We start from the raw sequence: 114,439 nt of genomic DNA on the forward strand, positions 1-114,439 counted from the left end.
AAGCGAACGCCGTGTCGGACAATCCGCTGATCTTCCCGGACACGGGCGAAGTGCTCTCGGGCGGCAACTTCCACGCCGAGCCGGTGGCGTTTGCCGCCGACAATCTCGCGCTCGCGGCCGCCGAGATCGGCGCGCTGGCCGAGCGGCGCATCGCGCTGCTGATCGACGCGACGCTCTCGGGGTTGCCGCCGTTCCTCGTGAAGGACGGCGGAGTGAACTCGGGCTTCATGATCGCGCATGTGACGGCCGCGGCGCTCGCCTCGGAGAACAAGACGCTCGCGCATCCGGCTTCGGTCGATTCGCTGCCGACGTCGGCGAACCAGGAGGACCACGTATCGATGGCGACGTTCGCCGCGCGCAAGCTCGCCGACATCGCGGAGAACACGGCCAACATCCTGGCGATCGAACTGCTCGCCGCGGCGCAGGGCGTGGACCTGCGCGCGCCGCATCCGACGAGCCCGGCGCTCGCCCGCGTGATGCAGGCCGTGCGCAGTGAGGTGCCGCACTACGATCTCGACCGCTATTTCGCGCCGGATATTGCGGCGATCGCGCGGATGGTGCAGGGCGGGGCGATTGCGGCGCACAGTCCGTTCGGGTTCGCTTCAGAGCAATCAGCGCTTCACGGCTGATAAAGCAGCATTCCTGATTAAAGTCCGGATCGCGCCGCACCGCTGCAGCGGTCGAGAATCGGATCGATGCGGCGGAGGCCGACGGGTTAAACGCGGAGGGCGTTGATCCAGCCGCTCCCGTGCCCGGCGCGCCGCGTCGCTTGACCTGCTCGTTTCCTTTTGGAAATTGCGACGGGGCGCGTTTGTATCCAGACCAGCGATGGCCGGAAGCTGGTATAGAAGATCCATTGCCGATTCCAGCCCGCGCTGCGCGGCTGGAACGACGAGACGGAGATACCCGATGCGAAACGCGATAACGCTGTCCCGTTCGGCCGCAGTATTCGTGGCGGTTGCAGGTGCCGCCGCTTGCTGCGTCAATCTTCCGGCGGCCGCCGCTGGGGTGGAGCCGTTTGCCTGGCCCGCAACCCTCGCGCCATTCGGAAACGGATACCCGAAGCCGGGAGACAGATGTCGCCGGCTCGGCGAATCGCCCGCGACTTCGGCGTTTCTGGACCACACCGCGACGCTGGTGGGTTGTCCCGGGCCCAGCGATAGCGAGAGTGCGCAAGCGATCGTTCACGGCGAACACGGGCGCGTGGTCGGAGAAGCCGAGGGCGTCACGCTGATTTCAATTCCGAATGAAGGCAACCATGCGGACGGCACGTCGCCGGCTGCCGTTCCGGAGCACGGCTATCAGTCAGGTGTGACCGGGACGCTGCGCTGCGCACTGCGGGCGGAACAACGGATGCGTCTATGTCGATTCGACCTTGCGCGTCACGACGATCGCACGGTGGCCGTCGTGGTCCACCTGCCGGGTGGCGGGACGCGGGCGATTTTCTTCGGTCCGGATGGAACGGTCGTTGGCGTCGGGCGGACAGCCGTGGATCGGCCTGTGCGTGGAAACACAAGCGCCAGAAAGACGGGGAACGTCAATCTGATCTTTATTGGCCGGGAGCGGTATGAGGTGCGCGACGAGGTGATTTACGGAGAGTGATGCTTGGGCTGATCCTTTATTTAACATAATACAAATTATCGAACTTTTACTTGTTACGGCTTTTTTGAAATGTCCGGTTCGGGGGTGCGGCGGAATTCCTGGACTATCAGGAGCTAGTCCATGTATTCGTACGAAGAGCGCATCCGAGCGGTCAAGCTCTACTTGAAGCTTGGAAAGCACCTTACCGCGACCGTTCGTCAATTAGGCTATCCCACAACGAAATCGCTCGAACGTTGGTATCACACGTACGAGCGATGCCTGGATTTGCCGAGGGAACGTATTTGCGTGAGGCCGCGCTATTCCGCAGAACAAAAAAAGGCGGCCACGGACCACTATATGAGCCACGACCAGTGTCTGGCAGCAACGACAAAGGCCTTGGGATATCCGGGACGCGGGACGCTCGTCGCCTGGCTCGACGAGATGCATCCTGAACGAAAGAAACGCGCTCTCGGGAAGACTTCGGGTGTCCGGTACGCACCAGAGTTCAGGCAGACAGCAGTCATCGATCTGTGCACTCGACGAGAAAGCGCTGAGGAAGTTGCTAAAAAAATTGGCGTGAGCCGCCCAACGTTGTACAACTGGAGACATCGGTTACTCGGTCAGGAGGCTGTTCCAGTCATGACACGCCGCAACGACCCGCCGCAGACCTCCGAGAAAGCGACGCTGGAGCAGCAGGTCGAATCACTCCGACGAGACATTCGGAAGCTCCAGATCGAACACGACATCCTGAAGAAGGCCAATGAAATATTAAAAAAAGGCCTGGGCGTCGACCCGCAACTCCTGACGAATCGGGAGAAGACGGAGCTGGTTGATGCCCTGAAACAGACTTACACGCTGCCGGAGAGCTTTTCTGAATTGGGGCTCGCCCGTAGCTCCTACTTCTATCACCGGGCGCGGATACAGACTGCCGACAAGTATGCTGATGTGCGCGTTGCCATTGCAGATATCTTTGAACTGAATCACCGCTGCTACGGATATCGCCGGGTGCGTGCGGCACTTGGCAAGCAGAAAGTCTTCATCTCGGAGAAGGTCGTTCGGCGCTTGATGAAGCAGGAACATCTAAGCGCGGCCACGACGAGGCGACGTCGATACGGCTCCTACGCTGGAGAAATCGGTCCTGCCCCAGATAACCTTATCAACCGGAATTTCCAGGCCGCAGCACCGAATGAAAAGTGGCTCACGGACATCACGGAGTTCCAGATTCCTGCCGGCAAAGTCTATCTGTCGCCGATCATTGACTGCTTCGATGGGCTTGTGATCAGTTGGTCAATCGGTACGCGACCAGATGCCGAGCTTGTGAACACGATGCTCGATGCTGCCATCGAAGCAATAGGCAGTAGCAACAACCGACCTGTCGTCCATTCAGATCGCGGTGCGCATTATCGCTGGCCGGGCTGGCTTACCCGAATACGTGAGGCCAATCTGATTCGTTCAATGTCGCGCAAGGGCTGCTCGCCCGATAACGCGGCGTGCGAAGGCTTCTTTGGACGGCTGAAAACAGAACTGTTTTACTCTCGGGACTGGCAGGCCATCAGCACCGACCAATTCATCGAGGCCGTTGACTCGTACATTCGCTGGTACAACGAGAAACGGATCAAGATCTCGCTTGGCGCACTCAGTCCGATCGAATACCGAGAGAGCCTCGGGCTGACGACATAACCCAGTCCAGGAATTCCGCCGCACCCCCAGATCGGACATCTGTATCTGGCCATGACATTGTCGGTGGGTTGCTGAGGCGTGATGGACCGCTGGCTCAGGCCAACAACGCGTGCGTAGAGCCATCAGCACCAGCAACGCTGATTGAACCCATGTCTTAACGCGACACGGCGAAGCCAATTCGCGCGGCCCAGCGGTGCTTGTTGTAATCGAGAAGATCTTCGCCATAGCCATTGAAGTAATTGAGAAACAGATATCCGCCCCATGCACTGCTGAACAGCTTGCCTAGCGGGTATGTCAATTGTGCATCGACGCTTCCATAAGTCGATTTCGTGCCTTTTCTCAAGGTGGTCGCGAGCTGCCAGCCATCCGGACTGCCGTACTTGATCAGCAGATCGACATAGCCGCGGTAGTCGGCGATATTCGAATTCGTGTCCTGGATGTGTTCGTACCAGTAGACTTTTGGGGCAATGCTCAGGTGGTAGGCATTGATGTCACCGAAATCCCAGATCGGCTTCACGTACAGGATGTCGATGCCGCGCGATCCGGCACCGGCGGTCCCGTTCGACTCGTGCTCGTAGCCCGTCTCGATGCCCATCCGGGTGAACCAGTTGGTCCTCCACCGGGTGTCCTCGATGTAGTAGAAAAGCGCGGGCTTATAGCTCGTATCGTGAAACGGTGCGGAATATTCGCGGATATCCCAGAGCGAAGTCTGCGTGTAGGCAAAATAGAGGTTGTCGAGAAAACCGCGTGAGCGCGGATCATCGGGCAACACGAGACGGAACTTGAAGCTGAGCTGGAATTTGGCAAGACCTTCGCCATCCGAGTCCCAGCCATCGGCGAAGTACATGGGTTCGTAAAACGAAAGCCGCCCGGAGATGAATGTGCCGAGGTCCGGTCCTAATGTATTCCGCGGCGGCGGCGCGGCCGTGGCTGGCATCATCGCAGCGAGCGCTTCGTTGCCGGACGTCGTTGCTTGGGGCGTCCCCGTGCCTTGCGCTACCGGAGCCTGCGCAGCCGGTGCCGCGCTCGCCGTGGCAGTGTGTCCCGGTACGCGCGTGAGCAGCACGAGCGATGGCGATACATCGATACCGGGCACATCGACACGCAGCGTCCCGCGCGCCCATTCGGGCCAGGCCGCGCTGTAACGCACTGCCTTGATTTCACCCTCGCCCAGTTGCAGATGCTCGGGTGCCCCGGCGTCTCGCGTGAGCACCACGGTCCGCGGCAAAGCTTCGCCGTTCGTCAACGTAATGCTTACCGTGGGCGGGACATCGATCGAACTGCCCGAAGGTGCATCACCCGAGTACACGATCGTCACCGAAAGCAGCTCATCCGAGCGCGCTTCGCGTGGCGGACGCAGAACGGAGACGGCGGCGTCCACTGCGGTGGCGTACCCTGCGGCCATCGCCAATGCGAGTGCGGCGCACCCTGCCCAATGCCAGCGAATCCGGGCCCACGAAACAGATCTGAAACGGCCTTCCCTGTGGATTACCGATCGAATCAACACGTGGCCTCCTTTTGTTCCGATGTAATGCTTACCTCGATGTGAACCCATCGGAATGCCTGCACGCATGGTGCATCGTGCGTTCAATACCCGTGCTCGTTACTTTGCTACGCGCCGGACTCGCAAATTGAATTGTCCGCGCGGACTGCTATGATCAATTCAATGCTCCGTGGACCCGTGGAGCCGTTGCTGGTGACCGTTTTTCGCGAGAACTGTCATGAAATGTATCCTGGTTGCTGCGATGCTGCTCTGTACGTCGACATGCTGGGCACAAGCAAGTCCCGCCGCTTCCTCGCAACGACACGTTGAGACCGTCGAAGAGCACATAAAGGCTCTCCATTCGGAGCTCAAGATTACGCCGGCGGAAGAAGATAAATGGGCCAAAGTGGCGGACGCCATGCGTGCCAACGCCAAAGCAATCGACACACTCCTTGAGCAACGGCACGAAAACGCGGAGAAGGAAACAGCGATCGAGAACCTGCGTTCGTGGGCCGAGCTAGCCCAAGCCCACGCAGACGGCAGCAAGGCGCTACTCGCCGCATTCGAGTCGCTTTATACGGACATGCCCGACGCACAGAAGAAAGTTGCGGACGACGCATTCCGGCCAGCGGAACCCCACGCGAAATAAACTTCCGCCAGATCACCGCAGATTCTGCACCCTCGCGGACACGGCGAAGCCAACGTAGGGGAAGCGCAATGTTGAAGCAACGCCTGATACGGTCGGGATTCGTCTCTGCTCTCGTGATGCTTGGTGCTCTGCATTGCGCGCAAGCCCGGGTCAACGTGAGTGTGGGTATTGGTTTTCCGGGGGTGTTTTACGCGCCACCGCCGCCGCTCATCATCGCTCGTCCTGTGCCCTACTGGGCGCCTCCGGTCATGTATAGCCGGTGGGGCCATCCGGCCTGGCACGGACGGCCAGTTCATATGGTTCCGCGGCATGGTCCGCCGCCGGGTTGGGGCCATCCGCGGCGTTGGCACTAATCACGCGAGCGCGATCGACATGCCTTGCGGATGTTCTGCGATGCCATGGGTTATCCGGCTCTGGAAGCATGCAAAAACGTTTCAGCAAATGAAATCAGTGCCTGATCCACGCGGTAGAAAAATGCGCATCGCGTGGATAACCGATTTCATCAACGCTCTCTGCTGACTTTTCCTGTGGCATGCAAATTCGCCTCGCATGCATCGTGAGAAAAACGCACGGACGAACGCTGGGCGATTCGGATGTCTGCGATTACCGACGCCAATGACAAAGCGAGCGTCCGTTCGTACAGGACAACAGCTTCAAACAGTATCTGATACGCCGGGATCAATGCGTCAAACGCCGTACCGCGTTTGTCGACGTTGCGCGCTTGATGATGCTGTTGCGCCCGCATTGATAGAACTGGTTTTTGGCAGATTCGTATCCACGCGGATCGACGTTGTCAGTCTGCTACACCGCGATATGCCGCCATCGCGGCATGGTTGCTGTGCACGGTACCGCACACGCAATCGATCGAAATACGCCTTGTGCGCAGATAATGCCGTTGCAGGACCCGACTGGTTTCCTCACGCATCCAACGGAGAAGAAGCATGATCCTCACAAATGGATTTACGTTTCCAAACTTCATAATCGATGTATTTTCGATCTTCATGTTCATCTTGTGGTTCTGGTTGTTCATTACGATCACAAGTGACTTGTTCCGCCGGGACGACATATCCGGATTCCTGAAAGTCATATGGGTAATCTTTCTGATCTTGCTCCCCTACATCGGCATTTTCGCTTACGTGCTTACGCAAGGCCGCAAGATGGCCCTTCGCAACGAAGACCGCGCACGAAAAGCACGCGACGAGTTGCGTCAGGTCGTTGGCTTTAGCGCGGCAGATGAAATCGAGAAACTGGACCGACTGAAATCGACCGGGTCGCTTACGGACGATGAGTACAGGCGCCTTCGCGCAAAGCTCTTCGATTAACTGCCATCTGGCCGTTCATGAGCGTTGGGTAATGGAGGCGGGAGCAAACCGGCGACGTACTCAGACGGTCATTCAGGACGTCACACAACAGCGCGTTGCACTGTTAGCCCCGACCAGCACGGTCCTGCCCGCGGTTAGTCAGAGCGGGGACCGTGCAGCCCTTTTCCTCATTGTGTCGCTTGCTGGCTCGCAAAAGGGCTTTGTTGATCGCATTACCGCTTTCGTGCGCACGCTGCGTCCTCCCCTGAAGCCCCCATCGTCCTCGCCCGTGCGACGTTAAAGAGTCGAAAGCGATCTGCCGTAAACGGACTAGTTGACGCGATTCCGCCTGGTGGCGGTTCGCAAGTTCTGCTACTGGGAGGCCGTAATGAGCGCAAGAGATCAGCACAAGACCTGGAAAATCCGCACGGTAGCGATGAGTCTCGCAACCATCATCTGCGCGCCTTGCGCCGCCGTTGCCGCGAGTGGTGGCCAGATCTTCTTCGCGGGTATGATCGTTGCGCCGCCGTATAGCATCGCAACAGCGTCCGGAACCTCCTCCGCCGCTGCCACCACCGCAGGCGCCGGCCAATCGGGGCCCGCAACGGCGACCGTCACGTTCGCAGCCGAACCGGCCAGTCCGCCCTACGCCGAAGTCACACTGGCGACGATGCAGCTTGCGAGCACCGGAAACGGTTCGAAAGCGGCCAGTCCGTTCGTGGAGAAATTCGCGGATGGCAATGGCCACCGGCTGACGCCTGACCAGTCGGGCACTTATCACCTCGGTGCCTCGGGCGGCACGCTCCAGATCAAGGCCCCGGACTCCTCCGCACAAACGCCCGTAATCGTAGTGACCAGCTACGATTAACGCATCCGTTCGGTGCCAAATGGCTCGGGGACGGCCCTGCCGACCCTGAGCGTCAAGGCCTTCAACGGGCCGGTTAATCGCTTTGCCGACCTTCCGCTGCACGAGGTAAGCCGCGACAAATCGTGCAACGCGGCCCGAATGCAAAAGAAAGCGCGCCTTTCAGGCACGCCCTTCCGCCGCGCAGCTTAGGGACGCTCGCCGCGAGCAAGCCGGCCTTCGATCTCGCTCACAACCGGCAGCAAGTCGGCCACGCTGTCGATCACATAGTGGGCACCCGCCGCGCGCAGACGTGCGACAGCAGCTTCGCGGCGGCGTGCGAATACTTCGGGCGGGAGCGCGCGAACTTCGTCCTCGGTCATCCCGAATGCATTGCCGCTCACGGCGACGCCCACCGCCCACGTTCCGGCGTTGATGCCCTCCTCGATGCCGACCTCGGTGTCGTCCACCTTGATCACATCGCGTGCGCGCCACACGCCCAGTTGCGGCAGCGTGTGGTAGATCATGTACGGCGACGGCCGGCCTTCGGGCGTGTCACCGGTGCAGACGATGCTGTCCGCCACGAAGCCCTGCTCTGCCGCTCCCGGCACGATCTTGTCGATGATCTCGCGCGTGTAGCCCGTGGTCGAACCGATGCGGATGCCTTCGGCACGCAGTGCGGCCGTCACGGCGGCCACGCCCGGGATCACGTCGCTGTACTGCGCCGCCACCGCGATGTTCTTCGGCACGAACACGTCGTAGACCGCGTCGATGTCCGCGTCCGCCGGCGCGTGACCATGACGTGCTTCCCACGCCCTGGCGACGCGCGGCAGCGCCATCAGCGCCGCGATGTGCGGACGCTTGGCCATGCCCATCGGACCGCGCGCTTCGTCGATCGTGATCGGCACGCCGAACTCCTCGAAAGTCTCGACGAAAGCGCCCATCGGTGCGCGCGAACCATAGTCGACCACCGTGCCCGCCCAGTCGAAAATCACTGCCTTGACGTGTTTCATTGCCTTATGTCCCGCGAATAATCTACGAAAAGAGGAACCTGCCCTGCCGACTGACGGCAGGCGTTCACGCCGCGAGCGCTTCGCGCGCGCCGAGCGATGCGGGCGCCGGTGCCGCGTTCGCCACCCCGAGCGTGGAAAGCGCATTGCCGCAGGCTTCAATCACGCGCCGCATCACACTTTCGTCGAGTGCGCCGATGCAGCCAATACGGAAGCTCTCGACCGTGGTCAGCTTGCCCGGATAGATGATGAATCCTTGCGCCTTCATCAGTTCGTAAAAGCGCTCGAAGCTGAAGGCGGGATCGGCAGGCGAAAAAAACGTAACGATGATCGGCGAGCGCCACGGTTCCGTGAGCAGCGGCTCGAAGCCAAGTGAGCCCATGCCCGCGACGAGCACGTCGCGATTTCGCGCATAGCGCGCGAGGCGCGCCGGCTGACCGCCTTCGAGCGTGTGCAGCCGAAGCGCCTCGATGAATGCCGCAACGGCGTGCGTCGGCGGCGTGAAGCGCCACTGGCCAGTGCGATTCATCACGTCCCACTGGTCATGGATATCGAGTGCGAGCGAATGGCTGTTGCCCTTCGCGTCGCGGAGCACGTCTTTTTTCGCGATCACAAAGCCAAAACCGGGCACGCCTTCGATGCACTTGTTTGCCGACGAAACGAACGCGTCACACGGCAGTGTGCGCACATCGAGCGGTATCGCGCCGAATGCGCTCATGGAGTCGATCAGGAGGCGGCGGCCGAGGCGCTGCGTGATCTCGGCGATTTCCTCGATCGGGTTCAGGATGCCGGAACTCGTCTCGCAGTGGACCACGACGACATGCGTGATATCGGCGTTCGCGATGAGAATGCGTTCGACGTCGGCGGCCCGCGGCGGCAGATAATCGCCGGTGTCGTGGACGGTGTGGCGGCGGCCCAGATAGCGCAACGTCGTCGCCATGCGCTTGCCATACGCGCCGTTCGCGAGCACGAGCGCGTGGCCGTCGCGTGGCACGAAGCTGCCGAGCATCGCCTCGACGCAATAGCTGCCGCTGCCCTGCAGCGGCACGCAGTCGTATTCGCCGTTCGTGTCGCCTGCGATGTCCAGCAGGCCGCGGCGCAACCGGGCCGTCATTTCACGAAAGTCGGCGTCCCACGATCCCCAGTCGCGCAGCATCGCCTCTTTCGTCGAGGCGGCCGTCGTGAGCGGGCCAGGGGTCAGCAGGTACGGATCGGCCGGGGTCGTCATGCACTTGCTCCTGTCGATCGCACCGCGTTCTTTGGCACCGGGTGCGATCCCATACAAAGTTAGTCGGGATTCAGCATCGAACGCCGACACGCTACCGAAAATGGCAGCATCGGTAAAATCGATATAATCGATGACCATATAAGTCAAACTTATTGATCCGGATTGCCCATGCAATACGCCCAGTTACGCGCTTTTCATGCGGTCGCCGAGCACGGTGGCTTTTCGCGCGCCGCGCAAGCGCTATCGCTCACACAGCCAGCCGTATCGGATCACGTGCGGCGGCTGGAGCAGGATTTCGGGGTCAAACTGTTCGAGCGTGCGCCACGCGGTGTCGAATTGACCGACCTCGGGAGGCGCCTCTTTGCCGTCACGCGGCAGATGGTCAGTTGCGAACGCGACGCCCGGCGCCTGCTGGAAGCGGCGGGCGCGCTGGAGTCGGGTGAGCTGTCGCTGATCGCCGATGCCCCCGACCTTGCCATGAAACTGGTCGGCGCGTTCCGGCGGCGCTATCCGGGCGTCGTGATCAAGCTGTCGATCGCGAACGCGACCGAATGCATGCGGCGCGTGCTCGCGAGCGAAGCGGATGCAGCCGTCACGGCGGCACACCAGGTCCACAGCCGCCTGCAGACACGCGTGTTGCGCGAGGAGCCACTCGTGGCGGTCGTGCCCGCCGACAGCCCGGCCGCCAGGAAGCGCCGCATGACCTACGAGGAACTGGTGCGCGAGCCGATGGTGTTCCGCGAAGCGCAATCCGTGACGCAGCAACTGCTCGAGGCCGAACTGGTGCGCAAGGGGCTCCAGGTGCAGCCGGTGCTTTACGTCGACGGACGCGAGGCGCTGCAGACGGCCATCGCCCAGGGCGTGGGTGTCGGCGTGATCGCACACACGGAGTTCGGCGAATCGCCGCGTATCCGCATGATTCCCCTCGCGGACTGCCAGGTGCGTATGGTCGAATCGCTGACGAGGCTCGCCGATCAGTCGTCGTCGAACCTGCTCGACGCCCTCTTCGCGACCGAACTCGACTGAGCGCCGCGCGCCGCCTCAGGTCACGACGATGTTGGTGCCGATCGCATGCAGGAGGTCGCGCAGCGTCTCGGCGTCGTGCATGCGCGTGCCGTATCGCAGATCGATGCGCAGTGCGCGACCCGCAATGCCGTCGACGGGCCGCGAGAGCCACAACTCCACGGCGAGCGCGCGCCCTTCTGGCTGACCGACGGCAGCCGGTTCGACGACACATGGCTTGAAACAGGCGGATTCGGACATGGCGTGGACCTCGTTCTCGACAAAGCGCGGTGCCATCGTACCGGCAGGCGCTTGCCCCACCAAACAACGAATTCGCGTTTGCAAATGACGGCCGTGCCTCGCCAGGTGCGGCGGCTGCGCCGACGTCAGAGCGAACCGATTCCGACGGCATCCCCTCTTTTTCCCGCCGGACGGCGCGCTGCGTGGCAAACTGGTCGGATCGCTCCACCCGGGAGCCGCTCATGGAACGTCCATTCACCGATCGCCGCGAAGCGGGCCGGATGCTCGCGCAATGCCTTGGCACCTACGCGGGGCGGCGCGATGTCGTCGTGCTCGCACTGCCGCGCGGGGGCGTGCCGGTCGCATTCGAGGTGGCGGCCGCGCTCGGCGTGCCGCTCGACGTGCTGCCCGTTTGCAAACTTGGGGTGCCCTGGCAGTCGGAACTCGCGATGGGCGCGCTGTCCTCGAACGGCGCGCAATTCGTCGACGAAGCGCTGGTGCACGAAACCGGTGTGAGTGCGGCGCAGTTGCAGAGCGCCATCGCCACCGCCCGTATCGAACTGGGCCGCCGCGAGTTGCGCTACCGCGGCGAGCGACCGCCCACGCCGGTGGCGGGGCGCGTGGTGCTCATCGTCGACGACGGCATCGCGACAGGTGCTTCGCTGAAAGCCGCCGCCCGCGCGCTGGCGAGCCGCGGTCCGGCACGCATCATCGGGGCGATGCCGGTTGCGCCTGCAGGCGCACGGGCGCGTCTTGGCGCCGCCATCGACGATCTCGTGTGCGTGCACGTCCCCATGCAGTTTTACAGCGTCGGCCAGTTCTATCTGGACTTCGACCAGGTCGACGACGAAACCGTGCGCGACCTGCTCGACCGGGCCGCAAGCGGCACGGACAACGCCTGACGCCCTGCGCGCCGCGCTGCCTCAGCGCACAGGATTCGCGGCTTCATCGCCCACGACCGTCTGCCACGGCCGCACGCGCCAGCTTTTGACGAGCCCTGCCAGGACGTAGGGATCGGCGCGCGCGAAGGCCTCGGCGGCGGCGGGCGAATCGCTCTGAAAGAGCAGCAGCGCGCTGTCGACGGGCTCGGCCACCGCCCCGGCGAGCAGGAGTTCCCCGCGCGATACGGCCTCCCACGCTAGTGCGAGATGCGCGTTGCGGTGCGCCGCGCGCCGTTCGAGATAGTCGTCGACCAGTTCATACATCAAGAGCCAGTGCATCGTTTCCCTCCCGCGGATCGGGGGCTGCGCGCATGCCGCTTGCTTGCCGTCTGCTGTCGTTCGCTTGTCTCCGTCCGTCACGGTTTGACAATGCTTGACACTGCGAGCCCGATAAGTCGCATTGTGCCGTCAACCGCGGACGTCGCGATGCCGTTTTTAGGGCAGCTTTGCCAAAATGGTCGCGGCAATGGGCCGGAAAAGCGCGTCAGGCCTGCGAGCACGACTACCGACGACGTCGAAATCCTATGGGAGTGAGCTATGAAGATTCAATCCGCTATCGCTGCAATCGTGCTGGGTGGCGTGCTGGCCGCACCGGCATTCGCACAAACTGCCGCTCCGGCGGCCGCCCCGAACAGCCAGCAGGACAAGATGAAGGCGTGTAACGCGCAGGCGGCCGACAAGAAAGGCGACGACCGCAAGGCCTTCATGAAACAGTGCCTCTCGGCGGGCGGCGCGGCGCCGACGATGACGCAGCAGGAACGGATGAAGGCGTGCAACGTTCAGGCGGCCGACAAGAAAGGCGACGATCGCAAGGCCTTCATGAAGCAGTGCCTCTCGACGAAGAGTTAAGCAGCAACGCAAGCAAGACGAACGGCGGCCCCAGGCCGCCGTTTTTTATGGGCGAGCGCGTTGAATAGCCCTGGCTGCGGTGAACGTGCCGGGCGATACCCTCGCCTCGTGCAACGCCCCGGGTGTTTTCCCGCACTGTCTGCGGGCCCTGCTCGAACGGGCCGTTTTTCTCCTATGATGGCGCAAGCGGCGACCCACTTCAGACGACACCACACGAACGCCATCGGGCCGCCTTTTGTCGTTGATGCCACAGGCATCGAACGGAGGCGCAGATGGCATGGAGACACAAAAATCGCTGGTTTCGCCGGTGGCTGCTGGTGACGGTGTTCTGGCTCGTGCCGGTGATGGTCGTCGCGGTACGCGAAGCCCAGGACGAAATGGCGTACAACCGCGAGGACCTGCAGCGGGCCCTGGCGACATGGACGTTCAGCGCCGCCGATCGCGATGCCGGCGCGCCGTTGCGCTGTCGCGGCACACCGGATGCGGCCCGCGCGTCTGGTTGTCCAGCGGATGTGCTGGCCGCGAATGCCGCCCGTCGTCAGCAAGCGCTCGACGAGTACGCCCAGCGCCGCTCGACGCTGGCCGTCTATCTCTGGGATGCGTTCGTCGGCTACTGGGTCGCGCCAATGGCGACGCTGCTCTGCGTGGGCATCGTGATCGGTGGGATCCGGCGCGCACTGCGGCACCCGAATCCGAAACCGGAGCCGAAGCCCGCGCCAGAGCACTGATGCCGCGGCTGCGGGGTGTCATCGCGACGGCCCGTGCAGCGGCACGCTGCATGCGCGGCTCGTAACCCGTCGGCATCAGTACGAAAATCGCGCGTCTGAATCTGCGATGCGAGAAGCGTGCTCGCGTGCCGCATCAACTCGCGGACGTGTCGATCACCTTGAAACGCGAGCGTTTGCTCGCGCGGATCACCGCCTGATAGAGGTCCACGTACTGCTGCGCCATGCGCCGCGACGTAAAGCGCTCCTCGAAACGCCGCCGCACACCGGCACGCGGCACGCGCGCGATGCGGTTCACCGCAGCCACAGCGCCGATTTCGTCTTCGACGATGAAGCCCGTCACGCCCTCGTCCACCACTTCCGGCACGGCGCCGCGATTGAACGCGATCACGGGTGTGCCGCACGCCATGGCCTCGATCATCACGAGGCCGAATGGCTCCGGCCAGTCGATCGGGAACAGCAGTGCATGCGCGCCTGAGAGGAACTCGGCCTTCTGGGCGTCCGTAATCTCGCCGACGAACTCGACGTCCGGCTGGGCGAAGAGCGGCTTGATCTCGCGCTCGAAGTACTCGCGGTCGGCCTCGTCGACCTTCGCGGCGATGCGGATCGGCAGCCCGCAGCGCTGCGCGATGCGGATCGCCGTATCGACGCGTTTTTCCGGCGAGATGCGCCCGAGAAATGCGAGGTATCGTTGCTCGACGGGCTGCGGCGTATAGAGGTTTTCGGGCAGGCCGTGATAGACGGTGCCGAGCCATTTGGCCTGCGGCAACGGCTGACGTTGCGCGTTCGAGATGGAGATGACCGGTGCGGTATCGAATGTGTCGAAGACCGGCTGCTGTTCCGGCAGGTCGAGCCGGCCGTGAAGCGTCGTTACGAAAGGCGTGTCCTGGCGCTTGAAGACCGAAAACGAGTAGTAGTCCATATGGAAATGCAGCACATCGAACCGGTCGGCCTGACGGCGGACCATCTCCATGAGCAGCATGTGCGGCGCGATCCGGTCGCGAATGCCCTTGTCGAGCCGCAGCGCCTGTGGCCAGACGGGCTCGAGCTTTGCGCGCGTCACGGAGTCGCCGCTCGCGAATAGCGTGACGTCGTGACCGAGGTCGACCAGTGCTTCGGTGATGTACGAGACCACGCGCTCGGTGCCGCCGTAGAGCTTGGGCGGAACGGATTCGGTCAGCGGGGCGATTTGCGCAATTCTCATCCGGCATCTCCGTTGGTCGGGGGTGTGCGGTCCGGCGCTGTGTCGCCGGGTCCTGCCGCTTCGGTGCGCCTCATTGTAAGGCAATGCGGAAACCGTCCATCAGAGATGGATTACCCGCTCACCAGAAGCCGATGCGGGCGTCGTACGATCCGGTCATTCTTCTACAAGCTGTGAGCCCGCGCCGTAGGTCTTTCAATTGCTATCCGGACTTACACGTCGATACATCGCGCGCTCAACGCGTGAGCCACTTCCAGGGCGGCACGTCGAGCGCATCGGCATCAGCGAGCACCGTCGCGCCGAGCTTGCGTTCGAGCACGATCGACTGGCTCCCCGCCTCGCGCTCAAGCGCCGCCACGAGACGCGTCGCATGCGATACCACGAGCACCTGCGACTGGCGCGAAGCCAGCGCGATGAGCCGGGCGAGCGACGGCAGCAGGTCCGGATGCAGACTCGTCTCCGGTTCGTCGAGCACGAGCAGTGCGGGCGGCCGCGGGCTCAGCAGCGCCGCCACGAGCAGGAGATAGCGCAGCGTCCCGTCCGATAATTCGGCGCCGCGCAACGGCCGCAGCAGCCCTTCCTGGCGAAGCGCGACCTCGAAGCGCCCTTGGTGATTGACGATCTCGACGCGCGCGCCTGGAAAGGCATCGCCGACCGCTGTGTCGAGCGCCGCGCCGTCACCGATCTCGCGGATGGTCTGCAACGCGGCGGCCAGATTCGCGCCGTCGTCGGCGAGCACCGGCGAATGCGTGCCGATCTGCACCTGGCGCGCGGGTGCGAGTTCGTCGGTGCGGAAATGGTCGTAGAAGCGCCACGAGCGGATCTGTTCACGGACGGCGATCATTTCCGGCGCGCCGCGCGGGTCGGCGTACTCGGTCATCATGCTGTCGAAACCCGCGACGGGCTGCGCGAGCGTCATCCACTCGCCCGATTCGGCGCGCACCCGGATCATCGGCCCCTGTCGATCGACGAGCAACGCCGAGGGCCTCAGGATCGGCCCGCTCCAGATGCATTCGCGCTTGATCACCGGATCGAGCGAGAACTGCGAGCTCGACGAAATCGGCAGGCCAAGATCGATGGCGTAACCGAACGCATCGCCCGCGAAGCCGAGTCGCAAGCTCACGGCGTCCTTTCGCACGGTGCCCTCGACCGGCGCGTCGCCCGCCTCTACCGCCCGCGAAAAACGCTCGGGGCCGGCCCAGAGCGTCGATTGCAGACCACCCTCGCGCGCGAGCGACGAAATCACGCCGCCGCGCGCCGTGAGCGCGAGCAGGCGCAGCGCGCGGTAGAGATTCGATTTGCCGCTGCCGTTCGGACCCGTTACGACGTTGAGCGGTCCGAGCGGCACGATGATCTCGCGCAGCGAGCGATAGTTGGCTATGGCGAGCGTGGTGAGCATGGGTCGGTAAGGCATGGGAGCGGGAGCTGACGCAATCGCGGCAATCATACGCAATCACGGGCGTTGAATGTCCAATGCGACGTTCAACGCGCTCAATGTGGCTTTGGAACGTTGCCCAGGTCGCGCAGGAAGCTGTCGCGCCACACGCCGAGATTGTTGCGTCGCAATGCTTCCATGTTGGTCTCATAGCGCGCCTGGCGCTCGGCGAGTGGCATCGACAGTGCGCGCTGCAGCGCCTCCGACGTACCCGCCGCGTCGTGCGGATTTACGAGCAGCGCGCCGGTTAGTTCGCCGGCTGCGCCCGCGAAAATGGACAGCACGAGCACACCGGGATCACGCGGATTCTGCGCGGCGACGTACTCCTTGGCGACGAGATTCATGCCGTCGTGCAGCGGCGTGACGTAGCCCACCTGCGACTCGCGAAAGAGCGACATCAGTTCTCCGTGGTCGTACTGCTGGCTCAGATAGCGGATCGGTGTGTAGTCGAGACCAGAGTAGCGGCCATTGATGCGCCCCGCTTCGCGCTCCAGTTCCTCGCGAATCCGTTTGTAGCTCGCGACGTCGGAACGCGTTGGCGGCGCGATCTGCACGAGCGTGACCTTGCCGCGCCATTCCGGCTCGCGTTCGAGCAACTGTTCGAACGCGTGAAAGCGCTCCACGAGTCCCTTCGAATAGTCCAGCCGGTCCACGCTCATGATGAGCTTGCTTCCCTCCAGACTCTGCTCGAGGTCGATCACGTGCTGGCGGTTTTCGTAACGCGCGGCCTGTTCGGCGATCTCGTCGGGGAACACACCAATGCGGTAGACGCCCGTGCGCAGCTTGCGGCCGAAGGCTTCCACGCGGGCGGACTCGCCGTCCTCGAAGACCTCGCCGCGCGCGTTGCGCACTATGTAGTCGTGGAACGCCAACTGGTCGTTGCGTGTCTGGAATCCGATCAGGTCGTAACAACACAGCGACCGGACCAGTTCCTCGTGCGGCGGAATCGTCTGCAACACCTGGGGTGACGGGAACGGAATGTGCAGGAAGAACCCGATGCGGTTTTCGACGCTCTCTGAGCGCAGCGCCTCGGCGAACGGGATCAGATGGTAGTCGTGGACCCAGATGTTGTCGTCGGGGCGAATCAGATTCACGAGCTTGTGCGCCAGCCACGCGTTCACGCGCCGGTAGCCCGCATACTCGTCGCGTTCGTAGTGCGCGAGGTCGTTGCGGTAGTGAAAGACGGGCCACAGCGTGGCATTCGAAAAACCGCGATAGTACTGGTCGTAGTCCTTGCGCGTGAGGCCGATGGTCGCAAAGGTGACGGAGCCGTCCAGAACGAGCGATGGCCCGGCATGGGCAACGGACTCGCTCACGACATCCCCGCTCCACCCGAACCAGATGCCGCCGTCGCCCTTCAGCGCGCCGAACACGGCGACGGCCAGGCCGCCGGCGGATTCTTTCGTCTGTGCCGGCGTTGCCACGCGGTTCGACACGACGATCAATCTGCCCATCTATGCGTTCCTCCGCTCGTGACGCGTGCTAACTCGTGCTTCTGCGTGGACCATTCGCTCCGTTCGCTCGCCGTTCCTGCACCAGACGTACGCGATGCCACCCGCGCTTCGCGCATCGTCGCTGACCGTGACGATACCGCCCTCGCGCACATGTGCCCGGCTGCTATCCCGCGGACCGCCGTGTGCCTTTTACGGCATCACCGGCGGGAGCCGTTGCCGCGTGATCCGGTGAATCCTTCGTCTTCTCCATCGCCTGCATGGCGACGCTGGCCTCCACAGTCCGCTCCCCGCCGCCAGTCACCGGATCGGCCTCCGTGTTGGCCGCCGTGCTCGATGCCGCTGGCTGCGCGGGCCGGCTCGTCCGTCCCGGCAACTCGCTCGCACTGCTCTCCAGATCCGCCGACATCTCAGCGCGCGTCCTCGGCAGGAATTGCGGATACTGCGCGTTCACGAAGCCGAGCAACCCTTCGCGCACGCGGCAGCGCAGATCCCAGGCCAGCCCCGAATCCCGCGAACTGACCAGCACACGCAACTGCATCGCGCGCTCATTGGCGTCGGTGACCTGCAGCACCTGCACGCGACCATCCCACTCGGGCGCATTCGTAACGATGCGCGTCAGTTCCTCGCGAAGCGGCGCGAGCGGCATGCGGAAATCGAGCCACAGGAACACGGTCCCGATGATCTGCGAGCTGCTACGCGTCCAGTTCGCGAACGGATTCTCGATGAACCACTGCAACGGCACGATCATGCGCCGCTGGTCCCAGAGCCGTAGCGAGACGTACGTACCGGTGATTTCCTCGACGCGCCCCCACTCGCCCTGAATCACGACCACATCGTCGAGCCGGATCGGTTGAGTGAGCGCGATCTGCAACCCGGCGATCATATTGGCAAGCACGGGCCGTGCCGCGATACCGGCGACGAGACCGGCTACGCCCGCCGACGCGAGCAGGCTTGTGCCGAACTGCCTCACGTTCGGAAAGTTCATGAGCGCCGCGCCGGTGCCGACGATCATGATCAGCCCCATCACCGTGCGCGCGAGCACGCGCGCCTGGGTGTGGATGCGGCGGGCCTGGAGGTTATCGGCGGCGTCGAGCGGATGGGCCGCGATGATCGTCTCGCCGATGGCGGCCGCGCAGCGCAGCGAAAGCCAGGTGATGGAAGCGATGAGCGCGACGGCGGTGAGTTCGCGCAGGCCGGAAATGAAGCGCAGCGTGTCGAGCGCCTGCGACAAGACGAACTGGAGCGCGAAAATGACGAGGACGGCGAGCGCGGGGAGACGAATACTGCGCAGGAACACGCTCACGCGCGGATACGGCAGCGCGACGCGGCGCAGCACGCGCGAGCCGAGCCAGTGGGTGGCAGTCGCAACGGCGAACGCGACGGCACCGACGACGAAGGTACCGTGCCAGGTCTGCAGCGAGGTGTCGGCGACGAGCGAGAGAGCGTCGATGGTCTCCATCTGCAGCCTGTTCCTCCTGAGCGTGGGGGCGACTCGTGGAAGCGGCCCTGGCGCAGGCCCGCGGCCGAAACCAGCGTGCTGTCACGTACCACCGCGACGTGCCACAACGGCCTGCCGCGCGTGAGCGTGACGAGGCGCGCCGGGCGAGCTGCAACGTCGCGCGCCTCGCTACACTTTCTGCTTCACGGCCATGCTTTGCGTCCGTGCTTCACGTCCCTATTTCGCCGATCACCCGGCGCGCCATTTACAGCAAGCCGCGCCGAAAAGCGGACGGTGTCGGCCATTCGCCGCGCAATCCCCGTCATGCGAGGTCTTTCAAAGTCCCGAATCAGCCGGTCACGCGACCGGCCGATCAGGCAACGTGACGGGACTCAGTTGCCGGCCTTGCAGGGGAACGCCTTCCCGAGTCCGAGCGAGACCGCCGTGCTCGCGTTATAACCCGCGACGTTCGGGTTGTCGGCGATGTACTTGCGTACCGCGTCGGTGAGCTGCGCCGAGCGCGCGTCCGGCGGCAGGCAGAAGTACTGACCGACGCGCGGCCCAGTCGTACCGCCGATTGCGTCGATTGTGTTGAACACCCCGTCAGCGGCACCTTCGATGTAGGCCGCACACGCAGCGCGCGAGGCGACGTCGGTCTTCATGCAGAGCCGGTTGAGGTCGCCTGCCGTGAAGGCAAATGCCGAAATCGGCAACACGAGCGCACCGGCGCAAATCAGAGCCCGCAGCATGGTTCTCCTTGTTCGTTACGTGTGGTGTGGCGCCGCGTTCCAGGTTCAGCGGGCCGCCGGCCGGTCTGGACGCCGACGATCTCGTTATTTTGCACTGTTTTGCGGCGCCGCCGTGTTACCGGCCGGGGCGCCCGATTGTGCCATCCGCGCGGACAAGCCCTTGATTGCGTCAGGCGCCTTGTACTGTTTCGCGAAATCGAGCGCGTTCATGCCGATCTGGTTCTTCGCGCTGACGTCCGCGCCGTTGTCGAGCAGCAGCTTAAGCGTCGTCATGTGATCGCCTCGCGCGGCCATCATGAGCGGCGTCGTGCCATTGGGCGACTGCGCGTCGACGAAGGCCGAATGTTCGAGCAGCAACTTGACGACGTCGTCGTTGCCATTCGCCGCCGCGTAATGCAGCGGGGCCCAGCCTTTCTTGTTGACTTCGGCACCCTTCGCGATGAGCAACTTCGCGAGATCGAGGTCGCCGTTGAGCGCGGCCAGCATGAGCGCGTTTTCACCCGCCCGGTCCTCAGCTCCAACCTTGGTGGCCGGATTGTCGAGCAGGAGGGCGGCCACCTTATCGGACTTCTCGCGTGCGGCGATCACGAGGAGCGGCATGCCGTGATCGTCGGTGGCGTTCGGATCCTGACCCTTGGCGAGCTCTTTCGCGATGCTCTTGTCGTCGTCGAACTTGACGGACTTCACGACCGAGTCGATCGACGCGGCGTGTGCGGGCACGGCGGCCAGCAGCGCGGCACTCACGGCACAGGCGAGCGCGGCGCTCACACGCCGCACGGACGCGGCACGAACGGAAGAGACGGCGGGCAAAAGCGGTTTCGAGTTCATGTCAAACCTTAACTTTATTCGGTATGTTGCTGATAGCAGACGATATTGCCAGCTTGCAGGCGCCAGAAGACGCCCGATCAAACCGCCGCCGGAATCTTGAAGAGCCGGAAGAAGTTCTGCGTGGTAGCCGCGCCGAGTTCGGCATCGGTCATCCCGCGCTGCTGCGCAATGAATCTTCCGACATGGCTCACGTACGCAGGTTCATTGGGTTTGCCCCGATATGGCACTGGCGCAAGGTAAGGCGAGTCGGTTTCGATCAACAGACGCTCGATCGGCACCCGGCGCGCGACCTCCTGGACATCGGTCGCGCTTTTGAACGTCACGATGCCCGACAGCGAAATGTAGAAGTTTTGCGCAAGCGCGCGCTCGGCGATCGGCCAGGGCTCGGTGAAGCAGTGCATCACGCCGCCCGGCACGCCTGCCCGCTCCTCCTCCATGAGGCGCAGTGTGTCGTCCGCGGAAGCGCGCGTGTGCACGATCAGCGGCTTGCCCGTGGCGTGCGCAGCACGAATATGGGTGCGAAAGCGCTCGCGCTGCCATTCCATGTCGGCGATGGTGCGCTCGCCAAGGCGATAGTAATCGAGCCCCGTTTCGCCGATCGCGACCACCTTGGGATGGGCAGCCAGTTCGACCAGTTCGGCGACGGTGGGCTCCTTCGCGTCCTCGTGGTCGGGATGCACGCCCACCGAAGCGAAAACGTTCTCGAAGCGATTCGCGATGTCGAGGACCGAAGGTAGTGTCTCGAGATCGACCGAAACGCACAGTGCGTGCGTCACAGCGTGCGTACGCATGTTCTCGAGGACCTGCGGCAGGCGATCGCCGAGGCCTTCGAAGTTGATGTGGCAATGTGAATCGACAAACATGGGTAGTCCTGCGCGGGTTCAGGCGGCGGCCGGCGCGGCGTCGAGCCGCTTGCCGAGGATGACGAGATCGCGCTCGACACCATCGAGTACGGCGACGCGCGGCAGCGTCCCCCACACGGCAAAGCCGAAGCTGCTGAAAAGCCGCATGCTCGGCTCGTTGTGACCGAACACGAAACCGAGCACCGTGTGGATGTCGAGTCCCGGCGCGGCCTCGATGGCGGCGGCCAGCAACTGGCGGCCAAGCCCCTTGCCGCGCGCGGCCTCATCGAGGTAGATGCTGACCTCGGACGTGTGCCGGTACGCCGGACGTCCGTAAAAATCGGAGAAGCTAAGCCATGCGATCACGCGGCCACCCTCTTCGACCACCCACAGCGGCCGCTTCGCGGGGCCGTGCGCCTCGAACCAGTGCAGGCGGCTTTCGACGCTCACCGGCTCCAGATCGGCCGTGACCTGCCGCGACGGCACGGTCGAGTTGTAGATCTCGACGATCGCGGGCAGATCGTCGAGGGTGGCATCCCGGTAAGCAAGGCTCATGGTGATCAGAATTCAGAATTCGGATGGGGCCGGCCGCGCTTCAAAGGGCGCGCGGCCGGCTGGGTCAGTCAGGTCTGGTTATACAGCCTCGGCGGCCTCGGGTTCAGACGAACCTCAGGCAAACATTTCACGATAGCCGAGAAACAATTCCTCGAACACAAGGCGCGCGTTCAGCGGATGGTTCTCGACGGCGCGCTGGCGCGTGACGGCCTTCAGATAGCGGGCGAGCGCGGGAGCGTCAATCTTCGCGGCGCAGCGCGCGAGCGCGGCGTTCGCTTGAGGAAAATAGCGCGGGCGGCCCGCAGTCCGTTCGGCGAGGAGGTCGTAGACCCAGCGCTGCAGCCAGCCGAGCACGAGCGGCACCGGCAGTTTCTGCAGCGTCTCGCCGCACGCGAAGGCGTCGCACCCGGCGCCCGCCGACAGTTGCGCAATGGTCCAGTCGCGCAACGGGCGGTTCTCGTCGTTGGCGAGCGCAAGTGCGGCCAGCGGTGCGCCGCCCGCCTCGGCAAGTACGTCGGCCATACCCTGCGCGGCGAGCCATGCAGTTGCAGCCTCGGGCGCGGGTGTGCCCATCGGCCACTGGCGGCAGCGGCTGATGATGGTCGGCAAGAGTCGGTCGATGCGCGCGCTAACGAGCAGGAACACGACGCCCGCTGGCGGCTCTTCGAGTGTTTTCAGCAGGGCATTGGCAGCGGCCACGTTGAGCGCCTCGGCCGGATACAGCACGACTACGCGCATGCCGCCGCGATGCGAGCCGACGCCCGTAAAGTTGAGCAACGCGCGCACCTGCTCGATACGGATTTCCTTGCTCAGCGTGCGGCTTTTCTTGCCGTCGTCGTCGCCCTTTTCGGCTGCCTTCTCGTTGTCCTCGGCAGCGGCCGCGCCAACCTCGGCTCCCAGCGCCTCGGGTACGACGATGCGGTAGTCGGGATGATTGCCCTGGTCGAACCAGTTACACGCGGGACAGGTGCCGCACGGCTCGCCGTTGGGCTTCGGCGCTTCGCAGAGCAGGCCCTTCGCGAGGTGCTGCGCGAAATGAAGCTTCCCGATCCCCGCCTGACCGTGCAGCAGCAGTGCGTGCGGCCAGTGGCTACGCAATTGCTGAAGACGCTCCCAGTCTACCGTCTGCCACGGATAAATCATTTTTTATCAATCAGTTAGTCGACAAAACCAAGAGTTGAGCCGAGGTTTACATCGAGACATAAATTCGTCAAATGATGATTTTAAATCAAAGTCTTGCAATGATTTTCTCAAGTTGTTTGCGAATTTCATCGATGCTCTGACTCGAATCGATAATCGCAAACCGGTGCGGCGCCTCTTCGGCCCGGCGCAGATACTCCCCGCGCGTACGTGTAAAGAAAGCGTCCGTCTCGCTCTCGAAACGGTCCGGCTCGCGCGCGGCACCACGGCGTTCGCTGGCCGTATCGGGCGGAATGTCGAACAGCACCGTCAAGTCGGGCTGGAAACCGCCCTGCACCCACCGCTCCAGGGCCTCCAGCTTGTCGCGCGGCAATCCGCGGCCGCCGCCCTGGTAGGCGAAGGTGGCATCGGTGAAGCGGTCGGAGAGCACCCAGTCGCCGCGCGCGAGCGCCGGCTCGATGAGCTGCGCCAGATGTTCGCGGCGGGCCCCGAACATCAGCAGCGCCTCGGTCTCGAGGTCCATCGGCTGGTGCAGCAGGATCTCGCGCAACGTTTCGCCGAGGGGCGTGCCGCCCGGCTCACGCGTCATGACCACCGTATGCCCGCTCGGGGCGAGCTTTTCGACGAGCTTGTCGCGGAACCAGGCGAGATGCGTGGTCTTGCCCGCGCCATCGATGCCCTCGAACGTGATGAATCGGCCCCGCGCCATTTACTGCCCCCGGATGTATTTGTCGACAGCCTTGTTGTGGTCGACGAGATTGTCGGAAAAGACACTGCTGCCATCGCCGCGCGCCACGAAATACAGCGCGGTGGTCGGTGCCGGGTTCAGTGCCGCCTGCAACGACGCGGCGCCCGGCAGTGCGATGGGCGTTGGCGGCAACCCAGCGCGCACGTACGTATTGTAAATAGTGTCAGTTCTCAGATCGCGTTTGCGCAGGTGCCCGTCGTAATCGTCGCCGAGCCCGTAAATTACAGACGGATCGGTCTGGAGCGGCATGCCCGCACGCAGCCGGTTCGAAAATACCGCGGCCACGAGCGGCCGGTCGCCCGCCCGGCCGGTCTCCTTCTCGATCAGCGAGGCGAGCGTCAGCGCCTCGTACGGCGACTTCACCGGCAGCCCCGGCGCGCGCGCGGCCCATGCCTCGGCGAGGCGCGTTTGCATTAACCGGTAGGCGCGGCGATACACATCGAGATCGCTCGAATTCTTGTCGAACAAATAAGTGTCAGGGAAAAACAGGCCCTCGGCGTTGCCTGTGGGCACAGCTGGCGCGCCTATCGCGGCCAGGATTTCGGCGTCCGTCATGCCGATGCTGTCATGGCGCAGCGCCGGATTGGCATTGAGTTCGGTGCGCATGCGCTTGAATGTCCAGCCCTCGATGATCGTCGCGACGTATTCGTTGACGTCTCCGAGCGCCATCTTCTGCAACACCTGATACGGCGTCACGCCGAGCTTGAACTCGTAGTTGCCGGATTTCAGCTGGCTCTGGAGGCCCAGTACGCGCGTCATCAGCACGAACAGTTCGGTCTGGACCGGCACGCCGCCGCCGCGCAGCTGCGCCGTGACACTACGCACGGAACTATGCGGCTTGATGGTGACATCGAGCTGCTCGGAGGCGAGATCGACAGGCGTATTGGCCCAATGCCAGACACCCGCCACGGCGCCGGCGCCAAGCACGGCAAGCGTGGCGGCGGCAACAAGGCATTTCTTCAGAAGGGACATGCGGAACACGGCTCAGGATGACCTCATATAATAACTGCTCGCTCTCGCCAAAGTCAGGATTGACTGTTACCCGAATCCATGAACTCCCCGCTCGACTCCGCCGCCACGCTCTCTCCCGCCGCCGAACGGCCTGCCAATGCCGACTTCGACGCCGTGCTCAAGGGAGGCGCGTACGCGATCCTGCCGCAGTTCGGCGTAATCGATGCCACCGGCGACGACGCTGCCAGCTTCCTGCACAACCAGCTCACCAATGACATCCAGCATCTCGACGTGACCGGTGCGCGTCTCGCGGGCTACTGCTCGCCGAAGGGCCGCCTGCTCGCATCGTTTCTCGCGTGGAAGACCGGCGAGACGATTCGCCTTCTCATTTCGAAGGACGTGCAGGCGAGCGTGCAAAAACGGCTCTCGATGTTCGTGCTCCGCGCGAAAGCAAAGCTCACCGACGACACCGACAAACTGCTCGTCGTCGGCCTCGCAGGCGACGTGCGCGGCCCGCTCGCCGCCCAGTTCGATGCGCTGCCCGATGGCGTCCATGTCAAGGTGGACGATCCGTCCGGCACGCTGATCCGCCTGCCCGACGCGGCCGGTCTCCTGCGCTTTCTGTGGGTTGGCCCGAAGGAAGCGGTCGAGGCGCGGCTCGCGGCGATCGACGGCAAGTTGCAGCGCGTCGCGCCCGCGGTATGGGACTGGCTCGACATTCGTGCGGGCGAACCGCGCATCACGCAGGCCGTCTCCGAGCAGTTCGTGCCGCAGATGGTCAACTACGACGTGCTCGGCGGCGTGAACTTCAAGAAGGGTTGCTATCCGGGCCAGGAAATCGTCGCGCGCAGCCAGTATCGCGGCACGATCAAGCGCCGGACGGCGCTCGCGAGCGTTGCGGCGAGCCTCGATGCCGCACGCGCGGGCGTCGAACTCTTCCACTCCGACGATCCGGGCCAGCCATGCGGCATGATCGTCAACGCGGCGGCGGCGCCGGACGGCGGCGTCGACCTGCTCGCCGAAATCAAGCTCACCGCGCTCGAATCGGGCAGCGTGCATCTTGGCGCTGCCGACGGTCCCGCGCTGCACTTCCTGCCGCTGCCCTACGCCCTGCCCGACGAGGTCTGACGCGTTGACGCCGCTCCATTCGATCGCGCGCGGCGCTACGGTTTCCGCGGGTACGTCGCAACGTGCCGTGGGCTTTGCGCTATGTGCCTGATCGTTTTCGACTGGCGTCCGCGCGCGACCGATGGCGCGCTCTTCACGCTCGCCGCCAATCGCGACGAATTCCTGCGCCGCACAGCCGATCCGCTGCACTGGTGGCACGACGCCCCTGGCGTGCTCGCGGGGCGAGACCTCGTGGGTGGCGGGACCTGGCTCGGCATGACGCGCGGCGGCCGCTTCGCCGCGTTGACGAACTACCGCGCGCCGCACGAAATGCGCCCTGACGCGCCCACGCGAGGCACGCTCGTGTCGGCGTGGCTCACGGGGGCCGAGAGCCAGCCGGATACGCCGCTCGACTACCTCGCCGAGGTCGCGCGCATTGGCAGCCTCTACAACGGCTTCAATCTGGTGGTCGGCGACTGGACGCGGCGCGAGCTGGGCTGGTACTGCAATCGCGGCGATCTCACCCCTGCGTTGCTGCCGGAGGGCACACACGGGATTTCGAACGCCGTGCTCGACACACCGTGGCCCAAGCTCGTGAAAAAGCGCGCGGAACTCGCGCGGCTCGTCGATGGCTCGGCACTCGACATGCCCGAACCGCTGGAACGGCTCGTCGCGATGATGCGCGATCCGCAAATCGCCCGCGACGACGAACTGCCCGCCACCGGCCTCCCGCTCGAGCGCGAACGCGCACTTTCAGCGGCCTTCATCGAAACACCCGATTACGGTACGCGCGGTACAACCGCGGTCCGCGTGAGCGTCCACGGCGCTCGCATCGAAGTCGAAGCGCTCGAACGCAGCGACGACAACGGCTCGCACCGAATCACGCGGCCCGGTGACTTCGAGCGCCGCGACGCGTTCACGCTCGCCGCGCGCTAAACGCTTCGTCGCCGGGCGCGCTCAGTCGCCGATGCCGAACGCCTCGCGCAACGCGCGTGCCGCATCGGCGTGTGCGCGCCGCGCATCCTCAACGAAGCCACCCATCTTGAAGAATTCGTGGATCATGCCGTCGTAGTGAACGAGCGTCACTGCGTTACCCGCGTCGCGAAGCTTGTCGGCATACGCCTTTCCTTCATCGACCAGCGGATCGTATTGCGCCACGGCGATCCACGCGGATGCGAGGCCCGCTAAACCCGGCGCGTCACGCGTGCCGTCGAGCGGCGCAAAACGCCAGTCGTCGCGATCTCCGGCGTCGCGCACGTAGTGATTGAAGAACCACTGGATCGTTTCGGCCGTGAGCAGATGGCCGTCTGCGAGCCGCACATGCGAGGGCGTGTCCTGGTTACCGCCCGTGCCGGGGTAGATCAACATCTGCAGCACTGGCGCGATGCCCGCATCGCGCGCGAGCACGGCGCACACCGCTGCGAGCGTGCCACCGGCACTGTCGCCTCCCATCGCCAGACGCGCTGGATCAATCGCGAATTGCGCGGCGTGCGCGTGAAGCCAGGCGTAGGCATCGAAACTGTCATGAACGGCCGTCGGGAAACGATGTTCCGGTGCGAGCCGATAGTCCACCGACAGGACTGCGCAACGCGCATCGCTCGCGAACATGCGACACAGCGCATCATGCGTATCGACGCTGCCCACCGTGAAGCCGCCGCCGTGGAAATACACGAGGGCGGGCAGCGGCTCGGCCCAGTGTGCCTCAACGGGGTAGTAAAGACGCGCGCGGATCGTCGTCCCATCGCGCACCGGTACCTGCAGGTTCTCGACCGAATGCATCGGCGCGGACGCGATCTCCAGCACCGAAGCGCTCTTCTCGTAGGACGCGCGCGCCTCTAGTGGCGTGAGCGTGTGATACGGCGGCCGCTCCGCGCGGGCCACCATATCGAGCACCAGTGCGATCTTCGCATTCAGCGTCATGTTTGTTCAGGTGCTTTCGCTTGTTTGACTGCCGGCTTCAACGAAAACGGATCGGTGGGGTTACGCAATGTTTCGATATCCTGATGACGCATTTTCACCGAATCGAGAATTACCGGATGCGTGAGGATATAGAAGCGCCCTTCGCGCACCGCCTCGAACGTCTGCGCCGCTATATCAGCGGGCGTCAGGCGGCCCGAGCGCACCGCGCGCTGCAACTGCAGGTCCGCGGCCTGCTGCGAGCGCGTTGGCGGGGCGTCGTTGCGCAGATCGTCGGGGCGGCTGCGTTCAGCGTTGGCGATGCCTGTGGGCACGAACGCCGGACACAGCAGCGAGCATCCGACCGTCGCGCCGACGCTCTTGAGGTCGTGATAAAGCGTCTCTGTAAGTGAGACGACGGCGTGCTTCGACGCGTTGTAGACACTCATCGCGGGCGGCGACAGAAGGCCTGCCACCGAAGCCGTATTGACGATGTGCGCGCGTTCGCCCTGGGCGAGCATGATCGGAGTAAAGGTACGCACGCCGTTCGCGACGCCGAACACGTTAACACCGAACACCCATTCCCAGTCCTTCGCGCTGCTCTCCCATGCGAAGCCGCCAGTGCCGACGCCTGCGTTGTTGAAAAGCAGATGCACGCGGCCATAGGCGTCGAGTGCCGCTTTCGCGAGCGCATCGACCGCTGCGGGGTCGCGCACGTCGGTCGGCACGCCGATCGCTTCGGCACCCGCCGCGCGCAACGTTGAGACGGTCTCGTCGAGCGAAGTCTTGTCGACGTCGGCCAGCACGAGCTTCATGCCGAGCGCGGCAGCCTCGTCTGCGAACGCGCGGCCGAAGCCGCTCGCCGCGCCCGTGATGACGGCCACGCGGCCGTCGAACTGAAACGGATCAGCCATTGCGTATCCTGCGTGAAGCGTGGGGTAAAGAAGGCGCGCCGGCGTAAGCGCGCCGGCACGGCGGAATGATGGAACGGTGAAACCGCGTCAGATCAGCTTGACGAGTTGCTTGCCGAAATTCTGGCCCTTGAGCATGCCGAGGAACGCAGCGGGCGCGTTTTCGAGCCCATCGGCGACGGTCTCGCGGTAAGCGAGCTTTCTTTGCGCAACGAGCGCACCAAGTTCCGCGAGCGCCTGCGGCCACACGTCCATGTGCTCGCTGACGATGAATCCCTGCACGAGCAAGCGCTGCGTCAGTATCAACGCCGGGTATTTGAGCGGTTGCGGATTGCCCTCGTAGCCCGAGATCATGCCGCACAGCGCAATGCGCCCGAATGCGTTCATGCGGGCGAGCGTCGCATCGAGCACGTCGCCACCGACGTTTTCGAAGCAGCCATCGATGCCGTTGGGCGTCGCCACCTTGAGGTCGTGATAGAGATTACCGGCCTTGTAGTCGACGCATGCATCGAAACCGAGCGTTTCCACGACATAGCGACACTTCTCTTCGCCGCCCGCGATGCCGACCGCGCGGCAACCCGCGCGCTTCGCGAGCTGACCGACCACGCTGCCGACCGCGCCGCTCGCCGCGCTCACGACGACCGTCTCGCCAGCCTTCGGCGCGATGATGCGATTCAGACCGTACCAGGCGGTGACACCCGGCATGCCCACCGGGCCGAGGTACGCAGAGAGCGGGACGTGTGTCGTATCGACGACGAGAAGGCCGGTGCCGTCCGACGTGCCGAACTCCTGCCAGCCGAACATGCCCACCACCTTGTCGCCGGCCTTGAACTTCGGATTCAGCGATTCGACCACCTCGCCCACCGTGCCGCCGATCATCACTTCGCCTAGCGGTTGCGGAGTGGCATACGACTTCGCATCGCTCATGCGGCCGCGCATGTAGGGGTCGAGCGACAGATAATGATTGCGCACGCGCACCTGTCCGGGTTCCAGCGGCGCGAGCGGCGTCTCGACGAGACGGAAGTTGTCGACGCTCGCGGCACCGGTCGGGCGCGACACGAGCAGGATCTGGCGATTGGTCTGGGTCATGGCGTACGCTCTGCGGCACGAAAGCCGCGTGTGTTGGAATTGATTGGGGCAACGCGGACGCGTTTAACCGTCGCTCGGTCCCGGTTTTGCGCTCGGGTCGCTGCGCAGCCGCTGACGCGTCACGTCACGTCCCACGGCGAGCCTGCGCATGTATTTGAAGGTGCCGAGCGCCTTGGCGACGAAATGGCCCTCGCTGTCGCGGATTTCGCCTTCGCAATAGGCCATCGTCGTCGAGCGATGCAGCACGCGGCCATACGCGCGCAACTCGCCGCGTCCGGGTTGCATGAAATTCACTTTCATTTCGACCGTGACGACGCCGATGCCGTCCGCCGCCAGGCTACGCGCCGCCATCGCGAGCGCAATATCGGCGAGCGTCATCGTCACGCCGCCGTGCGCGACGTCCCACGTGTTGAGGTGCCGCTCGAGGAGCGGCAGCGCGATTTCGCTTGCACCGTCGCGCGCGCTCACGAGTTGCGCGCCGAGGTGATCGACGAACGGACTTTCGACGATCATCTGCGGCGTTTGCACCGTTTCCACCTTGGCGCCCGCAGGCTCTGCCTGATCGGTCATGACCGCACTCACAGCAAATGGTCGACGCACTGGCGGCTTTCGGTTACCGCCCTTGCGAACTGCTTCACGACGAGGTGATCGGGATGGTCCTGGTACGCATCGAGCGCCGCCTTGTCGGCGAAATCGGAGACGAGTGCGATGTCGTACGTCGAAGGGAGGCCCGGTGCGGCGAGGCCCACTTCGAGACGCAGCGTGCCAGGCACGAGATCGCGGCAGCTTTCGAGCAAGGCCTTGAATTTAACGAGGTTTGCTTCGCGCGACGCGCCCTCGGCCGACTCTTTGAGCTTCCACATCACGATATGACGGATCAACGTATTCACCTTTTCTGCGTGCATTGAACGGGTGCCGCGCCTCGCGCGCACCGACAGCCGTCATGATACCCGTCCTCACTGCGCCGCGAGCAGCCCTCTGCGAGGCGCGCAGCCCGCCCCTCGCACCGTCACCGCCGGATCAGACGACTTCGAACAGACCCGCTGCGCCCTGCCCGCCGCCGATGCACATCGTCACCACGACGAACTTCGCGCCGCGACGCTTGCCTTCGATCAGCGCGTGGCCCGTGAGGCGCGCGCCCGACACGCCATACGGATGCCCGACGGCAATCGCGCCGCCGTTCACGTTCAGGCGCTCATTGGGGATGCCGAGCTTGTCGCGGCAGTAAAGCACTTGCACCGCGAACGCTTCGTTCAGTTCCCACAGGCCGATGTCCTCGACCTTCAGGCCTGCCTGCCTGAGCAGCTTCGGTACCGCAAACACCGGGCCGATGCCCATCTCGTCCGGCTCGCAGCCCGCCACGGCGAAGCCACGAAAGATGCCGAGCGGCGTGAGCCCCTCACGCTCCGCGACCTTCGCGTTCATCACGACGCAGGCACTCGCACCGTCCGAGAACTGGCTCGCGTTGCCCGCCGTGACGACGCCGCCCGGCAGCGCCGTGCGGATCTTCGAGACGCCCTCGAGCGTCGTGTCCGCGCGGATGCCTTCATCGGCGGCAATCGTGACCGCCTTCGTGATGAGCTGGCCGCTCGCCTTGTCGGCGACGCCGGCGAGCACCGTCATCGGCACGATTTCCGCATCGAAGAGTCCGGCTGCCTGCGCTGCCGCCGCGCGCTGCTGCGACTGCACGCCGTACTCGTCCTGGCGCTCCTTCGAGATCTGATAGCGCTTCGCGACATTTTCGGCGGTCTGCAACATGGACCAGTAGATCTCGGGCTTGTTCTGCGCGAGCCAGCCTTCCATCGCCATGTGGCGATTCATCTCGTTCTGCACGCACGAGATCGATTCCACCCCGCCCGCGACAAACACGTCTCCCTCACCGGCGATCACACGTTGCGCAGCGAGCGCAATAGTTTGCAGTCCGGATGAACAGAAACGGTTCACGGTCATGGCCGGCACCGAGACGGGAAGCCCGGCACGCAGGGCGATCTGGCGGGCGATGTTGCCGCCTGTGGCGCCTTCGGGGTTGGCACAGCCCATGATCACGTCCTCGACGCGCGACGGGTCGAGGTTCGCGCGCTCGATGGCAGCCTTCGTCACGTGACCGCCCAGCGTAGCGCCGTGGGTCATGTTGAACGCGCCTTTCCACGATTTGGCGAGGCCCGTGCGGGCAGTCGATACGATTACGGCGTCAGTCATGCGTGTCTCCAGTTTCGACGCTTAGTGCGATTCCAAACGAAAATATTCTTTCTGCAACGATGTTCCGCGCAGACCGGACGTCTTGCGAAACGACCTCAAGCGGGCTCAAGCGGCATTTCGCCCGACCTCGGCCGATTGCGCGCGCCGCACGCCTGCGGCGAGCAGTTGCTGCCACGCGGTGGCGAGTGAGCCGTTCAGATCGATCGCGCGCGAAGCGTCTTCGATCAGTACGACTTCGAACCCGGCCGCGCGTGCATCGAGCGCGGACCACGCGACGCAATAGTCGGTCGCAAGGCCACAGCAGTACACGCGCTTCACGCCCGTGTCGCGCAGATAGCCGGCGAGGCCCGTGGGCGTCGTGCGGTCGGCTTCGAGAAAGGCCGAGTAGCTGTCGACGTCCGCGTGATGTCCTTTACGGATGACCGCGCGCGCATGCGGCACGTCCAGCCCGCGATGAAGCGCGGCACCCTCGGTGCCCTGCACGCAATGGGTCGGCCACAGCACCTGCTCGCCGTATGGCAGCGTGATCGTCTCGAACGGATGGCGTCCCGCATGGTTGGCCGCAAACGAAACGTGCCGCGCCGGGTGCCAGTCCTGCGTGAGCACGACATGCTCGAAGCCCTGCGCGAGCCGGTTCACCACCGGCACGACTTCGTCGCCGCGCGCGACGGCGAGTGCCCCGCCCGGCATGAAGTCGTTCTGCAGGTCAACCAGCAGCAACACATCGTCTGCGCTTCTCATGATGTCCGTCCGTGTCCGTCAACGATTCAGTTGAACGTACCGTGTTCGTCGGCGAGCGCGGCCAGCGACGGCGCGATCTGCCACGCATCGCCGTTGGCCTCGCGCGCATAGCCGCGAATGGCGCGGGCCACGTTGTAGAGTCCGACCGTGTCCGCGTAGAACATTGGGCCGCCGCGCCACAGCGGAAAGCCATAGCCGGTGAGGTAAACCATGTCGATGTCCGACGCCTTCGAAGCGATGCCCTCTGCGAGGATCTTCGCGCCTTCGTTCACGAGCGCATAGACGAGGCGCTCGACGATCTCCTCGTCGCGGATCTTGCGGCGCGTGATGCCGGCCTCGTTCGAATACGCGAGGATCATGTCGTCGACGAGAGCGGAAGGCAGCGCGGCGCGCTCGCCCGGTTTGTAGTCGTACCAGCCCGCGCCGGTTTTCTGGCCGAACCGGCCACTCTCGCAGAGGCGATCGGCGATCTGCGAATACTTGAGATCCGGCTGCTCCTGATAGCGGCGCTTGCGGATCGCCCAGCCGATGTCATTGCCGGCAAGATCGCTCATGCGAAACGGTCCCATCGCAAAGCCGAATTTTTCGATTGCACGATCGATCTGGGCGGGCAGCGCGCCTTCTTCGAGCATGTAGAGCGCCTGGCGGATGTACTGCTCGATCATGCGGTTGCCGATGAAACCATCGCACACGCCCGATACCACGGCGGTCTTGCGGATCTTCTTCGCGAGCTGCATGACTGTTGCGAGCACGTCCTTCGCCGTGTCCTTGCCGCGCACGACTTCGAGCAGCTTCATGACGTTGGCCGGGCTGAAAAAGTGCATGCCGACCACGTCTTGCGGCCGTTTCGTGAACGCGGCGATCTTGTTAAGATCGAGCGTCGACGTATTCGACGCGAGGATCGCGCCGGCCTTCGCCACTTCGTCGAGGCGCTTGAATACCTGCTCCTTCACACCAAGTTCTTCGAACACGGCTTCGATGATGAGATCGGCCTTGGCGAGGTCGTCATACGAAAGCGTCGGACGAATCAGCGCCATGCGCGCTTCAAGCTTCTCTGCCGTGAGCTTTCCTTTCTTCAGCTGCACTTCATAATTCTTGCGGATCGTAGCGAGCCCCCGGTCGAGCGCATCCTGCTTCATCTCGAGAAGCGTGACCGGAATACCCGCGTTCAGGAAATTCATCGCAATGCCGCCGCCCATCGTCCCCGCGCCAATCACGGCGACCTCGGCAATTTCGCGGACTGCCGTACCGGACGGTACATCGGGAATCTTGCTCGCGGCGCGCTCACCGAAAAACGCGTGGCGCAGCGCGTGGCTTTCGGGCGTCTGCACGAGTTCGACGAAACACGCACGCTCGAATGCAAGACCCACATCGAAGCCCTGCTTCACCCCCATGGCGATGGCGTCCACACATTTCACCGGCGCCGGGTAGTTCTTCGACATCGCGGCTACGGTATTGCGCGAGAACTGCAGGAAACCTTCGGCATTCGGATGCTCGATCTTGCGGTCGCGCACGAGCGGATGCGGACCCGGCTTGTCGGCGGCCTTGCGCGCGAACGCGATGGCTTCATCGAGCAGATCGCTCTTTGCCATGGCATCGAACAGCCCCGACGTGGCGAGCTTGTCGGACAGCACCGGCGCGCCGCTCACGATCATGTTGAGCGCGGCTTCGAGACCGATCGCACGCGGCAGACGCTGGGTGCCGCCGGCGCCCGGCAGGATGCCGAGCTTCACTTCAGGCAGCGCGATCTGTGCACCGGGCGCAGCGATGCGATAGTGCGCGCTAAGTGCCAGTTCGAGGCCGCCACCCATCGCAACGCTGTGGATGGCGACCACAACGGGCTTGGTGCTCTGCTCGACCGTTTTGATGACGGTGTCAAGCGAGGGCTCCTGGAGTGCCGCTGGCGTATTGAACTCGGTGATGTCCGCTCCGCCCGAGAACGCCTTGCCCGCACCCGTGATCACGATGGCGGTAATGGCCGGGTCCTGTGCCGCGCGCGCAACGCCTTCGACGATGCCGGTGCGGGTCGATAGCCCAAGGCCGTTGACGGGCGGGTTGTTGAGCGTGATGACGGCGACGCCGTCGCGAATCGAGTAGTCCACTGCCATTTGGCTGCCTCCATGCGTGCGGGTCGCATTGTGCGTCGTCGGCTTTCATTGTCCGACAATCCCGATAGAGAGGCAGCATACCCACAAACGAACGATCGTTCAATTTTTTGAAGCTTCATTCGCACCAGGGTTTTACCGAGGATTGGCTGGTACTAATCAAGCAGGAGCATAACCAGCGCCGGCGAGCGCAAACAGACGCATGGCGCGCACGGAGCGCCCACGCCAACAAACCGCCGCCCTATCGCGCACCGAAGCGCGCAAAAAAAGCGCGGCAGAAACGCCGCGCCTTTACCCCGCTTGTGAACGAAGCCGCTCGCCGTCAGCGATTCGCCTCGTTTTCGCCGAGCGGGCAGTTGTCGGTATCGAGCGCCGTTGGCAGCACGTAGTCGCGGAACTGCTCGCGAAGTTTGAGTTTCAGAAGCTTGCCCGTAGCCGTGTGCGGTAGCTCGTTGATAAACACGACGTCGTCGGGCATCCACCACTTAGCCACCTTGCCCACGAAGAAAGCGAGCAGTTCTTCGCGCGTGAGCGTCGCACCCGGCTTGAGGACCGCCACGATCAACGGCCGCTCGGTCCAGCGTGGATGCGCGCACGCGATGCACGCGGCCTCCGCGACGGCGGGGTGCGCGACCGCCACGTTCTCCAGACTGATCGAGCTGATCCACTCGCCGCCGGACTTGATGACATCCTTCGTGCGATCGGTGATGTGAAGGAAGCCGTCCGGATCGATCGTGGCGACGTCGCCGGTTGGAAACCAGCCGTCGACTAGCGGCGTCCCGCTCTCCTGACGAAAATAACGATCGATCACCCACGGCCCGCGCACGTGCAGGTCGCCGAACGCGACGCCGTCCCACGGCAGTTCCTTCCCATCGGGACCGACGATCTTCATGTCGACGCCGTAGATCACGCGCCCCTGCTTTTCCAGCTGCGCGCGCTGCGCCTCCAGCGGCCGCTGCGACTGCGCCCAGTTCAGTTTCGCGAGCGTCCCGAGTGGCGACATTTCAGTCATGCCCCACGCGTGAATCACCTGCACGCCGTACTCGTCCTCGAACGCGCGCAGCATCGCCGGCGGACACGCCGACCCGCCGATCACCGTGCGCGTGAGCGTCGAAAAACGCACGCCCGCCGCGCGCAGATGCGCCAGCAGACCGAGCCACACGGTCGGCACACCAGCTGCGCACGTCACGCCCTCGGCCTCCATCAATTCATAGAGCGATTTACCGTCGAGATCCTTGCCCGGCAACACGAGCTTCGCGCCGTTGAGCGGCGCCGCGTGCGGAATACCCCAGGCGTTCACATGGAACATCGGCACGACGGGCAGGACTGCGTCGCGCGAAGACAGGCCCATCGCATCGGGCAGCGACGCGCCATAGGCGTGCAGCACCGACGATCGATGGCTGTAAAGCGCGCCTTTCGGATTGCCGGTCGTGCCAGACGTATAGCAGAGGACCGACGCGCTGCGCTCGTCTAGTTGCGGCCACTCGTACCGGCCGTCCTGCGCTTCGATGAGCGTTTCGTAACAGAGCACTGGCGTGCGCATCGCGGGGCGATGCGATTCGTCGGTGAGCGCGATCCAGCCGCGCACGTTCGGGCACTGTGGGGCGAGCGCGTCGATGAGCGGCGCGAATGTGATGTCGAAAAGGACGTACTGATCGTCCGCGTGATTGATGATGTAGGCGATCTGCTCGGGAAAAAGCCGTGGATTGATCGTGTGGCACACCGCGCCAAAACCTGGCACACCGAAATACGCTTCCAGGTGCCGGTAGCCGTTCCAGGCGAGCGTGCCGACACGCTCTCCTCGCGCCACGCCGAGCGCCATCAGCGCCTGCGCGAGCTGCTTCGCGCGCGTCTCGCATTCGCGGTACGTGTAGCGATGGATATCACCTTCGATGCGGCGCGACACGATCTGCGTGTCACCGTGGTAGCGCGCCGCGTGCGCAATCAGCGACGACACGGTGAGCGGCACGTCCATCATTTGTCCAAACAGCGGCGCAGTCATCGGGTGCGGTCTCCTCGCCTTGAATGTCTGTGTTCTGCCTGTATCGGCTTATGTTTGCCCAGGTACCGCCACCGTCATGCCCGGCATCATGCGCATATAGGTACATGAATCGGCGGCCTGCACGCCTGGCGGCGCGGATTTACAATATCGGCTATTCAAAAGGCGCTCAATATGTCGTTTTCACCAGGCCAGACCGATTCACTCGCGAACCTCGCCGCGATGCGCCAAACGCTCGACGGCCCGCTTGCCGACGTCGAACGCTCGCTAATCATGCCGCGCGAGAGTGCATTTTCCGCACTGGGTTCGACGTTTTTCACCCGGCTGCCGGCACAACCGCTCCCCGCGCCGTATCTCGTCGGTTTCTCGACCGAAACAGCGGCGTCACTCGGGATCGATCCTGCCATTGCTGCCGATCCGGCCTTCGCGCCGTTCTTCGCCGGAAGCTTCACGCGCGAACGAACGCCGTCTTCGATGTCGTACGCCTCGGTCTATTCGGGGCACCAGTTCGGCGTGTGGGCGGGCCAGCTCGGCGACGGACGCGCGCTCGGCCTCGGCGAACTCGAGCACGCCGGCCAGCGCAATGAACTGCAGCTCAAGGGAGCAGGCCGCACGCCGTATTCCCGCATGGGCGACGGTCGCGCGGTATTGCGCTCGTCGATCCGGGAATTCCTGTGCTCGGAAGCGATGCACCACCTCGGCATCCCGACCACGCGCGCGCTCGCGGTAGTCGGCTCCGATCAACCCGTGCGCCGCGAGGAAATCGAAACGGCGGCGGTCGTTACACGCGTCTCACCTAGTTTCGTACGCTTCGGCCACTTCGAGCACTTCTACTCAAACGACAACGTCGTCGCGCTACGCTCGCTCGCCGATCACGTGATCGAGCGTTTCTACCCGAACCTGCTCGAAGCCGACGATCCCTATCTCGCGTTACTCGACGAAGCGGTACGCACGACCGCGGCGCTGATGGTCGAATGGCAGGCGGTGGGCTTCTGCCACGGCGTGATGAACACCGACAACATGTCGATCCTCGGTCTCACGATCGACTACGGTCCGTTCGGCTTCATCGACGGCTTCGACGCGAACCACATCTGCAATCACTCGGATTCGCAGGGCCGCTATGCGTACCGCATGCAGCCGCAGATTGCGTACTGGAATCTTTTCTGCCTCGCGCAGGCGCTGCTGCCGCTTTTCGGCCTGCAACGGGACGAAGCCGACGACAAGACACGCGGCGAGCGCGCAGTCGCCGATGCGCAAGGCGTGCTCGAACGCTTCAAAGGTCTTTTCGCGCCCGCGCTCGAAGCGCGCATGCGCGCGAAGATCGGCCTCGAAACAGCGCGCGAAGGCGACGACGCCCTCGCCGATCGTCTCCTCGAAATCATGCACGCGAACCGCGCCGATTTCACGCAGACGTTCCGCCATCTCGCGCGTGTGTCGAAACACGACGCACATGGCGATGCGAGCGTGCGCGACCTGTTCCTCGACCGTGCGGCTTTCGACGCGTGGGCGAACGACTATCGCGCGCGCCTCTGTCTTGAGCCACGCGACGATGCCACGCGCGCCGCAGCGATGAATCGCGTGAACCCGAAGTTCGTGCTGCGCAATCACCTGGCTCAGACCGCGATCGAACGCGCCGCGCAGAAGGATTTCAGCGAAGTGGAACGGCTCGCGCGCGTGCTCTCGCGTCCGTTCGACGAACAACCGGAGCACGCGGCGTATGCGGCGTTGCCGCCCGACTGGGCGAGTTCGCTCGAAGTGAGCTGCTCTTCGTGAGCCGCGCCTGGTCTCGCGCAGCCGCCCCGCTTCGCCTCCCTTCCCCCGACAGGAACCCGAACATGAGCCACGACGATCACAATTCCGACGCCTACCCCGGTCACAAGGACGACGCCGACTGGCGCGAGCAGCTCTCCGACATGGAATACCAGGTGACGCGCCACGCGGCGACCGAACGCGCGTTCACGGGGCGCTTCTGGGATCACTGGGACCGAGGCGTCTACGATTGCGTGTGCTGCGGCACGCCCCTCTTCGAGTCCGACACGAAGTTCGACGCCGGTTGCGGCTGGCCCAGCTATTTCCGGCCGATCAACGGCGAGGTGATCGAGGAGCGCACCGACCGCGCGCATGGGATGCTGCGTATCGAAGTGCGCTGCAAAAACTGCGGCGCCCATCTGGGACACGTCTTCGAAGACGGCCCCGCGCCGACCGGCCTTCGGTATTGCATCAACTCGGCTGCGCTACAATTCGAGCCCAAGTGAGCGCCACATGCGGCGCCCACACAGCAGCGTCAATCAAGACGTTTGCCGACTACGCAGCGCCGCCAACGGCGTCGCGCCCTCTTTTCGCGGACTTCCAGACCGATAATGAAATTCCTGTTTGATCTGTTTCCGATCATCCTGTTCTTCGTCACCTTCAAGGTATGGGGCATTTTCACGGCGACCGCCGTCGCGATCGTCGCGACGCTCGTGCAGATCGCCTGGGTCGCCTTCCGTCACCGCAAAGTCGACCCCATGCTCTGGCTGTCGCTCGGCATCGTCGTGGTATTCGGCGGCGCGACGCTCGTGCTGCACGACGAAACCTTCATCAAGTGGAAACCCACCGTCCTCTACTGGGCGTTCGCGGTGGCGCTGCTCGTCTCGCAACTCGGCTTCGGCAAGAATCTGATCGAGGCGATGATGGGCAAGCAGATCGCGCTGCCGCACCGGATCTGGACACAGCTCAACCTGATCTGGGCGATCTTCTTCGCGCTGCTCGGTATCGTGAACCTCTTCGTCGCGTTCCACTTCTCCACCGACGCGTGGGTCGATTTCAAGCTGTTCGGCGCGACGGGCATGCTCGTGGTGTTCATCGTCGGACAGAGCCTCTGGCTCTCGCGTTACATCAAGGAGGAAGAAGAATGAGCGACGTGTTCCTCAACGCAAGCCCGGCCGAACGCGCGGCGCTGATCGAGTCGCGGCTCACGGTCGCACTCGCGCCCGTCGTGTCGATTTCCGTGCGCGACGATAGCGCGCAGCATGCCGGCCACGCCGGAGCGGCTGCGGGCGGCCATTACAGCGTCACGATCGTGGCGGCGGCGTTCGCGGGGAAGGCCCGCGTGGCAAGGCATCGCATGGTGTATGATGCGCTGGCCGAAGCAATGCAGCGCGGCATTCACGCACTCGTGATCACGGCGCTCACGCCCGAAGAAGCGACAGCGTTGCCCCCGGTGTAGGCCTTGGTGTTGTCTCGATAGCCCCACTTTATAGTTCGCCCTGTTAGGATTTTTCGATGACCTTGAAGAAAACCCGTCTGTGGGTGTTGCTGGCTGCGTTCGCAGCTGCGCCCGCCTTCGCGCAGAACATCGCCGTCGTGAACGGCACGCCGATTCCCAAAGCGCGCGCCGCTGCGCTCGTCGACCAGCTCGTGCGTCAAGGCCAGCAAGACTCGCCGCAACTGCAGATGGCGGTTCGTGAAGAGCTCGTGAACCGCGAAATCCTGATGCAGGAAGCGATCCGCCAGGGCATCCCGAACCTTCCGGACGTGAAGGCGCAAATCGCAGTGGCCCAGCAGACTGTCGTGCTGCGCGCACTGATCGAAAATTTCGTGAAGAACAACCAGCCGACCGACGCCGACGTGAAGGCGCGTTACGAGCAGCTGGCGAAGGATGCAGGCGGCAGCGAATACCACCTTCACCACATCCTCGTGGACAACGAGCAGCAGGCCAAGGACCTGATCGCGAAGATCAAGGGCGGCGCAAGCTTCGAAGACCTCGCGAAGCAGTACTCGAAGGACCCGGGCTCGGCGAAGAACGGCGGCGATCTCGACTGGTCGAACCCGAAGGCCTTCGTCCCTGAATTCGCCGATGCAGCAACGCATCTGCAGAAAGGCCAGATGACCAGCACGCCGGTGCAAACGCAGTTCGGCTGGCACATCATCCGCGTGGACGACATCCGCCCGGTCACGCCGCCGCCGCTCGATCAGGTGCGAGCGCAGATCGTGCAGCAGATGCAGCAGGAGAAACTGCAGGCATTCGAAGAAAATCTGCGCAAGCAGGCGAAGATCCAGTAACGCGCGCGTTGCGTTGCTGTCACGAAAACCCCGCGACTTGCGTCAAGCGCGGGGTTTTTCTTTGGTCGGCCGTCGTGCGCAATGTCGATTAGCCGGCCGCCATGCTCGCGTGCCACAAGCAATCAAACGCCGCCGGATCCGCATTGCGGAGACTCGTAGTCCTCGACAAAAAGACGCCGTCGGGCTAATTCGTCGGACGGTGTTTCCGGTCCAAGCCCCGGGAAATCGGGCGCACGGTCCGGCTCCTTCGTGAAGCACGGGAGGATGCGGGCCGCTTGTGGCAGACCACTGCCTGTCCGCGAACGATCTCCTCGGAAATCCTCGATAAACCCAAAAAAAAGCCGGCCCGAAGGCCGGCTTTTTCACGTGTATCGATCGAAGCGACAAGCGCCTTAACCGACCCACTTGCGCGCATTGCGGAACGCACGCATCCACGGGCTCGCTTCGCCCCAGGCTTCCGGATGCCAGCTCATCGTCACCGTGCGCTGCACGCGCTCGGTGTGCGGCATCAGCACCGTGAAGCGGCCGTCGGGCGTCGTCACCGACGTGATGCCCTGCGGCGAGCCGTTCGGATTGAAAGGATAGCGCTCGGTCGCCGCGCCGTGGTGGTCGACGTAACGCATCGCCACCGCCACCTTCGAGAGATCGCCTTGCTGCGAGAAGTCCGCGAAGCCTTCGCCGTGCGCAACGGCGACCGGGATGCGCGAACCTTCCATACCTGCGAAGAAGATCGACGGCGAGCTTTGCACTTCGACGAGCGAGTAACGCGCTTCGAACTGCTCCGACTTGTTGCGCGTGAACTTCGGCCAGGCGTCGGCGCCCGGGATCATCGAAGCGAGGCTCGACATCATCTGGCAGCCGTTGCAGATGCCGAGCGCGAACGTGTCCTCGCGCGCGAAGAAGGCAGCGAACATGTCCGCGAGCTTCGCGTTGAAGCGGATCGTCTTGGCCCAGCCCTCGCCCGCGCCGAGCACGTCGCCGTAGGAGAACCCGCCGCACGCCACGGCGCCCGCGAAGTCGGCGAGCGTGGCGCGCCCTTCGAGCAGGTCGCTCATGTGGACGTCGTGCGCGTCGAAGCCCGCGCGATCGAACGCGTACGCGGTTTCGAGGTGCGAATTCACGCCCTGCTCGCGCAGGATCGCCACGCGCGGACGCGAACCCGTCGCGATGAACGGAGCCGCGATGTCGTCGGCCGGATCGAACGTCAGATGCGGCTGCATGCCCGGATCGGCGGCGTCGAGGAGCGCGTCGTATTCGGCGTCGGCGCAGGCCGGGTTGTCGCGCAGACGCGCGATGCGCCAGCTCACTTCGCTCCATGCGCGCTGCAGTTCGGCGCGCGGCGCGTCGTAGATGCGCTTCGCGTCGCGGTAGATTTCGATCGCGTCACGGCTGTTCAACTGGCCGACGACGTGCGAGCACGCCGACAGGCCATACTGGCGCAGCACGGCGAACACGGCGTCGCGCTGCTGCGCCGGCACCTGGATCACGGCGCCGAGTTCTTCAGCGAACAGCGCACGCAGCGTGCGGTCTTCGCGGCGGCCGCTCGTCTGCTTCGCCCAGTCCTTCGCGTCGCCGTAATCGGATTCGTGCTCGGTGTCGAGTGTCAGCATGTCGACGTTCAGCGACACGCCGACGTGACCCGCGAACGCCATTTCGCAGATCGTCGCCCACAGGCCGCCGTCCGAGCGGTCGTGGTACGCGAGCAGTTGCTCGTTCGCGTTGAGCTGCTGGATCGCGGTGAAGAACTGCTTGAGGTCCTCTGCGCTGTCGACGTCGGGCACCGCGTCGCCCACCTGCTGCGTGACCTGCGCGAAGATGCTGCCGCCAAGGCGGTTCTTGCCACGGCCCAGATCGATCGCGATGAGCACCGACTCGCCCGCTTCATCGACACGGCGCAGTTGCGGCGTCAGATGGCGGCGCACGTCCTCGACCGGCGCGAACGCCGAGATGATGAGCGACACCGGCGCGACCACTTCCTTCGCGACGCCCTGATCGTTCCACTTCGTGCGCATCGACAGCGAATCCTTGCCGACCGGAATGCCGATGCCGAGCGCCGGACACAGCTCCATGCCGATCGCCTTCACGGTGTCGTAGAGCGCGGCATCTTCACCTGTCGCACCGCACGCGGCCATCCAGTTCGCCGAGAGCTTGAGCTTGTCGAGCGAAGCGATCGGTGCGCTCGCAATGTTCGTGATCGCCTCGCCGACGGCCATGCGACCCGACGCCGGAGCGTCGATCACGGCGAGCGGCGTGCGTTCGCCCATCGTCATCGCTTCGCCTTTGTAGCCTGCGTAATCGAGCGCAGTAATGGCGCAGTCCGCGACGGGCACTTGCCACGGGCCGACCATCTGGTCACGCACGGTCGTGCCGCCGACCGAACGGTCACCGATCGTGATGAGGAACGACTTGCTGGCAACCGTTGGATGACGCAGCACGCTCTTCGCGACTTCGTCGAACGCAATGCCGGTTACTTCGACGGGGATCAGCGGCGTGCTCGCGTGCTCGACGTTGCGGTGCATGCGCGGCGGCTTGCCGAGCAGGATGTCCATCGGCATGTCGACTGGCTGGTGGTTGCCGTTCGCGGCGAGCGCCTTTTCGTCGGTGTCGATCAGCTTCAGTTCGCGCTCGGCCGTCGCCACGCCGACCACGGCGAACGGGCAGCGTTCGCGCATGCAGATCGCTTCGAACATGGGCAGATCGGCGGGCGAGATCGCGAGGACATAACGCTCCTGCGACTCGTTCGACCAGATTTCACGCGGCGACAGACCCGACTCTTCGAGTTGCACGTTGCGCAGTTCGAAACGCGCGCCCTTGTCCGCACCATCGACGAGTTCCGGGAACGCGTTCGAGAGGCCGCCCGCGCCGACGTCGTGAATGGAGAGGATCGGGTTGCCCTCGCCGAGTTGCCAGCAGGAATTGATGACTTCCTGCGCGCGGCGCTCGATTTCGGGGTTGCCGCGCTGGACCGAATCGAAGTCGAGTTCGGCGGTGTTGGTGCCGGTGGCCATCGAGCTGGCGGCGCCGCCGCCCATGCCGATGCGCATGCCCGGGCCGCCGATCTGGATCAAGAGCGAGCCCTCGGGCAGATCGTGCTTGTGCGTATGCTGCGCGCTGATGTTGCCGATGCCGCCCGCGATCATGATCGGCTTGTGATAGCCGCGCACGGTGCCGGCGACGTTCTGCTCGTAGACGCGGAAGTAGCCGCCGAGGTTCGGGCGGCCGAATTCGTTGTTGAATGCGGCGCCGCCGAGCGGGCCGTCGATCATGATCGAGAGCGGCGACGCGATGCGGTCCGGACGGCCGTAAGCCTGTGCTTCGTCGGCGGGATTGCGGTGCGCGAGCGGCGTGGCGGTGTCGCGGGCGTTTTCCCACGCTTCGCACGCGTCGGGCAGTTCGAGGTTCGACACCGTGAAGCCCGTGAGACCGGCCTTCGGACGCGCGCCGCGGCCCGTCGCGCCTTCGTCGCGGATTTCGCCGCCCGCGCCCGTCGCGGCGCCCGGGAACGGCGAGATCGCCGTCGGGTGGTTGTGCGTCTCCACCTTCATCAGCGTGTGCGTGAGTTCGGTGTGACGGCCGTATTGCTCGGCCGGCGCGTTTGCGGCACCCGCCTTGCGCGGGAACCAGCGTTCCGCGACCGCGCCCTCCATGATCGACGAGTTGTCCGAGTACGCAACGATCGTGCCCTGCGGACTCATCTTCTCGGTGTTGCGGATCATCGCGAAGAGCGAGAGGTCCTGCTCCTTGCCGTCGATGGTCCAGCTGGCGTTGAAAATCTTGTGGCGGCAGTGCTCGCTGTTGGCCTGCGCGAACATCATGAGCTCGACGTCCGTCGGGTTGCGTTCGAGCTTCGTGAACGCGTCGACGAGATAGTCGATTTCGTCGTCGGCGAGCGCGAGGCCGAGTTCGCCGTTCGCGGTCTCGAGCGCCTTGCGGCCGTGGCCCAGCACGTCCACGGTCTGCATCGGCCTTTCGGGCAGTTCGTCGAAGAGGTGCTGCGCGGCGTCGCGCGAAGCCGCCACGCTTTCCGTCATGCGGTCGTGCAGCGCCGCCGCGACCGCGTCGCGCGCTTCGTCGGACAACGTCTTCTTGCCACCCAGCAGGCCCGTTTTCAGCACGACCGTGTATTCGACTCCGCGCTCGATGCGACGCACGTGTTCGAGACCGCAGTGGTGCGCAATGTCGGTGGCCTTGCTTGCCCACGGCGACACCGTGCCAAAGCGCGGCACGACGAGGAACGTCATCGCGCTGCCTCGCTCGGCCGGCGCCGCGAACGGCGCGCCGTAGTGCATCAGCGCCTCGATCTTCGCGCTGTCCTCAGTGGTGAGCGGCGCGGTCGAATTGACGAAATGCAGATACTGACCGTGCACGCCGACGATGTTGGCATCGATACGCTGAAGCGTTTCGAGCAGGCGGGTCTGACGGAAGTCGGAGAGGGCCGAAGCACCGGGGAAGCACGAGAAGTGGGCCATGGACTGGGGCGTTGCGTCGAAGTTACGTCGAAGTTGCCGTCTGGGTTGCGTCGCGGAATTCGCCTCGCGTGGCAGCAATCGCGCGATGGCGATGCGTCGCGCGTGGGGGCGACATCAGACGAAAGGGAGACCGCGATTATACCCCGGAAGGGCCGTCCGGATTGCGCCCGGGGCGCGTTTGCACGCAGCGCGCACTTCACGCACGGGCACCCACTGCGCGCGAGCCGCCGGGCCGCTGCGCCCCACGTTGGCGCGAGATGCACGCCGGAAACACGCCCACGCCCAGATGCGGCACGGCGCATGCCCGTGCAGCCGTGCGCCGCGGCGAGCGTCTCCGCCGGCGCAGCACATCCTGCGCAATCTGCAAATTCTCCCACAAGGCCGATGGTGAACGGCCCCGTTTGGCTGCTATCATTGCGCGTTTCACACGATCGGCCCGCAAAAGAAGAAGTGCGCGCCGCACGCCCCACCCCCGGCACGGCGCCCATTCCCGTCGGCGCGCCGCCTGCCTGCAGATCGTATCGTCATGGATGTCATCGTCATTGGCGGCGGAATCGCCGGCGTCGCCACCGCTTACCAATTGCGCGCGGCGGGTCACCGCGTCTGCGTGGTCGAGCGCCACGCCACGGTTGCGCAAGGCGCCACTTATGGACATAGCGGCGTCGTGCTCCCGAGCCCGCTGGACGTCTGGTTCGGCCCGACCTTCTTGCGAGACAGACGGCAGTCCTCTAGCGGAGTGATCTGCAAAACGGGGTTCGGCGGTCCCGCTCGCGCGTTCGTCAAGCGCCTCGGCGCGCTGCGCAGTTCCGAGGCCTTCGCGGCCCGCTACGCGCTGCTGCGCCCGCTCATCGATACAGCCGAAAGCGCACTCGACGACGCCACAAACCGCTTCCAGCTCGACTACGAACAGCGCGAAGGCCTGCTCTACCTCGTGCGCGGAAACGACGAGCGGTCCCTCACGCAGCCCGCGCTCGAACTTCTGCGCCGCTTCGAGGTGCCGCACCACGCGCTCTCCGCCGCCGAATGCATCGCGTTCGAGCACAACATCCCCCCCGAACCGCCGTTCGCGGGCGGCGTACGCATCGAGGCGGGGCGCATGGCGAACTGCCCGCTCTTCGTGAAGCAACTCAAGCAGGTGCTCGACAACCAGGGCGGCGTGCAATTCCAGACCGGCCGCGAAGTCAGCTCGATCCGGCTCGAGAGCGGCCGTGCGGCCGTCGAACTGGCGCCGCGCCTGCCCGCGCATGCCAGCGCACGCGAAGTCGAAGTGATCTCCGGCGATGCTGTGGTGGTTGCGGCCGGCGCGCAGACGCTGCCTCTCATCGCTCCGTTCGGGGTGAAACTGCCGCTCTATCCGTTGCGAATGCACACGCTGAACGCGCCGGTCGCACACGAGGAGTGTGTGCCCCACACGACGATCATCGACGCCGCCAAGCGCATCGCGATTACACGCATGAATCATCGTCTGCGGATTTCGGGCGGAGCCGTGCTGCTGCGCGCGAACCAGGTCGACGAGCCGCTCACCGAAGCCCTCACCGAGAGCGCGCTCGCGCTGCTGGGCGAGGCCTCGCGCGACTGGGCCCCCGGCGCGGCACGGATTTCGGCCGCGCTCGCATGGGAAGGCATGAAGCTGCTTTCCGCCGATGGCCTGCCCGCCGTTGGCAACGCTGGCCATCCGCGACTGTTCGTCAACGCGGGACATGGCCCGGCTGGCTGGGCGCTCGCGCTCGGCTCGGCGAAGCTCATCGCGCAGCAGATCTCGGGCACATCGCCCGATCTCCCAGCCGATACGATCAACGCGCTGAGCCCCGTGCGCGGGTAAGCGGCACAGCCAGCAGCACACTGCCTCGCCGTGCTCTTCGGCGAGGCAAGCCACCCCGAACACTTCCTGGACGCGCCGCTCGCGAGGCCAGATCTCGCGCCCGTCAGGGTCCCTGAGACCGGACACCTCGGGTATCGTTGCACTTGTCGATACCCCGAGCCACCTTCGCCATGTCCGCGACTCCGCTTCCCACATCAACCGCGCCCACGCTCTTCACACCGCACGACCGGCCCGTGCCGCTTATGACCGTAGCGGAACTGCGCACCTGCGAAACCGGTGCGCAGGCCGGCTTGCCCGCGCACACGCTGATGGCCCGCGCCGGAGCCGCCGCCGCCCGCTTCCTGAACGAGCAGATCGCCCATGCACCATCGCCCGTGGCCCGCAAACCCGTGTGGTTCGCCGCGGGTCCTGGCAACAACGGCGGCGACGCGCTCGTCGTCGCGACGGAACTTCATCGCGCCGGTGTCGCCGTGGAAGTCTGTATGCCCATCGAGGTCAAGCCCGACGACGCGCGCTGGGCGCTGGCCGCAGCGCGCGCCGAGGGCGTGCCGATCGCAAACGACCCGCCCACCTCGTTCGACGGATACGGCTGGCTCGTCGACGGCATGTTCGGCATCGGGCTCGCACGCGAGCTTGAAGGCGTGTTCGCGGACCTGGCTGCCCGGCTTTCTGCTCGCGCGCAAAGCCTGGGGCACGTGCTCGCGCTCGACGTGCCGAGCGGCCTCGACAGCGACACGGGCAACGTCGTCGGCACGGGCGTTGCCGTGCGGGCGACGCACACGGTCACGTTCATCGCGGCGAAGCCTGGCCTCTACACCGGCGCAGGCCGCGATTACGCGGGCGAGGTGAGCATTGCGCCGATCGGCGTCGATACGGACGTCGCGTCCTCCACCGCCCGCCTCAATGCGTCCGCACTCTTCGCCCCGTGGCTGCCCGCACGCGATTTCGCGACGAACAAGGGCACGTTCGGCACGCTTGCCGTGATCGGCGGCGATACGGGCATGTGCGGTGCCCCCATCCTCGCGGCCCGCGCGGCACTTTTCACGGGCGCGGGCAAGGTCCACGTGGGGTTCATCGGCAGCGACGCGCCGCCCTACGACCCGCCGCACCCCGAACTCATGCTGCACGCGGCGGGCAAGCTCGTACCCGGCACCATGGACGCGATTGCGGCAGGTTGCGGTATGGGCGGCAGCGCATCGGCACGTCATCTCGTCGACCAGATCCTGCAGTTGAACGTGCCCGTGCTGCTCGACGCCGACGCGCTCAATCTCGTCGCCCGCGACGACGCCCTTGGCTCCCGCGTCGCCGGGCGCGGCACGCCGTGCGTGCTCACACCGCATCCGCTGGAGGCTGCGCGCCTCCTCGCTACTGATACGGTGTCCGTGCAACGCGACCGTGTCGCGGCAGCGCGCGCGCTGGCGGCACGCTTCGCCGCCGTGGCGGTACTCAAGGGCAGCGGCACCGTGATCGCGGCACCCGACGGTCGCATCGTGATCAATCCGACCGGCAACGCGGGACTCGCAACCGGCGGCACCGGCGACGTGCTCGGCGGCCTGATCGGCGCGCTGCTTGCACAGCGGATACCGCCGTTCGAAGCGGCACTCGCAGGCGTATGGCTGCACGGCCTCGCCGCTGAAGCGCTCTGCGCCGAAGGCAGCGGACCCGCGGGCCTCACCGCTGGCGAACTTGCGCCGATGGTAAGACGGCTCATGAACCGGACGTTCTATTCGTCGCGGGACTAGCCGGTCGCGAGACCGGCACGTCACTTGCTGGCGATTTACCTGTTTCATTCGAGGTGAAAGCCGCACGATCGTGCGGCTTCAAGCCAGCACGTCCGGGCTCGCGACGGCTGCGCAGGTTCACGCGAGGCCGCTATACTGACTGCCCGCACCGCCCGAATTCACCAGACGGACGCGTGCGCGTATGAGCGCCGCGTGCGAAGCGCGCCCGCCCCATTCCTCAGTGCATCCTCGCCAGACGAACATGACGAATACTCTTCCTGCATGGTCCACGCTCCAGACGCACTACGGACAGATCCGCGACGAGCGCCTGCGCGACTGGTTCGCAAGCGCTAACGACACCGCTCCCACCCGCGCCGAACGCTTTACGTTCTCGGGCGGCGGCCTCGCGGCGGACCTTTCGAAAAACCGCATTACCGACGCGACGCTGAAGCTGCTCGTGCAACTTGCGCGCGAATCAGGCGTGGAACCACGCCGCGACGCGATGTTCGCGGGCCAGATCGTCAACCCGACGGAAAGCCGCGCGGCGCTGCACACGGCGTTGCGCGCAACCGAGCCCGACGCGCCGTTCCACGCCCAGGTCCTCGCCGAGCGCGCGAAGATGGCATCGTTCGCCGACGCCGTGCGCAGCGGCACCTGGACCGGCTACACGGGCAAGCGCATCCGTCACGTGGTGAACATCGGCATCGGGGGCTCGGACCTCGGGCCGAAGATGGTCGTGCACGCGCTCGATCACCTCGCGTCGCCGGACATCACCTCGCACTTCGTCTCGAACGTCGACGGTGCGGATCTCTGGCGCGTGATCGAGCACATCGATCCCGAAGAAACGCTCGCGATCATCGTTTCGAAGACCTTCACCACGCTCGAAACGATGACCAACGCGCGCTCGATGCGCGCCTGGTTCGTACGGAACGGGTGCCCGGAAAGCGCGCTCGCGAAGCATTTCGTGGGGGTGTCCGCGAATCCCGCCGAGGTCGTGAAGTTCGGCATCGCGCCGGACAACGTCTTCGAGATGTGGGACTGGGTCGGCGGCCGCTACTCGCTATGGTCGGCGGTGGGCCTCTCGATCATGATCGCGATCGGGCCGCGGCAATTCGACGAACTGCTCGCCGGCGCTCACGACATGGACCAGCACTTCCGCGAGGCGCCGCTTGAACGCAACCTGCCGGTGCTCCTCGGCATGATCGGCATCTGGTACCGCAACTTCTTCGGTTCGCAGAGCTATCTGGTCGCGCCGTATTCGGAGGCGTTGCACTACCTGCCCTCGTACCTGCAGCAGCTCGAAATGGAGAGCAACGGCAAGTCGGCGCGACTCGACGGCCACCTCGTCGATTACCCGACCGCAGCGGTGACCTGGGGCGAGCCCGGCACCAACGGACAGCACGCGTTCTTCCAGATGCTGCACCAGGGTCCGACGATCGTCCCGATCGACTTCATTGCCGTGCTTACGCCGGAACACCCGCTCGACGACCACCATCCGAAGCTGCTCGCGAACTGCTTTGCGCAGAGCGAGGCGCTGATGCTCGGACGCACCGAAGAAGAAGCGCGCAAGGTGGCCGGACCGGACAAGCCCGAACTCGTGCCGCACCTCATGTTCCCCGGCAACCGTCCGACCACGACATTGCTCGTCGACGCGCTCAACGCGCGCACGCTCGGAGCGCTGATCGCGCTTTACGAGCACAAGGTTCTCGTTCAGGCCGCGGTGTGGAACATCAATCCGTTCGACCAGTGGGGCGTGGAGCTCGGCAAGATTCTCGGCAAGGTCGTCGAAGCCGATCTCACCGCCGCGCCCGGCGACGTGAAGCAGCACGATTCATCGACGGCTACGCTCATCGCTCGCGCGCGCGCTGCGCTCAAGCGTGAGGGACCTGCAGGCTCTTAATGACGGAAGCGTGGCGTGCGCTGCGGCGCACGCCATCTCAGGTCAGCGTCCGGCCTCTTCAACCTCGCCGGAATCACGAATTTCGCCGTGCGCGACACGCCGCCCCGCTTCGATCGTCACTGTGGCATCGCAGCGGCGTGCGAGATCGACGTCGTGCGTGACCAGCACGAGCGTCGCGCCCGTTGCACGGTTCATTTCGAACATCAGGTCGATCACAGCATGGCCCGTCGCGGCATCGAGACTGCCGGTGGGCTCATCCGCGAAGAGGACAGAGGGACGGCTCACGAATGCGCGTGCGAGCGCCACACGTTGTTGTTCGCCGCCGGAGAGCAGCTTCGGATAATGCCCCGTACGCTGCCCGAGTCCGACGCGTTCGAGCAGTGCGCGAGAGCGCGCGAACGCCTCGCGCGTGGACATGCCACCCTGCAGTTCGAGCGGCAGCGCAACGTTCTCCAGTGCAGTGAGATGGGGCATCAACTGGAACGACTGGAATACGAAACCGACCGAACCGTTGCGCAGCGCCGCGCGCTCGTCCTCGGCCATGCCGGTCAGCTCGTGGCCGAGCAACCGAACCGACCCCGAGCTCGCGCTGTCCAACCCGGCTAGCAGCCCGAGCAGCGTAGACTTGCCCGAGCCGGAAGCGCCGACGATCGCCACGCTGCTGCCGGCCCGCACCGTGAGGTCGATGCCGTCGAGTATCGTCAGCTCGCCGGTCGCGTCGGTGACCCGCTTGCACAATCCCCGCACTTCAATGACTGGATCGCTATTCATTCGCACATGATCACGCACAGGTTAGCCGTCAAGACACGCCGCACCGCTTTTACTGCCGCTGTTTCCGCCGCTATTGCGACCACCGTTGCCCGAATCATCGCGATGGTGGCGACGCTCTGCGCGATCGTCGGCATGCAGCCGGCGATCGCCGCGACCGCACCCGCAGATCCAGCCGCCAACGCGGCGAAGCCGGTCATCGTCGTGCTCGGCGACAGCCTCTCCGCCGAATACGGACTGCCGCGCGACACCGGCTGGGTCGCGCTGTTGCGCCAGCGGCTCATGAGCGAGCGAATCGATTATAGCGTCGCGAACGCGAGCATCAGCGGAGACACGACGAGCGGCGGTCTCGCGCGCCTGCCGCTCGTGATGCAGCGCCTCAAGCCGTCCATCGTGATCGTCGAACTGGGCGCCAACGACGCGCTGCGCGGCGTGCCGCTCGCCACCACCGAGAGCAATCTGCGCGCCATCGTCGACCAGATCCGCAAAGGCAATGCGAAGCCGATGCTCGTCGGCATGTACGTGCCGTCGAATTACGGGCCCGACTACACGCAGAAATTCCATGGCCTCTACGGTCGTCTGGCGCAGGAGTTGCGCACACCGCTGGTCCCCTTCCTGCTCGCCGGTCTCGCTGACAAGCCCGATCTGTTCCAGTCCGATCAGATGCATCCCACCCAGCAGGCACAACCTTTGCTGCTCGATAACGTGTGGCCGACGCTCAAGCCGCTGATCAGCGGCGGTACGCAGCACTAACCGCAGCCCTGGCTTGCATGAAACGCCCTTCGCGGGCGTTGGCCGCGGACGCGTCGCGCACCTCCAGGGCACGCCAGACACGCGCTCCAGTCAGTCGGCCAGCGTGTGTCGGCGGACGACAGATTGCGTCGAATCTGATCGTGCGTGTCTGGGGGGACAAAAGCGTGAAGATCCTGTCTTTTATTCTCGTGACGTCAGCGCTATGCGCGTGTGCCAACCAGCCGGTGCCCATGGGGGCTCAGTCAGTCGGCACGAGCGAACAGCCAACGGCGGCCGTCGCGCAGTGCATCGCGCGGAAATGGGCCGACCGCGCGCAACAGCCGGTCATCTTGCAAACGATGAGTGCCAATAACCAGGCCGTCGATGTTTATCTGCCGGGCCAGCCGCAGCCGGACGGCACCGCTGCGACGGTGCGCCCATCCTGGTCACCGACCAACAAGACGTGGGTGGGCTACCGTGGCGGTGTCAACGCGGGCATTGAAGCCACGGCCGACATCAGCACCTGCCTCTGATTGCCCTCGCCTCACAAAGCAAAAAGCCCCGCCGGGGGCGGGGCTTTTCGACAGCGTGCACGGCGGGACCGCGCGGGCGGCTTACTGTCCGTCGCCGGACTGGCCAGCCGCGCCAAGCGAACCGTAATACTTCACCTTGGAGCGGTCGCGCAGTGCATCGAGATACGCCTGCACTTGCGACTGTCCGCTCACGCGTCCGAGTTCCTGCTCCGCGGCAGCGAGATGCCCGCCGTCGGCGGCCGGCGCATTCGTGACGGCGTTCACGCGATAGATCGCAAAGCCGTCTGCGCCGAGATCGACACCGACAAAACCCGGCAGCTTCTGCGCATCGACCTTGAAGATCGCCGCGAGTGCGTCATGCGGCAAGCCTTGCGTGTCGTTGCGCGAGACTTTCACGCCCGGAGAGAATCCATCGGCCGATGCCGACTTCTTCAACGCAGCGAGCTTCGCCTCGCCGTCCTTGCGCGCAAGCTCCACAGCCTGCTGAGCGATGACCCGCTGGCGCACGGTATCCTTGACCGCGGCGAACTCGGGCGTCGCGGCGGGCTTGAAGCTCGTGACGCGCGCGGCGATCAGGGTGTTGTTGCCGACGTCGATGGCCTGCGTGTTGTTGTGCTGGTTCACCGAATCGTTCGCGAACACCGCGTCGAGGAATTTCTGAAAGTTCAGCGGGCTGTCCGGCGGCAGCGCGGCATTCGGCTTCGGCGTGACCGTTGCGGTCTGGATGGTGAGCTTGAACTTGTCGGCGGCCGGCTGCAGGGTCTTCGACTGCTCATAGACGATCGACGTGAAGCCTTCGGACGCATCGGAGACCAGCTTTGCGGCCTGCTGCGTCTTGACGTCGTTGATGATCGAAGCTTTCACCTCGTCGAAAGGCTTCGTCGTCGCCGGCTTGATTTCAGTGACCTTGACGATGTGATAGCCGAAGTCCGACTGGATCACATCGCTGATCTGGTCCTGCTTGAGCTTGAAGACCGCGTCGTCGAACGCCTCGCCGCCCGCGATCATGCCGCGGCCGAAGAAGCCGAGGTCGCCGCCCTTCGCCGCCGAGCCCGGATCCTGCGATTCCTTCTGGGCAATCTGCGCGAACTGGTCAGGATGCGCCTTCACTTGCGCGAGGATCGATTCCGCCTTCTGTTTCGCGGCAGTTCGATCGGCTGCGCTGGCGTCCTTCGGCGCGGTGATCAGGATGTGGCTCGCGCGAACCTGCGCATCGGTGCGGAAGTGCGCGATGTTGTCGTTGTAGAACTGTTTGAGATCGGCATCGCTCGGTTGAACGTTCGCCGCCACCGTCGCAGCCGACAGCACCAGATACTGGATCTGTGCCGTGGCAGGTGTTGCGAAATCGCTCTTGTGCGCGTCGAAGTAGGCCTGCAGTTGCGCGTCGGTCGGCTGGACCTTGGCCGTATAGGCGGCTGCGTGGAACACGAGGGCCTGCACTTCGCGCTGCTGCCCGGAGAGCGCCGTCAGTTGCTGCGCGAGCGACTTCGGCGTGAACGCGGTGCTGACTATGGCGGAGGGCAGTTGCTGCATCGCGAGGCTGTAGCGCACGCGTTCGTCATACTGCTCGGGCGTCATGCCCTGCATGGCGAGCAGCTGCTTGTAACGATCGAGATCCATCGAGCCGTCGGGATTGCGCAGCGACGAAATCACCGGATCGGCGAGCAAGGCGCGGCGAACGGCCTCGTCCGAGGCGGTGAGATGGAGGCGCTGCGTCTCGTCGATCAGCACGCGCTGCTGAACCAGACCGTCGAGAATGTCCTTGCGATGCTGCGGCGTGTCGAACAGGCTCGCATCAAAATTCGCGCCCATGACCTGGCGCGCTTGATCGAGTTGCGCACGCGCGGCGTTGTCGAACTCGACGCGTGTGATCTTGTACCCGCCGACGCTCGCGACGTTCGCACTCTCGTCGAAGAAGCCGCGGAAACCTTGAATGCCGACGAAGCCAAGCCCTGGCAGAACCACCAGGAGCAGCATGAACATCATCAGGCGTTTGTGATTGCGGAAAAAGTCGAGCATGCTTGAAAGAGCGAAGGGATCGTCAAAAAACGGAACGCCCGATATTACCTCAGAGGGCAATAAAAAAGGCGAACCGCAGTTTGCTTTCGGTTCGCCTTCCTTACTCAGATCTGGCGGAGCGGACGGGGCTCGAACCCGCGACCCCCGGCGTGACAGGCCGGTATTCTGACCAACTGAACTACCGCTCCGTGCGGCTGCATCTTACAACTGCGCTGCACGTGCAATTTTGCACGTGCCTGCGAAACCGGAAACTGGTGGGTGCTGAGAGGCTCGAACTCCCGACCTACGCCTTGTAAGGGCGCCGCTCTACCAACTGAGCTAAGCACCCAGATTCGCGATTCCTTAACTGCTCTTCATGCTTTTTCAGCACTGGCCCGCGGGCTTGCATGCAGGGAAACACATGCTGCAAGCAACGCCAGCCAACGAGCGCGCTAGTTTAGCGCATCTTTGAGAGCTTTACCAGGCCTGAATTTCGGGACCTTGGCGGCCTTGATCTTGATCGCGTCACCGGTGCGCGGGTTACGTCCCGTACGCGCCGTGCGCTTGCCGACGGCGAACGTGCCAAAGCCGACCAGCGTGACCGTTCCGCCCTTCTTGAGCGTGCCCTTCACGCCGCCGATTACGGCGTCGAGTGCACGTCCTGCTGCCGCTTTTGAGATGTCGGCTTGTTGAGCGATGTGGTCGATTAAATCCGTTTTATTCATTCCAACCCCCGAGAATGTATTTGAGCAAACGCCTGGACGCTTTGTGCGTCGGGAGATAAAAAGACGGCCCCGGTTATGCTCCGGGCTCGCTCATTTAAAGGGTCCGAAACAATGGTGTCAAGTGGAATTCAGCGTGACGGGACGCGGGTTTTCGAGGGGTTCCTCAAGCGGGCGATGCTGCGACGCCGCGTATCGTGCGCCGAATAAAAAAACCCGCGGGCCAAGCCGCGGGTTTTCGGTGCGTCTGCTGGCCGCAGCACTTCGCGGCCGCCATTCAGCTTTAATGCTTGACGACTTCGTTCGCGCCGGCGTCCGTCGTTTCGGCGACGGGCGCCTTCGCCTCTTCTGCCTTCACTTCTTCTTCCGGCAGAGCCTGCGGCACACGTTCGAGCGCGAGTTCGAGCACCTTGTCGATCCAGCGGACCGGCACGATTTCGATTGCGTTCTTCACGTTGTCCGGAATCTCCGAGAGATCCTTGACGTTCTCTTCCGGGATCAGCACGAGCTTGATGCCACCGCGATGCGCCGCAAGCAGCTTCTCCTTCAGGCCGCCGATCGGCAGCACTTCGCCGCGCAGCGTGATCTCGCCCGTCATCGCAACGTTGGCGCGCACCGGGATGCCCGTGAGCACGGACACCAGCGCCGTCGTCATCGCGATACCGGCGGACGGACCGTCCTTGGGCGTTGCGCCTTCGGGCACGTGGATGTGGATGTCCTGCTTCTCGAACGCCTCATCCTTGATACCGAGACGCCGCGAACGCGAGCGCACCACCGAACGTGCCGCTTCGACCGACTCCTTCATGACGTCGCCAAGCGAACCCGTGCGGATCACGGTGCCCTTGCCGGGCATGACCGCCGCTTCGATCGTGAGCAGATCGCCGCCGACTTCCGTCCACGCGAGGCCCGTGACCTGACCGATCTGGTTTTCCTTCGCCGCGAGACCGAAGTCGTACTTGCGCACGCCGAGGAACGTATCGAGGTTGCCGCCGTCGACCGTCACCGCGCCTTCCGCCTTCTTCAGCAGCAGCATCTTCACGACCTTGCGGCAGATCTTCGAAATTTCACGCTCAAGCGAACGCACGCCCGCCTCACGCGTGTAGTAACGAATGATGTCGCGGATCGCCTGTTCGGTGACATCGACCTCGCCAGCCTTCAAGCCGTTGTTCTTCTTCTGCTTCGGCAACAGATAGCGCTGCGCGATGCTGACCTTCTCGTCTTCCGTGTAGCCAGAAAGGCGGATGACTTCCATCCGGTCGAGCAGCGGCGGCGGGATGTTCAGCGAGTTCGACGTGGCGACGAACATCACATCTGAGAGGTCGAAATCGACTTCGATGTAGTGGTCGGCGAACGTGTGGTTCTGCTCCGGATCGAGCACTTCGAGCAGCGCCGACGACGGATCGCCGCGGAAATCCATGCCCATCTTGTCGACTTCGTCGAGCAGGAAGAGCGGATTGCGCACGCCGACCTTCGCGAGGCTTTGCAGGATCTTGCCCGGCATCGAACCGATGTACGTACGTCGGTGACCGCGAATCTCGGCCTCGTCACGCACGCCGCCGAGCGCCATGCGGACGAACTTGCGGTTCGTTGCGCGTGCAATCGACTGGCCGAGCGAGGTCTTGCCGACACCCGGAGGCCCGACGAGGCACAGGATCGGCGCCTTGACCTTGTCCACGCGCTGTTGCACCGCGAGATACTCGAGAATGCGTTCCTTGACCTTTTCCAGACCGAAGTGGTCTTCGTCGAGCACCGCTTCGGCATTCGAGAGGTCGTTGTTGACCTTGCTCTTCTTGCGCCACGGCAGACCGATGAGCGTATCGATGTAGTTGCGCACAACGGTTGCTTCTGCCGACATCGGCGACATCAGCTTGAGCTTCTTCAGCTCGGCGTCGGCCTTCTTCTTCGCTTCCTTCGGCATGCGTGCGGCCGTGATGCGCTTCTCGAGTTCCTCGAGATCGGCACCCTCTTCGCCTTCGCCCAGTTCCTTCTGGATCGCCTTGACCTGTTCGTTCAGGTAGTACTCGCGCTGGCTCTTCTCCATCTGGCGCTTCACGCGGCCACGGATACGCTTCTCCACCTGGAGAATGTCGATCTCGGCTTCGAGCTGCGCGAGCAGATGCTCCAGACGCTCCACGACCGGGAACATCTCGAGGATGTGCTGCTTCTGGTCGAGCTTGAGCGGCAGGTGCGCGGCGATGGTGTCGGCAAGACGCCCGGCCTCGTCGATACCCGACAGCGACGTCAGGATCTCCGGCGGGATCTTCTTGTTCAGCTTCACGTACTGGTCGAACTGCGACACGATCGCGCGGCGCAACGCTTCGGTTTCGGCGCTGTCGGCGTGGTCGGGTTCGAGCGGCTGCACGTCGCACGAGAACTGCGTTTCCTGCTCTTCGATGGAGAGCGTCTTCGCGCGCTGCAGGCCTTCGACGAGCACCTTCACCGTGCCATCGGGCAGCTTCAGCATTTGCAGGATGTTTGCGACGCATCCCACTTCATACATGTCTTTTTCGGTCGGCTCATCCTTGGCGGCGGTCTTTTGCGCGACGAGCATGATGTGCTTGCCGCCCTCCATCGCTGCTTCGAGGGCCTTGATCGACTTCGGGCGCCCCACGAAAAGGGGAATCACCATATGCGGGAAAACTACAACGTCTCGCAGCGGCAGCAGCGGGAGCGTCGTGCGTTCCGGCGGAAGGAGTTGGGTTCCTGACATTTCATTTCCCCATGAATGGAATCAGTTCGTTCGGTAAGTGAGGTCTGCACCAGCAATTGCAAGCCTCCAGCGTGTGGGAAAAGTTCAGTGACTCCAAAAAAGTGCGCCATCGACCTCAAGATAAACTAAAAAGCCGTTCATCTCAGTGTATGAACGGCTTTTCCCCGAAACTCTTTAGCCGGCCATCACCATCAATTGGACCCTGCAACCTTCGGAGCGTCTTCGTAGATCAGGAGCGGTTTGCCGTCGCCGTCGATGACGTTGTCGTCGATGATGACCTTGCTCACACCCTTCATGGCGGGCAAGTCGTACATCACGTCGAGCAGCGCCTGCTCGAGGATCGAGCGCAGGCCCCGCGCGCCGGTCTTGCGGCGGATCGCCTTGCGGGCGACGGCCTGCAGTGCGGCCGGGCGGATCTCCAGTTCCACGCGCTCCATGTTAAAGAGCTTGTGATACTGCTTGACGAGTGCGTTCTTCGGCTCGACGAGGATCTTCATCAGCGCCGTTTCGTCGAGCTTGCCGAGCGTCGCGACCACAGGCAGACGGCCGATCAGTTCCGGAATCAGACCGAACTTGATCAGGTCTTCGGGCTCCACTTCGCGCAGCACTTCACCTGCGTCGCGCTCCTGCTTGCTCTTCACGCTCGCGCCGAAACCAATGCCCGTCTTCTCCGTGCGGTCGGTGATGACCTTTTCGAGGCCATCGAACGCGCCGCCGCAGATGAACAGGATGTTGGTCGTATCGACCTGGATGAAATCCTGGTTCGGGTGCTTACGGCCGCCTTGCGGCGGCACCGAAGCCATGGTGCCCTCGATCAGCTTGAGGAGCGCCTGCTGCACGCCTTCACCCGACACGTCCCGCGTGATCGACGGGTTATCCGACTTGCGGCTGATCTTGTCGATTTCGTCGATATAGACGATGCCGCGCTGCGCCTTCTCGACCTCGTAATTGCAGTTCTGCAGCAGCTTCTGGATGATGTTCTCGACGTCCTCACCCACGTAGCCGGCCTCGGTCAGCGTGGTGGCGTCGGCGATCACGAACGGCACGTTCAGAAGGCGCGCAAGCGTCTGCGCGAGCAGCGTCTTGCCCGAGCCCGTGGGCCCGATCAGCAGGATGTTGCTCTTGGAGAGTTCAACTTCGTCCTTCTTGTCGAGATGCTTGAGACGCTTGTAGTGGTTGTACACCGCCACCGCGAGGATCTTCTTCGCGCGCTCCTGCCCGATCACGTACTGGTCGAGAATATCGCGGATTTCCTGCGGGCTCGGAAGGTCCGAGCGCGACAGTGCGGCGTCGACACCGGCACCCACCGCTTCGTCGCGAATGATCTCGTTGCACAGGTCGATGCATTCATCGCAGATGAACACCGACGGCCCCGCAATCAGTTTCTTTACTTCATGCTGGCTTTTGCCGCAGAACGAGCAATACAACAGCTTTTCGCTGTTAGATCCTTTCTTGTCCGCCATGGAAAGATGAGCCTCCGGACACTCTGTTTCATGATACTACGCCGTTTCCCCCGGCCACGCCGGCCCGGGGGGCGCATGAACCGCTTGCTGTGACGGCGTGTGGGCCGCAGGCTGCGAGCGCTTTTTTTCGATTATTCCACACCGCCCGCGCGGCGCCGCCAATCCCTTTTTACACGGGGGTAAAGTCCCGCTGAAAAGCGATCGGTGCGCCGGAGCGGGTGAAATCAGGGACGCTTGTGAAGCACCTGGTCGACCAGTCCGTAAGCCTGCGCGTCATCGCCGGACATGAAGTTGTCGCGGTCCGTGTCGCGCGCGATGCGCTCGACCGGCTGGCCCGTGTGGTGCGCGAGCATCTGGTTCATGCGCTCCTTCAGGTACAGGATTTCGCGTGCCTGGATTTCGATATCCGACGCCTGGCCGCGCGCGCCGCCGAGCGGCTGGTGGATCATCACGCGCGAATTCGGCAGCGCAAAACGCTTGCCCTTCGCACCCGACGCCAGCAGGAATGCCCCCATGCTGGCCGCGAGGCCCATGCAAAGGGTCGAAACGTCCGGCTTGATGAACTGCATCGTGTCGTAGATCGCCATGCCCGCCGAAACCGAACCACCCGGGCTGTTGATGTACAAGCTGATGTCCTTGTCGGGATTCTCGCTTTCGAGAAACAACAGCTGCGCGACCACAAGGTTCGCGGTTTGATCGTTCACTTCGCCGACCATGAACACCACGCGCTCCTTGAGCAGGCGCGAGTAGATGTCGTACGAACGCTCGCCGCGGCCGCTCGTCTCGACAACGATCGGCACGAGCCCGAGCGCCTGCGTTTCGAGGTCCCGCGTTGCGTGGGAGGTCAACGTATCCAGCGATTGAGCGCGAATGGTCATGCGATGCATCCTTGTCTGGAAAGGTTCTTCTGGTAAACCTGTATGGCGACGGACGCCGCGTTATTCAACCACACAGCGAGCATGGCCAAATTACACGGATACAAAAACGGCGTGCTCGCCGTCGGTCGCTCCGACAGCCGGCACGCCGTTGCGCAGTTGCCTTAAGCCTGCGCCGTCGCGCTTGCCAGTTCTTCGAAGCTCACTTGCTTGTCCGTCACTTTAGCCTTGCCGAGCACGAAGTCCACGACGTTCGATTCGACGACGAAGGCTTCCATTTCGGCAAGACGCTGCTGGTTGGAATAATACCAGCGCACGACTTCCTTCGGGTCTTCGTAACTTTTCGCGAATTCGTCGACTTCGGCACGGATCTGCTCCGGCTTTGCTTCGAGGCTGTTCGACTTCACGAGCTCGGCCAGCACGAGGCCCAGCTTGACGCGGCGCTCGGCCTGCTCCTTGAACATCTCGGCCGGAATCGGCGCGTCCTTGGCGTTCGGCACGCCGCGCTGCTGGAGGTCCGCACGCGCCATTTCGACGAGGCGCTGCTGGTCCTGCTCCACGAGCGCGTTCGGCACGTCGAGTTCGGCAACCTTCAGAAGCGCGTCCATCACCTGGTTCTTGACGATGGCCTGGGTGCGGCGCTTCGCTTCGCGCTCGAGGTTTTCCTTGATCTCGGCGCGCATCTTGACGAGGTCACCGTCGGCGATGCCGAGCGACTTCGCGAATTCCGCGTCGATTTCCGGCAGGTGCGGCCACTCGACCTTGTGCATCGTGATCGTGAACTTCGCCGTCTTGCCCGCGACGTCCTTGCCGTGGTAGTCCTCGGGGAACTTCAGGTCGAATTCGCGCGACTCGCCTTCCTTCAGGCCGAGCGCAGCCGTTTCGAATTCCGGCAGCATGCGGCCCTCGCCCAGCACGAACGCGAAGCCTTCCGCGCTGCCGCCCGGGAACGCGACGTCGTCCATCTTGCCGACGAAGTCGACCGTCACGCGGTCGCCGTTCTTCGCTGCGGCGTCGGCGCCGCCGTCACCGTGTGCGCCCGCTTCGCCGCGCGCGTGGAAGTGCACGCGCTGCTTGCGCAGGATGTCGAGCGTGCGGTCGATTTCGGCTTCGGTGATCGTCGTGGTCGTGCGCTCGATTTCAGCTGCCGAAACGTCACCAAGCTTGACTTCCGGATAGACCTCGAAGGTCGCGTCGAACGCGTAGTCGCCTTCAGCGGCATCGGCCTTCGGCGCGAAGCTCGGCTGACCGGCGACGCGCAGGTTCTCGGCGCGGCTGATGTCGAAGAATTCCTTACCAACCTTGTCGCTCAGGACTTCGGCTTCCACCTGGCCCGAGTACTGCTGCGTCACCATCTTGAGCGGCACCTTGCCCGGGCGGAAACCCGGCATGCGCACGTTCTTCGCGAGTTGGCGGATGCGCGAATCTACTTCTTTCTGCACGGCATCCTTCGGCAGGGAAATCGTCACGCGGCGTTCGAGCTTGCCGAGGTTTTCAACAACGTTAGCCATGGCTTCAATCGTCCTAAATTTGTTCGAGCGAATCAGTAATCTTTGCTGTGCCGCGGACCGCCTGCCCACCAGGGCAAACCGGACACGCGGTGAGGCGATCTACAGCACCTGTGCCTCGTTGCGCCGCTTGCAGGTGCTTGCCTGCGCCCGTCGCCGGCACCCCCGCACCGCATCTCGCACGTCCAGCCAAAGCCGAAGGCGCGTTTCGGATCCAGTTTCGGACCCCATCCACCTGGCTTACGGCACCAGAATGGCGGTTTGCGACGCGGTTCCGTCAAAAGAGCCAAGTATTCTAGCAAACTATTTCCGCTATCAAACGGATTCGCCGATCGGGTTAGGCCCGAATGCGGCCAAAACACGCCTTTTTACGCCTTGCGGGCATGCCAAACGGGTCTAAACGCGGGTCTAAACAGAGATCTGTGCAGAGGTCGATGCGGCGCACGCAAGCGCCCTGCCACACCGTCACATCGTCCGCCAACCGCGCTTTTCGCGAACTGCGTATCCAGCGAGCACGGCGAGACTGTTAAGCTTATGGACAAGCCGGACGCCCCTCCGGCCTCAGCCGACGCCCAAACACAAGACAACTTTCCGAACAGAGACACCATGTCCAACCCGTCGTCTGACACGCCTGTCGTCGTCATTGCCCCCGATTCTTTCAAAGGTTCGCTAAGTGCGGACGCAGTCGCCGCCGCGATCGCCGAAGGCATCCGCCGCGCCCGCCCGGACGCGGACATTCGCATCTGCCCCATGGCCGACGGGGGTGAAGGCACGCTCGACGCCATGCTCTCCGTCGGCGGCGAGCGCCGCTTGATCCGCGTACGCGGCGCCGCTGGGCCGACGCGCGACGCAGCAGTCGGCCTGCTGCGTGACGGCAGTGCGGTCGTGGAAACGGCCGAGATCGTTGGCATCACGGATCCAGTGGGCATGAGTGTGCCGGTGACCGCGCGCAGCACGATCGGCATGGGCGAGGCGATCCGCGCGCTGCTCGACGACGGTGTGCGGCGCTTCTATGTCGCACTCGGCGGCAGCAGCACGAACGATGCCGGTGCGGGGCTGCTCGTGGGTCTCGGGATGCAGCTTTTCGACGCCGGCGGCGCACCCGTCGAACCGACGCCAGAGGCGATCGCACGCGTGGCGCGCATCGACGTGTCGGGTCTCGATGCTCGCCTCACGGAAGCTTCGTTCGTTGCGATGTCCGACGTCGACAATCCGCTTACGGGTGACCACGGTGCAACAGCGATCTTCGGGCCGCAAAAGGGCGTGAAGCCGGACCAGATCGCACTGATCGACGCGTCGCTTGCGCGCTTTGCCGACCTCGTCGAAGCCGCGCTCAACCGTCGCGTGCGCGACGAAGCGGGTTCGGGTGCCGCGGGCGGTCTCGGCTTCGCGTTGCGCATCCTCAGCGCGAGCTTCGAGCCTGGCGCCGAGGTCGTGGCACGCCAGATCGGGCTCGATGCTGCATTGAGCGGCGCGAACTGGCTCATCACGGGCGAGGGGCGCTCGGACGTGCAGACACTGCACGGCAAGGCGCCCTTCATCGCGTGCCGCCACGCGCAGGCTGCGAGCGTGCCTGCAACGCTGCTCTCAGGCGCCATCGATCCTGTCGCGCTGCCGCGCTTGTCGGAACACTTCAGCGGCTGCTTCTCACCCGCACCCGGACCGATCACGCTCGACACCGCGATCCGCGATGCGGCGAAACTGTTAGCGAACGAAGCGGAGCAACTTGCGCGTCTGCGCTTCGATGCGCGCTGACGCGAAAACGCGCTTCTCGCTAGACTTCTCGCTAAACGATTAAAAGATGCGCGCACCACGTTCTTCGCGTGGCGCGTGTTTTCACGCTACGCGTTGACCCGCGAGCCGGTTGCGGCAACAATCACATCACGCGCGACACAATCGCGCGGCCCCTCGTTTATGCAACCGGGACGACCATGAAGGCAAGCAAAGCCGGACTCGAGCAGTTTCTGACCTATCGACTCCATGTCCTGAACAAGCTCTCCGAACGGGGCAGCAGCGATCGCTATCAGGCGAAGCTCGGCATCACGCTGCCCGAAGCGCGCCTTATTGCTGCAGTGGGCGCATTCGGCCCGTTCTCGGTGATGGAACTCGCACGCCACGCAAATCTCGACAAGAGCCAGGCGAGCCGTGCAGCGGAAGCGCTGATGCGCCGTGGGCTCATGCGCCGCGATGCGAGCGAGGAGGATGGCCGCCTCGTGCTCGTGTCGCTCACCCCCGAAGGGCGTGCGCTCTACCGCAAGGTGATGCCCGTCGCGCGCAAATGGAATCTCGACTTCTTCTCGTGTCTCGACGACAAGGAGCGTGAGATTTTGCGCCGGGTGCTCGACAAGGTCATCGACGCCTCGCTGGCCGAAGACTAGCGGTGAGCGTCGACCGAAAGGTCAGAGGAAACGAAGGCCGCTGCAAGGCGGCCTGGAGAATTGCTGCCTGAATTCGTTCGCTCTGCGGACGTATCCAGCGCAAAGATGAGGTGGTGCGTGAGGCCGGACTCGAACCGGCACACCCTTGCGGGCGTCAGGACCTAAACCTGGTGCGTCTACCAATTTCGCCACTCACGCGAATCTTTTCGGCTGGTCGGCAGGACCGCTGCGTATTTCCTGCATGCTTCCTGCCGCATTCTTCCCGCATTTCTCGCGTGCGGATCAACCTGATTCAACCTTATACGCTTTGGCACAACCGACGGGCGCGGTTTCCCGCGCGCGCAGCCCCCAAAGCGCAAGCGCGAGATTCTAACCGATTGGTTTGCGCTTGTCTGCATGGGCATACGCGGCAGCGCTTCACACGATGCTAGAATCGCGCGTCTGCCGCCGCGGCCCGGGCCGCGGGCCCGTTCCTCTGCGCCGCGGCGCACCTTTCCCCCTCCCAAAGCCGTGAACTTCGACGATTATTGCCTGCAAAAGGCGGCTCCCCCCGGATCGAGCACCTACTATGCGCTGCGCCAGGCCAGTGCCTCTCGCCAGCCGCTTATCGCTGCCCTCTTCGCACTGCGACGCGAACTGGAAGAAACCGCAAAGGAAACGAGCGACCCCGCGGTCGGACGCACGAAGCTCGCGTGGTGGCAAAAGGAGCTGGCCGCGCTGGCGGGCGGAACGCAGGCACATCCCGTGACGCAGGCGCTCGCGCATCACCTCGACGACGTCAAGGCCGCATACCCCACGCTACAAGCGCTGCTCGCCGGCTTCGAAATGGACTTCGAGCAGGCGCGCTATCTCGACTTCGCCAATCTGCGGCGCTACATGGAGGGCGTCGGCGGCACGTTCGCCACACTCGTCGCGCGCGTGAGTGCGCGCGAACCCGATGCCGCCGTGCGATGGGCTGTGCCACTCGGCAATGCGCTGATGCTTGCGCAGTTCGTGCCTGAGATCGGCAACGACGCCCGCCATGGTCGCATCTATATTCCGATCGACGAACTGCAGCGCTACAACGTCACCGCCGCCGATCTGATCAATCGCCGCTACAGCGACGAATTCACCGAACTCATGCAGTTCCAGACGACGCGCGCACGCGAAGCGCTCACCGCAGCACTCAACGCCATTCCTGCCTCCGAACGGCGCGGCCAGCGCACGCTGCGGTCTCTCGCTGCGTTGTCGTTCGCACTGCTCGACGAGGTCGAGCGCGAGCGCTTCCAGGTGCTGCATCAGCAGATCGTGCTGACGCCGGTACGCAAACTCTGGATCGCGTGGCGCGCGGCGCGGCGTGCGTGAACTGCACGCACCGCCGCGCTGTGGCTAAACGCGCAGAATCGGCAGCGGCGCGTAACGTCCCTGCAGCACGGCCTGCGCATCGAGCCCCCACCACGGTCCTAGCACCGTCGCGTAGATCTGCCGGAAATCGACGCCCAAAGGCAAGTTTCCATTGCCGTCCAGTTGTGCGAGTTGCGGAGCCTGACCGTAGAGGCCACCCGCCACGCGGCCGCCGGCCACGAAGTGAGCGGACGCCGTGCCGTGATCGGTGCCGCGACTCTGGTTCTCTCGCACGCGCCGGCCAAACTCCGCATACGTGACGATCATCGTGCGGTCCCAGCGTCCGAGTTCGACTAGCGCGTTGCGAATGGCCACCATGCCCGCGGCAAATTGCTGAAGCAGACCTGCGTGCCGGCCCGGCTGGTTCTGATGCGTGTCGAAACCGTTGAGCGTGAGCCGGATCGCAGCGACGCCCTTACCCGGCACAGGCCGACCCTGCGCCGTGTCACCCGATGCGAGCGCCTCCATCGCCGTCCTGATCGATGTGCCAAATCCGCCTTGCGGGAAGGCCGTCTTCAGCACGTACTGGCCGGGCTGCGGACGCAACTCGTCGGCGGCACGAACGATGTCGTTCTCGACGTCGAGGATGTGTGCGAGCGCCGGATTGCGCTCTTTCAGTGAGACCGGCGTGACGAACCGCGATGCGAGTGCGAACTGCGCCGGATTCACGAGCACGATCGCGCGCGCGCCGTTCGCGAGCGGGCCCATCTCCGCGCTGCCGAGCACGAGCGCGTCGGCCACGAAGCCCTCCGGCACCGGCGCGCTGGCGAACGCCCGCGTGAGCCAGCCTTCGCGCAGATACTGATCGGAGCGAGACGCGGTGTCCCAGATCTCGATCGAGCGGAAGTGCGAAAGATTCGGCTGCGGATAGGTCACGCCTTGGACAATCCCGAGTTCCCCTGCCCGCCACATCGGCAGGAGCGGCGAGAGCGCCGGATGGAGCGCGGTGCGCTCGTCGAGCTGGATCGCCTGATCCCGGCGCACGCCAATGTTCGCGCGATAGCTGTAATAGAGCGGATCAGCGAACGGCACGACCGTGTTGAGGCCGTCATTGCCGCCCTTGAGTTCGATAAGGATCAGCAGATTGTCGTAGCCTCTCGCAAACGGACCCGGCGACGCCACGCCGGTCTGCGCGCGGACCATGCGCGGCAGAGACAGCGACGTCCCCGCCGCCGCGGCCGCTGCCAGAAACTCGCGTCGCTTCATGCTATGTCTCGCTCTTCATGACGGCCGCATGCGCCGGACCGTCGCGTGGTTCGTTTCGTGGTTCGACTGGTCATTTCAACTGGTACACCGGATCCATCAGCAGTGCTTCGAGATACGCGCGCGCGTTGCTGCCCGCGGCGATCGCATCGACGGGTTCGAGCGGAAGCACGGCGTGCTGTATCCGCAATTGCGCCGTCAGGCCCGGCACATCGTCTGCGTTCACACCGAATTGCGCAAGCCATGCGTCGAGATCGAAACGCATGCTGCCCTGCGCCGCACGCGGGTGTGCGCCCATCTGCGCGTCGGCCTTCATCATCGTGCCGGGCCTGTTTGCGCGCGTCGGCTCGGTCGCGCGAAACAACTGCCCGACAAACTGCTTGCGCGCAAGGAGCGTCGAACTATTGATCCACATCAAGCCACCAGGCCACCCTTTCACGTTCGGCGGATCGAACAGCTTCTCACCGAGCGATGCCGCTGTGCGTGCGAACGGCATCGTATCGCCATAAGCGACGTCGAATCGGCGCACCGTACCGACGATGAATTCCACCGGCGAACTCACCATCACGCCGCGATTGCGCTCGTTCCAGAACGCAGGTGTGAGCAGCAGCGCCCGTATGCCCACCCCGATGTCGTAGCCGCTCGCGCGCAGCGCTTGCGCAACCGTCCGGAGTTCGTCGTTGTCGGGGGTATCGGAGACGAATTCGCGCCATAGTTTCGACGCAATGAAACTGGCAGTTTGCGGCTCGCCGAGCAGGATGTCGATCACCTCGTCGCCGTCGAACGCTCCGCTGTGGCCAAGCACCGTCTTCTCGCCATCGTCGTGTTGCCCGGGCCGCCACACGTAGCGCCAGGTATCGGGATCGACGCCCCAGCCCGTGTAGGCCCTCGCCGCTTCGGTTACGTCTCGCTGCGTGTACTGCCCCTCGCCCAGCGTGAACAGTTCCATCACCTCGCGTGCGAAGTTCTCGTTGGGCTTGCCCTTGCGATTGCTCGCGCCGTCGAGATAGAGCAGCATCGCCGGATCTTTCGCGACCGCATGCAGCAGTTCGCCGAAACGGCCGAGCGCGTTGCGCCGCAACAGGGCATTTTGTGCGGCCATTAACTGCGGATCACGCACCTTGTCCTGACCGGACGTGAAGTGGTTGTGCCAGAAGAGCGTCATGCGCTCCGTGAACGGGGAAGGCGTGACGAGCATCTCGTGCAGCCACCATGCGCGCAACTCGTCGTAGTGCTCGCGGCGCAGACGCTGTTCGTCGCGACGCTGGTCCGGTGTCCACGTTGCACGTTGCGCACGGCTCGCGGGTGTATCGGCCGTCCACGAGGGCAGCGGCGTGAGCGCTTCAGTACGCGACGACGCGAGCACGCGCGCGACCGCTTCGCCGCGCGTGAGTCCGACGTAAGGCGTGACTTCCGCTGTGGTGGGCGCAAAGCCCGTGCGCACGAGCAGATGGCGGGCGTCGCCGGCGTCGAGTGGCAGGTCAACGCCTTCCACCGAAAGACGCGCACTCGCCCCATGTGGCCGATGGCCGTGCGCGGCGCCGGGTGCGTCGCCAGCCAACGCGACCGAGGGCGAGGTGCTCGTGAGCCAGGCACCTGTCGCCACAAGGTGCGACGATGCGATCGACCTGATCGGTTTCATGTCGTCCCGGGTAAGAGTGAGCGGGCGAGTCACAGCGGCGGCTCGCGCACAATGACTCTAGCCGCTTAACGGACGATCCGGAACGGATGTTGACTGTGCAATTGCTACGGAATTTTTCAGCGATGCGCCAAGGCGGCAGCTTCAGCGCCTGTAGAGTTCGCGGACGGCGTCCTCGATGTGCTGGCGCAGGAGGTGACGCTCTTCGGGCGTCATGTGGCCATCCCGGCGCCGCTCGTCGAGGTCGGGAGGAACGCCGGGCGTGCGCGGATTGGGATCGGATGCGGGACGCCCGGGCGGGTCATTGTGTGAGCGCTGCGCGGACGGCTTGTAGCCTGCGGAATGCGAGATCGGGCGAGGACGGTCAGCGGAGGGTTGGGCACTGGCCGTGACCGGATCCAATGCGGCCACGACGCCACCGGCGAACGCCAGTGCAATCATGGTGAGGCGCATTGTCGGCCTGCCCCCTCCCTTCATTATGTTTCCTTCGTGACGCGGCAAACGGCTACCTCGAAAGCGTGCGGACCCGCGTTGGCGCGGAAGACAATTTAAAGTCGGGTGAAGTATCTACCGAACGGCCGCATTCCGTAAAGCAGTCTATCCGTCAGCCTTTGATGACGTGGCACAGGTCGGGTAAATCTTGTAACCGACTGTAACCTGATAATTGGTGCAAACTCGCACTACGATCCAATCGCGATAAGATGCCAGGCATGGAAACCAAAAACCCATCCAAAATCCTCGTCGTCGACGACGATCCGCGGCTGCGCGATCTGCTGCGGCGTTATCTTGGCGAACAGGGCTTCAATGTTTACGTCGCCGAAAACGCACCCGCGATGAACAAGCTGTGGGTGCGTGAGCGTTTCGACCTGCTGGTGCTCGATCTCATGCTTCCGGGCGAGGACGGCCTGTCGATCTGCCGCCGCCTGCGCGGCAGCAATGATCGCACGCCGATCATCATGCTCACGGCGAAGGGTGAGGACGTGGACCGCATCGTCGGTCTGGAAATGGGCGCCGACGACTATCTGCCGAAGCCGTTCAATCCACGCGAGCTGGTTGCGCGCATCCATGCAGTGTTGCGCCGCCAGGCGCCATCGGAATTGCCCGGCGCGCCGTCGGAAACGACCGAGGTATTCGAGTTCGGCGAATTCGCGCTGAACCTCGCCACGCGCACGCTCACCAAGGCTGGCCAGGAGATTCCGCTCACTACGGGCGAGTTCTCGGTGCTGAAGGTGTTCGCGCGTCATCCGCGTCAGCCCCTGTCGCGCGAAAAACTCATGGAACTCGCGCGCGGCCGCGAATACGAAGTGTTCGACCGCAGTCTCGACGTACAGATCTCGCGACTGCGCAAGCTGATCGAGCCGGATCCCGGCAGCCCGCGTTTCATTCAAACGGTCTGGGGACTCGGATACGTGTTCATCCCCGACGGCGCAGCCTGATCCGTCTGGATGTCTGCAATTCCTCTGTCTGACAGGAAAGGGCCCATGCGGATTGACCGGCGTCTGCTGACGCTTGCGTTCGGCGACCTGTTCTGGCGTACCTTCCTGCTGATCGCACTCCTCATCGCGGTCAGTCTTGCGGCGTGGTTCCAGAGTTTTCGCGTGATCGAACGGGAGCCGCGCGCGCAGCGCGTGGCCCTGCAGCTCGTCGCGGTCGTCAAACTCACGCGCACCGCCCTGCTCTATTCCGATCCCGACCTGCGCCGCGCGCTGCTGCAGGACCTGGAGAGCAATGAAGGCGTGCGCGTCTACCCGCGCGAAACCACCGACAAGTACAAGCTCCAGCCCGACGAGTCGCTCAACCGGCTCATCGAGCACGACATCCGCGGACGCCTCGGCGACGACACGGTCATCGCCCAGTCGGTGAACGATATACCCGGCGTCTGGATCAGCTTCAAAATCGACGATGACGATTACTGGGTCGCGCTCGACCGCGAGCAACTCGATAACGTCACGGGCCTGCAGTGGGTCGGATGGGGCGTGTCGGCACTTGCGCTTTCGCTGTTCGGCGCGGCGTTCATCACGAGCCTCGTGAACCGGCCTTTCGCGCGGCTCGCGATGTCGGCGCGCATGGTGGGCTCCGGCCAGTCGCCCGCGCCGTTGCCGGAGAGCGGCATGGGCGTGGCCGCCGAGACCAATCGAAGCTTCAACCAGATGGTGCGCGACCTCGAACAACTCGAGGCCGACCGCGCGCTGATGCTCGCGGGCATTTCGCACGATTTGCGCACACCGCTCGCGCGGCTGCGGCTCGAGACGGAGATGAGTCCGTCCGACGAGGCGACCAAGGACGCGATGATCGACGACATCGAGCAAATGGACTTGATCATCGGCCGCTTCCTCGACTACGCGCGTCCGGTGCAGCGCTTGCCCGAGCGCGTCGACCTCTCGGTGATCGCGAGTGAAATGGCCGCGCGCATGGCGAGCGAAGACGGCGTGCGGATGATCACGCGCCTCGCGCCGACCGCGCTGATCGAAGCCGACGACACAGACATGCGCCGCGTGGTCGGCAACCTGATCGAGAACGCGCGAAAGTACGGTGCGAGCGAAACGGACGGCATTCCCCACATCATGCTCGAGACGCGCGTTTCCCATTCGCGGGTCGAGCTTTCGGTCGTCGATGAAGGGCCTGGCATTCCCGAAGACCAGATTGCGCTCGTCACGCGACCGTTCTATCGCGTCGACAACGCCCGCACTCAGGCCAACGGCACCGGCCTCGGGATGGCGATCGTGCAGCGTCTCGTGGGTCGCTACCGTGGCGCGCTGCGCTTGCGCAACCGTATGCCCGGCCCTGGTCTCGAAGTGACGATCGAATTTCCGCTAGCCAAGGGCGTGTAGCCAGCGACGAGGCGGCCCACTTCACCGTCCCGCACGGGCCGCATCCTCGTGCGGCGAACGTCGCCCTGGAGTCAAAGGTGCCAGGCGCACGGCGGCTTCGGCTGGCGCGATTACGTTTGTCAGGGCCATCCTGCCGGTCACTCTCTCATCAGCAGCTGACCAATCTGAACGTCGAGCCTAATCCCGACGAAATTCCGCGAGTCCTCGATGCCTCTGCAGACAGGCGAGATGTGCGCAGGCGGACGTCCCGTTGGCGGCGCCACGCCTCAGGTGCGATAACCCGTTGCTGTACGAGCGTCGGTTTTTCGCTCAGCGATACTCAGGAGTACGAAATCATTTGCGAACTCCAATCGTGAAAACCAGAGGCGCGCAGCAAGCGCGCAACAGACGTGCATCAAGCGCGCATGAGCAGCACGGCGGCCTGCGCCTCGATGCCCTCGCCCCGGCCCAGATAGCCGAGCTTTTCATTCGTCTTCGCCTTCACGTTGACGCGATCGAGCGGTAGTTTCAGGTCTTCGGCGATATTCGCGCGCATCGCGTCGATATGCGGTGCGAGCTTCGGCGCCTGCGCGATCACGGTGCTATCCACGTTGACGAGCGCGAATCCCGCTTCCTCGACGCGTCGCAGGCACTCGCGCAGCAGCACGCGGCTGTTCGCGCCATAGAAGTTTTTGTCGGTGTCGGGAAAGTGCCGGCCGATGTCGCCAAGCGCGGCGGCGCCGAAAAGCGCGTCGGTGATCGCGTGCAGGAGCACGTCGGCGTCCGAATGACCGAGCAGTCCGCGCTCATACGGCACCGTCACGCCGCCAATGATGAGCGGGCGTCCCGGCACCAGTGCGTGCACGTCGTAGCCTTGTCCGATTCTGATGTCCATGGGTGGGGTTATCCGTGTTGGTAATTCTCGCGCGCCGTGCAGCTCAACCGCCCGAGGGCCGGCTGAGAATCGCTTCCGCAAGCGCGAAATCTTCGGGGTAGGTCACCTTGAAGTTGCGCAGGCTGCCCTGCACGAGACGCGGCGAATGGCCAAGCCATTCGATCGCGCTCGCCTCGTCGGTGAGATCGTGTCCGTCCTGCTGCGCGCGCTCGATGGCTGTGCGCAACATGCCGATGCGGAACATCTGCGGCGTTTGCGCCTGCCAGAGTCCGTCGCGGGCCTCGGTGCGGGCGATGCGCGGTGCGCTACCCTCCGGCGCGACACGCTTGAGCGTATCGGCGACGGGCAACGCCATGATGCCGCCCACCGCATCGTCCTTCACGGCGTCGACGAGCGAGCGGATCAACCCGGGCGTGATGCCTGGGCGCGCCGCGTCGTGTACGAGCACCCAGTCGTCATCGCGTGCGCCAAACTCGGCGAGCGCGGCAAGGCCGTTGTAGACCGATGCCTGGCGCGACGCGCCGCCGCAGCGACGCACGGCGAAGCGCAGACCGCCGAAACGGCGGGCGTCGAAGTGTCCGTCGTCGGGTGCGATCACGACGAGCGTCTGGGAGAACTCGCTGCAGGCGTCGAAGGCGGCGAGCGTATAGTGCAGAAGGTCGCGGCCGGCGACCATCCGGTACTGCTTCGGCATGGCCGAGCCGGAACGGCTGCCGGTGCCGGCGCACGGAATCAGGGCAAACAGGCGTGAGGTCACGGTGATGCGAGCCGTATGAGTCAAAGTAAGGGACGGATTTTATAATAGATGCTTTGCCCGCACGGCGGACGCACGCACAAGCTAGCGCACGCGCGTAAATCCGGGCCGTTTCAGCCCCTTGCCGCGGCAAGGGGCGAAATGGACCGGCACGCGCCTGAGCCGCCGGGCGGCCGTCGATACTGTCGCCGGGCGTGCACATGCCCGCCGGGCGGACCCGCTGGATTCGCGCCTCGACGCTGTCACCCAGGCCAACAGCCGGGTGAGCAGCCGGGCCAACACCTGGGCCACCGAGAAGGCCAACCTGTCGCCTATGTCTGAAATCGCCGCTTCGTCGCAGTCTCCGTCCCCCGTCACCGTCGTCAAGCCGGGGCAGCGCTACGCCTTCGACGGCACGCACGGTTCGTCCGATGCGTTGCTGATCGCCCGCTACCGCGAAGCGTCGCGGGCGAGCGCGCCGCTCGTCGCCGTGATCTGCGCGAGCGCGGTCGATGCGCAGCGGCTCGCCCAGGAGATCCCGTTTTTCGCGCCCGAGGCGCGCGTGCGCCTCTTGCCCGACTGGGAAACGCTCCCCTACGACACGTTCTCGCCGCACCAGGACCTCGTCTCCGAGCGGCTCGCGACGCTGCACGATCTGGGCGAAGGCCGCTGCGACATCCTGCTGGTTCCGGCCACGACGGCGCTTTACCGCATGCCGCCCGCCGCATTTCTCGCGGCATATACGTTCTCGTTCGCGCAAGGCCAGCGGCTCGACGAGGCCAGGCTCAAGTCGCAGCTGACGCTCGCTGGCTACGAGCACGTGAGCCAGGTCGTGCGGCCCGGTGAATACTGCGTGCGCGGCTCGCTGATCGACCTCTTCCCGATGGGCTCGCCGCTGCCGTACCGCATCGACCTGTTCGACGACCAGGTCGACTCGATCCGCGCGTTCGACCCCGACAGCCAGCGCAGCCTCTATCCGGTGAAGGACGTGCGGCTCCTGCCGGGCCGCGAGTTCCCGTTCGACGAGGCCTCGCGAACGGCGTTCCGCAGCCGCTGGCGCGAGGTGTTTGAAGGCGACCCGAGCCGCGCGACGGTCTACAAGGACATCGGCAACGGGGTGCCGTCGGCGGGCATCGAGTACTACCTGCCGCTCTTCTTCGAAGAAACCGCCACGCTGTTCCACTATCTGCCCGCGGACGCCCAACTCGTGTTCTCGGGCGATCTGGATGCCTCGATCCGCCGCTTCTCGAACGACACGAAGCAGCGCTACAACTTCCTTTCGCACGACCGCGAACGGCCGATTCTCGAGCCTCAGCGCCTCTTCCTCACCGAAGACGACTTTTTCACGTTCGCCAAGCCGTTCGCGCGCCTCGTGCTACCGGCGGCGAGCGCGGGCGGCTGGGCGAATGCACTGCCGAACCTCGCGATCGACCGGCACGCCGACGACCCGCTCGCCGCGCTGCGCGGGTATCTCGGCACAACGAAGAACCGTGTGCTGTTCGCGGTGGAGTCGGCAGGCCGCCGTGAGACGATCTCGCAACTGCTCGCGGACAACCATCTTCGGCCCACCTCCGCGGACAGCTACGAGGACTGGCTCACGTCCGACGAGCGATTCGTACTGGGCGTCGCGCCGCTCTCGACGGGCTTCGCGCTTGCCGGCGAAGCGCTCACGATCATCACCGAATCCGAGCTGTACGGACCGCTCGCACGCCGCGCCGGGCGCCGCCGCCAGGAACAGGCGAGCAACGTCGATTCGATGGTGCGCGACCTTTCCGAGCTGAAAGTCGGCGATCCGGTCGTGCACGCACAGCACGGCATCGGCCGTTATCACGGCCTCGTGACGATGGATCTCGGCGAAGGCGACACCGAATTCCTGCACCTCGAATATGCGAGCGGCAGCAAGCTGTACGTGCCCGTGTCGCAGCTGCATGTGATCTCGCGCTACAGCGGCGCCGATCCGGACAGCGCACCGCTGCACGCACTCGGCTCGGGCCAGTGGGAAAAAGCGCGCCGCAAGGCCGCACAACAGATCCGCGACACCGCAGCCGAACTGCTCAACCTCTACGCGCGGCGCGCCGCGCGCGAGGGCCATGCGTTCAAGCTCGATCCGCGCGACTACGTCAAGTTCGCGGAGAGCTTCGGCTTCGAGGAAACGCCGGACCAGGCCGCGGCGATCGCGGCCGTCATCGGCGACATGACGAGCGGCAAGCCGATGGACCGCCTCGTGTGCGGTGACGTCGGCTTCGGCAAGACCGAAGTGGCGCTGCGCGCGGCCTTCATCGCCGTGATGGGCGGCAAGCAGGTCGCGATCCTCTCGCCGACCACGCTGCTCGCGGAACAACACACCCAGACCTTCACCGACCGCTTCTCCGAGTGGCCCGTGCGCATCGCCGAACTCTCGCGCTTCAAGACCGGGAAGGAAGTCAACACGGCGATCGGACAGATCAACGATGGCACCGTCGACATCGTCATCGGCACGCACAAGCTGCTTTCGTCAGACGTGCAGTTCAAGCGGCTCGGGCTCGTGATCATCGACGAGGAACACCGCTTCGGCGTGCGCCAGAAGGAGGCGCTGAAGGCGCTGCGTGCGGAAGTCGACGTGCTCACGCTGACCGCGACACCGATCCCGCGCACGCTCGGCATGGCGCTCGAAGGGCTGCGCGATTTCTCGGTGATTGCGACTGCGCCGCAGAAACGCCTCGCGATCAAGACGTTCGTGCGCCGCGAAGAAGACGCAGTGATCCGCGAAGCGATGCTGCGCGAACTGAAGCGCGGCGGCCAGGTGTACTTCCTGCACAACGAAGTCGAGACGATCGAGAACCGCCGCGCGATGCTCGAAGCGCTCGTGCCCGAGGCGCGCATTGCCGTCGCGCACGGCCAGATGCACGAGCGCGAACTCGAAGCCGTGATGCGCGACTTCGTCGCCCAGCGCGCGAACGTGCTCCTGTGTACGACGATCATCGAGACCGGCATCGACGTGCCGACCGCGAACACGATCCTCATCCATCGCTCCGACAAGTTCGGCCTCGCGCAATTGCATCAACTGCGCGGACGCGTCGGACGCTCGCACCACCAGGCTTACGCGTACCTGCTCGTACACGATCCGCAGGGCCTGACGAAGCAGGCGCAGCGCCGCCTCGAAGCGATTCAGCAAATGGAGGAACTCGGTTCGGGTTTCTATCTCGCAATGCACGACCTCGAAATCCGCGGCACGGGCGAAGTGCTCGGCGACAAGCAGTCGGGCGAGATTCAGGAAATCGGCTTCCAGCTCTACTCGGACATGCTCACCGACGCGGTGAGAGCGCTCAAGGAAGGCCGCGAGCCCGATCTGAACGCACCGCTCGCCGCGACCACCGAGATCAACCTGCACGCGCCCGCGATCCTGCCGGCCGACTATTGCGGCGACGTCCAGGAACGCCTGTCGCTCTACAAGCGGCTGGCGAATTGCGAGCACGACGACTCGATCGACGGCATCCAGGAAGAGCTGATCGACCGCTTCGGCAAGATGCCGCCGCAAGCGCATGCGCTCATCGAAACGCACCGGCTGCGGCTCGCCGCGAAGCCGCTCGGCATCACGAAGATCGACGCGGGCGAGGCTGTGATCGGCCTGCAGTTCGTGCCCAATCCGCCGGTCGACGGGATGCGCATCATCGAGATGGTGCAGAAGCACAAGCACATCAAGCTCGCCGGGCAGGACAAGCTGCGCATCGAAACGCGCAGCCCCGACCTCGCGGTGCGCGTGGCGACGGTCAAGGAAACGCTGCGGGCGCTCGGCGCGCCGGCGCGGGCGGCGGCGCGTTGACCGGCGCGTGACAGGCTGACTTGCAGCGGCGCTTCACGCGTGCCGCTGCAAGTCGCGCGCCGATGCGCTCAAGCTTCCACCCTGCTTTTTAGGTAAAATTGGGATATTGGAACGCTGGAGTCATGTTATGCCCGTCGACGCTGAATCGGCGCAATCCACTCAGTCGCCCGCTTCCTCCCCCGCTCTTCCCATCTCGCTTCCCTGGGTCACGCGACTCGTGTCGATGGACACGGTGAGCCGCAATCCGAATCTCGGCCTCATCGAAACAGTCCGCGACGAACTGCGCACGCGCGGCATCGAATCGATACTCACCTACAGCCCCGAAGGCAAGTGGGCCAACCTGTTCGCGACGCTGCCCGCGCACGACGGCTCGACGAACGGCGGCATCGTCCTCTCCGGCCACACGGACGTCGTACCTGTTGACGGCCAGAAGTGGGACAGCGATCCGTTCAGCCCGGAAATCCGCGACGGCCTGCTCTATGGCCGCGGCACCTGCGACATGAAAGGGTTCATCGGCGCTGCACTCGCACTCGTGCCGGAGATGCAGCAAGCAAAGCTCGCGAAGCCGCTCCACCTCGCGCTGTCGTTCGATGAAGAAATCGGCTGTGCGGGCGCACCGCTCATGATCGAGGAACTCATGAAGCGCGGCGTGAAGCCCGAAGGCTGCATCGTCGGCGAGCCGACCAGCATGCGCCCCATCGTCGCCCACAAGGGCGTCAACGCATACCAGTGCTGCGTGCGCGGACACGCGGCGCACTCGTCGCTCACGCCGCGCGGCCTCAATGCGATCGAATACGCGGCGCGGCTCATCTGCCATATTCGCGATCTCGCCGACCAGTTCCGCGCTCAAGGCCCCTTCGACGACCGTTACGACGTGCCATTCACGACCGCACAGACGAGCCTGATCGACGGCGGCAACGCGATCAACACCGTACCGGCCCAGTGCCGCTTCACCTTCGAATTCCGCAATCTCCCGACGCTCGATCCCGATGCGATCTTCGCTCGCGTCGAGCAGTACGCGCGCGAGACGCTGCTGCCGATGATGCAGCGCGAGCACGCGTCGGCGGCCATCGAGTTCTCGAAGATCGCCGCAGCACCGGGACTCGATGCCAGCGAGCAGGCCGCGATCACGCAACTCGTGCGCGCGCTCACAGCCGACCGCGCGCAACGCAAGGTGGCCTACGGCACGGAGGCGGGGCTTTTCGCGCGCGCGGGCATTCCGAGCATCGTGTGCGGCCCCGGCGACATCGAGCAGGCGCACAAGCCGAACGAATTCGTTTCCCTCGACCAGCTTGCCGCGTGCGAAGGATTCCTGCGCAAGCTCGTCCACGCGCAGTCCGTCGAAGCGCAGGCGCAGTAGCGCGGCAACGAGGCACGCGAGCGCCATGTCCAACGGCACGCCGACACCGACCGGTCACACGATCGACGGCGAAGCGATCCCGACACTCGACGACATCGCCTCGCAGCACTTCACGCTCACGCCGTGGGTGCTGCGCACGCCGGTGTTCGACCGCCACGACCTGCCCTCGCTCGAAGATACGCTCGTCAACTTCAAGTTCGAGCTGCTGCAGGCGGGCGGCAGCTTCAAGGTGCGCGGCGCGTTCACGCATCTGCTCGCGCTCGACGCCGCAGAGCGCCGCGCGGGCGTCACGTGCGTCTCGGGCGGCAATCATGCGATCGCGGTGTCGTATGCGGCGATGCGCCTTGGCATCAGCGCGAAGGTCGTGCTCTTTCGCACGGCGAGCGCGGCGCGTGTCGAACAGTGCCGGCGCTTCGGCGCTGAAATCGTCGTGGCGGGGAGCAGCAGCGAAGCGTTCGACATCGTCCGGCGCGTAGAAGCCGAGGAAGGCCGCTATTTCGTGCATCCGTTCAACGGCTATCGCACGGTGCTCGGCACGGCGACGCTCGGCTACGAATGGGCGACCCAGGCGAACGACCTCGACGCCGTGATCCTGCCGATTGGCGGCGGCGGCCTCGCCGCGGGTGTATCGCTCGCGCTGCGGCTCGCCGATCCGCGTGTGCACATCTACGGCGTCGAGCCCGAATCCGCGGACGTGATGAGCCGCAGTTTCGCCGCCAACCATACGGTGCATATCAGTCACATGCATTCGATCGCGGATTCGCTGATGGCGCCGCACTCCGAGCAATACAGCTATGAACTGTGCCGACGGCATATCGATCGCATCGTAACCGTCAGCGACGACGACTTGCGCGCCGCGATGCGAGTGCTATTCGACCAACTGAAGCTGGCTGTCGAGCCGGCGTGCGCGGCGGCCACGGCGGGCCTGCTCGGGCCGCTGCGCGACATCGTGCAGGGCAAGCGCGTCGGCGTCCTGCTGTGCGGGACCAACACGGACCCGGCAACGTTCAGCGAGCATCTGGCGCGCGCGAGCTGAAGCCGTTTGCGCAACGCGAGCGTGCCGCGTAGCTACTGCGGCCCAATCCCGTGCGCAACCAGCGACATGCCAGGGACTGTCAAATTACTACCACCTCGGGAATGCGTTCGCTATCATTGCGCCATCGCATTGTTGTGTTCCGCACCTTCACCGGGAGAGCCTATACATGAGCATGATCCAGGAATTCAAGGAATTCGCCGTCAAAGGCAACGTGATGGACCTCGCAGTCGGTGTGATCATCGGCGGGGCTTTTTCGACTATCGTGAACTCGGTCGTAAAGGATCTCATCATGCCGGTCATCGGCGCGATCACGGGCGGCCTCGACTTCTCGAACATGTTCGTCCGGCTCGGCCACATTCCCGCGACCTACAAGGGCAATCCCGATTCGTACAAGGATCTGCAGACGGCTGGGGTAGCCGCATTCGGCTACGGCTCGTTCATCACGGCGGTGATCAACTTCATCATTCTCGCGTTCATCATCTTTCTGATGGTGAAGTTCATCAACAAGCTGCGCAAGCCGGACGAAGCGCCTGCCGCCGAACCGGCCCCGACGCCCGAAGACGTGCTACTGCTGCGCGAAATCCGCGATTCATTGAAAAAATAATCCACGCTGAAGCGGTCGTTCCACCGCTGCGATAAAGCCCGCGCCGGCGTACTGCCTCGCGGGTTTTTTCTTTCATATCGTTGCCCGCGCCACCGTACGCCGCGGACTCAGGATTCGTGACGCCTTGCCGCGCGGGCGGCATTCGTCCGCTCGATCAGCCGTTCGAGCTGATCGAAATTGACCGGCTTCGTGAGGTGCGCCGTGAAACCCGCATCGAGGCAGCGTCGCACATCGTCGTCGGTGCCGAAGCCGGTGAGCGCGATAGCGGGGGCGTCCGAGTCCTTGCGGAAGGCGTGGATGAAGTCGACGCCGGTGCCGTCCGGCAAGCCCACGTCGCTCAGCACGAGATCGAAACGCGTACGCCCCGTATACGCGAGTGCGTCGGCCACGCTGCCCGCCACGGCCACCTCGTGCCCCAGTCCACGGATCAGTTGCGACATCACCTCGGCCGTATCCTCATGATCTTCGATCAAGAGGACGTTGAGCACGCCCGCCTGTTGCGGCCCTGCCTGTAGCTCCGGGGCCGCCGCTTCCGGTTTCGGCATCGCGGTTGGCAGCACGATCGTGAACGTCGCGCCGCAATGCGCGCCGGGACTCTTCGCAACCACGGTGCCGCCATGCGCCTCCGTGAGCGCTTTCGTTACCGCGAGCCCAAGGCCGAGGCCGCCGAACTGCCGCGTCATGTTGTGGCTGCCCTGCTCGAACGCGTTGAAGAGCTTGCCGATCTGCTCCGGTGCGATGCCGATCCCCGTATCCTCGACTTCGATCTGGACATGCATGCGCTCATCGCGCGTGCGCACGTAGATGTGACCGCCGTCCGGTGTGAACTTCGCCGCATTGCGCACGAGATTCCAGAACATCTGCTGCAGCCTCGCCCGGTCGCCGCGCACGTAATGATGCTGCGCGCGCCGATCGACATGAACGTCCTGCTGTTTCACCTGGATCTCGCTGTGGAAAAGCTCCAGCACGGCATCGATCACTTCGTGCACGTTGACGGTTTCGAGCGCGAGGCTCAGCTTGCCGTTCGCCACACGCGTGAGGTCGAGCAGATCGTCGATCAGGCGCGCTTCGAGTTCAATGTTGCGACGAATCATCAGCACCCCCGCGCGCGCGGCCTCCGGCAGATCGGGAAGCTGCTCGAGGAGCCGCGTGCCGGCAAGCACCGGCGTGAGCGGCGTGCGCAGCTCGTGCGAGAGCATCGCGAGGAAGCGGTCCTTTGCGCGGTTTGCGTCTTCCGCGATCTGGCGGGCCGCCTGTTCGGATGAGAGCAAACGCTCGCGCTCCTCTGCAGACTCGCGCTGCGCATGGACATCGGTGCAACTGCCGAACCATTTGTTCACACCGCCGCGCGGATTGCGCATCGCGACGATACGCATGTCGAACCATCGGTACGCACCATCGTGGCGGCGAATGCGCAGTTCGTGACGGTAATCCGTCGCGCCGCTGCTAACATCCTTGAGCCAGGTTGCGCGGATCTCCTCGCGATCGTCGGGATGCACGGCATCGAGCCAGGCGAGGCCGTGCGAATGACGCGCATCGAACCCGGTGTAATCGAGCCATTGCTTCGAGAGAAAATCGCAGTTGCCGTCGGCGCGGCAGGTGAGCACGAGGTGAGGCAACGCCTCGGAGAGCGTCCGGTAGTGTTCCTCACGATCGCGCAACAACAACGATTCGTCCGAAGCGCGCTGCAGCAACACCTGCGCGAGCACGCGGGCGACCGCCTCCGGCAGATAGTCGAGATAGTCGCCGGATTTCGGCACGACGTCCGAGACGCCCGCGCGCAGCGCCGCGATGACGCGCGATTCGTCGGTGAAGCCGGTCACGAGAATCGCCGGCACACGCACATCCTCGTTACGCAGGCGGTGGAAGAAATCGAGGCCGGTCTCGGCGCCGTCGAGCTGATAGTCGAGCACGAGCACATCGGGCGTATGCAAGGTAAGCAGCGCGCGCGCTTGCCCAACGCTCGTGCAGGTGTCCACGCGCGCGCCGCCACGTGAGAGCGATTTGCGTGCGAGCCGCAGGATGCCCTCGTCGTCGTCGACGACAAGGACATGCGCACCCGCCAACAGGTTTCGTTCGTCGTTCATGCGCGTGACATGCCTCCAGGCTCGAGTGTGCGCAATGGGATCATCGGCGCGTGGGCGACGCTGGCGTCACGGACGAGCCAGACGATGCCCCGGCGGCAGTTTGACGACCTGCAGGAAAAAACCGAGCCGCCGCACGGCTTCGATGAAAGCGCCATATTCGACAGGCTTCGTGATGTACACATTGCAGCCGAGTTCGTAACAGCGTTCGATTTCGCGCGGATCGTCGGTCGTCGTCAGCACGATGACGGGCACCGCCGCGGTGACCGGATCGGCCTTCAGGCGGCGCAGCACTTCGAAGCCGTCGACGCGCGGCATGCGCAGGTCCAGCAGGACGACGAAGTTCGCGAGGTCTTCGCGCGATGGGACGTCGGGCGCAACGCTCGAATCGGCACCGGGCGATCCGAAGAAGTAATCGAGCGCCTGCTGCCCGTCCGAAAATCGCACGAAGCCGTTGGAAATGCCCGAGCGCCGCAGGTTGCGCTGCACCAGCGTCGCGTGACCGTCATCGTCTTCGATCAGCACGATGCTGACCCGTTCCCCGTCTGTCATGCCTGCTCTCCAAGGGACAACAGCCTTCGATGGCACACGCGGCCTGAACGCCGTTTCCGTGCGTTCATGCGGTACGTAAGGGCTGATTGGGCAACTCGACGAAAAACGTCGAACCCACACCCTCCTCCGATTCGACCCACATGCGACCGCCGTGCCGCTCGGCGATGCGGCGCGCCAGCGCGAGGCCAATGCCCTCCCCGCCCGAGTCACTGCCGTGCAGGCGCTGGAACGCGCGAAATAGCTTCGGCAGGTAGCTCGCCGGAATGCCGACTCCGTTGTCTCGAACATAGTAGGTCCGCGTGCTCGCGTCCATACCCGGCACAACGCTTGCATCCGTCCCGTCGGCAATGTCGAGCGCGCCGATCGCGATGCGCCCCGGCCGCGCCGGGTCGAGATGGCGCACCGCGTTGTCGATCAGGTTGTCGAAAATCTGTTCGAGCGCGGCCGGGTCGCCCCACGCGGGCGGCAGTTCCCCCACGTCGATACGTGCGGCATCCGGCAGTGTGCGAGCGGCTGCGAGTGCGCGCTCGACAATCCGTCCCATGTTCACGCGCTGCCAGCGATAGTCGAGCCGGCCCGCGCGCGAAATGCGCAACAGCGCGTCGATGATCGCTGCGGCGCGCGCCACGGCCTGGCGCAGGAATTGCAGCGACTCTTTCACGTCGCTGTCGAGCAGTTCGGCCATCCCGCGATGCTCTTCTGCCGGCAGTTCGGCCGAGTCGATCTGCGAACGCACGTCGTCACACGAGATCTGCAGCTCCTTCGAAAACCCTTGCAGATTGACGAGCGGCGAGCGCAAATCGTGCGACACGCTGTAGACGAACATTTCGGTGTCCTGGGTCTCCTGACGCAGATGTTCGTTGGCACCCGCGAGGTCGGCCGCACGCGCCTCGAGCTGCAGCTTCAACGCCGTTTGCTCGCGATCGGCCCGGCGCAACCGCGTGCTCGTCTGATGCAGCACGGCGTCGAGCGCCGCGATTTCGTCACCGCCCGAGAGCGCCGGCGCGAGCTTCACACCGTCGGCGAGGCGCTGGGCATTGTCACGAAGCGCACCGAGCCGCACACCGACGTTGCGTGCGAACAAGACGGCAGTCACGCCCCATATCAGCATCGAACCCACCACAGCGACGATCAACGCGTACTGCTGACGCGCGCGCGTCATGCTCGACGACGCGCTGCGCATCTCGTCGAGCCGGGTTTCTTCGTCGATGAATTCGGCAAGCTCGCTGCGCACGGTCTCGATCTCGGGCGGCAACGCGACGCCCGCCTGACGCGCCCACGCGATGCTTCGGCCCGCGCGCAGCGCATCGGCGACGTCACCCGCCTGTGCGCGCCACGCATACGCAGCCGCGCGCATGTGATCGACGCGTTTGAGTTGCGCCGGATTGTCGGCGACCATGCTGGAGAGCAGCGCGATGCGGTCGGCAAACTCGGTCCAGACCGCGTGCCGGTCGATGAAAGTGGGATCCTCGAGCACGATGCCCGTTCGCACGCGGGCCGCTTCGCGCAAGAGCGGATCGACGAGACTCGACGCCTGCCAGAGGGTCTGTTTGCTGTTTTGTGCGCTGCGTGCAGCGCCTGCCGCCGCCGCTTGCGTATCGAACACGACCCCGAGCAGCGCCAGTTCGATGGCGCCTGGAATCGCAATCAGCAACAGCCCCTTGGCGAACAGTTTCATGGCGTTTTTGGCGCGTTTCAGACTGACGGGCGGTCTGTGCAGCGCAGCGCGCGCTGCCTGCCACGCGGTGCTGAACAGGCGCGGGCACTAGAACCGGATCATTATCATCGCGAAATAATTGGATGGCAACGGATGGGGCGAGTGTCTGGCCGCGATGAGAAAAGCCCGCTTTTTTACGCCCGTTCCGCCCACTGCTCGCGCGTGCAGGTCTATTATTGAGACGCGGAGACAGTAAAGACAGCGGAAAAGAGCGCCGGGATACCTACATGAGCGCGGCGTGCGGTCCGGCATGGCGATTGCGGGACGCAATGAGGGTTTGTGTGGCGTCTGAATCCTCGTGAATCCTGCAGAACCCTATGCTATAAAGGATCGACGTGCGGCGCGCAAAACCGGGAGTGGTCGCATGGGACAGCTGCGTTATTTGCAATCCTTTTTCAGGCGAATTTTTATGTCCTTCCCGAAAAAGCGTAAACGCATCAAGGCGGACGGCGACGAGTCCTTTCTCACCGTGCTCAGCCACTTCAAACCCTTCAGTCAACTCGACACCAAGATTGCGCGCGCCCGCGCGCAAGACGAGCCGGTCCTTTACGCGCATGTCCTGCCGGGACTCGATGTCCTGCTTTGCAGCGTACGCGGCGCACAACCGCCCTATCCCTGCACGACTGAACTGCGGCGGCGCTGCATCGAGTCCATCGCACATGCGCTCGAACAGCCTATCGAGGGGCTGGAGAATGGCGGCTACTGGTATGAAGCGGACGGTTTCGGATTCCTTGTGTTCGCGAGCCGGGCGCGTGGCCGGATCCTTCCCGAGTTCGGTGCATCGCGACCCACAGTGAGTTCGCGGCGCATCACGCGCCGCCAGGATGCGGCCGGCGACACCGCTCCGCGATCGCTGCGCTAAGCACGCTGACGCGCCGCAGGCGCGTCAGCGTTCCTTGTAGAGATTCAACGACAGTGCCTGTGGAGCGGCGAACTTGCCGGTGTCGCTGCCTGGCGGCAATCGCGTCTGTGGGACCAGCCGACGATTGCGTGTCGCTCTCACGTCTGCACATTCAAATCGCCCTCGGTCGGGAATGCCCCCCGATGGCTCGCGGCCCCGCTTGTTCACCCACTGCCCCGCACTGTTCCAGTCGTAGTTGGCGCCGATAGCTGCAAACTTCATATCCGCGACGACGACAATCCGCACAAGCCATGCGAAGATCCGGGCACGTACGCGGCCGATGCCTCAAACCGCGAGTTGCCGTGCCTTGACGGCCACGCGGTGACTTTCGCGTGTTCTTTTCGCCCATTCTGAAAGTGGCCGGCCCGCCTTCGTGTGCCTACGTTAGCCATCACACTGAATCACGGGACGACGCGATTTTGTCTGAATTCATTCGATGAACAACCCGACTTTTTCGAGCCAAAGCGACGATAGCCGCTTGGCAAATGGCGTGCCGATCGTGGACGCCTGCCAGATTTCACGGCGCGACCCGCACCGCGGCCTGACCCTCCTGCAGCCCACGGACTTTGCGCTGCACCCGGGCGAACGCGCCGCGCTGACTGGCCCATCGGGTTCAGGAAAGAGCGTGTTTCTGCGCGCACTTGCCCTGCTCGATCCACTCGACAGCGGCACGATCCGATGGAACGGCCATGCCGTCCCGCGCGCGGGCATTCCGCGTTTTCGCCGCCATGTGGCGTATCTGAGGCAGCGTCCTGCGCTACTCGACGGCACCGTGGAGGACAACCTGCGCTATCCGTATTCGCTCGCGGTCTATCGCGGCGAACAGTTCAATCCTGTGCGTATAGAGACGCTCCTCGCAGCCGCGGGCCGCGCCGCGGACTTTCTCGCGCGACCCGCGTCCGAACTTTCGGGTGGCGAAGCGCAGATCGTCGCGCTCGTGCGCGTGCTGCAACTCGACCCCGAAGTCCTCCTGCTCGACGAGCCCACCGCCTCGCTCGACCCCGACTCGGTGCGCGCCGTCGAGACGATCGTGGCCGCCTGGTTCGGGTCTGATCCGTCGAGGCGCGCGACGATATGGGTGTCGCACGATCGCGCACAGGCCGCGCGAGTCGGCAACCGGCGACTCGCAATGAATGCGGGCGCTCTCGACGATGAGGCCGGTGCGGCACATCCTGCCCCCCTTGCCTCGCCCGTTACCGGAGCCGCTCGATGAATCCCGTCCTCCAGAACCTCGGCCTCGGCGATGTCGCTATCGCGGCGTTGCTTGTGTTCGTCAACGGCGCAGTTTCGGTACTGCTCAAGCTCGATCTCGAACGCAAGCTCGCCTGGGCGGCCACGCGCACGGTCGTCCAGTTGCTCGCGATTGGCTACGTGCTGGGCTGGGTCTTTGCGTATAACCGCTGGTACGTCGTGCTGCCGCTCATGGTGCTCATGACCCTGATCGCAGGCATCGCCGGTTCGCAGCGCGGCGCGCACGTGTACGCGGGCCAACGCGCCGATAGCATCCTGTCGATCTGGGTCAGCGCGTGGCTCGTTGCCGCGGTGGGCCTGTTCGTCGTGATCCGCATCCGGCCGTGGTACCAGCCGCAGTATGCGATCCCGATCCTCGGCATGATTCTCGGCAACACCTTGACGGGCGTGTCGCTCGGCGTGGAGCGCATGACTCAGGAACTGACCGCGCGGCGCGACCGCGTGGACAGTGCTCTCGCCCTCGGCGCGACGCGCTGGGAGGCCGCCCAGGCGCCCGCGCGCGACGCGGTTCGCGCCGGCATGATCCCGACGCTCAACCAGATGGCCGTCGTTGGCGTGGTGAGTCTGCCCGGCATGATGACGGGCCAGGTGCTCGCGGGGGAGTCGCCGCTGCAAGCGGTGCGCTATCAGATCGTGATCATGTTCCTGATCGCGGCGTCGTCAGCACTGGGGACGGTCGGTGCGGTGCTGCTCGCCTACCGGCGCGTCTTTTCGGCCGAGCATCGCTTTCTTGCGTCGCGGCTCGTCGAACGCCCGGCGTCCGCGAAGAAACGCATCGCGTAGCACCGGCGCGGGCGCCAGCGTTATCAGCGTTGCGCGGAGATCGTGAGCTGGGTGCCGTCGCTTAGCGTGATCATCTTTGGCGTGCCGTTGGTCGGCATCGAGAAGTGAACGATCTGGCTATACGACTTGACGTCGGGACACGTGAGCGTCTTCCCGCTGCTCGTCACACTGCGCGTTCCGTGCGGCGTCTGTGCCCGGAAGTTCAACTGGACGTTCGCGGTGCCGTGCTCGTCGACAACTGGCGTGAGGCGCACTTGTGTCTGACGAACCATTGCACCGTTGGCGTCAAGTGGAAGCGTGGCGAGGTCCGGGCAGCCTTCGGGCGCGGGCACGGCGCCACCGGGCGGCGTAGTGCGCCAGGTGAAGTCGTCGGTATCGCCCGAGCGCAGCGTGCGCGTCTCCGACGCGTTGCCGAACTGCTTCGACGTAACCTTCACCGTGTAGTGGATCGGCCCGTCGGTAGCGGCTTTGGATGTGACCTTGATCGGCGTGGCCGCGAGCGCCGGCAGCGCAATCGCGCACGATGCGGCGAGGGCAACACGGACGAACGCCGCGCGAGCGCGGCGGGAGCGGCGGCAATGCATGCGTCACCTCCTGAGGGGCGCTGCCGCGCGTCGCCATTCGGGGCGACGCGTGCAGTACGACGCGGATCGTGGCGGATGATCCGTTCCTGAAGTCTAGCGCGCCGCGGGAAGCCGTGCGCCGAGCGTATGCAACTCACGGACCAGGTTTTATCCCGCTTGCCACGCCCCGAATTCTGATGGCGACGATCCGGCGAGCCCCGCCTGACGCGCAGAACCTCAGTCCACGCTCGGTGCAAACCTGCCGATCGCGCAATTGGGACGTCCGGCCTCGTCGATACCTCAACGCACTTGCGAACGCACCGCCCGCCGCGGCCCCACGCTACCTGTCACGCTCTTCGAGCCCGATCGTCAGTTCCGCCGTCACCTTCTGCTTCACGCGTCCATACCCAGCCCACGGATCGGCCTCCTCAGCCGCCGCAAGGCGTTCGTCGATATTGTGCAGCGTCCACTGTGCACCGCCGGTCGTATTCGCCAGTTCGTCCCAGCTAATCGGCACCGACACGCCCATTCCGGGCCGCGCCCGCACCCCGTATGCCACGACGGTGCTCGCACCACGCGCGTTGCGCAGGTAATCGACGTAAATTTTCTTCTTGCGATGCTCAGGGCCCATCGTCGCAGTGATCCATGTCGGCGAATCCCAGGCGAGACGCTGCGCGATCGCGCGCGCGAACGCCTTCACGTCTTCCCAGCCGGCCTCCGGTGTGAGCGGTGCGACGACATGCAGCCCCTTGCCGCCGCTCGTCTTGCAGAACGCCTCCAGGCCCAGTTCGCGCAGTAGTGCACGCGTCAAGGTGGCAGCCTCGATCATGCAATCCCAGCCGAGCGCCGGATCAGGGTCGAGGTCGAATACCACGCGGTCGGGCCGCTCGATTTCGGCGACGCAAGCGTTCCACGTATGCAGTTCGATGGTGTCCATCTGGGCAGCACCGACGAGCGCCGCCTCCGAGTCGATCGTGAGCAGCGGCGGATGGCCGGGATCGAGTCCTTCGTATTGCGTGAGCCCTGGGATCGGCGCACGCGCAGCATGACGCTGGAAAAACATCTCGCCTGCAAGGCCGCGCGGCGCACGCACGAGCGACACGGGCCGGTCACGCAAATACGGCAGCAGCCAGCGCGATGCACGCTCGTAATAACGGACGAGGTCGATCTTGCGGATACCGCTAGCCGCATCGATGACGCGTCTCGCGCTAGTGATCTGAATACCCGCAACGTCGGCGTCGGCCGGGGCATCGGGGAGATGGCGACCGGCGCGCGTGGTGCGCTGCACGAACACGGCCTGCGTTGCCGGGGTGACCGCGTCCGGAGCCTGCTCACGCGCGCTGCGCGGCGTTCGGACTCGTGTCGTCGGTTGGGATCTGCGAGCGTCCTGCATACCGGTTCCCCTTGCGTGCATCGGGGCACGCGACGCGTCGCACGACGCGAACGGTTGACGGCACGCGACGGCCGTCCTCGTCGGACCGCCGCGCAAGCTTTCATTGTGCAACGAATGAGCGCGCAAGTCAGTGCAAGGTGCGCGAAGGGTCAGATCGGCCGGCTGGTCATTGCAGATCGCGTTCCGCGGCCAGACCTGAAGCACCCTGCGTCGATGAACCGCCCGCGGTCCGGACGGGATCGGCGAACAGTTACAATGTCACGATTTGCCGCGCCCTCGTCCGTTTTCGCCCGCTTTTCGTCCACGTCATGAATCTCGTCATACAGAGTCCTGCCCCGCTGCCCGCCGCCCACCACAAGCCGCTTCTCGCGCTCGCGCGCGGCAGCCGCCTCACGCCGATTGACGATTGCGCGATCCGTATCGAGAACGCTGTTCCTGCACAACGCCCGGATCTCGACGTCTATTGCGGCACGCACCAGCTCGATTACGCATTTATCGAAGCAGGTAGCGCACTCGCGGACTTCGGCCTCGTCGCGATGGACATGGACTCCACACTCATCACGATCGAGTGCATCGACGAGATCGCCGACTTCTGCGGACTGAAGGCCGAAGTCGCGGCGATCACGGAAGCGTCGATGCGCGGCGAGATCAAGGACTTCAACGAGAGCCTGACGCGCCGCGTGGCGCTGCTCAAGGGACTCGACGCGAGCGCGCTGGAACGCGTCTATGACGAGCGGCTGCAACTGTCGCCGGGTGCGACGCAGATGCTCGCCGGTGCGAAGGCCGCGGGCCTGAAGACGCTGCTCGTCTCGGGCGGCTTCACGTTTTTCACGGAGCGCCTCAAGGCGCGGCTAGGCCTCGACTACACGCGAGCGAACACGCTCGAGATCGTCGACGGGAAGCTGACGGGACGCGTGTTGGGCGAGATCGTTAACGCCGACGTAAAAGCGCGCACGCTCGTCGAAACCTGCGCGGAACTCGGCATTGAGCCGCGCCGTGCAATCGCGATGGGCGACGGTTCGAACGATCTGAAGATGATGGCCGAAGCGGGTCTGTCGGTGGCTTTCCGTGCGAAACCCGTGGTGCGCGAAGCAGCAAGCGTGGCGTTCAACTTCGTGGGGCTCGACGGATTGTTGCGACTGTTCTGATCGCCGCTATCCCCCCGCCTCGTTCACACGGCCGTTGCGTATGTAGGGCGCATCGGTTGTGCTGCAACAAAATATTGTGATTGCTCGCCCGATCTGATTGATAGCGCCGGGTATATCCAGCAGGTCCGCCACGCACCGGAGCCGTTGGTTGCGCGGCTCGCCCCTCAGCTCAGAAATAGACTGTCAGCGATGACAGCGTATAGGGCTGGTCCAGGGAATAGGGCTGCGAGGAATAGTCCACCCTGTTGCTGGACAGAGCAGGCGAAACGGGTGTCGACCGCGATTGATCGTCACGTGAAGGCAAGCCGAATACTCGCCGCTCACTGTCGTCCACGAGCCATTCATCCAGAGACGTATCGCCAAGGGTCAGATACGGCGCATCCGAAAGCGATATTTTTTGCCCGTAGCGTTTTCTGAGCTGTGCAAGCAAAAATTTGCCGAGGATCAGCGTGCAATGCTCCTCGATTTTTATTTTCTGCTCGTTGGCTCTTGCCCACTCCCGTTCAAGTACGAACATCCGGGCATTAATCTGAGACAGTGAAAATTCTTTATCCATAGCGAACTAACGTGGCACACGGCCCGGTGAGCAAATCGGGATGACGGTCTGGCAGACGTCTCGCCACGCGCATACAAGACACTTCGTAGTTAAGGCTGCCGGAATAAACGACGCAGCTTCACCGTCTTTTTCGCGGAGAACCGAGGGAGATCTGACAGCATGAGGCGGTCGATTAAGGCTCCTATCCCGACAGGGCGACAGGAAGTCCGTGTGAGACTCTATACGATAGCTGACAGCGTCCGAAGCGAGATTACATGTCTAGTCCAAACTGGACAAATCTTGCTTGATTATCTAAATATAAGATAAGCGGTGGAAACTGATATTCCTCGAATTATCAATTTCCATTTAGCAGATTGAATCGAGTGATTTGACTGGCTTGCACGGACCGCCCACCCTGCGGGAAGCCGATCATCGGCTCTGCGATACCGCCGACAAGATGGACCAATAACGAAGCGTTCGCAAGACACCGGGTTCTGCGAATGGAGATCATGCTGCGACGGCCGCCGGTTGTCGCCGTCGCATTCCCGTTCTCAGCGACTCAGACCGACTTGCCGTGACAGGCCCTTTCCAGCGCTTGTTCGAGGTCGGCGCGCAGGTCGGCCTCGTCTTCGAGACCCACGTAAAAACGCACCAGCGTGCCGCGATGCGGCCAATGCGCGGCCGTGCGCATCGACGCGATGTGGTACGGCATCACGAGGCTATGCGCCCCGCCCCAACTCCAGCCAATTGAAAACAGTTCGAGCGCTTCGCAGAATGCGTCGACCTGCTCGGGGCTGTATCGATCGTCGAATACCACCGAAAAGAGACCGCCTGCGCCGGTAAAATCGCGCTTGAATGACTCGTGGCCCGGACAGTCGGGGAACGCGGGATGCAACATGGCCGCAATCTCGCCGCGCGTCTTGAGCCAGCTCGCCAAGGCGAACGCGCTGCGATCGTGCGCCTCAAAACGGGCCTTCATGCTGGGCAGCGCGCGCAACACGAGCGAACAGTCGTCCGACGAAACACCGATGCCAAGGCGCATGCGCGCCTGCTTGAGCTTCAGGTGCAGTTCGCGATCGGTCGTGATCGCCGCGCCCATCAGCACATCGCTGCCGCCCGACTGATACTTCGTGAGCGCCTGCACCGAGATGTCGATCCCATGCTCGAACGGTTTGAACGCAAGCCCCGCCGAATACGTGTTGTCGATCGCCGTAACCACGTTGCGCGCGCGAGCCGCGGCCGTGATGGCGCGCACGTCGGGAATTTCCATCGTCACCGAGCCCGGCGCCTCCAGCCAGATCAGCTTCGTGTCGGGCCGGATCAGGTCCGCGATGCGGGCACCGATCAGCGGATCGTAGTAGCGCGTCGTGATGCCAAAATCGCGGGCGAGCCAGTCGCCGAGCTCCCGGTTCGGCGAGTAGACGTTATCGGGAATCAATACGTCATCGCCTTTCTTCAGGATTCCGAAATAGACATTCGAGATCGCGGATAACCCCGACGGCTGCAAGAGCGCATACTCGCCGCCCTCGATGGCCGCGAGGCGCTGCGTCAGCATCGCCGAAGTCGGCGTCGCGTGCAGGCCGTAGCGCCACTGTGTGTCGTTGCGCCAATCGAGCGAGCGCAGCGTCGCGAGATCGGGGAACACCACCGTCGAGGCGCGCGTGACGGGCGCCGCGAACGATTCGAAGCCCGGCGTGATCTCGCCCTCCGGGTGGACGATGCGCGTCTGCAGTGCGCGGCTGGAGTCGTTTTTTTTCATCGTGTCATTCGCCGGTTCTGAGATTGCTGACCCCGCCCACCGGCTGGCCACCCTTGCCCGCCGGCGTCGCCGATGGAAGCGCGACGGCAGGCGCCGGCGCCGCTTGTTCAGCGTTCGTAGCCGCCTTGGAGGCAGCCACGGACGCGACCGGCAACGGCAGCCCGGCCGCGAGCGGCTTCAGTTCGAAGGCTACGGGGTCGGAGTCGTCCACTTCCATCCGGTCGCCGGACAGCGAGCCGTCGTCGGCGAACGTGCCCACCCAGTTGCCCGTGATATGCGTGCCGTCGCTCGACTCCTCGGCCTCAAGCGTGCTGCCCGCGCGGTCGCCGGCGATCAGGATCACCTCGCCCGTGTCGGTGAACTGATACTCGCCGTGGACGCCGGTCGGATCGTCCGACTTCGGCGCGAGGCGCATCACGATCTGGCGTTCGCCGAGCGTACCGACATAGCGCGGAAACTGCGCGAACTCGGGGCTCGGTTTGAGCGGTAATTCACGCGCGGGCGGCGCGGCGAGCGCTTTCACCGGGTCGACGGCTTCCTGTGCAAAGGCCGCCGACGACAGCGCAATCTGCAGCGCAAACGCCGCCGCGGCGAATGCGTACGCGCGCAGCGGGCGCATCACGCCGCGCGGTGCGGCGACTCGTTGCTTCGAGGTCGATACTTCCATCCGATTCCTTCCTTCAAGTGCGCCGCGCCACAATCCGTCATTCAGGCGCATCAAATGCGTTCGAACACGGCGGCAATACCCTGTCCGCCGCCAATACACATCGTCACGAGCGCGTAGCGGCCGCCGATCCGATGCAGTTCATAAAGCGCCTTCACCGTGATCAGCGCGCCGGTTGCGCCGATCGGATGGCCGAGCGATATGCCCGAGCCGTTCGGGTTGACCTTGGCGGGATCGAGGCCGAGTTCCTGCGAGACCGCACAGGCCTGCGCCGCGAACGCTTCGTTCGCCTCGATCACGTCGAGATCGGCTGCTGTGATGCCCGCGCGCTCCAGCGCCTTCTGCGTGGCCGGGACCGGGCCGATGCCCATGTACGCCGGATCGACGCCCGCATGTGCGTACGACACGAGACGCGCGAGCGGCTTCGCGCCGCGCGCGCGGGCCGCTTCGCCGCTCATCAGCAGGACCGCGGCAGCGGCGTCGTTGATGCCCGAGGCGTTACCCGCCGTCACCGTGCCGTTTTCCTTCGCGAACACCGGCTTGAGCTTCGAGAAGTCTTCCAGCGTGGCATCGGTGCGGACGTGCTCGTCAGTATCGAACACGACTTCGCCCTTCTTCGACTTGATCGCGATCGGCAGGATCTGGTCCTTGAAACGGCCTTCGGCGATCGCCTTCGCCGCGCGGCGATGCGACTCGAGCGCAAGTGCGTCCTGTGCCTCGCGAGTGATACCGAACTTCTTCGCGACATTTTCCGCCGTCACGCCCATGTGGATCGACTGGAACGGGTCGTGAAGCGCGCCGAGCATCATGTCGATGAGCGGGGCGTCGCCCATGCGCTGGCCAAAACGCGCGGCCGGCACGGTATAGGGCGCGCGGCTCATGCTTTCGGCGCCACCGCCGATGGCGATATCCGCATCGCCGAGCAGGATCGTCTGCGCCGCCGATACGATCGCCTGCAGCCCGGAGCCGCACAGGCGGTTCACGGTCAATGCGGGCGTGTGCTGCGCAACACCACCGTTCAGCGCGGCGACGCGCGCGAGATACATATCCTTCGGCTCGGTGTGGACGACATTGCCGAACACCACGTGACCGACCGCATCACCCTCCACGCTTCCACGCGAGAGCACTTCGCGCACGACGCGTGCACCGAGGTCGGTCGGCGCGAAGTCCTTCAGACTGCCGCCGAAATCGCCAATTGCGGTACGAACACCGCTCACGACTACTACGTCTCGTTGCATCGCTTGCTCCTCATCTCTCTGCATGGAATTTCGTTATTCTGCTTGCGGGACGGCGCTGGACATTCAGGTGACCAGCGCCCTCTCGACGGCCTCGCGGCGTGGAATCGGCGCGACCGCACCGTAACCTTGCGTCGAGAGTGCGGCCGCTGCGTTCGCGTAGCGGGCCGCCACGAAGGGATCGTCGCCCAACACGAGCCGCGCGACAAACGCGCCCCCGAAGCAGTCACCCGCGCCCGTCGCATCGACAGCCGCGACGACGCGGCCCGGCACCACGCGGCGTTCGCGCTGCGTCGCCACATAGGCTCCTTCTTTGCCGAGTTTAAGCGCGACGACCTGCGGCCCCCGCGCCAGCAGCCAGTCGACAATCGCGTCGCGATCGTCGAGGCCGGTCAGTACTGCGACGTCGTCCCAACTCGGCAGGCAGATATCCGTCGCACGCAGCACTTCGCCCATCACGGCCCGGGCACGAGAGAGCGGCCAGAGCTTCAACCGCAGGTTCGTGTCGAAGCTGATTTTGCCGCCATTCGCGCGCACGTGATCGATGGCTGCAAACGCTGCATCGCAGGCGCTCGTGCTGATCGCCACGCTGATGCCCGACAGGTGCAACACGCGCGCGGCAGCGAGTGCGTCGAGCGGCAGATCGCGCGGCGCGTACCGGCTTGCCGCCGACCCGGCCCGCAGGTAATCGAATGCATGCCCGTCCGGGCCATGCGATACAAAATAGACGCCGGTCGGCGCGTTCGCATTGATTCGTACATTGGACGTATCGACACCTTCGCGCGTCCACAGATCGAGCAGCAGGCGCCCGAACTGATCGTCGCCGACGGCCGAGACGAACCCCGTGCTCACACCCTGGCGCGCGGCGGCGATGCAGAAGTTCGAGGTGTCGCCGCCAAAGCCTTGCAGGTATTCGGGCTTGCCCTTCGACGCCTGGTTGAACTCCACCATCGCCTCGCCGAACGCCAGAACGTGCGGTGCGCCTGCGCTCATACGGCTCAGACCTCGCCCCACAGATCGTGGCCGTCCGCGCCGGTGATCTTCACCGACACGAAATCGCCAACCTTGTAGCGCTTCGACGCCTTGGTCGAAGGCGCGACGTAGACGACGCCGTCGATCTCGGGCGCATCGGCCGCGGTGCGGCCAATGCCGCCGTCGGCGTTGATTTCGTCGATCAGCACCTTGAGCGTCTTGCCGACCTTGCGCTGGATGCGCTTCGCCGACACCGCTTCGGCGACTTCCATGAAGCGCGAACGACGCTCCTCGCGCACTTCGTCCGGCAGTGCGCCGTCGAGTTCGTTGGCGCTCGCGCCCTCGACCGGCGAATACGCGAAACAACCCACGCGATCGAGTTCTGCCTCGCGGATGAAGTCGAGCAGCGTCTCGAACTGCTCTTCTGTCTCGCCGGGGAAGCCCGCGATGAACGTGCTGCGAATCGTGAGGTCCGGGCACATCGCGCGCCAGGCCTGCACGCGCTCGAGCACTTTCTCGGCGTTCGCCGGTCGCTTCATGCGCTTGAGCACTTCAGGGTGCGCGTGCTGGAACGGCACGTCCAGATACGGCAGCACGTGGCCCTTGTACGGGCCTTCCGCCATCATCGGAATGACTTCGTCCACGCTCGGATACGGATAGACGTAATGCAGGCGCACCCATGCGCCGTACTGCGCGGCCAGCTCGCCGAGTGCGCTGACGAGTTCGGTCATGCGCGTCTTCAGCGGACGGCCGTTCCAGAAGCCGGTGCGGTACTTGACGTCGACGCCGTACGCGCTCGTGTCCTGCGAAATGACGAGCAACTCCTTCACGCCCGCCTTGAAGAGATTTTCGGCTTCGAGCATCACTTCGGCGACGGGGCGCGAAACGAGGTCGCCGCGCATCGACGGAATGATGCAGAACGAGCAGCGGTGGTTGCAGCCTTCCGAGATCTTCAGATAAGCGTAATGGCGGGGCGTGAGCTTCACGCCTGCGGGTGGCACTAGATCGACGAAGGGATCGTGCGGCTTGGGCAGATGCGTATGCACGACCTGCATGACTTCGCCCACGGCATGTGGGCCGGTGACGGCAAGCACTTTCGGATGCACATCGGCGATAAGGTTGGTACCGCTCGCGCTCTGCTTCGCGCCGAGACAACCCGTGACGATCACCTTCCCGTTTTCGTTGAGCGCCTCGCCGATGGCATCGAGGCTTTCCTGCACGGCTTCGTCGATGAAGCCGCACGTGTTGACAACGACCAGGTCGGCGCCGTCGTAGCTGCCTGAGATTTCGTAACCCTCTGCTCGCAACTGGGTGAGGATCTGCTCGGAGTCCACGAGGGCCTTCGGGCAGCCGAGGGAAACCATCCCGACACGCGGTGCGGGATTCTGGGAGGTCGTTGATTCAACAGGGTTTTTCACGTGTACGTCCGGATGTGGGGCGCAGGGCGGAACCGCGCCGCGCGAGATCAAGCCAATCTGCCATTTTACCCATATGTCATATGGAGCGCCGGTGCTTTGCCGGGTAGCCTCGGAGAAGTCGGGCCGGATGATGGTCGCCCCGTGCGTCCTTCTTGACCGTGCTAACTTTTCTAATATACGGCAAAGCCGTATAATCATTCATGGCTCGTTCATGCTTACAGTCATCGAAACGGAAACGTTTCAACGCTATGCCGCCGATATCTGGAGCAACAGCGAACGCGAGGCATTCATCACATGGCTCGCCGACCACCCGCTCGCCGGAGATGTGATCCCGGGAACTGGCGGACTTCGCAAGGTGCGCTGGAGACGCTTCGGGTTCGGCAAGCGCGGCGGCACGCGCGTGATCTACTACAACGTGCTGGATCAAGGCTGTATCTGGCTGCTGATCGTCTACGCGAAGGCAAAATTCGATAACCTGCCGGCGGCATTTCTCAACCGGCTCCGCGAAGAGGTGGAATATGGATAAGGAAATGGAACAGTTCCAGGCGGACCTGCTCAAGTCCGTCGGAGAGATGAAGACGGGGCGCGCTGCGCGCGTCACGCGCGTCGAACCCACGGCTGCCGCGCTAGCGCGTGCAAAAGTGGGCCTTTCGCAAAGCGCGTTTGCCGCGCTGCTTGGTGTGTCGACGCGCACGCTGCAGGACTGGGAACAAGGGCGGCGCCAGCCGACCGGCGCCGCGCAGACGCTGCTGCGCGTCGCAGCGCTCCATCCCGAAGCGCTGCGCGACCTGAAGACAGTCTGAGCGGAATCGCTATCTGCGGACCACCGCCACCCCGGGCCTTACTTCCTTACTTCTTCTCGTCCTCGCTGCTCTCAGGCGCACTTTGCGCCGGAGCGGCCGGCTTGAACGGGAAACTGCTGAACATGTTCTTCGCCTGGTTCTGCATCTGCTCCTGCATTTGCACGAACATGTTCTTCGACTGCTCGATGTAGCTCGTCATCATGCCTTGCATCATCGGCGCCTGCATATTCATAAACTGCGACCAGACTTCCGGGTTCATCGCGTTGCCTTCGTAGAGGCTCTTCGACTGGTCAGCGAGCTTGTTCTGGATGTCGATGAATGCCTGGATGTTCTTTTCCAGGTAAGTGCCCATCATGCCCTGCATCGCATGGCCGTAGAAACGGATGATCTGCGACAGCATCGACGACGAGAACATCGGCAGACCGCCGCTCTCCTCTTCCAGGATGATCTGCAACAGAATGCTGCGCGTCAGATCTTCGTTGGACTTCGCGTCAATGACCTTGAACTCCTCCTGATCGAGCACGAGTTGCTTCACGTCGCTCAACGTGATGTAGGTGCTCGTCTCCGTGTCGTACAGCCGACGGTTCGGATATTTCTTGATCAGTCGTTCGGCGGTTTTCTTTGTAGTCGTCATATGTCGCCCTTGTTCGCCCGTCACGCCCCTCGCGCGCGGAACTTGCCCGGTAGCGGCGCCTGCCCCGGTGAGCAAACAGGCGCGCCTCCGTTGTGGATCCATGCTGTGCCGCACGCCCCGAAAGGATGCGCGGCGCGCCGGATCAGCCCATGTGCAACCCGCCGTTAAGCGAGAAGTCAGCACCGGTTGCGAAGCCCGACTCCTCGGAGGCGAGCCACGCGACGATCGACGCAATTTCCTCAGGTGCGCCGAGACGGCGCACAGGAATCGTCGCAACGATTTTCTCCAGCACGTCGGGACGGATCGACTTGACCATATCCGTGCCGATATAGCCCGGCGAGACGGTATTGACGGTGACGCCCTTGGTCGCCACTTCCTGCGCGAGCGCCATCGTGAAGCCGTGAATGCCGGCCTTCGCCGTCGAATAGTTGGTCTGGCCGAACTGGCCCTTCTGACCATTCACCGACGAGATATTGATAATGCGGCCCCATCCGCGCTCGACCATGCCGTCGATCACCTGCTTGGTGACGTTGAAGAGGCTCGTGAGGTTCGTGTCGATCACGGCGGTCCAGTCTTCGCGCGTCATCTTGCGGAACACGACGTCACGCGTGATGCCCGCGTTGTTGACCAGCACATCGACCTCGCCAACCTCGGCCTTGACCTTGTCGAAGGCCTGGCGCGTGGAGTCCCAGTCGCCAACGTTACCTTCCGAGGCGATGAATTCAAAGCCGAGCGCCTTCTGGTCGTCGAGCCACTTCGCACGGCGCGGCGAATGCGGGCCGCAACCGGCGACCACGATGAAGCCTTGCTTCGCGAGGCGCTGGCAGATTCCGGTTCCGATTCCGCCCATGCCGCCGGTTACATACGCTACACGCTGTGACATAAACCCAACTCCATTATCGTTTCCCAGAGCGCCTGACGACGGCTCTGGCCTGACCCTTCACGCTGTTCAACTTGTGTTGCCGCTCAGGGCCTGCCTGCTGCGTCTCCACCATGCACCACGTTTCCCGCACCACGCCGATTGCGCCCCTGCTGCCATCGCCCGAATCACCGCGTGACGGCATCAAAGCGCATCGAAGCGGGCCAACACGGCCCGCTTCGTTTACCACTTTACGGACGCTCGACCGCGAGCGCCACACCCATACCACCGCCGATGCACAGCGACGCGAGACCACGCTTCGCGTCGCGGCGCTGCATTTCGTGCAGCAGCGTAACGAGGATCCGGCAACCCGACGCGCCGATCGGGTGACCGATGGCGATGGCGCCACCGTTCACGTTGATCTTCGACGTGTCCCAGCCCATCTGTTTGTTCACGGCGAGCGCCTGCGCGGCGAACGCTTCGTTGATCTCCATGAGATCGAGTTGCTGCGGCGTCCAGCCCGCGCGTTCGAGGCAGCGCTTCGAGGCCGGCACCGGGCCCATGCCCATGACCTTCGGATCGACGCCCGCGTTCGCATACGCCTTGATGCGCGCGAGCGGCTTGAGACCGAGTTCTTCCGCCTTCTTCGCGGACATCACGACCACCGCCGCGGCGCCGTCATTGAGACCCGATGCATTCGCCGCCGTCACCGTGCCTTCCTTCGCGAACGCCGGCTTCAGGCCCGCGAGCGCATCGGCCGTGACCCCATGGCGCACGAATTCGTCGGTCTTGAAGAGGAGCGGCTCGCCCTTTCTTTGCGGAATCTCGACCGGCACGATTTCGTCGTCGAAGCGACCCGCCTTCTGCGCGGCCTCGGCCTTGTTCTGCGACAGTGCCGCAAACGCATCCTGGTCTTCGCGCGTGATGCCGTATTCCTTCGCGACGTTTTCCGCCGTCACGCCCATGTGGTACTGGTTGTACACGTCCCAGAGCCCATCGACGATCATGCTGTCGACGAGCTTCGTGTCACCCATGCGGAAGCCGTCACGCGAGCCCGGCAGCACATGCGGCGCGGCGCTCATGTTTTCCTGGCCACCGGCGACGACGATTTCAGCGTCGCCCGCGATGATCGCGTTCGCCGCAAGCATCACGGCCTTCAGGCCCGAGCCGCAGACCTTGTTGATCGTCATCGCCGGAATCGCGGCGGGCAGGCCCGCCTTGATGGCCGCCTGGCGCGCAACGTTCTGGCCCGAGGCGGCTGTGAGCACCTGACCCATGATCACTTCGCTGACCTGCTCGGGCTTCAGGCCCGCACGCGCAAGCGCCGCCTTGATCACCACAGCGCCCAGATCGGGGGCCGCGATTTTTGCGAGCGAACCGCCGAATTTGCCCACCGCGGTACGCGCGGCCGATACGATCACGATGTCCGTCATTTTCAGTTCCTCCGGGCAGCACATCGTCGCGAGAGGCGCCGCCCCGTCAAGTTAATAACGCATTTCCACAGCAAGGCGCGTTAGTCGCGCTGCTGAACGTAACGCCCCGGTGCCGGCTCGATGGCCGGAAATTCCGCCGATCCTGCCTGTGCGCGCGGCTTCACTTTCTTGCCGCCATACTGATCGAGCCACTCGGCCCACGTCGGCCACCAACTGCCGGGCTTCTCGTCGGCCACGCCAAACCATTCGTCGGCCTCGGCAGGCAAATGCTTCGCGTCGGCCTCGACATTCCAGAAGCTGCGCTTGTTCTTCGAAGCCGGATTGATCACGCCCGCAATGTGCCCCGACGCGCCGAGCACGAACGTGATCGGCCCCGAAAGCAGCGGCACCGACGCATAAGCCGTACGCCACGGCACGATGTGATCCTCGCGCGAGCCGTAGATAAAGGTCGGCACGTCGATGCGCGAGAGGTCTACCTCTTCGCCGCACACCGTGAGCGCGCCCGGTTCGCGCAGCTTGTTCTCGAGGTACGTATTGCGCAAGTACCACGCGTACATCGGGCCGGGCAGGCTCGTCGAGTCGCTGTTCCAGAAAAGCAGGTCGAACGGCGCGGGCGTGCGGCCCTTCAGGTAGTTGTCGACGACGTAGTTCCAGACCAGATCGTTCGGACGCAAAAACGAGAACGTGTTGGCGAATTCGACGCCGCGCATGACGCCTGGCGCCGCACCGTTCTTGCCGCCGATGGTCTGCTCGCGCATCTGCACGTGAGCCTCGTCGACGAACACATCGAGCACGCCCGTATCCGAGAAGTCGAGCATGGCGGTCAAGAGCGTCATCGACGAAGCCGGGTGTTCGCCGCGCGCAGCCGCGACGGCGAGCGCCGTGGCAAGCATCGTGCCGCCGACGCAGAAGCCAAGCGTGTTGATCTGCTCGCGACCGCTGATGCTGCGCACCGTGTCGATCGCCTCCAGCACGCCGTCTTCTATGTAGTCATCCCAGGTCTTGTGCGCAATCGACGCGTCTCCGTTATGCCAGGACACCAGGAACACTTGCTGGCCCTGATCGACTGCATACGCAACAAGCGAATTCTCGGGCTGCAGATCGAGGATGTAGAACTTGTTGATACAAGGCGGCACGATCAGGAGCGGCCGCTCGCGCACGCTCGCCGTGCGCGGCTTGTACTGGATCAGCTGGAACAGTTCGTTCTCGAAGACGACCGAGCCCTCGGTCGTTGCGAGATTGCGGCCCACCACGAAACGCGATTCGTCGGTCTGCGAGATCTTGCCGCGCGTGAGGTCCCCGAGCAGGTTCATCACGCCCTGGCGCAGGCTCTCGCCATGCGACTCGAGCAAGGCGTTCTGCGCGTCGGGATTGAGCGCGAGGAAGTTGCTGGGCGACGTCGCCGCGGTCCACTGCTGGACGGCAAAGCGAATACGCTCGCGTGTCTTCGGATCGGTGTCGATTGCGTCGACGAGTTCGTGCAGATAGCGCGCGTTCAGCAGATACCACGCCGCCGTGAAGGCATACGCGGGCGTGGTTTTCCATGCATCGGAACTAAAACGCCGGTCCTTGAGTTCCGGGGCTTTCGGTGCGGTATCGGTGGCGCCGCGCAACAGTTCGAGCGCATCGCGAGAGTAGTCGGCCTGAAGTTGCTGCAGACGGGCCGGCTCGAACGATGCATTCGGAAGCTTGAACGCGCCGAATGGCGCTGCGGCTCCCGCTGCACCATTGCCGACATGCGGCCACCAGCCGTTCGGCATCGGCGCCGCCGCGCCCTGCGCCTGTTGGGCCGCAGTCATGGCGTTGCGCCAGGCGGACGTCCAGGCGTCGAGTATCTGCTGCATTCCGGCTGCATCCGGAGTGAATTGCTGCGCACCGTTAGTTGAAGCGCCCGTACCCGGGGAGTTCGTGGAACGTTGAGATGCCGTCATGCCTGCTTTTGACCGTTGTGCCCCGAAGGACTGGTTGAGAGGCAGGTGGAACGCAAACGGGTGCGATCGCGTCGCACCCCGTTACGTCCTGTCCCGTAGGTGAAGGACATTCTTGCTCCCCGTTGCAACGCATGTCAATGCTTGCGCCCGATTTTGCCGCACTGCGATATTTTTTTAATTATCGTTTTCCCGATGTAATCGTCCGCTCGTTCGATCCGGGCGAACGCGCGCCGGTGCGCGCGAGAAAAAAGTGCCGTAGGGCCAAGTGCTTGCAGCACGACGGCTCGGTGCCGCCGTTCTCCCGGTCTGGAATGCTGCGCCGTGTTCCGCCCGGCTCGATGCAGTGCAGCAAAATCCGGTCAGGCGACCCGCGAAAAGCGCCTCAGGGCGTCATCCACACCAGCGCAGCCATGCGACCCGTGACGGGCTCCCGGCGATACGAGTAGAACCGGTCGCGCTGCGTGTAAGTGCACAGATCGCCGCCGCTGATCCGCTCGACACCGAGTTCAGCGAGCCTCAGACGTGCGAGCGCGTGGAGATCCGCGAGATATTTGCCGGGCGCTTCGGGCCGTGCGACGAACGCCGCGGCGGTCGCATCGCGTTGTGCCCCGCCGACAGCGGCCGCGTGATTCATGAAGGCGTCACGTACGTCTGCCCCGACCTCGAAGGCGCTCGGGCCGATCGCCGGACCGAGATACACGTGGAGGTCTTGTGTCGCGCAGCCCGCGAGTGCGGCCACGCGCTGCGCGGTCTTTTCGATGACACCCGCAGCGAGGCCGCGCCATCCCGCGTGCGCCGCGCCCACGGAACGGCCTGCGCTGTCGCAGAGCAGGACCGGCATGCAGTCGGCGACCATCACCGTGCACGCGATGCCCGGACGATCCGTCACGCTGGCATCGGCGCTGAGGAGTTCGCCGGCACGCACGGCATCGAGCGCAACGACCGCATCGACGACACCCGCGCCGTGCACCTGCTTGAGCCACGCCGCCGGCACGCCCGCATACGCGATGAGGCGCGAGCGGTTCGCCTCGACGTGGTCGAGATCGTCACCCGAGAGCCGGCCCAGATTCAGCCCGCCTGGCAGTTCGCGCCCTTCTCTGCTTGCGTCTGTCGCCATCCAGCGCCCGAACGGGGGTTCGCTTACGCCACCGTCGCGCGTCGTCGCGAGCGCGCGCACATTCGGCGGAGCGTCCCATTCGGGATGCAACAAATCCGCAGCGCTCAGTTCAGGCGTGATCGTCATGCGTGCGGATCCTCGCTCTCGTCGTGTTCTTCGTCGTAGTCGTCCTCATCGCTGCCGATGATGTAGCCTTCGTCCGTGTACGCGCTGTCGAAGACTTCGTCGTCGTAGCCGTACTCATCGCTCTCCGCACCAAAACCCAGCGCGGCAATCAGCGCGTCCATGTCGTCGGGAACGTCTGCGCGCCATTGCATCGCGCGGCCCGTGACCGGATGAACCAGCCCGAGGCGCCACGCATGCAGGGCCTGACGCGCAAACCCGTCGGGCAACGCCGCCACGGAGCGGCGTCCGCGTGCGTGCCCGTAGACCGGATCGCCAAGCAGCGGATGTCCGATATGCGCACAATGCACGCGAATCTGGTGCGTGCGGCCCGTCTCAAGATCGCAATGGATCGCGCTGACCGGCTGGCCGTGCCAGAGCGTTGAATCGACCCGCCGGAAGTGCGTGCGTGCAGGCTTGCCCGCCGCGCCCGCCACCACGGCCATGCGCGTGCGCTCGCGCGGATCGCGGCCGATCGGGGCGTCGATCGTGCCTTCATCGGCCACGTTGCCCCAGACGAGCGCCAGATAGCGGCGCTTGACCGTGCGCGCCTGCAATTGGCGCACAAGGTCGGTTTGCGCTTCGAGCGTTCGCGCGACCACCATCAGCCCCGAGGTCTCCTTGTCGAGCCGGTGGACGATGCCCGCGCGCGGCAGGCCGGCGGCGCTTGCACCGTAGCGATGCAGGAGGCCGTTGAGGATCGTCCCGCTCCAGTTGCCCGCTGCGGGATGCACGACGAGCCCAGCGGGTTTGTTGATGACGACGATCGCGTCGTCCTCGTAGATGACGTCGAGCGGAATGGGCTCGGGGGTGAATGCAAGCTGCTCGGGCAGCAGATCGGGCACGAGTTCGATCGTCGCGCCGAGCGCAACCGGCTGGCGAACCTTCGCCGGCGCGCCGTCGACGCGCACGCGCTGCGCCTCGATCCAGCCCTGCAGGCGACTGCGGGAAAACTCGGGGAAGACTTTGGCGAGCACCTTGTCGAGCCGCTCGCCGGCGAGATCGTCGGGCACTTGCGCACGGCGCGGCGCCTCTTCGGTACGCTTGCGAGCGTCCACGGCGCCGCCGCCGGACGCGTTCGCGACGGCGTCGAGGTCGTCGTCAATCGAGTCACCCGGCACTGCGTCATTGGGCACTTCGCCCAGGCTATAATGGTCGGTGCTATTTGGGGCGCCGGGGGCGCCACCTGCCGGAAGCACCCCGGGGAGCACTCCGGGAAGCGCCGAACGGTTAACTGAGCGGGTCATTGAGTCTGGGTCAACTGGGACCTGAAGCTGAACTGGAAAATGCGAGCCTTGAACACGATTACGAGATTGGCCCAACTTGCGATGGCCCGAAGCGCTGCACGTAAAGCAATCACTGCGTCAATCACTGCATCAAGCACGACGGCGATCGGCAAGATCGTCAACGTCGTTCGCATCGCTGCGTGCGGCGCCGCGCTAGCCGTTGTGGCAGCCTGCCATGGCCTGCCGCAAAAGACCGACGAAACGGCCGCGTGGAACAACAACAAATTATATACGGAGGCCCAGGACGCGCTCTCCAGTGGAGACTGGGGCAAGTGCGCGAAGTACTTCGAGGCGCTTCAGGGTCGCGATCCGTTCGGCCATTTTGCCCAGCAGGCACAGATCAACGTTGCCTACTGCAACTGGAAGGATAACGAGAACGACGCCGCCGACCAGGCGATCGACCGCTTTATCCAGCTGCATCCGGATCACCCGGACATCGCCTACGCGTACTACCTCAAGGGCATGATCCACTTCAACGACGACCTCGGCCTCTTCGGCCGTTTCTCGGGTCAGGACATGAGCGAGCGCGATCCGAAGTCGCTGCGCGAGTCCTATGACGCGTTCAGGGTCGTCGTATCCAGATTCCCGCAAAGCAAGTACGCGCCGGACGCCGCACAGCGCATGCGTTATATCGTGAACGCACTGGCGTCGCACGAAGTGCACGCGGCCGACTACTACTACCGCCGTGGCGCCTACGTGGCCGCGATCAACCGCGCACAGCTCGCAATCAAGGAGTACCAGAGCGCGCCGGCGATCGAAGATGCGCTGCACATCATGATCCTTTCGTACCAGAAGCTGGATCAGCCGCAGCTCGCCGAGGATACCCGCCGCGTGCTCGCCGCTACGTTCCCGGACAGCCCCTATATCACCGGCCACGCCCGCGCAGGCAAGGAAACGAAATCCTGGTGGCAGATCTGGTGATCGTGTTTTTGGCCCGCTTCCGGGCTGAAAAAAAGCCCCGCAGATGCGGGGCTTTTTTTACGCTTCGCGCCGCGCCAGGATTGCGGCGCGACGTCATCTCGGGCACTCAGTCGCGCTCGAACAGCGCAATCGACTCCACATGCGACGTGTGCGGAAACATGTTCACGACGCCCGCACCCTTGAGCCGGTAGCCTGCCTCGTGCACGAGCAGGCCTGCGTCACGCGCAAGCGTCGCGGGATTGCACGAAACGTAGACGATGCGCTGCGGTAGCGGGCCCTCACCGCTCTGCGCGATGTCCGCAAGCGCCCTCGACACCGCGAGCGCGCCTTCGCGCGGTGGGTCGACGAGGAACTTGTCGAAGGCGCCCAGCGCACGCATGTCGTCGGCGGTCACTTCGAACAGGTTGCGGCAAGCAAACGATGTATGGCCGTCCACGCCGTTCTCGCGCGCGTTCTCGAGCGCGCGCGCCGTTAGCGCGTCACTGCCTTCGATCCCCACCACCTCACGCGCGAGCCGCGCGAGCGGCAGCGTGAAGTTGCCGATCCCGCAGAACAGATCGAGCACGCGGTCGCCCTTCTGCGGCGCGAGCAGGCGCAGCGCGCGGCCGACCAGCACGCGGTTGATCTGATGATTGACCTGCGTGAAATCCGTCGGCTTGAACGGCATCCGGATGTCGAATTCGGGCAGCGTGTAATCGAGTTGCGCGTCGAGCGGATAGAACGGAAACACCGTGTCCGGGCCCTTCGGCTGCAACCAGAACTGGACGTTGTGTTCGTCGGCGAAGCTGCGCAGCAATCCTTCGTCGGCTGCGGTAAGCGGCTCCAGGATGCGCAGCACGAGCGCTGTCACGCTCGAACCGACGGCCAGCTCGATCTGCGGCATGCGATCTCGGATCGACAGCCCCTCAACCAGCTTGCGCAGCGGCACCAGCATCGCCGAAACGTGCGGCGGCAGCACCTCGCAGCTCGTCATATCGGCGACGTAGCTGCTCTTCTTCTCGTGGAAACCGACCAGCACGCCGCCCTTCTTCGGCACGTTGCGCACGGTGAGACGCGCGCGGTAGCGGTAACCCCACGATGGACCGTGAATCGGCCGGAACATTGATTCGGCGCGCACCTTGGAAAGATGTGCGAGGTTGTCTTCGAGCACACGCTGCTTGACCGCGATCTGGGCGCGCACGTCCAGATGCTGCATGGAACAGCCACCGCAGGTGCCAAAGAACTGGCACTGCGGTTTCGTGCGAATCGAGCTTTCGCGCAACACATTCACTACCTGCGCCTGCTCGAAGCTCGGCTTCTTACGGTAGCTCGAGTAGGTCACGCGCTCGCCGGGCAGCGCGCCCTCGACGAAAATCACCTTGCCCGGCTCGCCTGTCTCGGTAACGGTGCGACCGACGCCGCGTGCCTCCATGTCGAGTGACTCGATCTCCAGAATCGGGGCATGAAGCACCGACGCTTCCGCGGCGGCGCGCCGTTCGGCCCGACGCTCGCGCTTCGAGCGCTTCGCGGGAACGGCGGCGGCATCCGGTGCGGGCGCGGCGTGGACGGGGTCGGCTTGAGGATCGGGGGCAGCTTGAGACACCAGCGGGTTCCTGACAAACAGTGGGGTGAACGATGGGCGAAGGCGAGATTGTAGACGAACTCGGCACCGCCGCCCTCGACGAGCCATAGCGGAACCCACATTGCCGCACCTTGGGGTTTTACCAATACGTCCGGCAAGGGATCACACTGGCGTCTTTAGGGCAATTCGATGGAAAATCACGCGTGCAACACTGATTGATCACACCCCACTTTTATTGCTGGAGCCGAATTGAGCAAGTTATTCCGCTTTGCGGCGGCCGTCGCGCCGCTTCTCGTCCTCGCCGCCTGTGCCTCGTCCGACAAGGAGCCCGAAAAACTTATCGCCTCCGTTTCGCCGGGGCTCACGCAAACAGAAGTGATGCGACATCTTGGACCGCCTGATCACGTCTACGATTACGCTGGCCGTGACTGCTTCCAGTATGCGCTCGGCGACAAGAATGTCCCGCTTGCGGTCTATTTCGACGATCAAGGTCGAGTGGTCAGCTCCACGCGCGAGGCGTGCAAGGGCCGCATGCGCTGACGTCCGTTACGGCGGGCGGTGCGACTGCGCGCACCTGCCCCCGGCGCTCCCGCGGCTTGCCTTTGGGCTACAGTGAAGCGATACCGCTTTGCGTCTGGATAGCCCATGAAACTGCTCAGCTGGAACATACAATGGGGCCGCGACGCGGCGGGTGTCGTGGATCTCGCGCGCACGGTGCGCGAGGCGCTGCGGTTTGCCGACTTCGACGTGCTTTGCCTGCAGGAAGTCACGCGCGGCTTTGGCGCGTTGCCGGGCGCCCCCGGCGACGATCAGTTCGCCGAACTGGCGGCGCTTCTGCCCGGTTTCACGATTATCGAGGGAATCGGGGTCGATCTTCCCGCGCCGCGAGACGCGCCGGGCGCACACCGGCGCCAGTTCGGCAACGCTATCGCGAGTCGTTTTCCCGTCGCCCAGGTGTGGCGCCACCTGCTGCCCTGGCCCGCCGAGCCGACAGCACCGTCGATGCAGCGCGTGGCGCTCGAAGCGGTGCTCGACGCGCCGGGCGGCGCGCTGCGTGTGCTGGTCACTCATCTCGAGTATTACTCGGCGCGTCAGCGCCTCGCACAGGTCGACGAACTGCGGCGCTTGCAGCGGGAAGCGGCGGCACACGCGGCGCACCCTGCGCCGGCCGAAAACGACACGGGTCCATTCGCATCGACTGCGCGTCCTGCGAGCGCCATCGTCTGCGGCGATTTCAACAGTGCGTGGGGCAGCGACGCGTACACGCGCATGCTGGAACCGATCGCCGATAGCCTCCCGTTCTTCGACGCGTGGACCGCGCTGCATCCGGGCGCGACGCCGCCGCCAACCGCCGGTGTCTACGACACCGTGCAATGGTCGTCCGGCCCGCTTGCGTGCGATTTCATCTTCGTCACGCAAGACCTGCTCGGGCGGCTAACAGGCTGCGAGATCGACGGCACGACGCAGGCGTCGGATCATCAGCCGATCGTGCTGGAACTGGACTAAGATGCCTGGCCGATACCGCTCAGGCGCCGAACGCCGCGAGATACTCGGCCCAATGCGGCGCGGGTTCGATGGCAAGCGCATTCTTGACGTGCGTGATCTCGTCTTCGTATTCGCGTTCGGTAAAGCCGCCGCGCATCAGCTGGAAGCGGCAGTACAGCAGATACGTATTGACGACGTCGGTCTCGCAATAGTTGCGAATTTCCTCGATGCGTCCCTGCTGGAACGCCGTCCACACCTGGCCGCCGTCCATGCCGAGCTTGCCCGGAAAGCCGCAGAGTTTCGCAAGCGCGTCGAGTGGCGCGTTGGCGCGCGCCTGATACATCGCGAGCACGTCCATCAGATCGGTGTGACGTGAGTGATAGCGGCTGATGTAGTTGTTCCACTTGAAATCACGGTCGTCTTCGCCGAGATCCCAGTAGCGCGAAGCACGGATGCCGTGCACGAGCGCACGATAGTGCAGCACGGGCAGATCGAAGCCGCCGCCGTTCCACGAGACGAGCTGCGGCGTGTACTTCTCGATGGTTCGATAGAACGACTGGATCAGCGCGGCTTCGCCGTCCTCGGGCGTGCCGAGTGAGCGTACGCGAAAACCCTGACCATCGCGGAACACGCAGGAAATCGCGGCGACGCGCTGCAGATGATGCGGCAGGAAATCGCCGCCGGTTTTCTCGCGACGCGGGGCGAACGCATGTTCGGCCACTTCGGCGTCGGTCAGCGAGGCGGGAAGATCTTCGAGACGGCGAATGCCGTCGACATCGGGAATCGTCTCGATGTCAAATACGAGAACAGGTGTCATCCGGTTTAGGTGCGCAGAAATTTACAAAACGGCGTCCTTGCGCACGCCGTTGGAAGCGAAAAAGCGCTTGAGGCGCACCAGTGCTTCCTGCTGGATCTGCCGCACGCGCTCGCGGGTCAGGCCCATCTCGTCGGCGAGTTCTTCGAGCGTCGCCGGTTCGATGTGATTCAGCCCGAAGCGGCGCTCGATCACATGGCGATGCTTGTCCGACAGCCGTCCAAGCCAGGCGCGCGTAAGCGTTTCCAGTTCGCGATGTTGCACTTCCGCGTCGGGCGACTGGCTCTGGTCGTCGGAAAGGAGATCGAGCAGGCTGCTCGCGGGATCGAGGTCGAGCGGCGCGTCGAGTGACGCCGTATGCTCGTTGAGTGCGAGGATGTCGGTGACTTCCTCGGTCGTCTTGCCCGTGAGGTAGGCGATGTCGTCGATGCTTGCATCGCGCCGCTCGGACGCCGAGTCGGCGTTCAGTGAATTCTTCTCCAGGTGACGCTTCGCACGCAGCACCTGGTTCAGTTCGCGGATCACGTGCACCGGCAGCCTCACCGTGCGCGCCTGATTCATGATCGCGCGTTCGATGCTCTGACGGATCCACCACGTTGCATAGGTCGAGAAGCGAAAGCCTCGCGCCGGATCGAACTTCTCGATCGCGTGCATGAGGCCGAGGTTGCCTTCCTCGATCAGGTCGAGCAGCGGAACGCCGCGATTCAGGTAACCCTTCGCAATGCTCACCACGAGCCGCAGATTGCGCTCGATCATCACCTGGCGCGCCTCGAACTCGCCGGCCTTCGCGAGGCGCGAATAGCGCTGCTCCTCTTCGACGGTGAGCAGCGGCTTCACGCTAATGCGGTTCAGATAGTGCTGGATCGTGTCGGCCGTGAGTTCGGCCTGCAGGAGCGCGCGGAAATCGTCGGCATCGGAAGCGGGTTCGGCGGCTTCGCGACCGCCACCTTCCTCTTCAGCGGCCGACTCGCGCTCTTCGAATTCGCGCGAGTTGTCGAGTTCGGACAGCGTCTCGTCGTCGCCCGACGCAGCGCTGTCCTCCACCGAAACCGGGGTGGCCTCGCTGTCAGTCTCGGTTTGCTCCAGACGGCGCTTCGATTTCGGCATAGTCGGCTCGCTTCATTGCGGCGGCAAGTACTTCAGTGGGTCGACGGGCTTGCCCTGACGGCGGACTTCGAAATGCAGCATCACGCGGTCCGAATCGCTATTACCCATTTCGGCGATTTTCTGACCTTTGGTGACCGCATCCCCTTCTTTTACCATCAAAGCGCTGTTGTGTGCATACGCTGTCAAAAACGTCGCGTCATGCTTGATGATAATGAGATTGCCGTATCCGCGCAGCCCATTTCCGGCGTAAACCACGCGTCCATCGGCAGCAGCCTTGATGGAATCGCCGGTTGCGCCGCCGATATTGATGCCTTTGTTCTGCCCGTCGTCGAACCGGTTGAGCATCGGACCACGCACCGGCCAGCCCAATGCGATACTGCTCGACGCCGCTGTTGCGTCGACCGCACTGGCCTGCGGTTGCACCATCGCGGTGTTCGCGCCCGGACCTGCGACCGGCGGAGTCGCTGAGCCCGGCGCGATGCTCTGCACGTTGCCGGCCGGCACCGCCGCGGTGACCACACCCGGCGTCGCCGCGGCAACGTTTGCTCCCGGTGGCGCAACGCGCAGCAACTGGTCCACTTCGATCTGATTCGGGTTCGCGAGATTATTCCACGTCGCGATGTCGCGGTAGTTCTGCCCGTTTTCTAGCGCAATTCGATAGAGCGTGTCACCCGGCTTTACCCGATAGTACCCCGGAGGCGGCGGCCCGAGCGGCACAGCAGGCTGCGCGGCGGCTGTGCCTGCCGGCGCGGTGCGGTCTTCCACGGGTGCCAGATCGAACCGCGATGCGCAGGCCGTCAGCAGACAGAGCGCGATGACCGAGAGGCTGCGCTGGACTAAGGTCAAATCGACATTCAGGCGGTTTCCTGGCATCACGACGCTATTCATCGGTTTCAGATCACTCCAGATTTTAAGGGGACAAAGAAAACGCGATCGAGCCGCGACTCACGCCATTGCGCGGGGCCCGTGCGCTCGACAAGCGTGAGCACCTGGGTCGCCTCGCCGCCTGCGCTGGCGGGCGACGCGACGGGCGCCACGAGCCTCCCGCCAATGGCGAGTTGTTCGAGCAGCGCCTGCGGCACATCGAAGCCCGCGGCCGCGATCACGATCGCGTCGAACGGCGCCGCCGACGGCAATCCGAGCCGTCCGTCACCGTAGTGCAGACGGATGTTCGGGATGCGCAGCGGGCGAAGATTCCTCTTCGCACGCTCGTACAACGGCTTGATGCGTTCGATCGAATAAACGTCGCGCGCGATCTGGCTCAGCACGGCCGCCTGATACCCGCAGCCGGTGCCGATCTCGAGTACGCGGTCGAGCGTACGACCGGTGCCGGCGAGTTCGAGCATGCGAGCCACGACCGAAGGCTTCGAGATCGTCTGCTGATGACCGATCGGCAGCGCCGCATCTTCGTAGGCCTGAGTCGCGAGACCCGGATCGACGAACATGTGGCGCGGCACGCCAGCGAGTGCCTGAAGCACGCGCGCATCGGCAATGCCATTCGCACGCAGGCGTTCGACCATCCGCTCGCGAACGCGTTCCGAAGTCAACGCAAGTGCGCTGTTGAGCGGCACGCCCGGCGCACCGGATGTGGGCGTACCACTCGTGCGCTGTGGGGTATTGGAGCGTGCCGCAGCAGAACGGTTCGCGCTCGCCTGCAAAAGATGCGTAGCGGGTTGCGCTGCATGTGGCGCGGCATTGCCGCGGCGCACATCGTTCGGACGCGCGGGCGCAGTCGACGCGCCGCTCACCGGGCTCTTGTGGGCAGCGCCCTGCGTACGACCGGGTGTGCTGGCACCGATCCCGCCACCTGCGCGCGGCACCGATGGATTTGCCACGTCCTTCGCCACGCCAGTCTTGCCCGCGCCGCCGAGCGGGCCGCGTGCTTCGCCGTGACGCGAGTCGAGACCATCGCGACGGCGCGGCTCGCGCACGAGGTCCGCGAGCCCGAGCGGAAAACGCTTCGTGCGCTCGCCAGTCATGAAGCGCTGCCGCCCCGACGCACCCATGCGTGCGTCTCAGGCAACATCTGCGTGTGGGTCAGATCGAGTTGCAGCGGCGTTATCGACACGTTGCCGTGCGACACCGCGTGGAAATCCGTGCCCTCGCTCGCGTCGCGCGCACTGCCCGACGGGCCGATCCAGTAGATCGGCTCGCCGCGCGGGTTGGTCTGCCGGATCACCGGCTGCGACGGATGACGCTTGCCGAGGCGCGTAACGCGCCACTCGCCGACTTCGTCGTAGGGCAAGTTCGGAATGTTGACGTTCAGGAGCGGGTGCCCAGGCAGCGGATTCGCGAGGTAATGCGACACGATTTCGGCCGCGACGCGCGCGGCGGAATCGAGATGCGCCCAGTCCTTGTCGACGAGCGAGAACGCGATGGCCGGCACACCGAACATGATGCCCTCGGTAGCCGCGGCCACCGTGCCCGAGTAAAGCGTGTCCTCGCCCATGTTCTGGCCGTTGTTGATGCCGGAGACCACGAGATCGGGCTTGTGCTCGAACATGCCTGTGAGCGCGATGTGCACCGAATCGGTGGGTGTGCCGTTCACGTAGTAGAAGCCGGTCGTCGCCGAGCGCAGCACCGATAACGGCCGCCACAGCGTGAGCGAGTTCGATGCGCCGCTGCAGTTCTGCTCCGGCGCCATCACCGTGACTTCGCCGAGCGGCTTGAGCGCTTCATAAAGCGCAGCGAGACCGGGGGCGAGATAGCCGTCGTCATTGCTGAGTAGTATTCGCATCGGACGATTGTAACCGAGGAAAGAAGGCAGGCGAACGACAGTCCGGGAAGCCCCCACCAAGCGCCGCGCGCACACCGGGGTGCCACGCCGCGCTCCATTCCGGGCGCCCTTCTTCCCGACTTTTAGAGCCCGCACTGAATGGAACGGTCGTTCGCGCCGCGGTCCGGTGCCGTACACTGTCCGCTGATCCCGGCTTCATGAACGACGCGACAGAACACAGGAGACACGATGCGCGCCATCCGCTGCAACCAGTACGGTCCGCCCGATTCGCTCACGCTCGAGGAACTGCCCGACCTTACGCCTGACGCGGGTCAGGTCGTGATCGACGTAAAGGCCGCGGCCGTCAATTTCCCCGACGTGCTCATCATCGAAAACAAGTATCAGATGAAGCCGCCGCTGCCCTTTACGCCGGGCGCCGAGGTCGCTGGCGTCGTGCGCGCGGCAGGCGCCGGTGTGAAGCTCGCGCCGGGCACACGTGTGGCCGCCTATGTGGCTGCCGGAGGGTTCGCCGAGCAAGTCATCGCCGAGGCCTCCGCGTGCGTGGCGCTGCCCGATGGCGCCGATTTCGCGACAGCCGCCGCGTTC

Annotated in this window: 103 protein-coding genes and 3 tRNA genes (1 of these 106 cut by a window edge); 41 read left to right on the forward strand and 65 right to left on the reverse strand. The window is 64.4% G+C overall.

The genetic code is table 11. The features are described from left to right. The 3 genes from D1Y85_RS07930 to D1Y85_RS07940 all read left to right on the forward strand — a co-directional run. Positions 1-629, forward strand: a 629-nt coding sequence (locus D1Y85_RS07930; protein ID WP_185218927.1) for an aromatic amino acid lyase, incomplete at its 5' end; no start/stop codon positions are given. Positions 630-828: 199 nt separating this feature from the next. Beyond that, entirely contained in the window at positions 829-1,602 is a 774-nt protein-coding gene (locus D1Y85_RS07935; protein WP_246024823.1) for a hypothetical protein, read from the forward strand. 120 nt (positions 1,603-1,722) lie between these two features. Continuing rightward, on the forward strand, positions 1,723-3,261 hold the full coding sequence (locus D1Y85_RS07940; protein ID WP_124150515.1) for an IS3 family transposase: 1,539 nt from the start codon (positions 1,723-1,725) through the stop codon (positions 3,259-3,261). 154 nt (positions 3,262-3,415) lie between these two features. Here D1Y85_RS07940 and D1Y85_RS07945 read toward each other — a convergent pair whose 3' ends face one another. Beyond that, the gene (locus D1Y85_RS07945; RefSeq protein WP_185218928.1) at positions 3,416-4,666 is read right to left on the reverse strand and encodes a phospholipase A; all 1,251 of its coding nucleotides are present in this window, start codon (positions 4,664-4,666) and stop codon (positions 3,416-3,418) included. A 316-nt stretch (positions 4,667-4,982) separates the two neighbouring features. On the opposite strand from D1Y85_RS07945, the gene D1Y85_RS07950 reads away from it, so the two are divergent. Continuing rightward, positions 4,983-5,393: a Spy/CpxP family protein refolding chaperone gene (locus tag D1Y85_RS07950; RefSeq protein WP_124150516.1), complete on the forward strand. Its 411-nt coding sequence runs from the start codon at positions 4,983-4,985 to the stop codon at positions 5,391-5,393. Between the two features lie 502 nt (positions 5,394-5,895). Here D1Y85_RS07950 and D1Y85_RS26975 read toward each other — a convergent pair. After that, the gene (locus D1Y85_RS26975) at positions 5,896-6,138 is read right to left on the reverse strand and encodes a hypothetical protein (RefSeq protein WP_124150517.1); all 243 of its coding nucleotides are present in this window, start codon (positions 6,136-6,138) and stop codon (positions 5,896-5,898) included. Between the two features lie 196 nt (positions 6,139-6,334). Between D1Y85_RS26975 and D1Y85_RS07965 the strand changes: the two genes are divergently transcribed. Then, entirely contained in the window at positions 6,335-6,715 is a 381-nt protein-coding gene (locus tag D1Y85_RS07965) for an SHOCT domain-containing protein (protein ID WP_124150518.1), read from the forward strand. A 367-nt stretch (positions 6,716-7,082) separates the two neighbouring features. Next, positions 7,083-7,562 (forward strand): hypothetical protein, encoded by a 480-nt coding sequence (locus tag D1Y85_RS07970; protein ID WP_124150519.1) that lies wholly within the window; start codon positions 7,083-7,085, stop codon positions 7,560-7,562. Positions 7,563-7,747: 185 nt separating this feature from the next. Here the strand turns inward: D1Y85_RS07970 and phnX are convergent, their stop codons facing one another. Together phnX and D1Y85_RS07980 are read right to left on the reverse strand one after the other, a co-directional pair. After that, entirely contained in the window at positions 7,748-8,551 is an 804-nt protein-coding gene (gene phnX, locus D1Y85_RS07975; RefSeq protein ID WP_124150520.1) for a phosphonoacetaldehyde hydrolase, read from the reverse strand. Between the two features lie 64 nt (positions 8,552-8,615). Continuing rightward, positions 8,616-9,776, reverse strand: a complete 1,161-nt coding sequence (locus D1Y85_RS07980) for a 2-aminoethylphosphonate--pyruvate transaminase (RefSeq protein WP_124150521.1) — start codon at positions 9,774-9,776, stop codon at positions 8,616-8,618. A 168-nt stretch (positions 9,777-9,944) separates the two neighbouring features. Between D1Y85_RS07980 and D1Y85_RS07985 the strand changes: the two genes are divergently transcribed. Next, positions 9,945-10,802 (forward strand): LysR substrate-binding domain-containing protein, encoded by an 858-nt coding sequence (locus D1Y85_RS07985; protein ID WP_124150522.1) that lies wholly within the window; start codon positions 9,945-9,947, stop codon positions 10,800-10,802. Positions 10,803-10,817: 15 nt separating this feature from the next. Here D1Y85_RS07985 and D1Y85_RS07990 read toward each other — a convergent pair whose 3' ends face one another. Then, positions 10,818-11,039, reverse strand: coding sequence for a hypothetical protein (locus D1Y85_RS07990; protein ID WP_124150523.1), 222 nt, complete (start codon positions 11,037-11,039; stop codon positions 10,818-10,820). 221 nt (positions 11,040-11,260) lie between these two features. Here D1Y85_RS07990 and D1Y85_RS07995 point away from each other — a divergent pair, with 221 nt between their 5' ends. Beyond that, positions 11,261-11,920: a phosphoribosyltransferase gene (locus D1Y85_RS07995; RefSeq protein WP_124150524.1), complete on the forward strand. Its 660-nt coding sequence runs from the start codon at positions 11,261-11,263 to the stop codon at positions 11,918-11,920. Positions 11,921-11,941: 21 nt separating this feature from the next. On the opposite strand, the gene D1Y85_RS08000 is transcribed toward D1Y85_RS07995, so the two are convergent. Further along, positions 11,942-12,238: a YciI-like protein gene (locus D1Y85_RS08000; RefSeq protein WP_124150525.1), complete on the reverse strand. Its 297-nt coding sequence runs from the start codon at positions 12,236-12,238 to the stop codon at positions 11,942-11,944. 258 nt (positions 12,239-12,496) lie between these two features. On the opposite strand from D1Y85_RS08000, the gene D1Y85_RS08005 reads away from it, so the two are divergent. Further along, on the forward strand, positions 12,497-12,808 hold the full coding sequence (locus D1Y85_RS08005) for a PsiF family protein (protein WP_124150526.1): 312 nt from the start codon (positions 12,497-12,499) through the stop codon (positions 12,806-12,808). Positions 12,809-13,080: 272 nt separating this feature from the next. Next, on the forward strand, positions 13,081-13,536 hold the full coding sequence (locus tag D1Y85_RS08010) for a hypothetical protein (RefSeq protein ID WP_124150527.1): 456 nt from the start codon (positions 13,081-13,083) through the stop codon (positions 13,534-13,536). Positions 13,537-13,669: 133 nt separating this feature from the next. On the opposite strand, the gene D1Y85_RS08015 is transcribed toward D1Y85_RS08010, so the two are convergent. From D1Y85_RS08015 to mltG, 11 genes are all read right to left on the reverse strand, one after another. Then, positions 13,670-14,737 (reverse strand): glycosyltransferase family 4 protein, encoded by a 1,068-nt coding sequence (locus D1Y85_RS08015; RefSeq protein ID WP_124150528.1) that lies wholly within the window; start codon positions 14,735-14,737, stop codon positions 13,670-13,672. 232 nt (positions 14,738-14,969) lie between these two features. Next, the gene (locus D1Y85_RS08020) at positions 14,970-16,133 is read right to left on the reverse strand and encodes an AAA family ATPase (RefSeq protein ID WP_124150779.1); all 1,164 of its coding nucleotides are present in this window, start codon (positions 16,131-16,133) and stop codon (positions 14,970-14,972) included. Between the two features lie 92 nt (positions 16,134-16,225). Then, positions 16,226-17,623 carry an alpha,alpha-trehalose-phosphate synthase (UDP-forming) gene (otsA, locus tag D1Y85_RS08025; RefSeq protein ID WP_124150529.1) on the reverse strand — a complete coding sequence of 466 codons (1,398 nt, stop codon included), beginning with the start codon at positions 17,621-17,623 and terminating at the stop codon, positions 16,226-16,228. Positions 17,624-17,786: 163 nt separating this feature from the next. Beyond that, positions 17,787-19,082 carry a mechanosensitive ion channel family protein gene (locus D1Y85_RS08030; RefSeq protein WP_124150530.1) on the reverse strand — a complete coding sequence of 432 codons (1,296 nt, stop codon included), beginning with the start codon at positions 19,080-19,082 and terminating at the stop codon, positions 17,787-17,789. Positions 19,083-19,453: 371 nt separating this feature from the next. Next, positions 19,454-19,810 carry a Rap1a/Tai family immunity protein gene (locus tag D1Y85_RS08035; RefSeq protein WP_124150531.1) on the reverse strand — a complete coding sequence of 119 codons (357 nt, stop codon included), beginning with the start codon at positions 19,808-19,810 and terminating at the stop codon, positions 19,454-19,456. Positions 19,811-19,894: 84 nt separating this feature from the next. Next, on the reverse strand, positions 19,895-20,638 hold the full coding sequence (locus D1Y85_RS08040) for an ankyrin repeat domain-containing protein (protein ID WP_124150532.1): 744 nt from the start codon (positions 20,636-20,638) through the stop codon (positions 19,895-19,897). Positions 20,639-20,715: 77 nt separating this feature from the next. Continuing rightward, positions 20,716-21,501 (reverse strand): TatD family hydrolase, encoded by a 786-nt coding sequence (locus D1Y85_RS08045; RefSeq protein ID WP_124150533.1) that lies wholly within the window; start codon positions 21,499-21,501, stop codon positions 20,716-20,718. An 18-nt stretch (positions 21,502-21,519) separates the two neighbouring features. After that, positions 21,520-22,035, reverse strand: coding sequence for a GNAT family N-acetyltransferase (locus D1Y85_RS08050; RefSeq protein ID WP_124150534.1), 516 nt, complete (start codon positions 22,033-22,035; stop codon positions 21,520-21,522). A gap of 114 nt (positions 22,036-22,149) precedes the next feature. After that, the gene (locus D1Y85_RS08055; protein WP_124150535.1) at positions 22,150-23,178 is read right to left on the reverse strand and encodes a DNA polymerase III subunit delta'; all 1,029 of its coding nucleotides are present in this window, start codon (positions 23,176-23,178) and stop codon (positions 22,150-22,152) included. A gap of 85 nt (positions 23,179-23,263) precedes the next feature. Beyond that, positions 23,264-23,884, reverse strand: a complete 621-nt coding sequence (gene tmk, locus D1Y85_RS08060) for a dTMP kinase (protein WP_124150536.1) — start codon at positions 23,882-23,884, stop codon at positions 23,264-23,266. Next, positions 23,885-24,895 carry an endolytic transglycosylase MltG gene (gene mltG, locus D1Y85_RS08065; protein WP_124150537.1) on the reverse strand — a complete coding sequence of 337 codons (1,011 nt, stop codon included), beginning with the start codon at positions 24,893-24,895 and terminating at the stop codon, positions 23,885-23,887. A gap of 78 nt (positions 24,896-24,973) precedes the next feature. Here mltG and ygfZ point away from each other — a divergent pair, with 78 nt between their 5' ends. Both ygfZ and D1Y85_RS08075 read left to right on the forward strand, forming a co-directional pair. Beyond that, complete coding sequence (gene ygfZ, locus D1Y85_RS08070; protein WP_124150538.1) at positions 24,974-26,002, forward strand: CAF17-like 4Fe-4S cluster assembly/insertion protein YgfZ; 1,029 nt, start codon at positions 24,974-24,976, stop codon at positions 26,000-26,002. Between the two features lie 81 nt (positions 26,003-26,083). Continuing rightward, the gene (locus tag D1Y85_RS08075) at positions 26,084-26,917 is read left to right on the forward strand and encodes an NRDE family protein (RefSeq protein ID WP_124150539.1); all 834 of its coding nucleotides are present in this window, start codon (positions 26,084-26,086) and stop codon (positions 26,915-26,917) included. A gap of 21 nt (positions 26,918-26,938) precedes the next feature. Here D1Y85_RS08075 and D1Y85_RS08080 read toward each other — a convergent pair whose 3' ends face one another. From D1Y85_RS08080 to D1Y85_RS08120, 9 genes are all read right to left on the reverse strand, one after another. Then, complete coding sequence (locus D1Y85_RS08080) at positions 26,939-27,901, reverse strand: alpha/beta hydrolase (RefSeq protein WP_124150540.1); 963 nt, start codon at positions 27,899-27,901, stop codon at positions 26,939-26,941. Then, on the reverse strand, positions 27,898-28,791 hold the full coding sequence (locus tag D1Y85_RS08085; RefSeq protein ID WP_124150541.1) for an SDR family oxidoreductase: 894 nt from the start codon (positions 28,789-28,791) through the stop codon (positions 27,898-27,900). Before D1Y85_RS08085 ends, D1Y85_RS08080 begins: the two co-directional genes overlap by 4 nt. 87 nt (positions 28,792-28,878) lie before the next feature. Continuing rightward, the gene (locus D1Y85_RS08090) at positions 28,879-29,877 is read right to left on the reverse strand and encodes an NADP-dependent oxidoreductase (RefSeq protein ID WP_124150542.1); all 999 of its coding nucleotides are present in this window, start codon (positions 29,875-29,877) and stop codon (positions 28,879-28,881) included. 63 nt (positions 29,878-29,940) lie between these two features. Next, positions 29,941-30,447: a PaaI family thioesterase gene (locus D1Y85_RS08095; protein ID WP_425466893.1), complete on the reverse strand. Its 507-nt coding sequence runs from the start codon at positions 30,445-30,447 to the stop codon at positions 29,941-29,943. Positions 30,448-30,455: 8 nt separating this feature from the next. After that, complete coding sequence (locus D1Y85_RS08100; RefSeq protein ID WP_124150781.1) at positions 30,456-30,758, reverse strand: Dabb family protein; 303 nt, start codon at positions 30,756-30,758, stop codon at positions 30,456-30,458. Between the two features lie 139 nt (positions 30,759-30,897). Further along, on the reverse strand, positions 30,898-32,076 hold the full coding sequence (locus D1Y85_RS08105; protein ID WP_124150543.1) for an acetyl-CoA C-acyltransferase: 1,179 nt from the start codon (positions 32,074-32,076) through the stop codon (positions 30,898-30,900). A 105-nt stretch (positions 32,077-32,181) separates the two neighbouring features. Beyond that, positions 32,182-32,817 (reverse strand): bifunctional nicotinamidase/pyrazinamidase, encoded by a 636-nt coding sequence (pncA, locus tag D1Y85_RS08110; protein WP_124150544.1) that lies wholly within the window; start codon positions 32,815-32,817, stop codon positions 32,182-32,184. A 26-nt stretch (positions 32,818-32,843) separates the two neighbouring features. Beyond that, the gene (locus D1Y85_RS08115; RefSeq protein WP_124150545.1) at positions 32,844-34,925 is read right to left on the reverse strand and encodes a 3-hydroxyacyl-CoA dehydrogenase NAD-binding domain-containing protein; all 2,082 of its coding nucleotides are present in this window, start codon (positions 34,923-34,925) and stop codon (positions 32,844-32,846) included. 319 nt (positions 34,926-35,244) lie between these two features. Continuing rightward, positions 35,245-36,924: a 3-(methylthio)propionyl-CoA ligase gene (locus tag D1Y85_RS08120; protein ID WP_124150546.1), complete on the reverse strand. Its 1,680-nt coding sequence runs from the start codon at positions 36,922-36,924 to the stop codon at positions 35,245-35,247. A 171-nt stretch (positions 36,925-37,095) separates the two neighbouring features. On the opposite strand from D1Y85_RS08120, the gene D1Y85_RS08125 reads away from it, so the two are divergent. The 5 genes from D1Y85_RS08125 (at position 37,096) to D1Y85_RS08145 (ending at position 40,965) form a co-directional block, all read left to right on the forward strand. Continuing rightward, on the forward strand, positions 37,096-38,694 hold the full coding sequence (locus D1Y85_RS08125; protein WP_124150547.1) for a protein adenylyltransferase SelO: 1,599 nt from the start codon (positions 37,096-37,098) through the stop codon (positions 38,692-38,694). 62 nt (positions 38,695-38,756) lie between these two features. Then, entirely contained in the window at positions 38,757-39,176 is a 420-nt protein-coding gene (msrB, locus tag D1Y85_RS08130; protein ID WP_124150548.1) for a peptide-methionine (R)-S-oxide reductase MsrB, read from the forward strand. Positions 39,177-39,281: 105 nt separating this feature from the next. Then, complete coding sequence (locus tag D1Y85_RS08135; RefSeq protein ID WP_124150549.1) at positions 39,282-39,818, forward strand: septation protein A; 537 nt, start codon at positions 39,282-39,284, stop codon at positions 39,816-39,818. Next, entirely contained in the window at positions 39,815-40,129 is a 315-nt protein-coding gene (locus tag D1Y85_RS08140; protein WP_124150550.1) for a BolA family protein, read from the forward strand. The genes D1Y85_RS08135 and D1Y85_RS08140 overlap by 4 nt, the downstream gene beginning before the upstream one ends. Positions 40,130-40,185: 56 nt before the next feature. Then, positions 40,186-40,965, forward strand: coding sequence for a peptidylprolyl isomerase (locus D1Y85_RS08145; RefSeq protein WP_124150551.1), 780 nt, complete (start codon positions 40,186-40,188; stop codon positions 40,963-40,965). 392 nt (positions 40,966-41,357) lie between these two features. Here D1Y85_RS08145 and purL read toward each other — a convergent pair whose 3' ends face one another. Continuing rightward, positions 41,358-45,434 carry a phosphoribosylformylglycinamidine synthase gene (gene purL / locus D1Y85_RS08150; protein WP_124150552.1) on the reverse strand — a complete coding sequence of 1,359 codons (4,077 nt, stop codon included), beginning with the start codon at positions 45,432-45,434 and terminating at the stop codon, positions 41,358-41,360. Positions 45,435-45,960: 526 nt separating this feature from the next. Here purL and D1Y85_RS08155 point away from each other — a divergent pair. From D1Y85_RS08155 to pgi, 3 genes are all read left to right on the forward strand, one after another. Further along, positions 45,961-47,256: an FAD-dependent oxidoreductase gene (locus D1Y85_RS08155; RefSeq protein WP_124150553.1), complete on the forward strand. Its 1,296-nt coding sequence runs from the start codon at positions 45,961-45,963 to the stop codon at positions 47,254-47,256. Between the two features lie 170 nt (positions 47,257-47,426). Further along, on the forward strand, positions 47,427-48,998 hold the full coding sequence (locus D1Y85_RS08160) for an NAD(P)H-hydrate dehydratase (RefSeq protein ID WP_124150554.1): 1,572 nt from the start codon (positions 47,427-47,429) through the stop codon (positions 48,996-48,998). Positions 48,999-49,239: 241 nt separating this feature from the next. Then, entirely contained in the window at positions 49,240-50,877 is a 1,638-nt protein-coding gene (pgi, locus tag D1Y85_RS08165) for a glucose-6-phosphate isomerase (protein ID WP_124150555.1), read from the forward strand. Positions 50,878-50,919: 42 nt separating this feature from the next. Here pgi and D1Y85_RS08170 read toward each other — a convergent pair whose 3' ends face one another. Beyond that, on the reverse strand, positions 50,920-51,648 hold the full coding sequence (locus D1Y85_RS08170; protein ID WP_124150556.1) for an ABC transporter ATP-binding protein: 729 nt from the start codon (positions 51,646-51,648) through the stop codon (positions 50,920-50,922). A 132-nt stretch (positions 51,649-51,780) separates the two neighbouring features. On the opposite strand from D1Y85_RS08170, the gene D1Y85_RS08175 reads away from it, so the two are divergent. After that, positions 51,781-52,398, forward strand: a complete 618-nt coding sequence (locus tag D1Y85_RS08175) for an arylesterase (RefSeq protein ID WP_246024835.1) — start codon at positions 51,781-51,783, stop codon at positions 52,396-52,398. Between the two features lie 230 nt (positions 52,399-52,628). Continuing rightward, positions 52,629-52,910, forward strand: coding sequence for a hypothetical protein (locus tag D1Y85_RS08180; protein ID WP_425466894.1), 282 nt, complete (start codon positions 52,629-52,631; stop codon positions 52,908-52,910). Positions 52,911-52,991: 81 nt separating this feature from the next. On the opposite strand, the gene D1Y85_RS08185 is transcribed toward D1Y85_RS08180, so the two are convergent. The 8 genes from D1Y85_RS08185 to tig form a co-directional block, all read right to left on the reverse strand. Continuing rightward, complete coding sequence (locus tag D1Y85_RS08185; protein WP_124150559.1) at positions 52,992-54,929, reverse strand: SurA N-terminal domain-containing protein; 1,938 nt, start codon at positions 54,927-54,929, stop codon at positions 52,992-52,994. Positions 54,930-55,040: 111 nt separating this feature from the next. Next, positions 55,041-55,117 (reverse strand) — tRNA-Asp (locus D1Y85_RS08190). Positions 55,118-55,181: 64 nt separating this feature from the next. After that, positions 55,182-55,257, reverse strand: a tRNA-Val gene (locus D1Y85_RS08195). A 103-nt stretch (positions 55,258-55,360) separates the two neighbouring features. Next, on the reverse strand, positions 55,361-55,633 hold the full coding sequence (locus tag D1Y85_RS08200; RefSeq protein ID WP_124150560.1) for an HU family DNA-binding protein: 273 nt from the start codon (positions 55,631-55,633) through the stop codon (positions 55,361-55,363). A 280-nt stretch (positions 55,634-55,913) separates the two neighbouring features. Further along, positions 55,914-58,340 (reverse strand): endopeptidase La, encoded by a 2,427-nt coding sequence (gene lon / locus D1Y85_RS08205; RefSeq protein WP_124150561.1) that lies wholly within the window; start codon positions 58,338-58,340, stop codon positions 55,914-55,916. Between the two features lie 191 nt (positions 58,341-58,531). Further along, positions 58,532-59,803, reverse strand: coding sequence for an ATP-dependent Clp protease ATP-binding subunit ClpX (gene clpX / locus D1Y85_RS08210; protein WP_124150562.1), 1,272 nt, complete (start codon positions 59,801-59,803; stop codon positions 58,532-58,534). 224 nt (positions 59,804-60,027) lie between these two features. Continuing rightward, positions 60,028-60,681 (reverse strand): ATP-dependent Clp endopeptidase proteolytic subunit ClpP, encoded by a 654-nt coding sequence (clpP, locus tag D1Y85_RS08215; protein ID WP_124150563.1) that lies wholly within the window; start codon positions 60,679-60,681, stop codon positions 60,028-60,030. Between the two features lie 161 nt (positions 60,682-60,842). Beyond that, positions 60,843-62,189, reverse strand: a complete 1,347-nt coding sequence (gene tig / locus D1Y85_RS08220) for a trigger factor (RefSeq protein ID WP_124150564.1) — start codon at positions 62,187-62,189, stop codon at positions 60,843-60,845. Between the two features lie 603 nt (positions 62,190-62,792). On the opposite strand from tig, the gene D1Y85_RS08225 reads away from it, so the two are divergent. Together D1Y85_RS08225 and D1Y85_RS08230 are read left to right on the forward strand one after the other, a co-directional pair. After that, positions 62,793-63,941, forward strand: a complete 1,149-nt coding sequence (locus D1Y85_RS08225; protein WP_124150565.1) for a glycerate kinase — start codon at positions 62,793-62,795, stop codon at positions 63,939-63,941. A gap of 176 nt (positions 63,942-64,117) precedes the next feature. Then, positions 64,118-64,564, forward strand: a complete 447-nt coding sequence (locus D1Y85_RS08230; protein ID WP_124150566.1) for a MarR family winged helix-turn-helix transcriptional regulator — start codon at positions 64,118-64,120, stop codon at positions 64,562-64,564. A gap of 111 nt (positions 64,565-64,675) precedes the next feature. Here the strand turns inward: D1Y85_RS08230 and D1Y85_RS08235 are convergent. Beyond that, positions 64,676-64,762: transfer RNA gene (locus D1Y85_RS08235), tRNA-Leu, on the reverse strand. 312 nt (positions 64,763-65,074) lie between these two features. Between D1Y85_RS08235 and D1Y85_RS08240 the strand changes: the two genes are divergently transcribed. Further along, positions 65,075-65,908 (forward strand): squalene/phytoene synthase family protein, encoded by an 834-nt coding sequence (locus D1Y85_RS08240; protein ID WP_246024824.1) that lies wholly within the window; start codon positions 65,075-65,077, stop codon positions 65,906-65,908. A 24-nt stretch (positions 65,909-65,932) separates the two neighbouring features. On the opposite strand, the gene D1Y85_RS08245 is transcribed toward D1Y85_RS08240, so the two are convergent. The 3 genes from D1Y85_RS08245 to D1Y85_RS08255 form a co-directional block, all read right to left on the reverse strand. After that, positions 65,933-67,153, reverse strand: coding sequence for a DUF1501 domain-containing protein (locus tag D1Y85_RS08245; protein WP_124150568.1), 1,221 nt, complete (start codon positions 67,151-67,153; stop codon positions 65,933-65,935). 70 nt (positions 67,154-67,223) lie between these two features. Further along, positions 67,224-68,792 (reverse strand): DUF1800 domain-containing protein, encoded by a 1,569-nt coding sequence (locus D1Y85_RS08250; RefSeq protein WP_124150569.1) that lies wholly within the window; start codon positions 68,790-68,792, stop codon positions 67,224-67,226. Positions 68,793-68,933: 141 nt separating this feature from the next. After that, positions 68,934-69,266, reverse strand: a complete 333-nt coding sequence (locus D1Y85_RS08255; protein ID WP_124150570.1) for a hypothetical protein — start codon at positions 69,264-69,266, stop codon at positions 68,934-68,936. Positions 69,267-69,490: 224 nt separating this feature from the next. Here D1Y85_RS08255 and ompR point away from each other — a divergent pair, with 224 nt between their 5' ends. Further along, positions 69,491-70,225 (forward strand): osmolarity response regulator transcription factor OmpR, encoded by a 735-nt coding sequence (gene ompR / locus D1Y85_RS08260; protein ID WP_027814652.1) that lies wholly within the window; start codon positions 69,491-69,493, stop codon positions 70,223-70,225. A 45-nt stretch (positions 70,226-70,270) separates the two neighbouring features. After that, positions 70,271-71,620: an ATP-binding protein gene (locus D1Y85_RS08265; protein WP_124150571.1), complete on the forward strand. Its 1,350-nt coding sequence runs from the start codon at positions 70,271-70,273 to the stop codon at positions 71,618-71,620. Between the two features lie 394 nt (positions 71,621-72,014). Here the strand turns inward: D1Y85_RS08265 and ispF are convergent, their stop codons facing one another. Beyond that, on the reverse strand, positions 72,015-72,494 hold the full coding sequence (ispF, locus tag D1Y85_RS08270) for a 2-C-methyl-D-erythritol 2,4-cyclodiphosphate synthase (protein WP_124150572.1): 480 nt from the start codon (positions 72,492-72,494) through the stop codon (positions 72,015-72,017). A 43-nt stretch (positions 72,495-72,537) separates the two neighbouring features. Then, positions 72,538-73,251, reverse strand: a complete 714-nt coding sequence (gene ispD / locus D1Y85_RS08275; RefSeq protein ID WP_124150573.1) for a 2-C-methyl-D-erythritol 4-phosphate cytidylyltransferase — start codon at positions 73,249-73,251, stop codon at positions 72,538-72,540. Positions 73,252-73,561: 310 nt separating this feature from the next. Between ispD and mfd the strand changes: the two genes are divergently transcribed. The 4 genes from mfd (at position 73,562) to mscL (ending at position 80,029) form a co-directional block, all read left to right on the forward strand. Next, positions 73,562-77,029 (forward strand): transcription-repair coupling factor, encoded by a 3,468-nt coding sequence (gene mfd / locus D1Y85_RS08280; protein WP_124150574.1) that lies wholly within the window; start codon positions 73,562-73,564, stop codon positions 77,027-77,029. A gap of 127 nt (positions 77,030-77,156) precedes the next feature. After that, the gene (argE, locus tag D1Y85_RS08285; RefSeq protein ID WP_124150575.1) at positions 77,157-78,389 is read left to right on the forward strand and encodes an acetylornithine deacetylase; all 1,233 of its coding nucleotides are present in this window, start codon (positions 77,157-77,159) and stop codon (positions 78,387-78,389) included. A gap of 25 nt (positions 78,390-78,414) precedes the next feature. Next, entirely contained in the window at positions 78,415-79,425 is a 1,011-nt protein-coding gene (locus D1Y85_RS08290) for a threonine ammonia-lyase (protein WP_124150576.1), read from the forward strand. A gap of 166 nt (positions 79,426-79,591) precedes the next feature. Next, on the forward strand, positions 79,592-80,029 hold the full coding sequence (gene mscL, locus D1Y85_RS08295) for a large conductance mechanosensitive channel protein MscL (protein WP_124150577.1): 438 nt from the start codon (positions 79,592-79,594) through the stop codon (positions 80,027-80,029). Between the two features lie 107 nt (positions 80,030-80,136). On the opposite strand, the gene D1Y85_RS08300 is transcribed toward mscL, so the two are convergent. From D1Y85_RS08300 to D1Y85_RS08310, 3 genes are all read right to left on the reverse strand, one after another. Next, positions 80,137-82,116, reverse strand: coding sequence for a hybrid sensor histidine kinase/response regulator (locus D1Y85_RS08300; RefSeq protein ID WP_124150578.1), 1,980 nt, complete (start codon positions 82,114-82,116; stop codon positions 80,137-80,139). A gap of 66 nt (positions 82,117-82,182) precedes the next feature. After that, a complete protein-coding gene (locus tag D1Y85_RS08305; protein ID WP_124150579.1) occupies positions 82,183-82,665 on the reverse strand; it encodes a response regulator in 483 nt (160 codons plus the stop codon). 64 nt (positions 82,666-82,729) lie between these two features. Then, positions 82,730-84,343, reverse strand: a complete 1,614-nt coding sequence (locus tag D1Y85_RS08310; protein WP_124150580.1) for a sensor histidine kinase — start codon at positions 84,341-84,343, stop codon at positions 82,730-82,732. A gap of 403 nt (positions 84,344-84,746) precedes the next feature. Between D1Y85_RS08310 and D1Y85_RS08315 the strand changes: the two genes are divergently transcribed. The 3 genes from D1Y85_RS08315 (at position 84,747) to D1Y85_RS08325 (ending at position 87,317) form a co-directional block, all read left to right on the forward strand. Then, entirely contained in the window at positions 84,747-85,244 is a 498-nt protein-coding gene (locus D1Y85_RS08315; RefSeq protein WP_124150581.1) for a hypothetical protein, read from the forward strand. A gap of 475 nt (positions 85,245-85,719) precedes the next feature. After that, entirely contained in the window at positions 85,720-86,496 is a 777-nt protein-coding gene (locus D1Y85_RS08320; RefSeq protein ID WP_124150582.1) for an ABC transporter ATP-binding protein, read from the forward strand. After that, complete coding sequence (locus D1Y85_RS08325) at positions 86,493-87,317, forward strand: ABC transporter permease (protein ID WP_124150583.1); 825 nt, start codon at positions 86,493-86,495, stop codon at positions 87,315-87,317. The genes D1Y85_RS08320 and D1Y85_RS08325 overlap by 4 nt, the downstream gene beginning before the upstream one ends. A 23-nt stretch (positions 87,318-87,340) precedes the next feature. Here the strand turns inward: D1Y85_RS08325 and D1Y85_RS08330 are convergent, their stop codons facing one another. Together D1Y85_RS08330 and ligD are read right to left on the reverse strand one after the other, a co-directional pair. Next, entirely contained in the window at positions 87,341-87,901 is a 561-nt protein-coding gene (locus D1Y85_RS08330) for a DUF6013 family protein (RefSeq protein WP_124150584.1), read from the reverse strand. Between the two features lie 319 nt (positions 87,902-88,220). Then, complete coding sequence (gene ligD, locus D1Y85_RS08335; RefSeq protein ID WP_425466895.1) at positions 88,221-89,273, reverse strand: non-homologous end-joining DNA ligase; 1,053 nt, start codon at positions 89,271-89,273, stop codon at positions 88,221-88,223. A 308-nt stretch (positions 89,274-89,581) separates the two neighbouring features. Between ligD and serB the strand changes: the two genes are divergently transcribed. Then, on the forward strand, positions 89,582-90,421 hold the full coding sequence (gene serB / locus D1Y85_RS08340; RefSeq protein WP_124150586.1) for a phosphoserine phosphatase SerB: 840 nt from the start codon (positions 89,582-89,584) through the stop codon (positions 90,419-90,421). Positions 90,422-90,590: 169 nt separating this feature from the next. Here the strand turns inward: serB and D1Y85_RS08345 are convergent, their stop codons facing one another. The 6 genes from D1Y85_RS08345 to rimO form a co-directional block, all read right to left on the reverse strand. Then, positions 90,591-90,977, reverse strand: a complete 387-nt coding sequence (locus D1Y85_RS08345) for a hypothetical protein (RefSeq protein ID WP_124150587.1) — start codon at positions 90,975-90,977, stop codon at positions 90,591-90,593. Between the two features lie 538 nt (positions 90,978-91,515). Then, the gene (locus tag D1Y85_RS08350) at positions 91,516-92,715 is read right to left on the reverse strand and encodes a cystathionine beta-lyase (RefSeq protein ID WP_124150588.1); all 1,200 of its coding nucleotides are present in this window, start codon (positions 92,713-92,715) and stop codon (positions 91,516-91,518) included. Between the two features lie 4 nt (positions 92,716-92,719). Continuing rightward, positions 92,720-93,382, reverse strand: coding sequence for a hypothetical protein (locus tag D1Y85_RS08355; RefSeq protein ID WP_425466896.1), 663 nt, complete (start codon positions 93,380-93,382; stop codon positions 92,720-92,722). Between the two features lie 50 nt (positions 93,383-93,432). Then, positions 93,433-94,641 (reverse strand): beta-ketothiolase BktB, encoded by a 1,209-nt coding sequence (gene bktB / locus D1Y85_RS08360; RefSeq protein WP_425466897.1) that lies wholly within the window; start codon positions 94,639-94,641, stop codon positions 93,433-93,435. Positions 94,642-94,680: 39 nt separating this feature from the next. After that, positions 94,681-95,607, reverse strand: coding sequence for a sugar kinase (locus D1Y85_RS08365; RefSeq protein ID WP_124150590.1), 927 nt, complete (start codon positions 95,605-95,607; stop codon positions 94,681-94,683). A gap of 5 nt (positions 95,608-95,612) precedes the next feature. Further along, positions 95,613-96,950 (reverse strand): 30S ribosomal protein S12 methylthiotransferase RimO, encoded by a 1,338-nt coding sequence (gene rimO / locus D1Y85_RS08370; protein ID WP_221410273.1) that lies wholly within the window; start codon positions 96,948-96,950, stop codon positions 95,613-95,615. Positions 96,951-97,215: 265 nt separating this feature from the next. Between rimO and D1Y85_RS08375 the strand changes: the two genes are divergently transcribed. After that, positions 97,216-97,530, forward strand: a complete 315-nt coding sequence (locus tag D1Y85_RS08375; RefSeq protein ID WP_124150591.1) for a transcriptional regulator — start codon at positions 97,216-97,218, stop codon at positions 97,528-97,530. After that, on the forward strand, positions 97,523-97,807 hold the full coding sequence (locus D1Y85_RS08380; protein WP_124150592.1) for a helix-turn-helix domain-containing protein: 285 nt from the start codon (positions 97,523-97,525) through the stop codon (positions 97,805-97,807). The genes D1Y85_RS08375 and D1Y85_RS08380 overlap by 8 nt, the downstream gene beginning before the upstream one ends. 46 nt (positions 97,808-97,853) lie before the next feature. Here the strand turns inward: D1Y85_RS08380 and phaR are convergent, their stop codons facing one another. From phaR to D1Y85_RS08410, 6 genes are all read right to left on the reverse strand, one after another. Further along, positions 97,854-98,441, reverse strand: a complete 588-nt coding sequence (gene phaR / locus D1Y85_RS08385) for a polyhydroxyalkanoate synthesis repressor PhaR (protein ID WP_124150593.1) — start codon at positions 98,439-98,441, stop codon at positions 97,854-97,856. 142 nt (positions 98,442-98,583) lie between these two features. Beyond that, positions 98,584-99,324, reverse strand: coding sequence for a 3-ketoacyl-ACP reductase (locus tag D1Y85_RS08390; protein ID WP_124150594.1), 741 nt, complete (start codon positions 99,322-99,324; stop codon positions 98,584-98,586). A gap of 227 nt (positions 99,325-99,551) precedes the next feature. Then, a complete protein-coding gene (locus D1Y85_RS08395) occupies positions 99,552-100,733 on the reverse strand; it encodes an acetyl-CoA C-acetyltransferase (RefSeq protein ID WP_124150595.1) in 1,182 nt (393 codons plus the stop codon). Positions 100,734-100,813: 80 nt separating this feature from the next. Beyond that, positions 100,814-102,664, reverse strand: a complete 1,851-nt coding sequence (gene phaC, locus D1Y85_RS08400) for a class I poly(R)-hydroxyalkanoic acid synthase (protein WP_185218931.1) — start codon at positions 102,662-102,664, stop codon at positions 100,814-100,816. Positions 102,665-103,046: 382 nt separating this feature from the next. After that, positions 103,047-103,907 carry a peptidoglycan editing factor PgeF gene (gene pgeF, locus D1Y85_RS08405; RefSeq protein WP_124150597.1) on the reverse strand — a complete coding sequence of 287 codons (861 nt, stop codon included), beginning with the start codon at positions 103,905-103,907 and terminating at the stop codon, positions 103,047-103,049. Beyond that, positions 103,904-105,190: an RluA family pseudouridine synthase gene (locus D1Y85_RS08410; RefSeq protein WP_124150598.1), complete on the reverse strand. Its 1,287-nt coding sequence runs from the start codon at positions 105,188-105,190 to the stop codon at positions 103,904-103,906. The genes pgeF and D1Y85_RS08410 overlap by 4 nt, the downstream gene beginning before the upstream one ends. Before the next feature lie 39 nt (positions 105,191-105,229). On the opposite strand from D1Y85_RS08410, the gene D1Y85_RS08415 reads away from it, so the two are divergent. Further along, the gene (locus D1Y85_RS08415) at positions 105,230-106,150 is read left to right on the forward strand and encodes an outer membrane protein assembly factor BamD (protein ID WP_124150599.1); all 921 of its coding nucleotides are present in this window, start codon (positions 105,230-105,232) and stop codon (positions 106,148-106,150) included. A gap of 106 nt (positions 106,151-106,256) precedes the next feature. On the opposite strand, the gene rlmD is transcribed toward D1Y85_RS08415, so the two are convergent. Further along, positions 106,257-107,561 carry a 23S rRNA (uracil(1939)-C(5))-methyltransferase RlmD gene (rlmD, locus tag D1Y85_RS08420; protein ID WP_246024836.1) on the reverse strand — a complete coding sequence of 435 codons (1,305 nt, stop codon included), beginning with the start codon at positions 107,559-107,561 and terminating at the stop codon, positions 106,257-106,259. A 399-nt stretch (positions 107,562-107,960) separates the two neighbouring features. Between rlmD and D1Y85_RS08425 the strand changes: the two genes are divergently transcribed. Together D1Y85_RS08425 and D1Y85_RS08430 are read left to right on the forward strand one after the other, a co-directional pair. Next, the gene (locus D1Y85_RS08425) at positions 107,961-108,251 is read left to right on the forward strand and encodes an outer membrane protein assembly factor BamE (RefSeq protein WP_185218932.1); all 291 of its coding nucleotides are present in this window, start codon (positions 107,961-107,963) and stop codon (positions 108,249-108,251) included. Between the two features lie 105 nt (positions 108,252-108,356). Further along, complete coding sequence (locus D1Y85_RS08430) at positions 108,357-109,217, forward strand: endonuclease/exonuclease/phosphatase family protein (RefSeq protein WP_124150601.1); 861 nt, start codon at positions 108,357-108,359, stop codon at positions 109,215-109,217. 19 nt (positions 109,218-109,236) lie between these two features. On the opposite strand, the gene D1Y85_RS08435 is transcribed toward D1Y85_RS08430, so the two are convergent. The 5 genes from D1Y85_RS08435 to surE are packed head-to-tail and all read right to left on the reverse strand — an operon-like array spanning position 109,237 to position 113,854. Further along, the gene (locus D1Y85_RS08435; RefSeq protein WP_124150602.1) at positions 109,237-110,013 is read right to left on the reverse strand and encodes a 3'-5' exonuclease; all 777 of its coding nucleotides are present in this window, start codon (positions 110,011-110,013) and stop codon (positions 109,237-109,239) included. 21 nt (positions 110,014-110,034) lie between these two features. After that, complete coding sequence (gene rpoS / locus D1Y85_RS08440) at positions 110,035-111,117, reverse strand: RNA polymerase sigma factor RpoS (protein WP_124150603.1); 1,083 nt, start codon at positions 111,115-111,117, stop codon at positions 110,035-110,037. Positions 111,118-111,129: 12 nt separating this feature from the next. After that, entirely contained in the window at positions 111,130-112,005 is an 876-nt protein-coding gene (locus D1Y85_RS08445) for a peptidoglycan DD-metalloendopeptidase family protein (protein WP_185218933.1), read from the reverse strand. Between the two features lie 5 nt (positions 112,006-112,010). After that, the gene (locus D1Y85_RS08450) at positions 112,011-113,096 is read right to left on the reverse strand and encodes a protein-L-isoaspartate(D-aspartate) O-methyltransferase (protein WP_124150604.1); all 1,086 of its coding nucleotides are present in this window, start codon (positions 113,094-113,096) and stop codon (positions 112,011-112,013) included. After that, a complete protein-coding gene (gene surE, locus D1Y85_RS08455; RefSeq protein WP_124150605.1) occupies positions 113,093-113,854 on the reverse strand; it encodes a 5'/3'-nucleotidase SurE in 762 nt (253 codons plus the stop codon). The genes D1Y85_RS08450 and surE overlap by 4 nt, the downstream gene beginning before the upstream one ends. 228 nt (positions 113,855-114,082) lie before the next feature. Between surE and D1Y85_RS08460 the strand changes: the two genes are divergently transcribed. Further along, positions 114,083-114,439 carry the beginning of an NADPH:quinone oxidoreductase family protein gene (locus D1Y85_RS08460; RefSeq protein WP_124150606.1) on the forward strand. 615 nt of this gene lie beyond the right edge of the window, so 357 of the gene's 972 nt are visible here — the first part of the coding sequence; the start codon lies at positions 114,083-114,085; its stop codon lies beyond the right edge, outside the window.

Source organism: Paraburkholderia dinghuensis, assembly GCF_003837865.1.
Lineage (GTDB): Bacteria > Pseudomonadota > Gammaproteobacteria > Burkholderiales > Burkholderiaceae > Paraburkholderia > Paraburkholderia dinghuensis.

Coding starts and splice junctions, on each gene's coding strand:
- D1Y85_RS08415 (WP_124150599.1), top strand. CDS start 105,230: ATGCGAGCCTTGAACACGATTACGAGATTGGCCCAACTTGCGATGGCC.
- D1Y85_RS07970 (WP_124150519.1), top strand. CDS start 7,083: ATGAGCGCAAGAGATCAGCACAAGACCTGGAAAATCCGCACGGTAGCG.
- D1Y85_RS08445 (WP_185218933.1), bottom strand. CDS start 112,005: ATGAATAGCGTCGTGATGCCAGGAAACCGCCTGAATGTCGATTTGACC.
- D1Y85_RS07990 (WP_124150523.1), bottom strand. CDS start 11,039: ATGTCCGAATCCGCCTGTTTCAAGCCATGTGTCGTCGAACCGGCTGCC.
- phaR (WP_124150593.1), bottom strand. CDS start 98,441: ATGACGACTACAAAGAAAACCGCCGAACGACTGATCAAGAAATATCCG.
- D1Y85_RS08085 (WP_124150541.1), bottom strand. CDS start 28,791: ATGGCTGATCCGTTTCAGTTCGACGGCCGCGTGGCCGTCATCACGGGC.
- D1Y85_RS08175 (WP_246024835.1), top strand. CDS start 51,781: ATGCAGCCGGCGATCGCCGCGACCGCACCCGCAGATCCAGCCGCCAAC.
- D1Y85_RS08345 (WP_124150587.1), bottom strand. CDS start 90,977: ATGGATAAAGAATTTTCACTGTCTCAGATTAATGCCCGGATGTTCGTA.
- D1Y85_RS08350 (WP_124150588.1), bottom strand. CDS start 92,715: ATGAAAAAAAACGACTCCAGCCGCGCACTGCAGACGCGCATCGTCCAC.
- rpoS (WP_124150603.1), bottom strand. CDS start 111,117: ATGCCGAAATCGAAGCGCCGTCTGGAGCAAACCGAGACTGACAGCGAG.
- D1Y85_RS08170 (WP_124150556.1), bottom strand. CDS start 51,648: ATGAATAGCGATCCAGTCATTGAAGTGCGGGGATTGTGCAAGCGGGTC.
- surE (WP_124150605.1), bottom strand. CDS start 113,854: ATGCGAATACTACTCAGCAATGACGACGGCTATCTCGCCCCCGGTCTC.
- D1Y85_RS08245 (WP_124150568.1), bottom strand. CDS start 67,153: ATGAAGCGACGCGAGTTTCTGGCAGCGGCCGCGGCGGCGGGGACGTCG.
- D1Y85_RS07945 (WP_185218928.1), bottom strand. CDS start 4,666: ATGGCCGCAGGGTACGCCACCGCAGTGGACGCCGCCGTCTCCGTTCTG.
- D1Y85_RS08075 (WP_124150539.1), top strand. CDS start 26,084: ATGTGCCTGATCGTTTTCGACTGGCGTCCGCGCGCGACCGATGGCGCG.
- D1Y85_RS08255 (WP_124150570.1), bottom strand. CDS start 69,266: ATGAAGGGAGGGGGCAGGCCGACAATGCGCCTCACCATGATTGCACTG.
- tmk (WP_124150536.1), bottom strand. CDS start 23,884: ATGGCGCGGGGCCGATTCATCACGTTCGAGGGCATCGATGGCGCGGGC.
- D1Y85_RS07965 (WP_124150518.1), top strand. CDS start 6,335: ATGATCCTCACAAATGGATTTACGTTTCCAAACTTCATAATCGATGTA.
- D1Y85_RS08120 (WP_124150546.1), bottom strand. CDS start 36,924: ATGACTGCGCCGCTGTTTGGACAAATGATGGACGTGCCGCTCACCGTG.
- D1Y85_RS08305 (WP_124150579.1), bottom strand. CDS start 82,665: ATGACAGACGGGGAACGGGTCAGCATCGTGCTGATCGAAGACGATGAC.
- purL (WP_124150552.1), bottom strand. CDS start 45,434: ATGGCCCACTTCTCGTGCTTCCCCGGTGCTTCGGCCCTCTCCGACTTC.
- D1Y85_RS08395 (WP_124150595.1), bottom strand. CDS start 100,733: ATGACGGACATCGTGATCGTATCGGCCGCGCGTACCGCGGTGGGCAAA.
- D1Y85_RS08155 (WP_124150553.1), top strand. CDS start 45,961: ATGGATGTCATCGTCATTGGCGGCGGAATCGCCGGCGTCGCCACCGCT.
- D1Y85_RS08325 (WP_124150583.1), top strand. CDS start 86,493: ATGAATCCCGTCCTCCAGAACCTCGGCCTCGGCGATGTCGCTATCGCG.
- D1Y85_RS08320 (WP_124150582.1), top strand. CDS start 85,720: ATGAACAACCCGACTTTTTCGAGCCAAAGCGACGATAGCCGCTTGGCA.
- D1Y85_RS08180 (WP_425466894.1), top strand. CDS start 52,629: ATGGGGGCTCAGTCAGTCGGCACGAGCGAACAGCCAACGGCGGCCGTC.
- D1Y85_RS08035 (WP_124150531.1), bottom strand. CDS start 19,810: ATGCTGCGGGCTCTGATTTGCGCCGGTGCGCTCGTGTTGCCGATTTCG.
- pgeF (WP_124150597.1), bottom strand. CDS start 103,907: ATGACGATCACGCCTGAACTGAGCGCTGCGGATTTGTTGCATCCCGAA.
- D1Y85_RS08005 (WP_124150526.1), top strand. CDS start 12,497: ATGAAGATTCAATCCGCTATCGCTGCAATCGTGCTGGGTGGCGTGCTG.
- D1Y85_RS08290 (WP_124150576.1), top strand. CDS start 78,415: ATGTCCAACGGCACGCCGACACCGACCGGTCACACGATCGACGGCGAA.
- lon (WP_124150561.1), bottom strand. CDS start 58,340: ATGTCAGGAACCCAACTCCTTCCGCCGGAACGCACGACGCTCCCGCTG.
- argE (WP_124150575.1), top strand. CDS start 77,157: ATGCCCGTCGACGCTGAATCGGCGCAATCCACTCAGTCGCCCGCTTCC.
- D1Y85_RS08140 (WP_124150550.1), top strand. CDS start 39,815: ATGAGCGACGTGTTCCTCAACGCAAGCCCGGCCGAACGCGCGGCGCTG.
- D1Y85_RS07995 (WP_124150524.1), top strand. CDS start 11,261: ATGGAACGTCCATTCACCGATCGCCGCGAAGCGGGCCGGATGCTCGCG.
- D1Y85_RS08095 (WP_425466893.1), bottom strand. CDS start 30,447: ATGACCGATCAGGCAGAGCCTGCGGGCGCCAAGGTGGAAACGGTGCAA.
- D1Y85_RS08080 (WP_124150540.1), bottom strand. CDS start 27,901: ATGACGCTGAATGCGAAGATCGCACTGGTGCTCGATATGGTGGCCCGC.
- D1Y85_RS07940 (WP_124150515.1), top strand. CDS start 1,723: ATGTATTCGTACGAAGAGCGCATCCGAGCGGTCAAGCTCTACTTGAAG.
- msrB (WP_124150548.1), top strand. CDS start 38,757: ATGAGCCACGACGATCACAATTCCGACGCCTACCCCGGTCACAAGGAC.
- D1Y85_RS08015 (WP_124150528.1), bottom strand. CDS start 14,737: ATGAGAATTGCGCAAATCGCCCCGCTGACCGAATCCGTTCCGCCCAAG.
- phaC (WP_185218931.1), bottom strand. CDS start 102,664: ATGACGGCATCTCAACGTTCCACGAACTCCCCGGGTACGGGCGCTTCA.
- bktB (WP_425466897.1), bottom strand. CDS start 94,641: ATGCAGAGAGATGAGGAGCAAGCGATGCAACGAGACGTAGTAGTCGTG.
- mltG (WP_124150537.1), bottom strand. CDS start 24,895: ATGTCCCTTCTGAAGAAATGCCTTGTTGCCGCCGCCACGCTTGCCGTG.
- D1Y85_RS08435 (WP_124150602.1), bottom strand. CDS start 110,013: ATGACACCTGTTCTCGTATTTGACATCGAGACGATTCCCGATGTCGAC.
- D1Y85_RS08230 (WP_124150566.1), top strand. CDS start 64,118: ATGAAGGCAAGCAAAGCCGGACTCGAGCAGTTTCTGACCTATCGACTC.
- D1Y85_RS07980 (WP_124150521.1), bottom strand. CDS start 9,776: ATGACGACCCCGGCCGATCCGTACCTGCTGACCCCTGGCCCGCTCACG.
- D1Y85_RS08125 (WP_124150547.1), top strand. CDS start 37,096: ATGTCGTTTTCACCAGGCCAGACCGATTCACTCGCGAACCTCGCCGCG.
- D1Y85_RS08115 (WP_124150545.1), bottom strand. CDS start 34,925: ATGGCAGTGGACTACTCGATTCGCGACGGCGTCGCCGTCATCACGCTC.
- D1Y85_RS07935 (WP_246024823.1), top strand. CDS start 829: ATGGCCGGAAGCTGGTATAGAAGATCCATTGCCGATTCCAGCCCGCGC.
- phnX (WP_124150520.1), bottom strand. CDS start 8,551: ATGAAACACGTCAAGGCAGTGATTTTCGACTGGGCGGGCACGGTGGTC.
- clpP (WP_124150563.1), bottom strand. CDS start 60,681: ATGACCATTCGCGCTCAATCGCTGGATACGTTGACCTCCCACGCAACG.
- D1Y85_RS08330 (WP_124150584.1), bottom strand. CDS start 87,901: ATGCATTGCCGCCGCTCCCGCCGCGCTCGCGCGGCGTTCGTCCGTGTT.
- D1Y85_RS08310 (WP_124150580.1), bottom strand. CDS start 84,343: ATGAAACTGTTCGCCAAGGGGCTGTTGCTGATTGCGATTCCAGGCGCC.
- D1Y85_RS08045 (WP_124150533.1), bottom strand. CDS start 21,501: ATGTTTGTCGATTCACATTGCCACATCAACTTCGAAGGCCTCGGCGAT.
- D1Y85_RS08105 (WP_124150543.1), bottom strand. CDS start 32,076: ATGACTGACGCCGTAATCGTATCGACTGCCCGCACGGGCCTCGCCAAA.
- D1Y85_RS08050 (WP_124150534.1), bottom strand. CDS start 22,035: ATGAGCCTTGCTTACCGGGATGCCACCCTCGACGATCTGCCCGCGATC.
- D1Y85_RS08365 (WP_124150590.1), bottom strand. CDS start 95,607: ATGAGCGCAGGCGCACCGCACGTTCTGGCGTTCGGCGAGGCGATGGTG.
- D1Y85_RS08355 (WP_425466896.1), bottom strand. CDS start 93,382: ATGGAAGTATCGACCTCGAAGCAACGAGTCGCCGCACCGCGCGGCGTG.
- otsA (WP_124150529.1), bottom strand. CDS start 17,623: ATGGGCAGATTGATCGTCGTGTCGAACCGCGTGGCAACGCCGGCACAG.
- D1Y85_RS26975 (WP_124150517.1), bottom strand. CDS start 6,138: ATGCGGGCGCAACAGCATCATCAAGCGCGCAACGTCGACAAACGCGGT.
- tig (WP_124150564.1), bottom strand. CDS start 62,189: ATGGCTAACGTTGTTGAAAACCTCGGCAAGCTCGAACGCCGCGTGACG.
- D1Y85_RS08135 (WP_124150549.1), top strand. CDS start 39,282: ATGAAATTCCTGTTTGATCTGTTTCCGATCATCCTGTTCTTCGTCACC.
- D1Y85_RS08375 (WP_124150591.1), top strand. CDS start 97,216: ATGCTTACAGTCATCGAAACGGAAACGTTTCAACGCTATGCCGCCGAT.
- D1Y85_RS08390 (WP_124150594.1), bottom strand. CDS start 99,324: ATGTCACAGCGTGTAGCGTATGTAACCGGCGGCATGGGCGGAATCGGA.
- D1Y85_RS08040 (WP_124150532.1), bottom strand. CDS start 20,638: ATGAACTCGAAACCGCTTTTGCCCGCCGTCTCTTCCGTTCGTGCCGCG.
- rimO (WP_221410273.1), bottom strand. CDS start 96,950: ATGGTTTCCCTCGGCTGCCCGAAGGCCCTCGTGGACTCCGAGCAGATC.
- D1Y85_RS08430 (WP_124150601.1), top strand. CDS start 108,357: ATGAAACTGCTCAGCTGGAACATACAATGGGGCCGCGACGCGGCGGGT.
- mscL (WP_124150577.1), top strand. CDS start 79,592: ATGAGCATGATCCAGGAATTCAAGGAATTCGCCGTCAAAGGCAACGTG.
- D1Y85_RS08200 (WP_124150560.1), bottom strand. CDS start 55,633: ATGAATAAAACGGATTTAATCGACCACATCGCTCAACAAGCCGACATC.
- D1Y85_RS08020 (WP_124150779.1), bottom strand. CDS start 16,133: ATGCTCACCACGCTCGCCATAGCCAACTATCGCTCGCTGCGCGAGATC.
- ompR (WP_027814652.1), top strand. CDS start 69,491: ATGCCAGGCATGGAAACCAAAAACCCATCCAAAATCCTCGTCGTCGAC.
- D1Y85_RS08160 (WP_124150554.1), top strand. CDS start 47,427: ATGTCCGCGACTCCGCTTCCCACATCAACCGCGCCCACGCTCTTCACA.
- pncA (WP_124150544.1), bottom strand. CDS start 32,817: ATGAGAAGCGCAGACGATGTGTTGCTGCTGGTTGACCTGCAGAACGAC.
- D1Y85_RS08225 (WP_124150565.1), top strand. CDS start 62,793: ATGTCCAACCCGTCGTCTGACACGCCTGTCGTCGTCATTGCCCCCGAT.
- clpX (WP_124150562.1), bottom strand. CDS start 59,803: ATGGCGGACAAGAAAGGATCTAACAGCGAAAAGCTGTTGTATTGCTCG.
- D1Y85_RS08030 (WP_124150530.1), bottom strand. CDS start 19,082: ATGGAGACCATCGACGCTCTCTCGCTCGTCGCCGACACCTCGCTGCAG.
- rlmD (WP_246024836.1), bottom strand. CDS start 107,561: ATGGAGGCACGCGGCGTCGGTCGCACCGTTACCGAGACAGGCGAGCCG.
- D1Y85_RS08055 (WP_124150535.1), bottom strand. CDS start 23,178: ATGATTTATCCGTGGCAGACGGTAGACTGGGAGCGTCTTCAGCAATTG.
- D1Y85_RS08010 (WP_124150527.1), top strand. CDS start 13,081: ATGGCATGGAGACACAAAAATCGCTGGTTTCGCCGGTGGCTGCTGGTG.
- ligD (WP_425466895.1), bottom strand. CDS start 89,273: ATGCAGGACGCTCGCAGATCCCAACCGACGACACGAGTCCGAACGCCG.
- D1Y85_RS08000 (WP_124150525.1), bottom strand. CDS start 12,238: ATGCACTGGCTCTTGATGTATGAACTGGTCGACGACTATCTCGAACGG.
- mfd (WP_124150574.1), top strand. CDS start 73,562: ATGTCTGAAATCGCCGCTTCGTCGCAGTCTCCGTCCCCCGTCACCGTC.
- D1Y85_RS08185 (WP_124150559.1), bottom strand. CDS start 54,929: ATGCTCGACTTTTTCCGCAATCACAAACGCCTGATGATGTTCATGCTG.
- D1Y85_RS08300 (WP_124150578.1), bottom strand. CDS start 82,116: ATGAACGACGAACGAAACCTGTTGGCGGGTGCGCATGTCCTTGTCGTC.
- D1Y85_RS08450 (WP_124150604.1), bottom strand. CDS start 113,096: ATGACTGGCGAGCGCACGAAGCGTTTTCCGCTCGGGCTCGCGGACCTC.
- D1Y85_RS08265 (WP_124150571.1), top strand. CDS start 70,271: ATGCGGATTGACCGGCGTCTGCTGACGCTTGCGTTCGGCGACCTGTTC.
- D1Y85_RS07985 (WP_124150522.1), top strand. CDS start 9,945: ATGCAATACGCCCAGTTACGCGCTTTTCATGCGGTCGCCGAGCACGGT.
- D1Y85_RS08315 (WP_124150581.1), top strand. CDS start 84,747: ATGGGACAGCTGCGTTATTTGCAATCCTTTTTCAGGCGAATTTTTATG.
- ygfZ (WP_124150538.1), top strand. CDS start 24,974: ATGAACTCCCCGCTCGACTCCGCCGCCACGCTCTCTCCCGCCGCCGAA.
- D1Y85_RS08410 (WP_124150598.1), bottom strand. CDS start 105,190: ATGACCCGCTCAGTTAACCGTTCGGCGCTTCCCGGAGTGCTCCCCGGG.
- serB (WP_124150586.1), top strand. CDS start 89,582: ATGAATCTCGTCATACAGAGTCCTGCCCCGCTGCCCGCCGCCCACCAC.
- pgi (WP_124150555.1), top strand. CDS start 49,240: ATGACGAATACTCTTCCTGCATGGTCCACGCTCCAGACGCACTACGGA.
- ispF (WP_124150572.1), bottom strand. CDS start 72,494: ATGGACATCAGAATCGGACAAGGCTACGACGTGCACGCACTGGTGCCG.
- D1Y85_RS08090 (WP_124150542.1), bottom strand. CDS start 29,877: ATGACCCAGACCAATCGCCAGATCCTGCTCGTGTCGCGCCCGACCGGT.
- D1Y85_RS08250 (WP_124150569.1), bottom strand. CDS start 68,792: ATGAAACCGATCAGGTCGATCGCATCGTCGCACCTTGTGGCGACAGGT.
- D1Y85_RS08145 (WP_124150551.1), top strand. CDS start 40,186: ATGACCTTGAAGAAAACCCGTCTGTGGGTGTTGCTGGCTGCGTTCGCA.
- D1Y85_RS07950 (WP_124150516.1), top strand. CDS start 4,983: ATGAAATGTATCCTGGTTGCTGCGATGCTGCTCTGTACGTCGACATGC.
- D1Y85_RS08380 (WP_124150592.1), top strand. CDS start 97,523: ATGGATAAGGAAATGGAACAGTTCCAGGCGGACCTGCTCAAGTCCGTC.